Source organism: Ruegeria sp. N7 (assembly GCF_056531345.1).
Genome location: NZ_JBQFLR010000011.1, coordinates 1 through 108,331 on the forward strand (window position 1 = coordinate 1; position 108,331 = coordinate 108,331).

Sequence of the window (108,331 nt, forward strand, 5' to 3'; positions counted from 1 at the left end):
CTGCGGTCAGCGTCGTCTTGCCGTGGTCAACATGCCCAATCGTGCCGATGTTGACGTGCGGCTTATTACGCTCAAACTTTTCCTTTGCCATTCCTCAGGCGCCCTTTTGCGATTTGGGGGACCCTTGGTCCCGGGTTACTATCTGCGCGCGCGAGATATTTGGTTCAAAGGGGAAAATCAAGCACATCCTGAGGGAAATGCGCTTATCCCGCCGGATTTTGCGTAACCTCGGTGGAATCGAGGGGCTGGATCAGGTCTGGCCGTTTTTCGAACCAACCTTTGTCTTCATGTTCTTCAGCCAGCCACTCTTCGACCCGGTCGGCAACTTTCAATGACAGACCGGCCATTTGTTCCTCTTTGGTGCGCTCGTGCCCCGACCCTTTCAGCGCACTGCCTCCGGTCGTGTCTTCCAGCACCTGGAACTGCTTTCCCTTGGCCAGAAACTTTTCTTTCTTCACGTCATAGACGTTGACCAACACAATCGCGGTGCTTTTGGGATTGTAGATGATCGGGATTCCCGGAGGCGCCAGCATGTAGCCTTCCAGGCTGATCCCGATGTCGTATTCCTGCGTGCCTTCATAACGGCCCAGACGAATATCGACCGCATTCTGGATGGCCTTCGTCCACTCGTCGGGCGTTGCGTCGCGCGACACTGGCCCTTGCACGGCCTTGTCAGCGAAGGCGTAGTTGACCCGCAGCTTGAATTCCCCCAGTGACTCGGGCGGTTCATAAACCTGTGTCTGGGTGCAAGCGCCCATCAGGGCCAATCCGGTGATCAGGGTCAGAATGCGCAACATGTCTCTTCTCGATAGGCCTGTTTTTCTTTGGTCTAGCGCACCGATACGGGTTGTGCCAAGCCGTATCGGTGGATTTCTACCGCAACCGAGGCCGGATCACGAAAACTTATAGTCCCGCGGGAAACCATAGGGCGCTTTTTTCCCTACGCTGGCGCGCTTGGACAGCCATTGGGACATATCTGCCTCATGCCGGGTCTTGTCGCCCCCCATGGACCATTTCAGGCCTTCCTCCCAGTTGAAGGTGGTGATGTCAGACAGACCGCCATCCAGCTCCAGCGTCCCCTGCCGCCCGCGTGCCATATTGTATTTTTGCAGGCGCACGCCCTTGCCGCGGGTCATTTCGGGCAATTCCTCGATCGGGAAGACAAGGAACTTGCCGTTCTGGGACACGATTGCAACGTGGTCGCCCTCGACCGGTATACAGATCACTGCTGTTTCGTTGTCCTTGACGTTCAGCACCTGCTTGCCGTTTCGCGTCTGCGCCAGCACGTCATCTTCGGGCACCATGAACCCGTTGCCCGCATCCGAAGCCACCAGCAGCTTGCGCCCCGGCTTGTGGATCAGGATATCGATGATCCGAGCCTCGTTCGGCAGGTCGACCATCAGGCGCAGGGGTTCGCCCATGCCCCGCCCGCCGGGCAGGTTGGCCGCGCTGACAGTATAGAACCGCCCGTTCGAAGCGAAGACCAGCAACCGGTCGGTCGTTTCCGCATGGAAGATAAAGCGCGGCCCGTCGCCATCCTTGAACTTCAATTCACGGGTCAGGTCGATATGACCGGTCATGGCGCGAATCCAGCCCATCTGAGAGCAGACGACCGTGATTGGTTCGCGGTCGATCATCGCCTCAAGCGGCACTTCTTCGACCTCGCCCGCTTCGGCGAACCGCGTGCGGCGCGCGCCGCCTTCGTAATCTTTGCCGAAGGTCTTTTTCGTCTCTTTCAACTGCTCGGAAATCCTGGCCCATTGCAGGCCTTCGTCGGCCAACAGGTCTTCGAGGTTGGCACGTTCCAGCATCAACTCATCGCGTTCTCGGACCAGCTCCATCTCTTCCAGACGGCGCAGGCTGCGCAGGCGCATGTTGAGGATCGCGTCAACCTGAACCTCGGACAACTCGCCCTCGCCCGGTTTGGGTGAGACATAGTCGGCCTCGCTGGTGGCGCGGACATGGTCGATCCCCCAATCCTCGCGCATCAGCGCGGTTTTGGGGTCGTCGTCATAGCGGATGATGTCGATCACACGGTCGAGGTTCAGGAAGGCAACGATAAAGCCCTCCAACACTTCCAGCCGGTGGTCGATCTTGGCCATGCGGTGGCGCGAGCGGCGGATCAGCACCTCTTGCCGGTGATCAAGGAAAGCGCGCAGCACTTCCTTCATCGAGCAGACTTTGGGCGTCACCCCGTCAATCAGCACGTTCATGTTCAGGCTGAACCGCACCTCGAGGTCCGAGTTGCGATAAAGCATGCCCATCAGCACCTCAGGGTCCACATTCTTGGAGCGCGGCTCGAGGATCAGGCGGATGTCATCGGCGGATTCGTCGCGCACATCGGCAAGGATCGGGATTTTCTTGGTCTGGATCAGTTCGGCGATCTTCTCGATCAGCTTGGACTTCTGAACCTGATAGGGAATCTCGGTGACGATGATCTGCCATTGGCCGCGCCCCAGATCCTCAACCTCGTACTTGCAGCGCAGCCGGAACGAGCCTCGGCCAGTTCGATAGGCTTGCGCGATGTTCTCGGGCGGCTCGACAATCACGCCACCGGTTGGGAAGTCAGGGCCGGGCACGTAGTTCAACAGGGTGTCGTCGCGCGCGTCCGGCGTCTTGATCAGATGCAGACAAGCGTCGCAGAGTTCCGAGATGTTGTGCGGCGGGATATTCGTCGCCATCCCCACCGCGATACCACTTGCGCCATTGGCCAGCAGGTTCGGGAACTGTGCGGGCAGCACGACCGGTTCGGTCAGCGTGCCATCATAGTTGTCGCGAAAATCAACGGCGTCTTCGTTCAACCCTTCCAGCAGCGCCTCGGCCACGATGGTCATCCGCGCTTCGGTATAGCGCGAGGCCGCCGGGTTATCGCCGTCGATATTGCCGAAATTGCCCTGCCCGTCGACCAGCGGATAGCGGACGTTGAAATCCTGTGCCAGACGCGCCATCGCGTCGTAAATCGCGGCGTCGCCATGCGGGTGATAGTTGCCCATCACGTCGCCGGAAATCTTGGCAGACTTCCGGAAACCTCCGGTTGCACTGAGTCGCAACTCTCTCATCGCATAGAGGATTCGGCGGTGAACCGGCTTCAACCCGTCCCGCGCATCGGGCAGCGCCCGGTGCATGATGGTGGACAGCGCATAGGTCAGATACCGCTCACCAATCGCGCGGCGCAGCGGTTCCGCCACCTCGCCCCCACCTGTGGGGGCCTGCATGTTGGGGTCATCGATCGTATCGTTCATATATGATGTGATACGCCGCAAGTGCGCCTTGGTAAAGCGAGCAGCACATAAATTGCTGGGGAAAAGTCGTGCTTTTTGCAACAGGGGGAGACACCGTGTTGTTTTCCCCCATTTTTCGACTCGTCCCCCGAAATATGCTAAGATCTCATCAATTGATTTGCTGCCATTTGTTGATGTTACGATTGCTTTGGGGGATGCGCCATGACGCGCCTGATACTTGTTACCTTTGCCGCGCTCGGCTGGACCTTTTACGTGATGAGCGGTGGCCCTGATTTTGAACCGCGCGGCGTGCGCCCTGCCAAACCGGAACGCGTGGCTGTCGTGGCAGAACCGGTTGCCCCGGTCATTGAACCGGCACCTGTCGAAGATTTGGTCACCCGTGCCGCCGTCAAACCCGCACTGGTGGTTCCACCTGTTGCCGAGGCGGTAACCCAGTTGGGTGAGACCGAAACAAAGGCCCTCCTCTCGCAGGTCGCGGCTGGCCTGAAAGCCAATCCCTCGCTGTTTCAAGACGAAAGCGTGACCCTGACCCTGGCATCACTGGAACAGGGTGTGACCGCACTGGAGCAGGTGGTCACCGATGCCGAGTTGCCCACAGTCGAACTGCCCACGCCTGCCGAGGCCCAGACCGACATCCGCGAGATTTCGGGTACCCGGGTCAATCTGCGCGATGGCCCCGGCACGATCTATCCCATCATCGGCAAGGCCGCGCTTGGCCAACGGGTCGAGGTCCTGAGCGATTCCGGCACCGGCTGGCTGCGCCTGCGCGTGTTGCCCGCGCAACAGGTTGGGTGGATTTCAGCATCACTTGTCCGGAAAACATCAAACTGACGCCCGGACGTCATTGCCCTGCCGCAAACCCCGCCCTAGCTTTTGGCGGGGTTCAGCTTCGGAAGGCACATGCAGAAATCGATTCTTATTACGGGATGCTCGTCGGGCATTGGGCTGGACGCAGCACACGGAATGCGTGCGCGAGGCTGGCGTGTATTTGCATCCTGCCGACAGCAGCGCGACTGTGATCGCCTGCGCGCGCAAGGGTTTGAAAGCCCCAGAATCGACTATACCGAACCCGACAGCATTTCCTCGGGATTGTTATATGTACTTGAGGCAACGGACGGAACACTGGACGCACTGTTCAACAACGGCGCGCACGGGCTGCCCGGTGCGGTTGAAGACGTCCCGACAGACGCTCTGCGTCATATCTTTGAAACCAATGTCTTTGGATGGCACGAACTGACCCGACAGGTTATTCCCGTCATGCGGGAACAGGGTCACGGCCGGATTGTGCAATGTTCCTCGGTACTTGGTCTTGTCGCATTCCCTTGGCGCGGCGCATATGTGGCCACCAAATACGCCATCGAAGGACTGACCGACACCTTGCGGCTGGAGCTGCGGGATGCAAACATTCAGGTCGTGTTGATCGAGCCCGGCCCGATCACCTCAAAGCTCAGGGAAAAGGCAATCCCGGTGTTCGAAAAATACATCGACTGGGAGAACTCGGCCCTGCGGGAAAAATACGAAGGTTCGCTGCTGAAGCGACTATACGAAAACAGTGCGCCCGACCGGTTCGAACTGCCCGCCTCTGCTGTCACCGACAAGCTGGCCCATGCGGTCGAGGCGCGCCGCCCCAAACCACGCTACTATGTGACCACCCCGACATATGTCGCAGGGGTTCTGCGCCGGATTCTGCCCACAAAAGCCACGGATCGCATCCTTTCGGATATCTGAGACGTTATTTCCCGTTCGCTTTTCGTCACCTTGACGCTAGATGGGGATAATCGAAAAAACCGGACGGTGACTTTAAATGGACCCTTTAATGGTCATTCTGCTTCTGGCCATGGCGGCGGTTGTCGTTGTGTTAGCCCTGGGAATCGCGAATTTCGGCAAAAGCGGCATGGAAGCAGCTAAGAAAAGCAACAAGATGATGCGCCTGCGTATCCTCTTTCAGTTCATCGCCGTTATTTTGATCGTGCTATACGTCTATCTACGCGGGCAAGGGGTGCAGTAATGGTTGTGCTCAACAAAATCTACACGCGCACCGGCGACGACGGCAAAACCGCTCTGGGCAATGGCGAGCGTGTGGCAAAGTATTCGGGCCGCGTTGCCGCCTACGGAACAGTGGACGAGCTGAACTCTTTTGTTGGCGTGGCCCGCACCGAGGCCGAAGGCGAAGTCGATGCCGCCTTGTCGCGGATTCAGAACGACCTGTTTGATCTTGGCGCTGATTTCTGCCGCCCTGAAATGGAGAAGGATGCCGAAGCGGACTATCCACCGCTGCGAATCGTATCCGCTCAGATCGACCGGCTGGAAGCCGAAATTGACATCATGAACGAAACACTGGAACCGCTGCGCAGCTTCATCCTGCCGGGCGGTTCGCGGCTGGCCGCGCATTTGCACGTGTGCCGCACCGTATCGCGTCGCGCCGAGCGGTTGGCGGTCGAGTTGACGAATATGGAACCGGTTAACGATGTGGCCGTCAAATACCTCAACCGGCTAAGTGACTGGTTTTTCGTCGCGGCCCGGTGCGCAAATAACGATGGCAAGGACGACGTGCTGTGGGTTCCCGGCGCAAACCGCTGAATATTTCACTGAAAACAGGCCCAGTTCGGGCAACAATCTTGCGTGCCTCAAGGTAAAAAACTGCAAAACGCGACGTCCCGACGCGACGACGTGACGATTTTGCTCTGTTTTGCGGGTGCAGCAGACGTTATCAAGTCCGACGAGAGCATTGGTGGAGTCGCCTTCGCGGCTTGCCGTTTTTTTGAGGAGAAAGCGCTACAATGAAGGTACTGGTACCTGTCAAACGCGTGATTGACTACAATGTGAAGGTCCGCGTGAAAGCGGACGGTAGCGGTGTTGATCTCGCCAATGTCAAAATGTCGATGAACCCGTTCGACGAGATTGCGGTTGAAGAGGCCATTCGCCTGAAAGAGGCTGGCAAGGCAGACGAAGTTGTTGCCGTTTCGATTGGTGTGAAGCAGGCGCAAGAGACGCTGCGGACCGCGCTGGCCATGGGTGCCGACCGCGCGATCCTTGTTGTTGCGACGGATGATGTGCACACCGATATCGAGCCGCTGGCAGTTGCCAAGATCCTGGCCAAGGTGGTCGAGGAAGAGCAGCCCGGCATCGTTCTGGCGGGCAAGCAGGCGATCGACAACGACATGAACGCCACCGGTCAGATGCTGTCGGCCCTGTTGGGCTGGTCGCAGGGCACCTTTGCCTCGGAACTGGATATCGAAGGCGACAGTGCCAAGATCACCCGCGAGGTGGATGGCGGGTTGCAGACCATCAGCGTCAAGATGCCGACCATCGTGACCGTTGACCTGCGCCTGAACGAGCCGCGCTACGCGTCGCTGCCCAACATTATGAAGGCGAAGAAAAAGCCGCTGGATGAGAAAACCGCCGCCGATTACGGCGTCGACGTCACGCCGCGCCTGGAAATCGTCAAGACCGAAGAACCGCCGGCACGTGCCGCAGGTATCATCGTTGGCTCGGTGGATGAGCTGGTTTCGAAACTCAAAGAAGTGGGGGCTGTGTAATGGCTGTACTTCTGCTTGCCGAAGTCAACAATGGCGAACTGGCGCTGGACGCCACTGCCAAGGCAGTAAACGCTGCCAAGGTGCTGGGTGACGTGACCGTTCTGGCCGCAGGTGGCTCGGCCGCCGCTGCCGGCGAGGCTGCCGCTAAGATCGACGGCGTGTCCAAGGTGCTGGTTGCCGAAGACGCATCGCTGGGTCATCGCCTGGCGGAATCGACCGCCGCGCTGATCGTGGGTCTGGCCGATGGGTACGAGCATATCGTGGCCCCCGCGACCACCGACGCCAAGAACGTAATGCCGCGCGTCGCAGCCCTGCTGGACGTGATGGTGATCTCGGATGCCTCGGGCGTGGTCGATGGCTCGACGTTTGAGCGCCCGATCTATGCGGGCAACGCGATCCAGACCGTGAAGTCGAACGACGCCAAGAAGGTCGTCACCATCCGCACAGCGTCCTTCGACGCGGCGGGGACCGGCGGCTCGGCTGCGGTCGAGACCGTCTCGGTCGGCGACAATCCCGGCCTTTCGTCGTGGGTCGAAGACAAGGTGGCCGCAAGTGACCGTCCGGAACTGACCTCGGCTGGCGTTGTTGTCTCGGGCGGCCGTGGTGTCGGCTCGGAAGAAGACTTCAAGCTGATTGAAGCTCTGGCTGACAAGCTGGGTGCTGCGGTTGGCGCGTCGCGCGCCGCTGTGGACTCGGGCTATGCCCCGAACGACTGGCAAGTGGGTCAGACCGGCAAGGTTGTTGCCCCCGATCTTTATGTCGCCGTCGGCATCTCGGGCGCAATCCAGCACCTTGCGGGCATGAAGGATTCAAAGGTCATCGTTGCGATCAACAAGGACGAAGAAGCGCCGATCTTCCAGGTCGCCGACTTCGGACTGGTTGCCGACCTGTTCCAGGCAGTCCCTGAGCTGACCGAAAAACTCGGCTGACCACAGCCCGGGATCAGAGCCCCACAACCACCAAAGGCCCGCCACCAAGCGGGCCTTTTTCAATTCAATCCCCTCAAAGCCACCTCAAGCTTCAAAGCTATCTCCCTATGCGCCGAGGGGCCAAGCATATGCTCGGCCACAGGCTGTTGCAGCGCCCCGAACAACACGTCCTCGATCTCGTCTGACAAGGAGGACACACTGACCGAGCATTCCACGACATCGGCACATAGCTGTCGAACCTGTTCGATCATGTCAGCGTCGGGCAGGACAAGATCGCGATGCCGGTCCTCCTGTCGCTGTATATGCAGCCAGAGAAGAACAACCCCCGACTTGATCCGGCGTATCAGCTCGGATGTGTTGCGCAACCAAGTCTCTCGCAACTCTTGTGCCACAACCTCAAAGCGCGCGTCCTTTGTGGCCCGCAACCGTTCCAGCAAATGCCTGACAAAGTGGATTTCCGTGAAATCGACCTCGGGATAAAGATCCAGCAGATCGCGCGAAGGTTCAAGAAACCGATCATTCCGACGCGGGTGCACGCGATAGAACCTGTTCGACTGGCAGGGCACGTCCAGCACTTGCAGCACACAACGGTCCGATCCGTTGACAAGGTTTAGTACCCCCGGGTCGGCAAGCAACGCGTCAGCCCCGCAAAAAAGGTTACCAAAATTGATACAAGGTTTCGGCAACCTTTTTGCAAGCAATGCCGGGTACGGATATTCCACGAACCGGCCAAACGTCTCTTCTCCACCCAGGCAGGCCACATAAGGCGTATCAAGATTTCCGGGCGGCGACCGAAACCACAGATTTGATCCTGCATATTGGCACGTGGCCTCTGTGCCGTTGCTTACACGATGAAAGCTCATACCAAGCCCCCCAAATTTTCACCCAATTGCCAATTTGCGGCCTTAGGTATTGAGAATCTCCTAATGCGCGCATTTGAAGCAAAATTGACCGGTTCGATCCCCTTGCCGCCCGCCCCGGTCTGCCGATACTGTCCCGGTATCCTCCAGGGCAAAGGCAGCTGAACATGGAAGTTAAATCAGTCGGGGTGATTGGCGCGGGTCAGATGGGCAACGGCATTGCCCATGTTCTGGCTTTGGCGGAATACGATGTCTTGCTGAATGATGTCAGTCAGGATGCGTTGAACAGCGCAATGGCCACGATCGAAGGCAACATGGCGCGTCAGGCATCACGTGGCAAGATCACTGACGATGCGATGCAGGCGGCCCTGAAGCGTATTACAACCACCCTTGAATTGCCGCAGCTGGGACAGACCGATCTGGTGATCGAAGCCGCGACCGAGCGGGAAACAGTCAAACAGGCCATTTTCGAAGATCTGCAACCGCACCTCCTGCCGCATACGATCCTGACGTCGAATACGTCGTCCATTTCCATCACGCGTCTGGCCAGTCGTACGGACCGGCCTGAACGTTTCATGGGTTTTCACTTCATGAACCCGGTTCCGATCATGCAATTGGTGGAACTGATCCGCGGTATCGCAACGGATGAGGAAACCTTCAAAGCCTGCAAGGCGGTCGTGGACCGGTTGGGCAAAACGGCCGCCAGCGCCGAAGATTTCCCGGCTTTCATCGTTAACCGCATCCTGATGCCGATGATCAACGAAGCCGTTTATACGCTGTATGAAGGTGTCGGAAGCGTCCAATCCATCGACCAATCGATGAAGCTGGGTGCGAATCACCCCATGGGGCCGTTGGAACTGGCGGATTTCATCGGGCTGGACACATGTCTTGCCATCATGAACGTCTTGCATGATGGTCTGGCTGATACAAAGTATCGCCCCTGCCCGCTATTGACCAAATATGTCGAGGCCGGATGGCTGGGGCGCAAGACGCAACGCGGTTTCTATGACTATCGCGGCGAGGTGCCGGTTCCGACACGTTAAGTAAACCGCCCGTGCCCGGTACGGTATCGGTTAGATGAAAACACGGGTCAGGACTTGCCTGACTTGCCCAGCGACAATGTATGGTTTCTGAGCCAGGTCATGAAACCACGCGGGTCTTTCTCCAACTGTTCCATATCTTGATCCGAGATCGGATCGCCAATGACCGGCGATTGCGGTTTTTTGCACGAGCGGACGATTTCATGCAGCAACAAGCCTTGCCGCAGGATCGGCGACAGCTTGTTGGCGATCTGGTACCAGCGCGAGTTGCTGCCGGGAAAGAAAATCGGCACCACACGCGCGCCTGAACGGCGGATCATTTTTGCGGTGAACACATTCCACTCGCGCTCGACCGCAGGGCCAAACCAGTCATCCGAAGACATGACGACACCGGACGGGAACAGCGCCACGACACCGCCGTCTTTCAGATGGTCCATCGCCTTGCCACGCATTTCCAGCATCTTGGCCTGCGCTTCGGGGTCATGCGGAAACGGAACCGGGATCATGAAAGACGTCGCGGCCTCATCAAGACCCGTCAGGACCGAGCGGGTCAGAATGCGATAATCACTGCGGATCCGCCCTATCAACTCGGCCAGAATCATACCGTCCACCATTCCGTGAGGGTGGTTGGCAACGACAACGACGGGGCCGGTTTTTGGAATACGGGCAATCTGTTCTTGCGGTGTGGTCAGGTCAATCCCCATCACCTCAAGCGCACCGCCCCAGAACCGCTGTCCCCGGTAAAATTCATTCTTTTTCTCGAATTTGTTGACCATCCGCAAAATGGTCAGCTTGCCCGTGCACCATTCGATGGCGCGAATGGCCGTCGAAGTCCAGGCATCGTCGAACGAGTTCGCATAGGTCAGAGTTCTACGGTCGTAGATCTCGCCCTGATCTGCGGTCCCATCCACCACCGGGCGTGTCTTGGTCTCGTGCGTCGTTTCCGCCAATTCCTGGTCTTCCCGTTCTTCCTGTCCCGGCAAGGGCAGCTTAGAACCCCTCTCCGAACTTGTCGTTCACAAGCGCTTCCAGAGCTTCTGCCAATGCTTCAGCATCCGGTCCGGAGGTCTCGACGTCAATAGTTGTTCCGCGTGATGCTGCCAACATCAAAAGGCCCATAATACTGTCGCCTGACGCAGAAATTCCGTCCTTCGACACCTCGGCATGCGCGTCGAAACCTTCCACAACCTCGACCAGCTTCGCCGATGCGCGGGCATGCAGACCTTTTTCATTGATAATTTTCAGGCTTCGGGTGGTCATATTCATCAATCCGGTTTTAGTCCAATGTCACATTTTGCGCATTGATGTATTTCCGTCCAGCTTCCATTGCCTGACGGACAGCATCACCAACGGGTAAGTGGCGGCTTTTGGCCAATTTAATGAGCATTGGCAGGTTTGCCCCATACAATATCCGCCGATCCTGAGGGGCGCAGGCCCGCAGGCTGAGATTTGAAGGGCTGCCGCCGAACAGGTCGGTTACAACGACAACACCGTCGCCCATATCGACTGCGTCAGCCGCACGACAGATTTCCGCCTGTTTTTCATCCCTGTCGTGGTCAGGTTCGATCGCAATGGCCACAAGGCCGGGCTGCGGCCCGACCACATGCTGTGTGGCGGCCAGGTATTCCTGGGCCAAACCGCCATGCGCAACGATCACAATTCCGATCAATCCGACCTCACATTCAACGACCGACGTTCCATCTCGCGATGCCTAATTGCCACCTGCTGCCCATCCTCTGCAAGGGCCTTTGCAACGGCTTCTGCCATTGCGACGGATCTGTGTTGCCCACCCGTGCATCCGAAAGCCACCGACAGATGTGCTTTTCCTTCGGCCCGAAAGGCCGGCAGCAACAAGGTAAGCAAATCCATCACCCGTCCAAGAAAGGGTTCGTAATTCTTATCCGATTGGACATAGCGCGCAACGTCCGAGTGTCGCCCATCCGCCGCCCGCAACTCGGGGCGCCAATAGGGGTTCGCCAGAAACCGGCAATCAAAGACCATGTCCAGCCCACGCGGAAGGCCCCGCTTGTACGAAAACGACTCGATTGAAACTGCCAGATGTCGCCCCCCCTGGGGCGCAAACCAGTTTTCAACTTCTTCCCGTAACTGGTGCACGTTCAGTTGGCTTGTATCGATCAGGGTATCTGCAATCTCGCGTATGGGGGCCAGCAGCTCTTTTTCACGCTGAACACCGGTCTCAGGGCTGGCATTCTTGGCAACAGGGTGCCGCCTGCGGGTTTCCGAAAACCGGCGCACCAATACGTCATCACTGCAATCCAGATACAAAACGGTCAAATCCACCCGCGCCATGCGGCCCAGGCTTTCGGCCAGTTCGATAAACCCAATTGTCGAGAAATCGCGATTGCGGGCGTCAATGCCAAGCGCCATTGGGCGGTCGCTGTCCGCGCTGTCCAGCAGGCGCAGCAGCAGGCCCATCGGCAGATTGTCGATGGCCTCAAAACCCAGGTCTTCCAGTACATGAATGGCTGTGGATCTTCCGGCCCCTGATGGGCCTGTTACCAGCACGATCCGCCGTTGCTCTGTCATTTGTTCGGCCATTCCGGGTGTACACGCCCATTCTTCAGAAGCTGCATCAACGCTGCGGCCAAGTTGGGCACGCCCGCCCCGCGAAGCAAGGGAACAGCTTGCCCCAGCAGCACGATTGTCGCCTCGGCAGGTAACCTCTGTGGCTCATTTTGATCCAGATCCACAACATAGTCCAAGGAGACCGGTCCGAATACATCCGCTTTGATCAAACCAATGTGACGGGCCTCGATCAAACCCTGTATCTGCGGCACGGCGGCGGCAATGACCTGATGGTCTCGCCTTGACAGTTCGACCCGATCATCCGCGACCAGACCCGCCCCATAGGCCATCATCTGCAATGCTAGTGCCGATTTTCCCGCGCCCGAGGCACCGACGATCAACAGCCCGCGCCCGGCAACTGTTACGCATGAGGCATGAACACAAGCGCTGTCCCGGTCTTTGGCGTCTGACAGAGAACCTGCTTGCATGAGTTATACAGGTAACCCCACCACAAAGCGTGCCCCTAGCGGGTCTGACGTAATATCCGCTTCGGTCGGGCGGATATTCTCAGCCCAGATTACGCCGCCATGGGCTTCGACAATCTGTTTCGAGATGGCCAGACCAAGCCCCGAATTGTTACCGAAGTGCTCTGCCGGGCGTTGCGAATAGAAACGCTTGAACACTTTGGTCAAGGCCTGTTCCGGAATACCCGGCCCGGTGTCTTCGACCACGACAAGAACACGGTTGTCTCGCTGACGTACCCAGACGCGGATGGCATCACTTTCTTCACAGAAGGAAATGGCATTGGTGATCAGATTGACGAACACCTGCGCCAGCCGTGCCTCAAGCCCGTTGATGACAATCGGTTCGGATGGCAGATCGGTGATATAGTCGATCCCCTTGGACCGCGCGTCTTCACCCAGATATTGACCGATATTGCCAATCAGCTTGAGCAGATCAAAGGGTTGTTCTTCTTCCTTAACCAGTTCCGCATCAAGACGTGACGCGTTCGAGATGTCGCTGACCAGCCGGTCCAGGCGCCGAACGTCATGTTCGATTACACCCAGCAGCTTGTCGCGCTGATCTTCGCGCTTGACCATGCGAAGCGTGCCAACAGCGGATTGCAGGCTGGCCAAGGGGTTCTTGATTTCATGGGCGACATCAGCGGCGAACTGTTCGTTTGCGTCGATCCGATTATACAGAGCAGTCACCATGCCCCGCAGAGCGCGGCTGAGGCGACCGATTTCATCCGGACGGGCGCTAAGATCAGGTATGCGAATGCGCCCCGGATTGACCCCTGTGCCCCGATCCTTACCCATTTCCGCCGCTGCGGCCAGGTCTGCCAACGGGTTGGCGATGGTCGAAGCCAGCACAAGGCTCAGGCCCACCGAAACCAGCAAAGCCACCACGAACATTTGCAGAATGCGCTCCTGCTCACGGCGGGCCAGTGCGTCGATCTCACCGGCGGGGCCTGTGATGGCAACTGCTCCGGCAGGGGTATCCTCGTAAAGAATCGGAGCAGCGGCTACGATCACGGTCTCACCTGCGGCGTCCTGAACTGCCTGAACCTGCCTTTGACCTGCCAGCGCCTGTGGGATAATTCCCTGCACCCGCTGTGCCAGAGTCGGTGCCTCGACCTCGGTCGACCAGTTGAGAAGGTTCGACACACCGATCCAGACCGCGTTCAACGTGTCGCTGATCACCGTGCTGCCGGTTTGCAGCTCGGAATTGGTTTGCAGAAGAACCGGCATGGCCGACACTTGCGGGGCACCGCGTGTCCAGCCAATCAGGGTGCCACTGGCGTCATAGACAAAGACTTCCCCGCCTTCAGGAAGTGTCAAACCTGACAGCGTATCTCTGACGTCGAGGTTGCCAGCATCCTGCGCGGTGTGCTGCGCACCCTGGCGCAGCTGGGTTTCAAAGACGTTGCTGACCAGCTGCGCATCGCCAAGCAGATTGCGCGCCGTCTGCTGAACCGTCTCTTTCCGCGAATCGTCCAGATACAGCAATCCTGTAACCAGGATCACCAGCGCGATCAGGTTGAAGGTGATGATCTTGCGCGCCAAAGGCGAGCCTCGCAGAGAAAACAGGTTTCTCTGGGACCGCTTTTCCCTCAGTTCCGCTGACTCGGTATCGTCGGGAATGACCCAGTCATCCCCGAGTACGACGTCACCGTCACGTAGTTCGCTGGCTGCTTCGGTGTCGCGCACGAGAGCCCATTACCCCTTGCTGGCGTGGCGCCTATTCTTCGTTGTACCGATAACCGATACCATAAAGGGTTTCGATCGCCGAAAACTCGGGATCAGCCGCGCGCATCTTCTTGCGCAGACGCTTGATGTGGCTGTCGATCGTCCGGTCATCCACATAAACCTGATCATCATAGGCCACATCCATCAGCTGGTCGCGGCTTTTGACGAAACCCGGACGCTGGGCAAGTGCCTGAAGAAGCAGGAATTCGGTCACGGTCAGGGATACATCATTCCCTTTCCAGCTGACCGCATGGCGCAGCGGGTCCATCCGCAAGTCGCCGCGTTCCATAACCTTTGTGTCGTTGCTATTGGCCGCAATCGCGTCGCCGCTTGTTGCTTCTTGCCGACGCAGCAGAGCGCGGATGCGCTCAACCAGCAACCGTTGCGAGAAGGGCTTTTTCACATAGTCATCCGCGCCCATGCGCAGACCCAGAACCTCGTCGATTTCATCATCTTTCGAGGTCAGAAAAATCACCGGCATCTGCGTTTTCTGACGCAGCCGTTGCAGCAGATCCATGCCATCCATTCGCGGCATCTTTATATCGAGTACGGCCATATCAGGCAGCTTTTTGTTGAACGCATCCAACGCGGCCTGGCCATCATTATAAGTTTCAACCTCGAAACCTTCGGCTTCGAGTGTCATGGATACAGACGTCAGAATGTTTCTATCGTCATCCACAAGTGCAATCTTTGACATCGGGCTCACCCCTATTCCTGCTCACTCGCGCAATAATTCGCTTATTTGTAAGGCATTGTTGGCGGTTTTAAGACGCCGAATCAATCCGTAACTGCGAATCGTGCCTTTGTTGCGGCAGGTCTGCGGCAAATTTGCCTTTATGCCCGCAAAAATATGCCCGGTTCTCGGTCATTGAATTTGTGATGGCGCTAAACCCGAACTTGGTTGCGCTAACTGCGTCAAACCCGCCTGTTCATGTCCTGAACGACCGTGGTAAGACGCGCCCAACCGCCGGTTTTCCCGGTACACTGCCCCAAAGGCGCCTCAGGGCCCAAAGCCCCCGCGCCGCCACAGGAGAAGATACACATGACATCTGGACGGGTTAACCCGCAATTCCGCCTCGAGGATCAGGGCATCGAGGGTCTGGGCAATGTCTATTATAACTTCATGGAACCGGCGCTGATCGAAGAAGCGCTGAAGCGCGGCGAAGGTACACTTGGGAATGGCGGTGCCTTTCTGGTCACCACTGGCAAGTTCACCGGTCGATCGCCCAAGGACAAGCACGTCGTCAAAACCAGCAGCGTGGCTGACACTGTCTGGTGGGAAAACAATGCCGAGATGACCCCCGAGGGATTTGACGCCCTCTACCAAGACATGCTGGCCCATATGAAAGGCCGCGACTATTTCGTGCAGGATCTCGTCGGTGGTGCCGATCCGACCTACGCGATCAACGTGCGCATGGTGACCGAGCTTGCCTGGCACAACCTGTTCATCCGTCACCTGCTGCGTCGCCCGGATCGCGAGGATCTGGACGAGTTCACCGCGGACTTCACCATCATCAACTGCCCCAGCTTTCAGGCTGACCCGGCCAAACATAACTGCCGTAGCGAGACGGTTATTGCGCTGAACTTCGACCGCAAGCTGATTCTGATCGGCGGCACCGAATACGCGGGTGAGAACAAGAAATCCGTCTTTACCCTGCTGAACTACATGCTGCCGGAAAAAGGCGTGATGCCGATGCACTGCTCGGCCAACCATGCTGTCGGAAACGCGGTCGATACCGCCGTGTTCTTTGGTCTGTCCGGCACCGGCAAGACAACCCTGTCCGCTGATCCTTCGCGCACGCTGATCGGAGATGACGAGCACGGCTGGTCGGATCGGGGCACCTTCAACTTCGAAGGCGGCTGCTATGCCAAGACCATCAACCTGAACGCCGAAGCCGAGCCGGAAATTTATGCGACCACCTCGAAATTCGGCACCGTGATCGAAAACATGGTCTTTGACCCCGAGACCAAGAAACTGGATTTCGACGACGACTCGCTGACAGCGAACATGCGTTGCGCCTATCCGCTTGAGTATATCTCGAACGCCTCGAAAAGCGCGCTGGGTGGTCATCCGAAGAACATCATCATGCTGACCTGCGATGCCTTTGGTGTACTGCCTCCGATCGCGCGGCTGACGCCTGCACAGGCAATGTATCACTTCCTGTCGGGCTTCACGTCAAAGGTGGCGGGGACCGAGCGTGGCGTTACAGAACCGCAACCCACCTTCTCGACCTGCTTTGGTGCGCCGTTCATGCCGCGTCGCCCGGAAGTCTACGGCAACCTGCTGCGCGACAAGATCGCCCAGCACGGCGCGACCTGCTGGCTGGTCAATACAGGCTGGACCGGTGGCGCCTATGGTGTCGGCAGCCGGATGCCGATTAAGGCCACCCGCGCCCTGCTGACCGCAGCGCTGGATGGTTCACTGCGCGACGCCGAGTTCCGCAAGGACGCCAATTTCGGCTTTGACGTTCCCGTCTCTGTTCCGGGCGTCCCCGAAGTTCTGCTTGACCCGCGTCGGACCTGGGATGATCAGGCCGCATTCGACAAGCAGGCCGAGAAACTGGTGCAGATGTTTGCCGAGAACTTTGAGCAGTATCTGCCGTTCATTGACGACGACATCAAAGCCGTCGCAATCGGATAAACGAAAAAGGGGCCGTCAGGCCCCTTTCTTTTTGCCGATCCGTAGCTTTTTTGCTGTCCGCCGAATACTCATCTTATAGTTGTATGTCGTTAAAAGCACACACAAGTGCGTTGTTTCAAAGTGCGATCTGCGCTAGGCATATTTACTGTTGAGACGAAAAAGCCCGGCACATTCGCGCCGGGCACTGACTGAAAGGACTTTATGGAAGCTCATATGCGCACACTCACAACGCTGGATTGAGCAACCTAATCAGGCTTCTAGTCTAAGTAAACGGGGATGAGTGTCAACATGGGACTGGTTGGTTAGTATTGCGATCAGCGTGGTTCAAATGGTCGCGGACAGGCGGCGGTTGGCACAGAAAACTACAGGTAACACCATGACGGAAATCTCGAAACTCACCGAACTACGCAAATTGATGCAAAGCATGGAGCGGACGCTTGGGCTGGAAAAACTATCTCCGGTTGAGCGCGACATCTATTACGCCGCGGAAGAGCTTTCAAAATCCACTCAGGAAGTGCGTACGTTCGGTTTGATCGAGCATACTTTGGTCCAAAGCATTTCACGCCCAACTTTTTTCCGCGCGCTGAAATCGCTGGTCGAAAAAGGCTATCTTTCGCAAAGCGGCAGCGCCAATCGCGGGCGGTACATCGTTCATGCCCCCAGATGACGCGCCCCGTGCGCGCACGGTGATGTGATCGCAATGCGCGGCTGGGCGACTGACACCCTTGCGGCTTCACTGGCTTATGTGCTGGCGTCGATACTGACCTTCGCCGTGCTGATGCCAATGCAGAACGTGTTTTTTCCGGAATACCCAAGCCGGGCGAGCCTGCTGTTTTTGCCGCATGGCGTGCGGGTCCTGTCGGCCTGGCTGCTGGGGTGGCGTGCGGTATTTGCGTTGCTGCCGGGTGTGTTCATCGTCTTTGCTTATCTGGCGGGAACGGATGTTTTCCTGCCCACCCGCCTGCTGGCAATTGCTGTCGCGGTTCTGACAGTTCCTGCGGTTTTCTATCTGCTCAAGGCTGTCGGATGGGACCTGTTCCCCAACCCGAACCGCAAACCCTGCTGGATTTGCGTTATGGGCGTGGGCATAGCCACATCCATTCTGGTCTCTGGCCTGACCAATCTGGTCTTTGGCAGTGCAACGGTTGAATACATCGCGTTCCTGATCGGCGACATCTCGGGCCTGTTCTTTCTGATGCTGGGTCTCTACTTCGCGTTCCGGTTTGCAGACAGGCGACCGGGCTAGCGCCTTAGCCCAACAGGCCACGCCGCAGCAGGTTCAATCCCGCCACCAGTAAAACGAACAGCGTGGCCTTGCGAAAGCTGGCCTGATCGATGCGATCCTGCAATTTCAAACCAACCCACATGCCAAGCATGGCAGGAAAGATCAGTATTACTGAAAACGGAACCGTTTGCACCCGCAGAAAACCGGACCAGACATGCGCGGCCAGTAACATGACCGCCCCCAATCCATAGATGACTCCCTGAATTCGGATTTGCTCGGCCTTCGGGGTATTCAAAGCCGTCAGATAAGCAACTGTGGGGGGACCCCAGATTCCCGACATGCCACCCACGAACCCGGCGACGCCGCCAACAATAGCCTCAACACCGGTTGATGGATGATGTAGCACCAGCCTGACGCCCAGAACCTGCACAAGGGCGAAGAAGGACACGAATGCGCCGATCAGCAGCAGGAAGACCGAACCGGGCACCAGCGTAACCAGCTGTGCGCTCAGTACCAGAAAAACACCGCCAACGACCAGGAACACCCGAAACCGGCGAATAGAGCTGAGTGCGGCGCTGGCGCCCCCGCGAAAAGCCTGAACGCCATTGGTGACAAGGGTCGGCAGAATAAGCCCTGCTAGGGTCAGATCCGGTGGCAGAAACGAATTCAGGCCAGATACAAACACCATGGGCATGGCAAATCCAACCATGCCCTTGACCCATCCGGCGGCAAAGGCGACGGCGATGGCAAGTAACAGCTCTTGCGGCGACAGAAGGGAAAACAGGTCCATGCCTTCTAGATATCATCTGGATTTTCTTCTGCATTGCAAAAATGATAAGGTAATTTTTGAACTTTCTAGCAGCAAATTGAGTATTTTTGTTGCGCTGCACGTGCAGCATGATATGACCAGACGACCGAGGAAAGGACGCGATTCATGGCCCATGACGGACAGGATATGACCCAAATGACAACTGATGCAGTTTTGCCCGATCTTCTGGATTTAACGCGGGCCGCCGTGCCTGCTGTGGACGCCGTTTTTGAAAAAGCCCGCGCATCCGTGCGTGGCATGGTGACTGCTGAGGGCCGGGTTTCTGGCGCATTGATCGAAGCAAATCAGACCGCCGCGCATGGTCTGGCCTGGCTGGCGACATATTCGCAGTCGCTGCAACAGATGCAGCGCTGGGCAGAAGCGCTGCAAGCCGATGGTAAATTTGGCGAGATCGAGCAGTTGCTGCACCAGATAGCCTTTGGCGAATATCTGCATCAGGTCGCGGGCGGTATTCCGATGAACCAGGGCGAGGTGGTGCGTCTTCAGGATATGGGTCTTGGCTGGGACGCGCTGTCGGGCTTTCAATCGACCGAAGTACAGACCCTGATGGCACGGGCCAATTCTCAGGCCGCACGTAGCCGTCTGGTTGCGCTGATGCAGGATCAGGCCGGAGCTACGATGTTCGGCGCGTCCGGTCTGGATGAAGAGCTTGAGATGATCCGGGACCAGTTCCGCCGCTACGCGCAGGAAAAGGTCGAACCAAACGCGCATGACTGGCACCTGAAGGATGAACTGATTCCGCTGGAAATCATTGAAGAACTGGCGGAAATGGGCGTTTTTGGTCTGACCATCCCCGAGGAGTTCGGTGGGTTTGGCCTGTCCAAAGCGTCGATGTGCGTGGTGTCCGAGGAACTGTCGCGTGGCTATATCGGCGTGGGTTCGCTGGGTACCCGATCCGAGATTGCGGCCGAGTTGATCATCGCGGGCGGCACCGACGCGCAAAAGGCACAGTGGTTGCCAAAGATCGCCAGTGCCGAGATCCTGCCGACCGCCGTTTTCACGGAACCTAACACCGGTTCAGACCTTGGCAGCCTGCGCACGCGCGCGGTCAAGGATGAGAATGGCGATTACAAGATCACCGGCAACAAGACCTGGATCACCCACGCCGCGCGAACCCATGTGATGACCCTGCTGGCGCGGACCAACCCCGACAGCACCGACCACCGCGGCCTGTCCATGTTCCTGGCGGAAAAGACACCGGGCACAGACGAGAACCCCTTCCCAACCCCCGGCATGACCGGTGGCGAGATCGAGGTTCTGGGCTATCGCGGTATGAAGGAATACGAGCTGGGTTTTGACGGCTTCCACGTCAAGGGTGAGAACCTGCTGGGCGGAGAAGAAGGCAAAGGTTTCAAACAGTTGATGGAAACCTTCGAAAGTGCGCGCATCCAGACTGCCGCCCGCGCCATCGGCGTGGCACAGTGTGCGCTGGACATCGCCATGCAATATGCGATCGACCGCAAGCAGTTCGGAAAATCCCTGATCAACTTCCCGCGCGTGTCTGGCAAACTGGCGATGATGGCGGTCGAAATCATGATCGCGCGTCAGCTGACCTACTTCAGCGCATGGGAAAAAGATCACGGCCAGCGCTGTGACCTTGAGGCCGGTATGGCCAAGCTGCTTGGTGCGCGTGTGGCCTGGGCTGCGGCGGATAACGGGTTGCAGATTCATGGCGGTAACGGCTTCGCGCTGGAATACAAGATCAGCCGCGTTCTGTGTGACGCGCGTATTCTTAACATTTTCGAAGGGGCTGCCGAAATTCAGGCACAGGTCATCGCACGACGTCTGCTCGGGTGACCCATTCCGGCAGTCCTGTTTCCCCGACTGGCCCGGCGCTTGCGCCGGGTCTTTTTCCTGTTTTGTACAATCTGTACGCGGTCCGAACCGTGCAGAGTACGTTTTGTACAAAACATACCATCGCCCCTCGCGGCCCGCGTAACGGTCATATCTGACCTGCGTGTTTCAAAACTTCCCCCTTTGATCCCGCCCTTTTCACCGGTACAGCATCAACCGGACACGAGGCGTCGAAATTAACTTTTGGAATACCGCATGACCCGACCTTTCCTTGCCATTTGGGCCGTTCTTGCGGCTCTTGCTCTGGCGGCTTGCACCACGTCTCAGCCGACGGTGAGCCGGAGTGATGTGGACGCGCTGGCGCAGTCGATCCAGGCGCTTGGGCCCAATGTCGATCCGACCGAGGCACAGCAAGCGGCCACGATTGCCTATGCCTATTCGCAGCAGCTGAAGCAGGACTGGAACGTCACCGACCCGGCGATCATCCACAATGCCAAGGTCATCAACGGGTTCCGCGAAAAGGGTCTGTGCAATGACTGGGCCGAAGCGATGACCAAACGCTTGCGGCAGGAAAATTTCCGGACGCTGGACCTGAACTGGGCCACGTCGCCTCCAACCCCGTTTCGCATCATCCACCATTCGGCATCGATCAGCGCCAAGGGGGACACGATGTATGACGGTATCATCCTCGACCCCTGGCGCAACAGCGGTGCCTTGTTCTGGGCGCCGGTGCGCGAGGATACGCGATACAACTGGGCACCTCGGCTGGAAGTGCGCGAGCGGCTTCTGAATGGGTCTTTGCCCTACTGACCCGGTTTCGCCGATAGGGCTGATACGCTAGAACCCTGCCATGACACGCCTGATCCTGACCCTGCCTTTGATGGCCCTGTTTCAATGCGACAGGGATGAATCCGTTGCCGCTTATGGCGCGGCAGACCGGACATGGGCGTTGCAGGAGATCGACGGACAGCCCTTTGCCGCCAGCGCCTTGCTACGGTTCCCAGAAGAGGGCAGGATAACCGGAAATGCCCCCTGCAACGGCTATGACGGTACGCTGAGCGCGCCCTACCCGTGGTTCGAAATTCAGGACCTGAGAGCAACGCGGGCCGCCTGCGCCGGGCTTGAGGCCGAAGGGGTCTATTTCGCCGCCCTTTTGGCCATGACCCAATCCGAAGTGTCGGGCGATGTGCTGATCCTGCGCAATGAAGACGGGCACGAGATGGTGTTCACAGCCGCCGAGTGACCTGATCCACGAACCGCGCGCGCGCCTCGGGCAAAGGGTTATGCCCCAGCGCGGGGGCGACGCGGTGGTTCAGGAAATATCCTGTTGTGCGCAAAGCCTCGGCAATCTCGGCATCCGGCACGGTGCCTTCACCCCGCAGACAGGGCGGCAGCGGCAACATCTTGTCTGCCCATTCCCCGGCCCCTTTGGCACTGACGGCGCGCCCGGTCTTGGGCGACACATAAACCAGCCCCTCGGTCGTGCCGGTCGCGGCGCAGGCGGTCAGGTCAAGGCCGAAGCCAAGCTCGTCCAGCAGCGCCAGCTCCCATCGCAGGTAGGCCAGCGGCCAGATCTCATCCTGTCCCAACAGGTCCATCAACCGCTCGGTCCGGGTATAGAGCGCCGGGTGCGCCTCTCGTTCGGGCAGGCAGAAGGACAAAAGCGACACGACGGCGTTCAGCCCGGACAGGGCCAGCCGCCCGGAAAACGCCGCCGCCGCGCGCGAGCGCAGGGGTTCGACCTGAAAGGTGCCGATATGTTCCTCCAGCCGCGCACGCCACAGCACATCCAGCTGTGCGCCGGGTTGCAGGATCGGTGCGATCTTGCGGCTGGTTCCGCCCCGCACCACACCGGCATGACGCCCGTGGGATTCGGTAAAGACCTCGATAATCGCCGAGGTTTCGCCGTGGCGTCGAGAGGTCAGTAGGATGCCGTGATCGCGCCAGTCCAATTCGGGGTCCTGTCGGTGATTAAGTTGTGGTGTTCCCAGAAAATCGTGAAGGGTTCCGTTCTGCAATGGTTTTGCACATCAAACGCGGAAAGATACGTGAATCGCCTGGTCCGACGGCAGGGGGCTAGTGATCTAAGTGGGACGAAGTGCCAATTCGCTGCGGATGCGCCGAGGTCTACTATTCCCGCTTAGTCGTCCATACCGAGGGTGAAATCGCAGAATTGCGTATATTGCAGGGTCACGTTGCCGTTCGATATTTCAAGCACTCCGTATTGTGGTGCTTCTTTAGCAGGCTTGAAGCTATCCCAATCCCAAGGAGGACGCGGTGCTGGCGCTTGAAACGACAACGCACCCAATGTCGCGAAAGGGATACCACGAACTGTCCCACAGGTAGGCCTATGAACATGCCCCATGAATAAGTGCTTCACGTTTGTATGGCGGCAAACGACATTCAAAAAAGCTTCTTCGTCCTCAAGTCTGATTTCATCTTGTTTAGGCAATCCAAGCGCGAACGGCGGGTGATGCATGAAGATGTAAGCGGGGCGATCGTCATTCCTGCTCAACAGGCTATCCAACCAGCCTCGCCGCACTTCGCAAAATTGGCCTGCGTGGGAGCCAACCTTATGGGTGTCCAAGCAAACCACTGTACCGTCAGCGGTCTCTAGGGCGAATTGGATAAAATCAGGCATCGTGTCTTCGGGCAAAGGAAGATGGGATCTAAATCCACCCCTGTCATCGTTGTTTCCCATCATCGGATAGATATGCAACTTAGACTTGGCGAGGTATCCCGCCAATGCGGTATAGTCACCCTCGATATCATCCCCAACCAAATCTCCGGACAGTATCGCGAAATCAGCGTCAGCGTGATGGGTGTTTGCATGATTGATGGCAGCAGCGAGCCGCGCTCGTGGGTTTAGCCCGTCGATTGTACCTTCATTCTGGAAATGAGGATCGGACATCCAAATGATTTTGGTCATTCTAATCCCTTAAACTTAGATTAAACAATTGTCGCCAGCTTCGGGTACGCTAACTGCAATAGCGAGTAGCTGCCAGTCTTGTATGGAGATTCCAGCCATTCCGCGACGACGGCAGCTTCGCGCGGAACTGGTACAGTTTGCTCTGTATGCAGCATCAGCGACTTGGCCTCAAAGCCGACATGCGTCTGGCCCGCTACTCCAGCCCCTCTTCGCCCAGCAGGTGTCGGCCTTGCCGGTCTTCGACCTCAATCACCCAGAGGTCGGGGTCAAAGCTGCGCTGGCGCTGGATGGCGTGATCCACGTCGCTCTCGGGGCCAGAGGAAAGTTCGACCCATGTGCGTTCGCCGCTCATCAGATCAAAGCTGCGTTGAAAGGCGGTGGCCTGCCCGTCGAGCGTGTTGAGCTTGACCAGAACCGCGCCCGCGGTGTCATCGCCATGGGCCACGACAAAGGCGGGGATTTCCTGAAACCGGAGCCGCGCCAGATAGGCGTGAACCCAGAAATCGGCGGTCAGGCGGGTCATGCGTTGCCGTCTTTGAAATCCAGACCCATTTCCGAATAGCGCTCGGATTCCTCAAGCCAGTTGGGCCGGACTTTCACTTGCAGGAACAGGTGGATCTTGCGGTCGAGGAACTCTTCCAGTTCCGCCCGCGCGGCCTGACTGACGGCCTTGATCGTCTCGCCCTTCTTGCCCAGAACGATGCCCTTGTGGCCGTCGCGCATGACATAGATGACCTGATCGATTCTGGCCGAGCCGTCCTTGCGTTCTTCCCAGTTTTCGGTCTCGACCGTCAGTTGGTAGGGCAGTTCCTGATGCAGGCGCAGGGTCAGCTTCTCGCGCGTCATTTCAGCGGCGATCATGCGCAGGGGCAGATCGGCGATCTGGTCTTCGGGATACAGCCACGGGCCTTCGGGCAATTCGCCCGCCAGCCATTTGCGCAGGTCGTCGACGCCGTGGCCTTTCTCGGCCGAAATCATGAAGGTTTCGGCAAAGGGGTAGCGCGCGTTCAGGTCGCTGGTCAGCGCCAGCAGTTTCTCGGACGGCACCTTGTCGATCTTGTTGATGGCGAGCGCGATGGTGCGGCCCTGCCCGATCTCGGCCAGCCCTTCGAGGATGCGTTCGACCCCTTCGGTGATGCCGCGATGCGCCTCGACCATCAGCACGACGATATCGGCATCGGCGGCCCCGCCCCAAGCGGCGGCGACCATGGCACGGTCCAGACGGCGGCGCGGTTTGAACAGGCCCGGCGTGTCCACAAAGACCAGTTGCGCATCGCCTTCCATCGCAACGCCGCGGATACGGGCGCGGGTGGTCTGCACCTTATGGGTCACGATCGAGACCTTTGCCCCGACCATGCGGTTCAGGAGGGTGGATTTGCCTGCGTTGGGCTCTCCGATCAGGGCAATAAATCCGGCGCGTGTGGTCATGTGTCTGGCAATCCTGTCTGCAACTGCGCCCCCCTATAGCAGAAAGGGGCGGCGGGCCAGAGGGATTTGTCGCATTGCGGCCCTGCGTTTGCGGTGGCAGGACAGGCATAGATGCCCAGCCAGTTCCAGCCCGGCAGCAAATCCTTTCAATGAGGTTTTCATGAAACGTCGCGAGTTTCTTCTTGGAAGCGGTGCTGCCGCCGGTGCGTTCGGGTTGGGCGGATGGTCGCTGGCGGCAGGTGATGCAGCACAGGAGCTGGTGCTGCAACCTGCCAGTTACCGGCTGCGAGAAGGGCTGACCTCAGGGATGGTCAGCCTGTCGCCCGATGCGCCGCCGCCGGTTCTGCATGGGCGGCAGGGCGAGCCTATGCGGCTGAGTGTGCGCAATACGCTGCCGGATTATACCTCGATGCACTGGCACGGGTTGCGCATCCGAAACGAGATGGACGGGGTGCCCTACCTGACCCAGATGCCCATCGGCGAGGGCGAAAGTTTCACCTATGAGTTCACGCCACCGGATGCGGGGACCTACTGGTATCACCCCCATTGCATGACGATGGAGCAGATGGCGCGCGGGCTGACCGGCGTGATGGTGATTGCCGAGCCGGACGAGCCGGGGTTCGACAGCGAACAGGTGATCAATCTGCGGGATTTCCGTCTGGACGAGGATGACGCGTTCTTGCCTGCCTATACGGCGCGGGGTGCGGCGCGGGCGGGCACGTTTGGCACGGTGCAGACCGCCAACTGGCAGAGCACAGCAATTTATGAGCACGCGGCGGGCAGTCTGGTACGGCTGCGGGTGGTCAACACGGACACGACCCGCATCTATAAGCTGCATCCCGAGGGGGCCGAGACCCGGATCATCGCCTGGGACGGGCATCCGGTCGAGATCGACCTGCCGGTGCCAACGGCGGATGAACCGCTGTTGCTGGGCCCCGGTCAACGGGTGGATTTTGCCGTCCGGATGCCCGAGGGCGAAGGGCGGTCGGCGGACCTGATGGCCAAGTTTCCCGGCCAGCCGCACCGCGCCATGGCGCGCTTGCGGGCTAACGGCGCATCAGCGGCGCGCGATCTGCGAGAGCTGCGCCCGCTGCGTGCAAATCCCGTTGTGCGACCTGATCCAAACGGCGCGGAGCTGCATGAGTTCGTCTTTGGCTGGACCCCGGAGGGCGGTGCCCCGAATGACGGGTTCTGCGGCACGCTGGGGTATAGTTTCTGGTCGATCAACCGCAAACCCTGGCCGGGTGATGCAGCGCAGGGCACCGGGCCGCTGGCGGTTCTGGAACAGGGCAATAGTTATGTCCTGCGATTGCGCAACGAGTCGCCCAACCTGCATCCGATCCACCTGCACGGGCTGGCCTTCGTGCCGCTGCGATCCAACCTGCGCACCCTGCCTCCGCTGATGACCGACACGATGCTGCTGTTGAAGGATGAGGTGGCGGACATCGCGCTGGTGGCGGACAACCCCGGCGACTGGGCCTTTCATTGCCATGTGATCGAACATCAGAAAACCGGGCTGACCGGGTTTTTCCGGGTGGAGTGATAAATGAAAGCCGTCGGCCCGACACCGGACCGACGGATAGAACGGATCAGATCACGGGTGACGGCGCAGGATGGGGTTCAGCACGGCAACAAACACGATGCCGTACAAAACGTGGCCGATCAGCGCGACCCATGTGATCCCGACGAAGTTCAGGAACGGCGGCAGACCGGCAAAGGTCGTGACACCTCCGATTGCAAACACCCACAGACCGAATCCATAGATTGCCGAGGCTGCCAACATGTGGACCGGACCCAGTACCTTGACCCAGATTGGCTGGAAAATAAGGAACCAACCCAAAGGATAGGCAATCAGGCCGACAATGTAGAAATGCACGAAGAAGCCCAGAAAAGCGTTGCTGGGCAAACCCAGACTGGACAGCAAACTCTGCGCCAGACCTTCGGGTGACAGGTTGGCCCAGCCGATCCCCGGACTGACAACTTGCCCCCAGAAATCGAAGGCCATGGTTGCCACAAACCCGGCAATGAACAGGAAGCCGATATTGACGAGCGAGAGTTTTGCACGTTGCATTGGATTGCCTTAATACGTTGTTTCCCGAGTGCTTTGACCTGCCGCAGTCTGACGGGTGCCAAAACGACTGATACCCAGATACAGGTCGTCTGTCGTGGCTTCTATAGTCTTCAAGTTAGATTGAAGTTTGTGACAGGCCGAGCTTCAACAGGGATCAGCCGACCCGCTCCAGCAACGCCTTGGCAGCCGCTTGTTCGGCCTGGCGTTTGGAGCCCGCGGTGGCTTGTGCTTCGGTTCCGTCCTGAAGGCGGGCGGCGATGGTGAAGACGGGGGCGTGGTCGGGGCCGCTGCGTTTGACCTCGACATAGCTGGGTGGTTTCTGGCCGCGCGCCTGTGCCCATTCCTGAAGCGCTGTTTTGGCGTCGCGGGCGTCGGCCTCGACCTTGTGGATGCGGTCGCCCCAGAGGGCGAGGATGACATCGCGGGCGGCTTCGAACCCGGCGTCGCGGTAGATGGCGGCAATCACCGCCTCCATCGCGTCGCCCAGCAGCGCCTGTTTGCGGCGCCCACCCGAGAGCATCTCGGACCGGCCCAGTTTCAGCACCGCGCCCAGATCGATCTGGCGGGCGACATCTGCGCAGGCCTCTTTGCGGACCAGAGCGTTGAACCGGGGCGCAAGCTGGCCTTCGGAGGCTTTCTTGTCGGCCTCAAGCAGCGCGGTGGCCATGACAAGTCCCAGCACCCGGTCGCCCAGAAATTCAAGCCGCTGATTGTCGGGCCGGGTCGACGATGAGACCGAGCCGTGGGTCAGCGCACGCACCAGCAGCTCGGGGTTGGCAAATTCATACCCCAAACGCTGCTGGAAGGCCTTTATCTCGGCTGAGAGCTTCAATTGACCGCCTTGAAGAAGCGATCCCCGCGCCAGGTCCAGAAGAACAGCATCGACCGCCCGGCGGACGAGAACATGATCCGGTCGGCACGGCCGATCAGGTTTTCGTAGGGCACATAGCCAACCCCGCCAGCGGATTGTGGCAGGCGGCTGTCAGCCGAGTTGTCGCGGTTGTCGCCCATGAAGAAATAATGGCCCTCGGGCACAGTATAGATGCCGGTATTGTCCGAGCCCTGATTGCCGATATTCAGCACGTCATAGGTGACACCGTTGGGCAGGGTTTCAATCAGGCGCGACTTTTCACAGGCGCCGCCAACGCCAACGGGGCCGTTTTCGCAGCGCGGGCGCAGGCGTTGCGGGCCCTGCGGTTCGGCGATTTCGGTGAATATGCCGTCAGGCTGTTGCGGAACCGGTGTGCCGTTGAGGATGATCTGCCCCTCACGGACCTGAATGCGGTCGCCCGGCAGGCCGATCAGGCGCTTGATATAATCGCGCCCGCTGACCGGGTGGCGGAAGACGATGACATCGCCGCGCACGGGGTCGCCGCCCCAGATGCGGCTGTCGTCATCACCCTGCATCCAGCCGCAGAGATCTTCGGCGTCGATATTCAGACCGACACTGGGGATGATCAGGCTGGGGCATGAGGCGTAGGAATAGCCGTAGGCCATCTTGTTGACGAAGAGGAAATCGCCGATCAGCAGCGTCTGCTTCATCGAACCGGAGGGAATCCAGAACGGTTGAAAGAAGAGTGTCCGGAACACGCCCGCGATCAGCAGGGCATAGACGATGGTCTTGATCGTTTCCCAGACGCCGCTTCCGGTTTTGGCTTCGTCGGCCATACTGCTCTCTCCAGTTCTCTGTGCTTGGCTTCGCTGCTACATGCGGGGGGGATGGGGTCAAGTCAAGGCTGTGTGACGTGATCTTGCAGGGGACGCGCCTCGATCACGACAAAGGCCTGTGCCCAGGGGTGGTCATCGGTCAGCGTGACGTGGATGATCGCCTCGTGCCCTGCGGGGGTCAGTTCGTTCAGGCGTTCGGCGGCCCAGCCGGTGACATGCATCACCGGCTGCCCGGTGCGCAGGTTGGTGACGGCCATGTCCTTCCACGAAATGCCCATGCGCAGGCCGGTGCCGAGCGCCTTGGAACAGGCCTCTTTCGCGGCCCAGCGCTTGGCATAGGTGCCTGCGGTATCCGCACGGCGTTCGGCCTTGCGCTGTTCGGTGTCGGTAAAGACACGGTTGCGGAACCGGTCGCCGAACCGGTCAAGCGTGCCCTGAATGCGGTCGATATTTGCAAGGTCTGTGCCGATGCCGAGGATCATGTGGCTCTCATTTCTCTGGTCGGGCCAATCAACGGCAATTGATGACCACGCGCAAGCGGTTGGTTGCCGCATTCCGTGATATACTTTACCGGAATGTTCAATTTTTACGTTGGTGCGGGGGACGCAATGTCGAAAATTCCGTTCATGGCAATCGCGGTGGCTGGCATTGTCGCAAGCACCGTTTCCCCCGCTTTTGCACAGGATTGCGGAACCGAGGATACCCCCTGTCAGGTAGGAGAGTTGTCCTATCGGGTGGTTCTGCCCGAGGCCGCGCCCGAGCCGCCAGCTGTTATCTATCTGCATGGCTATGGGGCAACGGCGAATTCAGCCGTGAATCTTTCCGGCCTCGCGGCGGGCTTTACCGACCGCGGCATCGCCTTTATCGCGCCGAACGGTCAGGTCGACATTGGCAACCCCAAGGTGTTGGATTGGGGGGTGCATGATGGCTATCGCTGGCCGCGGGATGATCTGGCCGCGCTGGAGCAGATCAAGGAAGACGCCATTGCCCGTTTCGACCTGAACGCAGATCGCATTTTGCTGGCGGGGTATTCACGCGGCGGATCACTGGTTTGGGACAAGGCCTGCACGGATCATTCCTTTGCCTTTGCCTATGCCTCGGCATCAGGGGCCTTTTGGGAGCCAATGTGGCGGCGGTGCAGTGGCCCGGTTCACATGCATCATTCCCACGGATTTGCAGACCGGACCGTCCCGCTGGAGGGGCGTTTTGTGACCTTTGGGGACTATGATTTCGAACAGGGCAGCGTTTTGAAATCCATTGAAATTCTGACCAGAACCAATGGATGCGGGCAGATGGCAAACAGCGTTGCAACAGAGGGCGCAACCTGGCGAAAGAAGTGGAGCAAGTGTCAGGACGGCTCTGTCACCCTGGCGCTTGGGCCACATGGCCACGGCAGGCAGCCCGGTTGGGCAAATGCCGTGGCGGAATGGTTTTTGGAAATCTCGAACGCGCCCTAGCGCTTCCACCGGCTTTTGCCGAAATCAATTTCGCCTGCTTTACAACAACCGCACCGTCAGGATCTTGTAACTCGCCACGCCAAAGAACCCGGCGAAGGCGAAATCGAACCAGCGGCGGGCGCGGCGGTAGGTGCGGACCATGCGGGCGGATGAGAACAGGAACGCATAGCCGATGAAGATCAGCAGCGATCCTGCGTACAGCATGGCGAAATAGCCCAGCAGCATCGGCAGGTTGGCATCGCTCGGCGCGACGATGGCATAGATCGACCCCCAGCTGAGGATCGCCTTGGGGTTGGTCAGGTGGATCGCCGCACCTTTGGCAAAGATCGTGGGCAGCGTGCCGGTGACCGCTTTGCCCAGGGCGACCTCATCATCCGAGGTCATCGCGCGTTTCAGGGCCTTCAGCGCCAGCCAGCCCAGATAGGCCACGCCGACATAGCGGATCACCTCGAACAGCCAGACATTGGCCAGCATGACCGCCGACAGGCCCAGCGCTGCGGCAATGCCCCAAGCGGCCGATCCGGCGCAGATGCCAAGGGCAAAGGCCAGCCCGGCGGTGCGGCCTTCGTTCATGGCGGTTCCGGCAATGCCCATCGTGGCCGGGCCCGGCGAGCCCCCGGCCATCAGCCAGGCGAACCAGATGGCGATAAAGCCGGGGGTGATCACGCGCGTGCCTCGTCCATCAGACGGCGCATTTCCCGAATGGCGGGGGTGAGACCCAGAAAGATCGCCTCGCCAATCAGGAAATGCCCGATGTTCAGTTCCATGACCTCGGGGAAGGCGGCAACCGGCTTTACGGAGTCATAGGTCAGGCCATGGCCTGCATGAACCTCGAGCCCCAGCGAATGGGCAAAGGTGGACATCTGGCGCAGCGCTTCAAGCTCGCGCGCGGCGGCGTCCATGCGGCCTTCGGCATGGGCATCGCAATAGGCGCCGGTGTGCAGTTCGATCACCTCGGCACCGATACGGTGCGCGGCCTCGATCTGGCGCTGATCCGCGGCGATGAAGATCGACACGCGGCACCCGGCCTCGCGCAGGGGGGCGATGAAATGGGCCAGCTTGTTTTCCTCGCGCGCGACTTCGAGCCCGCCTTCGGTTGTGCGTTCCTCGCGCTTTTCGGGAACGATGCAGACGGCGTGCGGCTTGTGGCGCAGGGCGATTTTCTGCATCTCGTCGGTGGCGGCCATTTCAAAGTTCAGAGGCACCGACAGAACCTCCATCAGGCCGTCGATATCGGCATCCGAGATATGGCGGCGGTCTTCGCGCAGATGCGCGGTGATGCCGTCGGCGCCGGCCTCTTCTGCCAGCTTGGCGGCGCGCAACGGGTCAGGATAAGCCCCGCCGCGCGCGTTGCGCACGGTGGCAACATGATCGATATTCACACCCAGACGCAGACGGCTTTCGGACATCATTTGGTTCCTTTTGCAGATTTTCGCCCCGACCTTAGCGATCTTGGCGCGGGACTGGCAGATGTTTCTCCGGCCAGACGTTTGATTTCTTCAAACTTTGCCTTGATCTTGGCGCGGCGGCGCTGCTGGTAGGTCAGGATCAGCGGCAGGCTGAGGTAGTAGCAGATGATGCCCGCCACGATACCGGGGATGATGCCGCCGATCATGTAGGGATAGAAAACGTCGTGATAGAACTGCCCCAGCCCGTGCCAGTCGGCCACGCGATCAGTGAAGAGCGCAAGAAGGTTGTCCTTGAGGTCACCGATGGCGTCGGCGAACTTGCCCATCAGCCCCTGCGTGTCGCCTTCTTCATATTCGGTGCCCAGCAGGAAATGCCCGGTTTGCAGGCAGATCACCCCAATCGGGACATAGGTCAGGGGGTTGCCAAAGAACGTGCCGCTGAGCGCGGCCAGAATATTTCCCTTGATCAGCCGCGCACCAATTGCAGCGACCAGAAAGTGCAGCCCATAAAACGGCGTGAAGGATGCGAAAACGCCCGCCCCGATGCCGCGGGCGATCCGGTCAGGGGAATCCGGCAGGCGGCGGACACGGTGTTTGACATAGTGGAAGGCGCGGGTCCATCCGCCACGCGGATAGACGAGTTCCGATGCGACCTGAACAGGAGAGCGTCGGTCTCGGCGCTTGAATACCACCCGTGATCACCCCTTCTCAGCCAGCCGCGGTCGCGGTTTTGGTCCGGTCCCGATAACGCTCGACCGCTGCAACGTCGCTTTCAGCCTCAAGCATCAGCATCAGCGAATGCAACTGTTCAAGGTCGCGCAGTTCGACATTGATCAGCAGGCGGTAAAAATCCGGTTTGCGGTCCACAAATTCCAGGTTCGAGATATTGGCCTTTTTCTCGCCGATCAATGTGCAAATGCGCCCCAGAACCCCGGCATCGTTGCCGATGGTCAGATCCAGTGTCGCCCCATAGACGGCCGGGTGCGTGCCAGAATGCCAATGCAGATCGACCCAGCGTTCCGGTTCGCTTTCATATTGGCTGAGCTTGTCGCAGTCGATGGCGTGCACCACAACACCCTTGCCCCGGTAGGTGATGCCGACGATCCGTTCGCCCGGCAGCGGCTGGCAGCAGGGCGCGCGGTCGAATTTCTGGCCGGGTTCAAGACCGATCACGGCGCGCCGCAGCGGGATGGCGTCGCCGTCATCCTGAGCCAGTTCGGGATAGACGGCCTGAACCACCTCATGAGCGGTCAGTTCTGCACTGCCCAGACGGGCCAGCAATTCATGCCGGTCTTTCAGGCGCAGGTGCTTGGCGGCGGTATCAAGCGCCTTGTCGGTGGCCTTGCGCCCCACATGGTCAAAGCCCGAGCGCGCCAGTTCCTTGCCCAGCTTGATGAACCGTTCGCGATCCACCTCGCGCAGGGCGCGGCGGATGGCGGTACGGGCCTTGCCGGTGACAGCGATCTCAAGCCATGTGACCTGCGGTGTCTGCCCGTCAGCGGTGATGATATCGACCGACTGGCCGTTCTTCATCCGCGTCCAGAGCGGCACGCGAATGCCATCGACCTTGGCCCCCACGCAGGCATGGCCGATCCGGGTGTGGATGGCATAGGCGAAATCGATCGGGGTCGCGCCCCGCGGCAGTTTCACCACGTCGCCCTTGGGGGTGAAGCAGAAGACCTGGTCCGAATACATCTCGAGCTTGACGGCTTCGAGGAAATCTTCGTGATCATCCTCGTTGTCGAATTGCTCGGTCAGGTTGGATATCCATTTCGCCGGGTCGACGGCAAAGGGGTTTTCCGTGCGCACCCCGTCCCGGTAGGACCAGTGCGCCGCAACGCCGGTTTCGGCCACGTCGTGCATCTGGCGGGTACGGATCTGAACCTCGACCCGTTTGCCATCGCGGCCCGAAACGGTGGTGTGAATCGAGCGGTAGCCATTCGATTTCGGCTGGCTGATATAGTCCTTGAACCGACCCGGCACCGCGCGCCAGCGCTGATGGATGGCCCCAAGCGTGCGATAGCAGTCTTCTTCCGTCTGGGTGATGATGCGGAACCCGTAGATATCCGAGAGGCGCGAGAAGCCCTGATCCTTTTCCTGCATCTTGCGCCAGATCGAATAGGGTTTCTTGGCGCGGCCAAAGACTTCGGCCTCGATGCCTGCCTTTTCCAGCTCGTGGCGCATGTCGCCGGTGATGCGGTGGATCACATCGCCGGTTTCACGTTGCAGCGTGATAAAGCGACGGATGATCGACTGGCGGCCTTCGGGGTTCAGGACGCGGAACGCGAGGTCTTCCAGTTCCTCGCGCATCCATTGCATCCCCATGCGGCCCGCAAGCGGCGCGTAGATATCCATCGTCTCGCGCGCTTTTTGAACCTGCTTTTCGGGCCGCATCGCCTTGATGGTGCGCATGTTGTGCAGACGGTCGGCCAGCTTGACCAGAATGACCCGCAGGTCCTTGGACATGGCCATGAACAGCTTGCGGAAATTCTCGGCCTGCTTGGTTTCGCGGCTGGACAGTTGCAGGTTGGTCAGCTTGGTGACGCCGTCGACCAGCTTGGCGACCTCATCCCCGAACAGATCGGACACCTTGCCGTAATTGGCCTTGGTGTCTTCGATCGTGTCATGCAGCAATGCGGTGATGATCGTCGCATCATCCAGACGCTGTTCGGTCAGGATGGCGGCAACGGCAACAGGGTGGGTAAAGTAGGGCTCGCCTGAGTGGCGGAATTGCCCTTCGTGCATCTGCTGGCCAAACTCATAGGCCAGCGCGAGACGTTCAGCATTCGTCTTGGGATTGTAGTTGCGGACCAGCGCAATCAGATCGTCAGCAGAAATCATCCGGCCCGCACCTTCGTCTTTGGAGCTTACCCCTGCCCTTGAGCCTCCATCAGAGCGCGCAGGAGCTTTTCTTCGGACATGTCGTCCATCGCAGGCTTGTCCGACTCGGCACCCATCAGCAGCGCCATCTGATCTTCTTCCGGCTCATCAACCTCGATCTGGGTCTGGTTGGCCTCGATCAGGCGTTCGCGCAGGGCGTCCGCGCCTTGGGTCTCGTCGGCGATTTCGCGAAGGGACACGACAGGGTTCTTGTCGTTGTCGCGGTCAACGGTAATCGCGGCACCGGCAGAAATCTCGCGCGCCCGATGGGCGGCCAGCATTACCAGTTCGAACCGGTTTGGAACCTTGTCTACGCAATCTTCAACCGTCACGCGGGCCATTGGGCGCTCTCCGTTTCTGAGTCCATGTCAGGAAGGGGTTTATCTAAGCGCGATTCCGCGCCTTGACAAGCAGGAAATGCTGCATTTGCAGGGATCACAGCGGCGTAACCGCCGCAACCTCGGACGGGGGCAGGTCGTCGACCATCTGGGAAACCGTTCGATCAAGCACGGGGTGGCGCCAGTCGGGCACAATATCCGCCATCGGCACAAGCACAAAAGCGCGGTCCTGAAGGCGCGGATGCGGCAGGATCAGCTGATCCGGTGCCTCTTGCCGCTGTGCCTCGGGCGGCAGGGTCAGCCAGCGGTCGAACAGGGCACGATTGGGCAGAATCTGATCGCCATAGCACACAAGATCCAGATCCAGCGTCCGCATTCCCCAGCGCTGCACCCGTTCACGACCGAACTGGTGTTCAACCTCGTGCAGCACGCGCAAAAGCTGGGCCGGGGATTTGTCGGTTTCGATCAGCACAGCCGCATTCACGTAGTCCGGACCAGCGCCAGCGGGGAAGCAGGGTGTCGCAAAAAACCGGCTGACAGAGCGAATCACTACGCCCTGTTGCGAAAGTGCGTCAATTGCGCGCTGTAGCGTTACAGCGGGCCTATTTCCTCTCAGATCGAGATTTGCGCCCAATGCCACAACCGCGTTTGGCAAAGAATTGTACATATGCTACCCTATATTCGACACATTGCATACTTGCGATAACGGCCAAAAGTTCTAACTATAAGCCCACCAGATTGCGTCAATTTATAAAACACCCACTCACTCACGTAACGCGGCGCAGTCTGGATTATACCGGAAGGACCTATTTATGTTTTATAAGGACGAACGGCTAGCGCTGTTCATCGACGGCTCGAACCTTTATGCCGCGGCAAAAGCACTCGGTTTCGACATAGACTACAAACTTCTGCGGCAGGAATTCATGCGCCGTGGCAAGTTGCTTCGGGCTTTCTACTATACAGCGCTGCTTGAAAACGACGAGTATTCACCGATCCGCCCATTGGTTGACTGGCTTCATTACAACGGCTTCACCATGGTCACAAAACCGGCCAAGGAATACACCGACAGCATGGGGCGTCGGAAAGTCAAAGGAAACATGGATATCGAGCTGACAGTCGATGCCATGGAACTGGCACCGCGTGTGGATCATATCGTGCTGTTCTCGGGTGACGGGGATTTCCGCCCGCTGATCGCCAGCCTGCAACGTCAGGGCGTTCGCGTGTCGGTCGTGTCAACGATCCGCAGCCAGCCGCCGATGATTTCGGACGAGCTGCGCCGTCAGGCCGACAACTTCATCGAGTTGGAAGATCTGCGTGACGTGATCGGTCGCCCGCCGCGTGAAATGCCGGCAGAGCATCGCAGCGTCGCGGTTGCAGGCGGCAGCTGATCCGGCACCACTGCCTGTTGATGGGAAAAATTCGCGCGGTCAGGACCGGAGTCCTGGCCGCGCTTCTTTAACTAAGGATTGGTGCTGAAACATCCTCTGACTAACAACGATTCGTGTCAGATGAATGACAATGTCCTGTCTGGACCAAGGCCGGGAAAAGACTTACCTGTGCCCTAAGGAGACAGCCGAATGACCAAGCCGCCACTGACACTTTACCTGGCCGCCCCCCGCGGGTTCTGCGCCGGTGTGGACCGCGCCATCAAGATCGTTGAAATGGCCCTGCAGAAATGGGGGCCGCCGGTCTATGTGCGCCACGAGATCGTGCATAACAAATTCGTGGTCGACGGGTTGCGGGCCAAAGGGGCTGTGTTTGTCGAAGAACTGCATGAATGCCCCGATGACCGCCCGGTGATCTTTTCCGCCCATGGTGTTCCGAAATCGGTACCCGCCGAAGCCGCGCAACGTGAGATGATCTATGTGGATGCCACCTGTCCGCTGGTGTCGAAGGTTCATGTCGAGGCGCAGCGCCATGCGGATGCGGGATTGCAGATGATCATGATCGGCCACAAGGGCCATCCCGAAACCGTTGGCACCATGGGACAGCTGCCCGAGGGTGATGTGCTGCTGGTCGAAACGGTCGAGGATGTGGCCGCCGTGCAGGTGCGCGACCCCGACGCGCTGGCCTTTGTCACCCAGACCACCCTGTCGGTGGATGATACCAAGGACATCATCGCAGCCCTTCAGGCCCGGTTCCCGGCCATTGTCGGCCCGCATAAGGAAGACATTTGCTATGCCACGACCAACCGGCAGGAGGCCGTGAAGGCCGTGGCCCCCAAGGCCGATGCGCTGCTGGTTGTGGGGGCTCCGAACTCGTCCAATTCCCGCCGTCTGGTCGAGGTTGCATCGCGCGAGGGGTGCAAATACGCGCAACTGGTCCAGCGCGCGACCGAAATCGACTGGCGCGCTTTGCAGGGCATCAAAAGCGTTGCGGTGACCGCTGGCGCATCGGCCCCGGAATTGCTGGTGAACGAGGTGATCGACGCCTTCCGCGATCATTACGATGTCACTGTCGAGCCGGTCGAGACCGCAATCGAAAACGTCGAATTCAAAGTGCCGCGCGTGTTGAGGCAACCGGCGTGACCGGCGTGCCGAAGGCGCCGCTTTATCTGGGGCTGGCGGGACTGGTCCCGTTTGTCTGGGGCGCGCTGACATATCTGAACGGTGATCTGAACGACTGGGGCACGCATACATTTGGCCCGCGCTTTGTCGGGCCTTATGTGCAGCTGTTTTATGGCTCGGTCATCCTGAGCTTTATGTCAGGTGTGCTGTGGGGCTTTGCCACCAAGACCTCGGGCAGCAAGGCGGCGCTGTGTTATGGGCTGTCGGTCCTGCCTGCGCTGTGGGCCTTTGCCATGACGGGCGGCGGGCCGGTCACTGCGGGCACCAATCTGATCTACGGGTTCACTGGCTTGCTGCTGCTGGACGCCCTGTTTTCATACTGGCGGCTGACGCCGGTCTGGTGGATGCAGCTGCGTATCCTGCTGACCGCGGTCGTTCTGGCCAGCCTAGCCGTCGGAGTGTACCTGTGAGCGACAAACGCACAATTGATGCCTATACGACCAGAGTGAACGAATATCTGGCCATTCCTTTACCAGCCGAACAGCTCAAGACCCGTCAGGATTTTGCCGATGCGGTCGGTGCGGGCGGCTATGTGCTGGATCTGGGGTCAGGCCCCGGATCGGACAGCGGTTTCCTGATGCGTCAGGGGCTGAAGGTGCGGGCGCTGGATGCCACCCCCGCCTTTGTCGAACATGCCCGCCAGAACGGGGTGGACGCGCATCTGGGCACGTTCGACGATGTTACCGAAACCGCCGAGTATGACGGTGTCTACGCCAGTTTTTCCCTGCTGCACGCGCCGCGAGCGGATTTTACGCGTCACCTGAAAGCGATCCACACGGCCCTGAAGCCCGGAGGCCAGCTGTTTCTGGGCATGAAGCTGGGCACGGGCGAGCATCGTGACGATCTGGACCGCTATTACACCTATTACTCGGAAGCCGAGATCCGAGAGGCGCTGACCCAGGCCGGGTTCACGGTTGACCGCACGGTCGAAGGGGTGGGCAAGGGTCTGGCCGGGTCTTACGACGGGTTTATTCTGGTGTTCGCCCATGCCTGAGTTGTTTGCCTATACAGATGGCGCCTGTTCCGGCAATCCCGGCCCCGGAGGCTGGGGCGTGCTGCTGCGTGCGAAGAACGGGGACAGGGTATTGAAAGAGCGGGAACTGAACGGCGGCGAGGCCGAGACGACCAACAACCGAATGGAGTTGCTGGCTGCCATCAGCGCGCTTGAGACGCTGGAGCGCCCGTCGAAGATCACCATTGTCACCGACAGCGCCTATGTGAAGAACGGCGTCACCGGCTGGATATTCGGCTGGAAGCGGAATGGCTGGAAAACCTCGAACAAGAAGCCGGTCAAGAATGTCGATCTGTGGCAGCGACTGGACGAGGCGCAGGAACGACATGATGTGACATGGGAATGGGTCAAGGGCCATGCGGGCCATCCCGAAAACGAAAAGGCCGATGAACTGGCCCGCGCAGGCATGGCGCCCTTCAAGCCGAAAAAGGCACCGGCGTGAGCGCGCTGACGCTGCTGGATTATGCCTCGGTTCTGATCTTTGCGCTGACCGGGGCGCTGGTGGCCAGCCGGGCGCAGCTGGATCTGGTGGGCTTTGCCTTCATGGCCTGCCTGACCGCAGTTGGCGGCGGCACGGTACGCGACCTGCTGCTGGACCGTCACCCGATCTTCTGGGTCGGCCAGCCGGATTACATCCTGATCGCCGTCGCGGCGGCGGTGTTTGTGTTCTTTACCGCGCATCTGGTGGAAAGTCGCTATAACTGGCTGGTCTGGCTGGACAGTTTCGCACTGTCGGTCGCCGTTGCCGCCGGAACCGGTGCCGCGCTGTCACTGGATCAGCCCGGTATCATCGTCGTGCTGATGGGTGTGACGACCGGGTGTCTGGGCGGGCTGATGCGCGACGTGGTCTGCAACGAGGTGCCGCTGGTGCTGAAACAGGGCGAACTTTACGTCTCGTGCGCATTTGTGGGGGCGTTGACGGCGGTATTTGCGGTCAGGCTGGGGCTGGAGCCCGCCTTTGTATTGGGCATGTGCGCCCTTGTGTGCTGGGCCTTGCGGGCAGGGTCGCTGGTGTTTGGCTGGCAGTTGCCCGTCTACAAAAGCCGCCCGCCCCGCAACTGAACCTGTCGGTGGACGCGACCGGGGCGGGCTGATAGCTGTTTGGAACGCGCAGCCCGGAGGCCAAATGCCGTTCAGACTTACATCGATTGCGGTCTCACTGGCTTTGCTGGCCTCATGCGGCGCATATTATGCACCCGTCCGCTTTGTTGCTGAGGGTGACCGGATCATCGCCTCGGGCACTATTGACGAAACGACGCTGTCCGCTTTTGAAGACGTCACCGCCGAAAATCCCGAAGCGCGCACGCTGGTGCTGCAATATATCGAGGGGTCGGTGGATGACGACGCCAATGTCATCTTCAGCCGCGAGGTGCGCAGGGCCGGGTTCGATACTATCGTGCCCTCGGACGGTCTGGTTGCCAGCGGCGGCACCGATCTGTTCCTGGCCGGACGCCGCCGCGTTTTGCAGCCGGGAGCCTGCGTGGGCGTGCACAGCTGGGCCGGATCGGGGCTGGTGGCCACGGAGCTGCCCAAGGATGACCCGGAACATGACCGCTATCTGGATTATTTCAGGGACATCGGCGTCGATGAGTCGTTTTACTGGTACACGCTGTATGCGGCCCCGGCCGACAGCATCCACTGGATGACTGCCGCCGAGGCGAACCGGTTCGATATGACGACGAAAGCCGCCCCGGCGCTTGGTTCAGCGCTGGAGTGCGACGAGCGCTGATCTGCTGCGCTATCTGTCGAGTGAAGGTTTGCGGGACGGAATGCGCAGCCAAGGAATATGCTAACGGCGCAGGTAGGTCTGCCAGATCCAGATCACCAGCAATGCGCCCAGAACCGCGCCCACAAAGCCCGACATCCAGCCAGCGTCGGGTATCAGAGACCACAGAAGGGGCCCACCGATCATAGCCCCAACAATGCCGATCAGCATCGTCGCCGGGAGCAACCTGGCGAGCAAAACTTCAAGCGCAGCTTGGATGATGATCAGAGCGACGATGGGCATGTCACTTCCTCCAATGCGTCGGCACGATGATCAGGGCGCCGACAGACGAGATCACCGCATCCAGACCGGGAGGGCCAAAGCTGATCCCGAACATGATGCGGATGAAGTAGAACAGGAACGCCCCGCCCACGCAGATGATGATCGACTGAAGATAGCCGTTATGAGTGAACCCGGTCTGTTCGGACAGATATCCGACGATCCCGGCAATCACGACGGTCCCCATCATCACCATGAACATCGGGCTTCTCCTAGGTCAGGCGGGTGCCGGTGGGAATGGGCCAGCCCCGCAGGAAGGTTTCCCTATCCTGCGCGCCTTTGCCCGCCCGTTGCAAGCGCAGCAGTTCGACCGCGCCCTGACCACAGGCCACGTGCAGGTCGTTGTTCAGAACCTCACCCGCTGCGCCCTGCCCGTCTGCCAGCCGCGATGCCAGCAGCTTGACGCGTTCGCCATTCATTTCGGTCCATGCGCCGGGAAAGGGTGACAGCCCGCGGATTTGCCTGTCGACCTCGACCGCCGGGCGTGCCCAGTCGATGCGGGCCTCGGACTTGTCGATCTTGGCGGCATAGGTCACGCCATCCTCGGGCTGCGGTTCCTGTATCAGGTCCGGCAGCTTGGCCAGCGCCTCGACGATCAGCGCGGCCCCCATGGCCGAGAGCCGGTCATGCAGATGCGCGGTGGTTTCTTCAACCTCAATCGCGGTTGCCTGTCGCAGCAGGACCGGGCCGGTGTCCAGACCGGCCTCCATCTGCATGATACAGATCCCGGTTTCGGCATCGCCGGACATGATCGCCCGGTGGATCGGGGCGGCACCGCGCCAGCGCGGCAGCAGGCTGGCGTGGATGTTCAGGCAGCCGTGTCGCGGCGCGTCCAGAATGGGTTGCGGCAGGATCAGGCCATACGCGACGACGACGGCGATATCGGCGTTCAGCGCGGCAAATGCGGTCTGTTCGTCAGCGGATTTCAGAGAGGTTGGGTGGCGAACGGGCAGGCCCAGCGCCTCGGACCGGGCGTGAACCGGCGTCGGGCGGTCTTTCTTGCCGCGTCCGGCGGGGCGCGGGGGCTGACAGTAGACGGCGGCGATGTCGTGCCCGGCCCTGACGAGTGCGTCCAGCACCGGGACCGAAAAATCAGGGGTTCCCATGAAGATGATGCGCATCGTTGGCTCCGGCAGTTGGGACGGGTGCCGGGCTGAAGCCCGGCCTACAGACGTCAGGTTTGTTTGCGTGCCTTGCGCAGCAGCATGTCACGCTTGACCTTGCTGAGCCGGTCGAAATACATCCGCCCGTTCAGGTGGTCGATCTGATGTTGTACGCTGGTCGCGTCGATCCCGACGAAATCGCGGCGATCCAGCATGCCATGTTCGTTCAGGAACTTCACGGTCACCGCGCGCGGGCGTTTGATTGTGGCCGAGACGCCGGGCAGGTTCGGGCTGGCCTCTTCATGTTCGCGCAGTTCGATCGAGCTGTGCAGGATTTCCGGGTTTGCCAGACGCACGGCCCGGCCCCGTTCGGCAGAACCGTCAACAACGGCCAGCCGCAGCATCACCCCGATCTGTGGCGCGGCAAGACCGACGCCGGGCATCGCCTCCATCGTGTCGATCATGTCGTCCCAGATGGCGCGGACCTCATCAGTGATCTCGGGCACCTCATCCGCCTTGGTGCGCAGGCGTTTGTCAGGCCATGGCAGGCAGGTACGAACGGTCATGCACGGGCCCGTTCGCGTTTGAGCTTTTGCATCTTGCGGGTGATCATCTGCCGTTTCAGCGGCTTGAGATAGTCGATGAAAAGCTTGCCGTCCAAATGATCGATCTCGTGCTGAACGCAGGTGGCCCAGAGCCCGTCAAAGGTTTCCTGTTGCAGGTTTCCGTCGCGGTCCATCCATGTCACATCGACCACTTTGGGGCGCGTCACCTCGGCGTATTGATCGGGGATCGACAGGCAGCCTTCCTCGTAGACATTGGTTTCTTCCGAGGCCGCGATGACCTGCGGGTTGAACATGATCAGGGGGCGCGGTGCCTCGCCTTCTTCCTTGACGCAATCCAGCACGATCAAGCGATCCAGCACGCCGATCTGTGGCGCGGCAAGGCCAACACCGGGGGCGTCATACATCGTTTCCAGCATGTCATCGGCCAGCGCGCGCAGGTCGTCCGTGAGGTCGGCCACGGGGGCGCAGACCTTCTTGAGACGGGGGTCGGGATAGATCAGGATGTTACGTTTCATGAGGCTGATTTAGGCCATCCCGCCCCGCGCCGCAACGCCCCCCTTGCACCTGCCTGAATTGCGGTTAGCTTTCGGTCGAGAAAATGGAGCAGACATGACTTTCAACGACCTGATCGACCGCCGGGGCACCAACAGTTCCAAATGGGACAAGATGGAGATGCTGTATGGCGTCTCGCCCGAGGACGGGCTGGCCATGTGGACGGCCGATTCCGATTACCCGACAGCCCCCTGCGTGATCGACGCGGTGCGCAAGGCCGCGGATCACGGCGTGTTCGGGTATTCCTGGGCGCACCCGGAGTATCTGGCCTCGGTCCAGTGGTGGATGAAAACCCGCCACGACTGGGAGATTGACACGGACTGGGTTCTGACCACTCAGGGCTTGGGCAATGCAATCGCCCTGTCGCTGGATGTCTGGACCGATCCCGGTGATGGCATCGTGATCTTTACCCCCGTTTACCATGAGTTTGCCCACAAGGTGAACAAATCGGGCCGCCGGGTCGTGGAATGCCCTTTGGTGCGGGACGGGGAAAGTTATGGCCTTGACCTGGAAGATGCGCAGTCGCGGCTGGACGGGTCCGAGAAGATGTTGCTGTGGTGTTCGCCGCAGAACCCGTCGGGCCGGGTCTGGACGCCGGAGGAACTGCGCGCTGTGGCCGCATTTGCCGAGCGCAACGGGTTGATCCTTGTCTCGGACGAGATTCACCACGATCTGGTCTATCCCGGTGCCAAATTTGTGCCGATGGATGTGGCAGCCCCGGATGCGCGGCCATGGACGGTGACGCTGACTGCGGCATCGAAGACCTTCAACATCGCCGGGCAGCGGACCGGCAACATGATCATTCCCGACACCCAACTGCGCGAAGCGATGAAGCATCGGCTGGCAACGCTGGATTATGGCCCCAGCGCGTTGGGTGTGGCGATGATCACCGCCGCCTACAGCCCGGCTGGCGCGGAATGGGTGGATGCCCAGATCGCGCATCTGGACGGAAACAGGCATCTATTCGACCAGACCATCGCCGAGATTCCAGGCCTGTGGTCGATGCCCTTGCAGGCAACCTATCTGGCCTGGGTCGATTTTTCCGGCACCGGCATGGATCACGCTGAATTTGTCCGCCGATTGCGCGAGGACGCGCGGATTGCAACCTCGTCCGGGCCGGGCTTTGGCACTGGCGGAGAGACCTTCGAACGGTTCAACCTGGCCACGCAACGGGCGCGGGTCGAGGACGCCTGCGCGCGACTGAAAGGGGCCTTTGGTGACCTGCAATAATCCAGGCGGTGGCTGGGGTGGCTGACCTCACAACGGACCGCGCCTGTTGGCCGGGCGCGGACCCCATGGCGAAATCCATAGCGATAGCCAGTCCTACGGCATGGTGGGCGTCACCCTGACCAAATCTGGCACGATGAAAATCCGAGCCTAGTCTTCGTATCCCAGCAGTGCGATGGGCGCATCCGGGGCGCGATAGAAATCCAGCGGTGCCTCGTCATGGGCGGCGGTGCTGCGCTTGAACTCATACCGCATCTCGCCGCCTTCATCCTGATCGGCAATGATCAGGCATTGATACAGAAGATTGGCCCCGTCATAGATATCGACCAACCCGCGCAGGCGCGGCGTTGTTTCCGCCTCAACCGTGAAACCATCTTTCCACAATTTGAGAATTTTATACGTATTGTCACCCATTTGGACACGAAGGCGACTGGCCTTTTTCAATGTGGCGATTCGGGCGGCGTCCAACTCGGCGCGTATTTCCTTTGAAACATAAGTACTCATAAAATCACTCCCCCGCTAATGACCTCTATTGTGCGGGAACTGTTGTAAAAATCCAGTGAACGCGTTCACGCAACGGGCTGTGCCTGCGGTTTGTTGCACAGAAATACCAGCATTGCCTGTGCGCGCATGCAGGTCATGTGCGCGGGTAAACGCATAGGAACAGGCGGGTCTTGACCCTATCTTTGGCCAAACGCCTGTGCGGAGGATAAGATATGGGCCTGCTGGTCGATGGGAAATGGCAAGACACCTGGTATGACACCAAATCCACCGGTGGCGCATTCAAGCGCAGCGCGGCGCAGTTTCGCAACTGGCTGACCGCCGATGGCCGCGCGGGGCCGTCGGGCAAAAGCGGGTTCCGGGCCGAAGCCGGGCGGTATCACCTGTATGTCAGCTATGCCTGCCCCTGGGCGCATCGCACCCTGATTTTTCGCACGTTGAAAGGGCTGAATGATCTGATCCCGGTCTCGGTCGTGCATCCGGACATGCTGGATCAGGGTTGGACGTTTGAGGCGGATGATCACGGTGCCACGGGCGACGGTCTTTACGAGCTGAGCCATGCGCATCAGATCTATACCAAAGCGGATCCGTCCTATTCCGGCCGTGTCACGGTTCCGATCCTGTGGGACAAGGCACAGGAGACCATCGTTTCTAACGAAAGTTCGGAAATCATCCGCATGTTCAATTCGGCCTTCAACGGGATTACCGGAAATACCGATGATTACTGGCCCGAAGCGATGCGGGACGAGATCGAAGAGGTCAACGCGCGCATCTATTCAGACGTCAACAACGGCGTCTACAAGTCGGGCTTTGCCACCACGCAAGCGGCCTACGACGCCGCCGTGGGCCCGTTGTTCGACGCGCTGGACTGGCTGGAAGGGCGTTTGGCCCGGAACCGGTATCTGATGGGGGACCGGATCACCGAGGCCGATTGGCGGTTGTTCACAACCCTGATCCGCTTCGACCCGGTCTATCATCTGCATTTCAAGTGCAACAGGCAGCGCCTGATCGATTATCCAAACCTATGGGCCTATACGCGGGAGCTGTATCAATGGCCCGGTGTCGCCGAGACCGTGAACATGGATCATATCGTGCGCCACTATCACTACAGCCATGACAGCATCAATCCGCACCGGATCATTCCGGTGAACCCGGTGCTGGATTACAGGGAGCCGCATGGACGCGATCAGCGCCCGGCAGCGTAATGTTCGACCATCGCCGCCAGATCCTCTGGCGGCGTTTCGCTTTGAACATAGGCACAGGCATTGGGACTGTGCGCAAAAATCGACCCGTCGGAAAAGAAGGTGGTGTTGGTGACAAAAATCACCCGCGCCTCGGGGCGGCGATAGCTGGCAAAATCGGCCACAGCCAATGCGCTTCCGGTTTCCAGAACCAGATCCAGCACGATGATATCAAAATCCGTGCCATAGAGCGCCAGAATGGCGGCCTCCTGAGCGTCAACCAGCGTGACTTCGGCGTCTTGCCGCTCCAGATGTCTTTTCCAGACCCGACCAAGGTCGGGGTTACTCTCAACAATCAGAACTTTCATTTGCAACAACCTCGGCACTTGGTATGGTGAGTGGTGCCGACCCCCGTGGTCCGTGATCTCGTTATTTCCTTAACAAAGTGTTAACAGCGGCCGCACGCTTGCGTGTTCGGGCGGATTTGCTTGTGTAAATGGCAAAAATCCGCTTGAAGCACCCCGAAACCGGTCAATCCCCGCAGAGAGAGCAGATGAGTACACTTGATCACGGCTTGGACCCCCGCGCAGTTCGCGACCACGGCGGGGGGCTGGACAGGGCGATTGTCAGGTATGGCGGAGCGCGTGCAGATTGGATCGATCTGTCGACCGGAATCAATCCGCATCCTTACGCCGTTGCGGGCCTGACCGCCGGGGATTGGGCCGAATTGCCGGATCACGGTGCCTTTGAACGGCTGAGTGATGCGGCCCGCAGGTTCTGGAACGTGCCGCAGGGGGCTGCAATCCTGCCGGCACCCGGTGCATCGGCTGTCATCTCTCGTATTCCGGCGCTGGCCGCGCCAGGGCGTGTCCAGATCACGCCGCCCACCTACAACGAACACGCCGCCGCCTTTTCGGCGCAGGGGTGGCGTGTTCAGCCTGAGAGCGCGACTGACGCCCGCGTGATCGTGCATCCCAATAACCCGGACGGACGCATCTGGCAGGAAAGCGATGTCTCGGCCCCGCTGACCGTGATCGACGAGAGCTTTTGCGATGTCACGCCAGAGGCATCGTTGATCCATATGGCGGAACGTCCCGGCGTGATCGTGCTGAAGAGTTTTGGCAAGTTCTGGGGGCTGGCCGGGATGCGGCTTGGGTGTGCCATCGGGCGGCCTGAGTTGATCAACCGCCTGAACGACCTGACCGGACCCTGGTCGGTGTCCGGCCCGGCCCTGCGGGTTGGAACGCAAGCCCTGTCGGACGATGACTGGGCCGATGCCACACGCGCGCGACTGGCGGATGAGGCGGCCCGGCTGGATGCGCTGATGCTGACCAGGGGCGCGGAAATTGTCGGTGGCACCAGCCTGTTTCGTCTGTATCGGGTTGATGACGCCTTGGGGTGGCAGGACCGGCTGGCCCGCGCCCATATCTGGAGCCGTATCTTTCCTTATTCAACAACCTTTCTGCGTCTGGGTCTGCCACCGGAAAAGGGGTGGGACAGGCTGGAGGCCGCGCTGTGAACCCTGCCCTGATGCTGGTCTGCGCCATGTGTCTGGACGCCACTCTGGGAGAGCCCGACTGGCTCTGGTCCCGCGTCAAACACCCGGCGGTGATGATCGGCAACATGATCGGATGGCTGGACAAACGCCTGAACCACGGGCGCGGTCGGCGGTTGAAGGGGGTGGCGGTGCTTGCCCTTCTGATCTGCGGCGCATGGGGCCTTGGGTGTGGTCTGTCCCTGCTGGGGTCGGTGGTTGAAATTCTTGGCTGCGCGATTCTGCTGGCGCAAAAGTCGCTGGTTGCCCATGTCCGCGCGGTTGGTGACGGGTTGCAAACCTCGCTGGAAAACGGGCGGGCGCAGGTGGCTATGATCGTCTCGCGCGACACGCAGGATATGACCGGGGCACAGGTGGCGCGTTCCGCCATCGAAAGCGCGGCTGAAAACCTGAGCGACGGGGTCATTGCCCCTGCATTCTGGTTTCTGGTCGCCGGGCTTCCGGGGTTGCTGGTGTACAAGGCGGTGAACACCGCCGACAGCATGATCGGCTATCGCACCGAAACGTACCGTGATTTTGGTTGGGCTGCGGCCCGGTTCGACGACCTGCTGAACCTGATCCCTGCCCGCCTGACCTGCGTGATGATCGTGGCGCTGTCCGGCCAATGGTCGCGCTGGGTTGAGATGGTGCGGGATGCGCGGCGTCATATCTCGCCCAACGCTGGCTGGCCCGAGGCCGCCATGGCCCGCGCCCTGAATGTCGCGCTGGCGGGGCCGCGCAGCTATGATGGGCAGGTGCGCGACCTGGCCTGGGTCAATGGAGACGCCCCGCGCGAGATCGGCGCATCAGAAGTTTTTCGCGCATGTGACATGCTCTGGCGGGTTTGGGGGCTTGCGCTTGCACTCGTGTCAGTGTGGGTTGGGGCCGAACTGATATTCTGACGGACCCTTTCATGCGTATACTCTCTGGCCTGATCGCCGCCGCCCTGTTTACCTCACCTGCGCTGGCGCAATGTGGCGGTGGATTTAACTCCTTTGTCAAAGGGCTGAAGACCGAAGCCGTGCAGCAGGGGTTGGACAAATCAGCGGTGAACGGGTTTTTTGACGGGGTGCAGCAGGACAGCGCTGTGCTGAAGGCCGACCGGGCGCAGGGCGTGTTTCAGAAGCCCTTTATTGAGTTTTCCCGTCGTCTGATTTCGCAAAACCGGATCGAACGCGGGCAAGCGATGTCGCGCAAATACGATGCGGTCTTTGATCGGATCGAGCGCGAGTATGGCATTTCCCGCGGGGTGCTGCTGGCCTTCTGGGCATTTGAAACCGATTACGGATCGTTTCAGGGCGACTTCAACACCCGCAACGCCTTGGTGACGCTGGCCCATGACTGCCGCCGCCCGGAGCTGTTCCGGCCGCAGATATTCGCCGCCATCGAGCTGTATCAGAACGGTGATTTCGACCCGGCCCGCACCACCGGCGCATGGGCCGGAGAGATCGGCATGGTGCAGATGCTGCCGCGTGACATACTGGAAAACGGCGTCGATGGTGACGGTGACGGGCATGTCCGCCTGAAAAGCTCGGCCCCTGACGCGCTGATGTCGGGGGCCAGAATGCTGTCTCATCTGGGATGGCGCGCGGGTGAGCCGTGGTTGCAGGAGGTCACCGTGCCCGCGCAGATGGACTGGTCCCTGTCCGGCCCCGGCAAACCGCGTTCGGTGGCGGAATGGCAGGCGATGGGCGTTCAGGCGCGCGGCGGGTCCTTGGCCAACCTGCCCGCCTCGCTGATCCTGCCACAGGGGCGCAACGGGCCTGCCTTTCTGGCCTACCCGAATTTCGATGTCTATTTCGAATGGAACCAGAGCTTTGTCTATGTTCTGACCGCCGCTTATTTCGGAACACGGCTTGAGGGCGGCCAGATCTATGACGCGGGCAATCCCGCGCAGGGCCTGAATGGCGCACAGATGAAACAGTTGCAGACCAAGCTTCAGGCCAAAGGATATGATGTGGGCAAGATCGACGGGATCCTGGGGTCAGGGACGCGAGCTGCGACGCAGGCGGAGCAGAAACGTCTGGGCCTGCCTGCGGACGCATGGCCAACGATGGAGTTGCTGGGAAAACTCTGATCCAGCGGCCCGCACTTCTATGGTATGACGCAAAACTCGAAGATTATTCGACGATATCAGCGCCGTCACCGCTGATTATGTGACCGGATATTTCTTGGGGTCAATTCCATGTCTGTGACAGACAATATCGATGTAACTTCCCTTTGGAGGAATACCGCCGAACTTACTGCGAATACCACTGCGGGTTTCGCCCTGGAAGTGATGAAACCGGGCCCAATCGGGTTCGTAGTCTTCAATGTTCTCGACCGGGTCCAGAAACCCGCGACGCGGCCAATATAAATGCCAATGCTGGCCTCGGTCGATTTCACCAGTGACCCCCAGCGCCCAGCGGGTCACGCTTGGGCCGGTTGTCGTCCACGGAAGGTCGTAAAGCGTGAGTGTCTCGCCCGCCTCATAGCGTTTGACCAGTTTTTCAATGTGATCACTGCCCAACCAAAACGGGATCGGGACTTCTGACTCAAGGAAATTCAGGATCAGCTTCAGTGCCAGAGAATTTTTGGGAAGACGCAATACGCAATTGTTCATCGCCTTATTGCGCCAGACGACACCAAACAGATAGTCCGGTGGAACATCCAGCGGCCGGATGCAGTAGATATCCAGATCCACCCACACATAGTCGGTTTTTTGCAGCATGTGGATCCGGAAGATGTCTGAATAGACCGCCATCCGTCGTCGGCCACCGGTCAGGTTTTCGGTGGTTTCATCTGTATAGATTTCGCGGGCATCATGAACAACGACGCCGTCGGGAACATCTATGTTCAGATCCAGCACGTACAGGTGGAAGACATAGCCATGATCCAGAAAGGACTGAATGCATACTCTTTCAACGCAAGATAACGGCGAGCCAAACCAGAAACTTGCAACTTGAAAATCCAAAACAGCACCTCTTGCCCAAAGCCGAAACGGGATCGCTGCTGCACTAACGAAGCGGTGCGTGGCTCGTCAACCGCAGCGGCGGTTTTGGCGCGACTTACCCTGCTTTGCGCCAGTGCGTTGTGTCGGGGTGCCCACAGTTTGGTTCTGGCCCGTCTTCGGGCGCGCATATTTGGGCTGGTGTTCCCGGCATGGCCTTTGACGTTTGCCGCAGGTTCAGTTCGCTGCGCGGGTTGGTCCATGCCAAAGTGACCGGCGTGAACCAGTGACTCCCTTATTCGGGCCGCACCGGGTACCGATCCCCTTTCTGATCGATCAGGATCAGCCGCTCGCCACTGTGGACATACAGGTCGCAGCGGCTGAACCCGTTGTGGTACGCGATGCAGACGGAACCGTCATCGGCGATGGCGTAGGTTCCGAATGCAGAATCTCCGCCCGCGTAGGTATAGGAATAGGCGCCCCCGGCCGAAAACTTGGCCTGACCATCATCGTAGAAGGTCAGCGTCTGACCCGCGAGGGCGTCAAGCTCGGCCACTGTCAGCGGGACATCGCCGGATTTGACGGGCCAGTCAGCGGCGACAACCGGAGTGGCAGCGATGAGGGCGGAGATCAGGAAACGCGTCATGAGGCCAAGGTAGCGCGTTATGCCTGCAATCATCATAACGTTGCAGTGAGCGGTCAGGCCACCATCTGCTCGGCCTTCTTCAGGTCAACCGAGACCAGCTGGCTGACGCCCTGTTCCTGCATGGTGACGCCGAACAGACGATCCATGCGCGCCATGGTCACCGCGTGGTGGGTGATGATCAGGAAACGGGTGTCGGTCTGGCGGCACATCTCGTCCAGCAGGTCACAGAAACGGGTGACATTGGCATCGTCCAGCGGCGCGTCAACCTCGTCCAACACACAGATCGGGGCCGGGTTGGCCAGGAAAACGCCGAAGATCAGCGCGGTCGCTGTCAGGGTCTGTTCGCCGCCCGACAGCAGGCTGAGGGTCGACAGTTTCTTGCCCGGCGGCTGGCACATGATTTCCAGCCCCGCATCCAGCGGGTCGTCGCTTTCGACCATGACGAGATTGGCCTCGCCACCGCCGAACAGGTGCTTGAACAACATCGCGAAGTTCGAGTTCACCTGTTCAAACGCGGTCAGCAGACGTTCGCGGCCTTCGCGGTTGAGGCTGGAGATGCCGCTGCGCAAGGCTTTGATCGCCTCTTCCAGATCGGCCTTTTCACTGCTGAGCGTGTCGAATTCTTCCTGAACGTCCTTACTGTCTTCCTCGGCCCGCAGGTTCACTGCGCCCATGGCGTCACGCTGGCGCTTGTGGCGGTTCACTTCGGCCTCCAGCGCATCCGCGGCGGGCATCTGGTCGGGGTTTACGTCCAGCTGGTTCAGCAGCTGGTTCGGGGTCAGTTGCTGGTCTTCGGCAATTCGTTCTGCTGCCGCAAGCACGCTTTCCTTTGCCGCGTCACTGCGCGCCTCGGCTGCGGCGCGGTTTTCGCGAGCTTCCGAGGCCAGGCGTTCCGCCTCACGCTCGGCCATCACCACTTCGCGCAACTGTGTTTCTGCTTCGGCCAGCTTGTCGGCGGCGTCGGCCCGACGGGCTTCGGCGGCTTCGATCAACTCGTTCAACTCTTCCCGCGCCTCGGCGATTTCGCCGGGGACGGCCATGGCCTCGGTCAGTTCCTCTTCCGAGCTTTCCTTGCGCTCGGCCAGTTCCGAAATCCGTTTCTCGGCCGTTTCCAGACGGTGCCGCCAGCCGCTGAGATCCTTGGTGACCTCCTGCGTGCGACGGGTACGGGCATCGCCTTCACGGCGCAGCTCATCATGGGTCGAGCGGTGGGTCAGCATGGTGATCCGCGCCGCCTCGACCGTCTGTTTGATGTCCTCAACCTCGGCGCGGGCGCTGTCGAGGTCACCCAGATCGTTCAGCGCCGCCTCGGCTTCGCGCAGCTGCACACGGGCGGACATGGCATCTTCCTTGTGGCGATCCACGGCAAGGGCCAGTGTTTCCAGCTTGCCCTGCGCAAGGTTGCGATCCGCCTCGGCGCGGCTGAGCTGGCGTGCGGTTTCGGCCATGCGCTGATCAGCGGCACGGCGGGCTTCGCGCGCGCGTCGGTCGGCCTCGGTCACGTCCGCCAGTTGCCGCGACAGGGTTTCATGCGCGGCGCGGGCGCCGTCGGCCTGCGCCTCGGTGCGGGCCAGTTCCTGTTTCAGCGCCTCAAGCTTGTTGAGCTGCTCCAGTCGCAGCGCCGCCGCACTTGGCGCATCCTCGGCCCAGGCGCGGAACCCGTCCCAGCGCCACAGATCGCCCGAGCGGGACACAAGACGCTGGCCCGGCTTCAACGACGCCTGCAACCGCGCGCCCTTATCCGCATCGACCAGCCCGATCTGCGCGATGCGACGGCTGAGCCTGTCCGGCCCTGACACGTGCAGCGCCAGCGGGGCGACCCCATCGGGCAAGGGCTGATCGCTGTCATACCCTGCCACCTGAACCCAGCCGGACGGGCCGTCACCTTCGACCAGCGGCGCACGGAGGTCATCGGCAAGCGCAGCACCCAGCGCCTTCTCAAAACCCGGTTCCACGCGCAGCAGGTCCATCACCTGCCCGCCTTCGGCCGTGTCGCGTTCCACCAGCTTGGCAAGTGCGGTGGTTTCGGCGCGGATTGCACCCAATTCGCCTTCGGCCTCGGACCGTTGCGCGCGTGCCTCGGCTTCGCGGGCCTGCGTTTCATTGCGCAACTCATCTGCGGCGGCCAGCGCCTCTTCGGCGGCCTCGGCGGCTTCGCGGGCTTCTTCCTCGCTTTCCTGCGAAGTTTCAAACGCCTCGCTGGCACGGGTCAGGGCTGTTTTGGCCTCATCCACGGCCAGCCGGGCTTTTTCCTCTTCGCCCTCAGAGCGTGCCAGCGTCTTGCGGCTGTCTTCGACCAGTCGCTGCGCCGACTGGTGACGGGCGACCAGACGCGCCATATCTTCGGTCTGCTGCGACAGGTGGTCTTCGCGGTTCTGAAGGATCGACGCGGCTTCGCGGGCAATTTCTGCGGCTTCCGCCACCTTCGCGTCATGCCCTTCGGCAGCCTTGGCCAGTTCGCGGGCTTCCCATTCCAGCCGTTCGATCATCTGGCCCGCATCGCGGTTCAGGCCGGTTTCCCGGTCGATATCCTTGCCGAGCTGATGAATGCGGCTGGTCAGTGTTTCAATGGTCTGGCGCGCGCGGGTTTCCTGATCGGTCAGTTGATCGCGCTGCACCTGCTGGCGTTGCAGGACAGCGGCGGCGATGGCCTCTTCCTCGCGCAGAGGGGGCAGGGTTTCTTCGATCCCGGCCCTTTTTGCTGCTGCGGCGCGGGCTTCGGCCTCGGCGCGGGAGGCCTCGGAAATCCGGGCCCGCAGCTTGTCTTCAGCCTGCTGGCGGGCCATGTCGGCCTCTTTCCAGCGGCGATAGAGCAGCATTCCCTCGGCCTGACGCAGCTGTTCGCCGATTTCGCGATAGCGTGCGGCCTGACGGGCCTGACGGGCCAGTTGCGCAAGCTGCCCGCCCAACTGCTCGAGCACGTCATCGACGCGGGTCAGGTTGGACTCGGTCGCTTTCAGCTTCAGCTCGGCCTCATGCCGGCGTTGATAGAGCCCCGAAATCCCGGCGGCCTCTTCCAGAATGCGGCGGCGGGCGCGGGGTTTGGCGCTGATCAGCTCGGCGATGCGGTTCTGCCCAACAAGCGCCGGGGAATGGGCACCGGTCGAGGCATCCGCGAACAGCATCTGCACATCGCGCGCGCGCACATCCTTGCCGTTGGTCTTGTAGGCGCTGCCGACATCGCGGGTGATCCGGCGCACGATTTCAAGCTGGTCGGTGTCGTTGAACCCCGCAGGCGCCAGACGTTCGGAATTGTCCATGGTCAGGACAACTTCGGCGAAATTGCGGGCGGGCCGTGTGGCGGCGCCAGCAAAGATCACATCCTCCATCGCGCCGCCGCGCATGGATTTGGGGCGGTTTTCACCCATCACCCAGCGCAAGGCTTCCAGAAGGTTGGACTTGCCACAGCCGTTCGGACCCACCACACCGGTCAACCCGTCCGCGATGATCAGATCGGTCGGATCAACAAAGCTTTTGAAGCCGGTCAGTTTGAGCTTGCTGAAACGCAATGGCCGCGTGTCCCGTGATTCCTATGAATTGAAAGTCTGCGCAAGGGATGGGGTCCGAGTCAACGGAGTTGCGCAGGATATGGGATATCAGTGCAAGTTATCCACAACATCTTGCCGAAATGCGCAGGAACACGCGTATGTCAGTATGGGCTGCATTCAAAGACCTGATACCCGGTACTGCCCCGGACATTTTCATAGATGCCATAGTCGATACATTCATATCGGGGCGTCGAGACGGCAGTCAGCAGCAGCCGTTCCCCCGCCTCGCGGTCACACCCCAAAACACCAACCGTGACAGCCGCATCGCCCAGCACGTCGAGGATCGGGCAGCCCGAAACCTGCGCCATGGCCAGCGCGGCGCGATCCCGAACAGGGCCTAGCCGCGGTGCATATTGCGCGTTGATCCGCACCGCCTCGGCCAGATCGCCGCGCACGCGCACATCGAACACACTGCCGTTCACCGCCACGCGGGTGGCAGGAACGTCGCGGAAATGCGGGGTCCCGGCGGCGCAGGCGGCCAGCAGGAGCGGAGCGAGAAACCGGATCATGCCGCAGAGTTGCAGCAATTTGGTTAACAGAACCTTTCTGGACGTCAGGCGCGCAGAACTTCGCCTAACCGGCGGATACCTTCGCGGATCGTCGCCTCGTCCGAGTTCGAGAAGCTGAGCCGGATCGTGTTTGCCCCGCTGCCGTCTGGGAAAAACGCCTGCCCCGGCACAAAGGCCACTTTCACCGTATCCAGCGCATGCGCCAGCAGGTCAGACCCACTGATCCCGGCGGGGAGTGTCACCCAGACGAACATGCCGCCTTCGGGGCGCGTCCACGCCACCCCGTCAGGCATGTGCTGTTGCAGCGCATCCAGCATCGCATCACGGCGCGCGCGGTAAGTGTCGCGCACTTTCGGGATATGGGTGTCAAAGCACGCTTCCGCCACCTGATGCACGGCCATCTGGTTGATGGTCGCCGAATGCAGATCCGCCGCCTGTTTCAGCAGAACCATCTGCGAGATGATCGGCTTGGCCGCAACCACCCACCCCATGCGCAGACCCGGTGACAGGGTTTTCGAGAAGCTGCCACAATAGATCGTCCGGCAGTTTTCGATCGACCCCTTTCGTGCCTGTTCCAAAGCCAGGATCGGCGGGATCGGATCACCGTCATAGCGCAGTGCCTGATAGGCGCCGTCTTCGATCAACGCGCAGTCCAGTTCGTCGGTCAGTTCCAGCAAGGCCTCACGACCCGGGCGGGTCAGGGTTTCGCCTGTCGGGTTGGCAAAATCGGGCGACAGATAGGCGAATTTCACGGCGCCATCCCCTGCCGCAGCCCTGAATTCATCGGCCCCCTTGTTGCCATTAAGCCGGTCAAAGCGCGGCTCATACGCGTTGAACGCGGCAAGAGCACCCAGATAAGTGGGCCACCCGACCAAGGCCGTGTCGCCGGGGGACAGGAACAGCTTGCCCAGATAATCCAGCGCCTGCTGCGAGCCCGAGGTGATCAGGACGTTGTCCATGTCACATTCCACTCCGATCTCGCGCATGTGCTGCACCAGCCACCGGCGCAGGGGGGCATAGCCTTCGCTGACCGAATATTGCAGCGCCTGCGCCTGCATGTCCGGCCCCAATGCCTGCTGAAACGCTTGCGCGAAAGCCTCGGCGGGAAAAAGCGCGGGGTCCGGAATGCCCCCGGCAAAGGAAATGATGCCGGGCTGATCGAGCAGTTTCAGCAGCTCGCGGATTTCTGACGCCTTCATCCGGGAAGCCCGGGTGGCAAACAAAGGGTGATGGGACATGAGGCTCCTCCGATCTCATTTCGGCGCAGCCTATGCTTTCTCAAATTAAAGTCAACACTTCTGACCTAATATTTCAGCGGATGTGACCGGGTATTCTTGAACAGCCCCCCTGTCCATGGTCAAATGAGTTGACCAATTTCGGAACGGACCATGCCATTTCAGAAAGTTCAGACGGAAAAACTGTCACTTGCGGTCGTTCGCCAGATCGAGCTGTTGATCCTGCGCGGCATCCTGCGCCCCGGGGAGCGCCTGCCGCCCGAGCGTGAGTTGGCCGAACGGATGGGTGTGTCGCGCCCGTCCCTGCGCGATGCGGTGTCCGAGCTTCAGGAACAGGGGTTGCTGACAACAAAAGCCGGCTCCGGGATCTATGTGGCCGAGGTTTTGGGCTCGGCCTTTTCGCCGGCGCTGATCCGGTTGTTCAGCAGCCATGACGAGGCCGTATTCGATTACCTGTCCTTTCGCCGCGACATGGAGGGGCTGGCGGCGGAACGGGCCGCGCGGCTGGGATCAGAAAGCGACCTGAAGGTTGTTCAGGCGATCTATGACAAGATGCGGGCGGCCCATGACCGGAACGCTGCGGACCAAGAGGCGCAGCTGGATGCCGAGTTTCATATGGCCATCATCGAAGCCAGCCACAATGTGGTGATGCTGCATATGATGCGGTCAATGTATGACCTGCTGGTGCAGGGTGTGTTCTATAACCGGCGGACAATGTTCCGGCAGCGCGCGACCCGCGAGGCCATTCTGGACCAGCACAGCACTATCAACGCAGCCCTTCAGGCCCGCGATCCGGCAGCCGCACGTCAGGCCGTCGAAACGCATCTGAGCTTTGTCGAACGCTGCATGATCGATCAGCAGAAGGCCGAGCGGAACGAGGCTGTTGCGCAGCAAAGGTTGCAGCACGAAACCCGTCAGGCCTAGCGCTTTCCAAGTGCCCTCAGGGATCAGGCGGCCCCGGTCTCGGGCTGGATCAGGTGTGACGGGAAAGGTGCGCCGCTGCCTTCGCCCAGATCGTCATTCGGGGCGATGGTTGTCAGGGCCGGGTCGATGAACAGCCGCGCACCCCGGTCCCTGAGGTGTTTATGCAGCATCACATGCTCGCACACGAGGTCGCCCTTTTCGTCCCGGCAGGAATAGCGCAGGCCACGCAGGGCGCGGGTCTTGTACATTCCTGCACCGCCGAAGGCGCTGTCGACCGGTATCAGGGGCATATCGGACGGGATGTGGTACTGCCGGTCGAAAACCGCTGATTTCAGAAGAACTTTCCGCCACTTTCGGCGCCCGAACAGCGGTTTGCGCGTTGTCTGAAGTCTTTGCCAGACGTCTTCGTCACACCAGCCCGCGCAACGCAGGGCGTAGATATCGTAATAGGCCGGTTGGGAATTGGCGAAGACACCTTCCCAGCGCGGTACGGACCGTTGTGCGGCAGTCAGAACCGTCTGAACGTCCAGACAGACATTCGGCCCGTTCAGATCCAGCACCAGTGTCAGGTCGTGACCGCTGTCGCGTTCTTCCAGCCTGTTGAGGACTGCGTTTCTGGCCGCCGTGATCCGCTCGACCCGGTCTGGCAGTCTGGACGCCAGACCATCCATGCGGACAAGGTCCACATTCGGGTCGCGGCGCGCGAATTCGGACAGAACCCGATCTGTACGATCGGCGTTGTCGTTTGTCGCGATGGTCACGGAATAGCGGTGCAAGCGGGTGGTCAGGTCTTCGATCCTGTTGATGCTTTCGATCAGCGCGGCCCCGCCGTTCCTGACCACCCCAACAATATTCATCGAAACGTCTTCGCCTGCCACGGCCCGTCTTTCCCTGCTCTTTTCGCACCCTTAGACCCCAAGCGGAACATTCAGACCCTCTGAAGGGTACAGAATCCGGGTGATGTTCCGGTCAATACAATCAGCCCCGCCACCAAAACAAAAGACCCGACAGCGCAATGCTCTCGGGTCATCTGCGTTTTTTACCTGTCGGTGTCCCCGTCAGTGCAGCTTGGCGCCCACATCTGCGATCGAGGCATCGATCAGCTTGTTCGCCTGCGCGGCTGTCATTTGCTTGGCCAGAACCGAGCTGGCGGCGGCAATCGCAACCGAAACGGCCTGATCGCGCACGTCTTTAACGGCAGAGGCTTCGGCCGAGGCAATCTGATCCTGCGCAGCAGCCAGACGGCGTTCAATCGACTTTTCGAGATCGACTTTCGCCTGGTCCGCAGCCAGAGCCGCGTCCTGTTTGGCCGCCTCGACTATCGCGTCGGCCTGTGCCTGCACTTCACGCTGCTTGCGCTCGTACGAAGCCAGCAGGCTGCGTGCTTCTTCATGCAGGGCGCGGGCTTCGTCCAGCTCGGCCTTGATGCCTTCGGCACGGTTGTCCAGCGCACCGCCGATCATGCCCGGCACCTTGAAGTAGAACAGGACCGCGATGAAAACGATGAAGCCCAGAAGGACGACAAAGTCAGTATTGCCAAGCGAGAAGAACGGACCGCTTGCAGCCAGCGCGGGGCTGGCGGCACCAACGGTCAGGATAAGGGCAAGAGTGTTCCGCATGTCACTTATCCTTTCATCTGCGCGTCAATGGCACTGTCGATGGCTTTGGCATCCGCCTCGCCGCCCAGCGCGGTGACCAGTTCAGCCGCCGTATCCTTGGCGACCACTTGAATGCTTTCCAGCGCACCGGCACGGATTTCGGCAATTGCCTTTTCCGATTCAGCCGCCTTTGCAGCGATTTCCGCATCCGCCCTGGCAATCGCATCATCCAGACCAGCCTGGATTTCTGCGCGTGCTTCGGCCGCGATACGCTGCGCTTCGGCACGGGCATCGGCCAGCGCCTTGTTATAGGCCTCCTCGGCCTCGACCGCTTTGGCCTTCAGATCTTCGGCCGCAGCCAGGTCATTTGTAATGGTCCCCCGGCGCTCGGCCAGGATTGCCGCGATGCGGGGCAGAGCCACGCGAGACAGGACCAGAAAGATGACGACCAGCGTAATGACCAGCCAGAAAATCTGGTTGGGGAACCAATCGAAGCAGAGCTGCGGCATCCCGATGGCAGAGCCATGCGAGTCGACGCACGCGCCAACTACTTCTTCGCTAATGGGTTCAGTCGCCATGATGTCCTCCGTCGGAACGTTGTCTTTACAACAGGTGGGCCGCTATGGCTTGGACCCACCTGCGCGTAAGGATCAGGTTCCGCAGATTAGACGGCGAACATCAGCAGCAGCGAGACCAGGAATGCGAAGATCCCCAGGGCTTCTGCGAATGCGATACCGATGAACAGGGTTGCGGTCTGCGAAGCAGCCGCCGAAGGGTTGCGCAGGGCGCCGGCTAGGAAGTTGCCTGCAACGTTGCCCACCCCGATTGCGGCTGCGCCGGAACCGATTGCTGCCAGGCCTGCGCCGATGTGTGCGAGATCGCCTTCCATGATGTATCTCCTTACGAATTGGAAGTTTCGATGTTGGGTTATCGGACCTTAGTGCGAAGGATGCAGCGCATCTTTCAGATAAACACAGGTCAGAATGGTGAATACGTAGGCCTGAATGAAGGCCACCAGGACCTCGAGACCGTACATTGCGGTGATCGCCAGAACCGACACGGGCGAAATCAGGGAAATTGCGGCAAAGCCCGCAAACACCTTGATCACCGCGTGGCCCGCCATGACGTTACCTGCAAGACGAATGGAGTGGCTGACGGGGCGCACGAAGTACGAGATCAGCTCGATAATCGCCAGAATCGGGCGCAGCGCCAGCGGCGCGCTGGAGACCCAGAACAGGCCCAGGAACGCGGCACCGTTCTTGACGAAACCCAGAATGGTCACGGTCAGGAACACGGCCAGCGCCAGCGGGATGGTCACGGCGAAATGCGACGTGGTGGTGAACGAGGTCGGGATCAGGCCCAGGAAGTTTGCGGTCACAATGAACATGAACAGGGTCATGACATAGGGGAAGTACTTGACACCGTCCTTGCCGCAGATGTCTTCCAGCATCTTGTAGATGAAGCCATAGGCCAGTTCCGCAATCGACTGCATCCGGGTCGGGACGATGGCGCGCTTTGATGTGCTGAGAACCAGCAGGCCAAAGATCGCCACGATGGCCAGGAACAGCCACAGGGTCACGTTGGTGGGGGTGTACCAGGCAATCTCGCCACCGAACAGCGGCTTGACGATGAACTGGTCCATCGGGTGAAACACCAGGCTGCTGGCTTCTGCTGCGTGGTCTGCGCCTTCGGCGCCGTGTGCTGCGGTGGTCTCGCTTGCCACGTTCAGTCCCTCTCGTCCTTTTCGGCCTGCATATGGGCCGCTTGTTTATCTTGAACCTCTTTCGCGCTGCGGAGCATAACCTTCACGCCCGCGACAAGGCCCAGCAATGTGAACAGCACCAGAAAGATCGGGATTGTCCCGAGCAGGCTGTCCAGCCCGTATCCGATGCCAAATCCGATCCCCAGACCGGAAACCATTTCGATGACCATCCTCCAGGCAAGCTCGCCCCCGGATATGTCACTGTCAGCGCGGGCAGCCGGTTGTCTGGCCTTTTTCGCCGCGTCGATCTTGGCCTCAAGCTGCGCCATACGCTGCTTTTGGTCGTCATCGGTCACGGACGGAATCCTCGCGCTGTCTTGCGCATGGTGCTAAGGCGCGAAAGGCCCAGAGTCAACGGCGTTGATGGCGTGAAATGACGCAGGTTAGTGTGTTGTTTTTAAACTGTTATTACTGGTTAACTCGTCCAGCCAAATTGCTTGCCCATGCCCTGAACGGCAACAATCTCCCAAAAACCCATATTCAACCTTTTGGTTGATCTTTGTGCGTGCGCTGAGGCCACAGGTGTCGAACAAGGCGTCCGTCGATCAGCAAGAGCCCGGCAAAAATCGCCGCCATGCCCATCAAATGTTCGGGTTGCAGAGTTTCCCCCAGAACCCAGGTTCCAAGTATCAGGGCGGAAACCGGCGCGATCAGCGTGACTGTCGAAATGTTGGTTGGCCCGACTCTGGGCAGCAACCAGTAGAAGGCAATGAAAGCGGCCGAGGTCAGCACAAAACCGATCATCAGCAACGAAAGCCAGGTTTCAGTGTGCTCGATCACCGGCAGGCCTTCACGCCAAAGCGCCAGGGGTAATATTGCCAAGGCCGCCCCCGTCAGGGCCAGGGCGACCAGCACCACCGGCTGCATGTCACGGAAGGCCCACGCAATGTTGACGGAAAACGCGTAACAGATCGGCGCGCACAGGGTCAGCAGAACCGCCCAGAACTGAGAGGTTTCGCCATTACGCAAAATCGGAACGGACAACACGACAATCCCAATGAAGCCGCACAACACGCCAAGGGATTTCAACAGCGTCGCACGCTCGCTTCCCGGCCAGAAATGCGAAACGATGACGGCAAAGGCCGGTGTTGTCGCATTCACGATCCCCGCCACGCCGGACGCGATATGCTGCTGCCCAAGCGCATAGAACGCAAATGGTGCGGCATAGCTGAGCGCCCCGAACCCCAGCAGACCGATGGCGCGCCCGAGTGTCAGGTGAACCGGCATACGGGCAGCAATCACATAGATCCAACAGCCCAGCGCCCCAAATGCAACACGCCCCAATGACACGGATAGCGGCCCAAGTTCGCGCAGCAATATGGCGTTGAACATGAAAGACATGCCCCACCCGATGCCAAGGACGCAGATCACCAGCCAGTATTTCAGCGCCATAGCCGCCCCCTTTGCGCATCACCGCTGCACAGTGACGTGATGGGGGAAATTGTCAAACGGGTTCTCGCCCATTAGGAAAGACCCATGTCCAACGATCTCGACACCGTGTTTGCAGCCCTTGCCGACCCCACCCGCCGCGCCATTCTGGCGATGCTGCTAGAGGACGATATGGCCGTGACTGATGTGGCCGAGCCGTTCGAGATGTCGCTGGCGGCGATCTCGAAACATCTGGTCATCCTGACCAAGGCCGGGCTGATATCACAGGAAAAGCGCGGCCGGGTGAAATGGTGCAAGCTGGAACCCGACGCGCTGCGCACCGCTTCGGTCTGGATGCAGGGGTTCGGTCAGTTCGAACCCATCAACCTGGATGCGTTCGAACGGTTTCTGGAAGTCGAGCTTCCGATCTCGGACGAGACCTAGCGCACCACAAAGACCGACATGCTGGCATGTTTGGCCAGATATCCGGCGTGGCTGGAAAAGATGTAATCGGTGATCCGGGGCGCATGGGTGCCCACGATGATCAGGTCTGCACCGATCTCTTCTGCCGCGCGGGTCAGATCGCTGTCCACTTCGGCAGCAACATCGACCGAGTGTATCTTGCGCACCGCAACTTCGGCCGCGCCTTTTGATGCAAGCTGTTCGGTGAAGTCGGCCAGTTGCTTGTCGATCTCGGCCTCGGTTTCCGAGGATGCACCCATATGGGCCCCGCTGACACTGACCAGAGTGATCTTGGCGCCCTGCCATTTTGCCACCTGCGCGGCGACATCTGCGGCCTTGCGAACCTCGGGCGGCAGGTGGCGGTCAATCGGCAGCATGATATGTTTGAACATAATCTCCTCCTTTTGTCCGCCTTCCAAGGTAGTCCTGAGACCAAGGGCCTGCCTTGATCTGGCTCAACAGATTCTGCTTTTGGAATTCGTGGGCAATCTGTACCGGTTTCAGATCGGGAGCGGCCTTATTCAGTTGCCCGGCGTTGAGGGCTGGGGCGCGGGGCCTCTTCTTTCAGCAGCATCAGCAGGGCAATGACCGTCAGCGCCACACCGCCCAGGATCAATCCCGTCGGGACAGGTTTGCCCAGCGCGATTTCCCACAGGATCACCCAGCTTGGCACCAGATAGGTATAGGCCATGACCTTGGCCGACGGCAGCCGAAGCGAGGAGAATTGCACCAGAACGAAACTGGCCGCTGTTGCGAAGAATGAGATATAGAACAACCCGATCCAGACAATGGCGGGAAGGGCTGCCCAATCGGTCGCCTTCAGGTCGGACCAGCCGAACAGGACCAATAACAGGCACCCGGCAACCAGCGTTCCGAACGTGAACACGACGGCAGGTTCTCCGCGGTTCAGCCTGCGGATCATGGGGGTGTAAATCGCGTGCGCGACACATCCCCAGAAATAGATGATCTCGCCCCCGCCGATCTGGAAGGCGCGGAACATCTGCCAGTCGGCCCGAAAGATCACCCATAGCGCCCCAATCGCACCGATGGTCAGGGCCATTGCCATGCGCGGCGTGGTGATCTGGCGCAGCAGGACCCAGCCCGCAATGGCCGAGACAACGGGGGTCAGGGTGAAAACCGCGGCAGCGCTGACCGGCGGGGCGGTTTGCAGCCCGTAAAACATCAGGACAAAGTAGGTGGCGAACAACCCGCCCAGCACCAGATACCGCCAGGGCGCCTGTGCGGCACTGCGGGACAGACCGGTTGTCGCCAATGCCGCCACACCAATCACCACAGCCGCAATGGCAAAGCGCACCGCATTCAAGGCAGCAGGGGCAATTTCGTTGGCAATCATCGACCCAAGCGAGAAGCTGCCTGCGACTAGGGCCGAAAAGGCCAGCATGGCCAGATGGCCACGCATCTGCGGGTTCATGGACACCAGCCTTTGGAGGCTTCTTTCAGAAAACTCAGGAACGCTTGCACCTTGGTCGTTCGGTGCAGGTCCACATGGGTCACCAGCCAAAGGTTGCCGAACCATTCCGGAAGCGGGTCGATCACTTCGACCAGAGTGTCATGACGGGCGGCCTCCCAACGGGCCATAAAGCCGATACCGGCCCCGGCCAGAACGGCCTCGCGCATACAGAAATTGTTAGTGCAGCGAAAGGTGATGCGGTCGGCGGATACCGTGTTACGCAGCCACCGGGTGAACGGCGCGCGGCTGCTTTCATCGTCAGAGCTGACGAAGTGGTGGTTTCCGAAATCCTCGATGCCTGAGGGTTTGCCGTGCCGTTCGATATACGAGGTGCTGGCATAGAGGCCGACTTCTTCCTGCCGGAAAGGTTGCACAACGTTGTCGGGTTGATCCGGGGCCGATCCCGCACGGATTGCAACATGCGCCTCGCCATATTCCAGCCGGAACAGGCGGTCTCCGGTCAGGTAGCGCACGATCAGCTCGGGGTGCACCTTTTGAAATTCGGTCAGCGTCGGCACCACCAATGGCGCGATGGAGCCCAGCGACGTCACCACCAGTTCGCCCGATACATCGTCACCGCGCCCCTTCATCCGGCCGACAAGCTGGTTGAACTGGTCTTCGGTAGCCTGCGCCACGCGCAGCAAATCGTCGCCCGCTTCGGTCGGGGTGTATCCCCGCGCATGGCGCTGGAACAGTTTGACACCCAACCGGGCCTCGATCGCGTCGATGTGGCGGATCACCGTGGCGTGGTGCACGCCCAGAACCTCGGCCGCACCGCTGACGGTTCCCATGCGTGCCACCTGATAGGCGGTCCTCACCTCATCCCAATTGTCCATCGTCACACCGCTCTGTGCAATTTCCAACAATAACTGTTGATGTATCCGAGTTTTGTTCGCAAACGCAACAGCCATATTGGGACCAGAACAAGATTACCCTGACCTTAAGGACCCAGAAAATGGCTAAAACCATCCTGCATATCGACGCCTCTGCCCGCCGCGTTGCTTCGACCACCCGCGACCTGTCTGACAGCATCGTCCGGCAGTTGGGTGCGGACCGCATCATCCGCCGCGACCTGGCTACCCCCCTGCCCCTGCTGACCGAAGACTGGATCGCCGCCAACTTTACCCCTGCCGAGCAGCGCGACGACCTGCAGCGCGACCGGCTGGCCCTTTCGGACGCGCTGGTGACCGAATTGCAAGAGGCCGATACCATCGTTATCGGCCTGCCGATCTACAACTTCTCGGTCCCCGCTGCATTTAAGGCCTGGATCGACCTGGTCGCCCGCGCGGGCCTGACCTTTTCCTATTCGGAGAACGGCCCAAAAGGGTTGCTGGAGGGTAAACGCGCCATTCTGGCAATCGCGTCGGGCGGTACTGCTGTCGGATCCGAAATCGACTTTGCCACCAACTATGTGCGTCACGTTCTGGGCTTTATCGGCATCCATGATGTAGCGGTCATCGCCGCGGATCAGATGGCGGTGAACCCCGAAGCCGCGCTGGAAAGCGCCAAAAAGGCGGTAACAGAACTGGCGGCCTGATCGCCACTGGTCAATGATCTCTGAAACGTCCAGTCTGCTGGTCAGATGGAACTGGCGGACCGGATGGCGCGCATGAAGAAGATCGGAATTCTGGGCGGTGTGGGCTGGGCCTCGACCGTGGACTACTACAGGGCGATTGCCGAGGGTGCCGGGCGTCACTTTGCGGCGCGCGGCCACGGCGCGCCCTTGCCGATCCCTGCCATGACCATCGAGTCCGTCACACAGGCCAAGACCCGCGCCTTGCGGGGTGTCGCCGGGGACGAAGCCAGCTGGGCGGCGTTTGATGCGGTGTTTCGCGACGCGCTGCTGACGCTGGAGCGCGCAGGATGCGATTTTGGCATCATAGCGTCCAACACCCCGCACGCGCGGCTGCACGCGATCAGACAGGGTGTTTCCATGCCCATCCTCAGCATTTTCGATGCAACGGCAGAGGCCACGGCCAGCACAGGCGTGACAAACGCATTGGTGCTGGGAACAACCGTGACGATGCAGGCCACCAACTATGCGGATCGTCTGGCGGCCGAGGGCATCACCGCGAATGCGCGGCTGCCCGACCCCGAGATTTCCGAGATGCAGGCCATGATCGACAGTGATTTCTACGGTGGTGCCTCTGATGCGGCCCGGGCAAGGTTGCTGGCCTTTTGCAACAAACATGCCCGTCCCGGAACCGCCATCCTGCTGGCCTGTACCGAGCTGCCGCTGGCCTTTCCAAAGCATCTGGATGACCCGGTATTCGAGGCCGACGGGCACCTGTTCATCAACCCGTCCGCCGCGCATGTCGCCGCCGCGCTGAAACTGGCGCTAGAGTGATCAGGGCAGCCACATAACGGTGCAACCGATGCGATCGAAGAACGCCATCACGTCGGATTGTTTCATCACAACGGTACGGTCATTGACCAACGGGTGCATATAAATCACCTCGGCCCCTTGGGCGGCGGCGTCCATGAAGAACTGCACATTGTTCTGCACACCGTTGATCATCGCCAGCGGGCTGACCGCGCCGGGGCGAATACCAAGGTTCTGCAACAGCCGGTCTGCCGACCCAAAGGACAGGGCGCCGACACCCAGTTCTGCGCCCAGCGCCTTGAGGTCAATCTCGCGGCTTTGTTCCAGCGTCACCAGGTAGTTGCGCTTTTTCTTGTCGCGCAGGTACAGGTTCTTGACCCGCAACGCGTTCTCGCCCGGCACCATGAACTGGCCTTCCACGGCCTTGGAGTCCTCGACCGTACGCAAGGGAACATGGGTATGCAGGCGGTAGGGCAGCCCCCAATCATCCAGCTGCGCCAACAGCGCGTCAGAACTGAGCGGCAATGTATCCTGAAATGTGGATGATGCGTCCATGGGGCCCTCCTGTTTGTAGCGCTCATCGCGCAACATGGCGGCGAATTCAAGCTGGGGCAGAGCAGAAAACGGTGCTAGCGTGCCGCCATGAAAGTCACACGAAACACTCCGACCCAACTGATCCTTGCCGACACGCCCTGGTTCATCGGAATCATGCTGGTCTTTTTCATACTGGCCTTTGTCGGCGCAGGGCTGGTCATGGTCAGTGACGGCGGCGAGAATATCTGGTTCGGGCTGTTCTTTGCACTAATCGGCGGCGGGCTAGGTGTCGGGGCGTTCTGCGTTTTCGTGCGGCGGGTTCAGGTCATTCTGGACCGCACAAAGAACCGCATTCTGATCCGCAGGCAGTCTGTCTTTGGCTATGAAGCGGTCGAGCATCAGCTGTCCAGCCTGTCCCATGCCGAAGTTGAAAGCTCGACTTTCCGCAGCGACAGCAGCAGTTCGACGCTGTATCGCCCGGTTCTGGTGCTGGACAAGGGAATGAGCGAAGGGCGTCATCCGATTGTCGATGCGTTCTCGAACGGGCGCGGCGCGCATAAACTGGTTGACGCGGTCAATGCATGGCTGCCCGCGCAGCAGGAAGACACGAAGGAACAGGCCTGACGATTACAGGACTTGTCCGTGCTCCAGCCAGGCTCGATCGGCCGGTGTCACCATTTCGGACAGGCGCGCGTCGTATCGGGCCATGTCATCGGCGGTCAGCTTGCCCTCCCATTTGTTGCTGGTCCCGGACGAGAAGAACTGCGCGTAATCCTGAAACGCGCTTTTGAAACCGGGCTGCTGCGAAGCGCGCCGGGCGTTTTCCTTCATTGAACCAAAGCTTGCGGCCTCAGCGATATCGTCGATCATTTCTGGTGCGATCTCGGTCCCCAAGATGTTTGCGATCCGCGCCACCTGTCCCGGCAAATCGCGGCTGAGTTCGGCGTAATGCAGGAAATGGATGTTTGGCAGATGCCGGAACGCGCGGAATGAACGGTAATGGTGGACGTATGAGGCCAGCGTCAGATCGTCAGTGCCCTTTGACGAGGCGGGCCGGTCCAGAAACATCGCGAAGGCTTCGGAAAGATCATCGGGAAACAGGTAGTCCAGCCAGTCGTCTTTCATGTTTTCCACATGGCGGCGCAGCGAGAAATGCACGTCAACCGGATGGCGATGCACCACCAGATAGGTCGCATCCGGGGAATAGGTGATCCCGTCCAATGGCGTGTGGGTCTTGATGCACCGTCTGTGCGTCTGTGCGGCAAGTATTCTGTCCTGCTCCTCACGATCTCTGAACCCGCAATCGAGCCAGGGGGAGACCGCGTTGTTGTACACGACTGGATCCGCGGTTTTGGTGATCAGCATTCGTACCAGCGTCTGTGTCCACGTGGTGCCGCATTTGGGAGGCGTGCAGACAAAGACGTCGTCGGGACGGATTACGAAGTCGGACCAGATATCGGTATTCGTGACTTCACCGACATAATCCTTGGTGCGCTGCGGCAATGGTTGACTCATGACCAAACTCCAAAACTGACCCCGACCTTTGGACGCTACACCAAGTGGCCAGATGCTCAAAGCGTTTGCCTTGACTCGCAGAGCCCAGAGGCGTAGATGACCGCCAAACATCCGGAAGCGTCTTGATCTTCCGGTCCCTTGAGTCGTTCAGGGATCGCCCCCCACCAGCGAGTTTCGCCCGTGGGGGCGTTTGTGCATTTAACCGACGCATCCTATCTAGGACGCGCCATCAGATAACCGGCTAAGGAGGCCGAAGGCATGTTTGAAAATCTATCCGAACGCCTTTCCGGCGTCTTTGACCGGCTGACCAAACAGGGTGCCCTGTCTGAAGAAGACGTCAAGACCGCCCTGCGCGAGGTCCGTGTTGCCCTGCTCGAGGCCGACGTCTCGCTGCCGGTGGCGCGTGAATTCGTCAAGAAGGTGCAGGACCAGGCAACCGGTCAGGCGGTGACCAAGTCGATCACCCCCGGCCAGCAGGTCGTCAAGATCGTGCATGACGCGCTGGTCGATACCCTGCGTGGTGAGGAAGACCCCGGCAAGCTGAAGATCGACAACCCGCCTGCCCCGATCCTGATGGTCGGTTTGCAGGGTTCGGGTAAGACCACCACCACTGGTAAGCTTGCCAAACGCCTGAAAGAGAAAGAGGGCAAGAAGGTCCTGATGGCCTCGCTCGACGTTTATCGCCCGGCGGCGATGGACCAGCTGGCGGTTCTGGGCGCGCAGGTCGGCGTTGATACGCTGCCGATTGTACCGGGCCAGAAACCCGTCGACATCGCCAAGCGCGCCAAGCAGCAAGCCACATTGGGCGGCTATGACGTCTATATGCTGGATACCGCCGGTCGCCTGCATATCGACGAAGTGCTGATGGACGAGGTCGAGCAGGTCCGCAATGCGGTTGACCCGCGCGAGACCCTGCTGGTGGTTGACGGCCTGACCGGTCAGGTCGCCGTTGAAGTGGCCGAAGAATTCGACGCCAAGGTCGGCATCTCGGGCGTGGTCCTGACCCGGATGGACGGGGACGGGCGCGGTGGTGCGGCGCTGTCGATGCGCGCAGTGACTGGCAAGCCTATTCGCTTTGTCGGTCTGGGCGAGAAGATGGACGCGCTGGAGACCTTCGAGCCGGACCGGATCGCCGGACGTATTCTGGGCATGGGCGACATCGTTGCCCTGGTCGAAAAGGCCCAGGAAACGATGGAGATGGAACAGACCGAGCGCATGATGAAGCGCATGGTCAAAGGTCAGTTCAACATGAACGACCTGAAAATGCAGCTGGAACAGATGATCCAGATGGGTGGCATGCAGGGCATGATGGGCATGATGCCGGGCATGGGCAAAATGGCCAAGCAGATGGATCAGGCGGGTCTGGACGACAAGATCCTGCGCCAGCAGATCGCCTTGATCCAGTCCATGACCAAACGCGAGCGCGCCAACCCGCAGCTGCTACAAGCCAGCCGCAAGAAACGGATTGCAGCCGGTTCGGGGATGGAGGTCAGCGACCTCAACAAGCTGCTCAAGATGCACCGGCAGATGTCGGACATGATGAAGAAGATGGGCAAGATGGGCAAAGGCAAGATGCTGAAACAGGCCATGAAGGGCATGTTCGGCAAAGGCGGCCCCAGCCCCGAAGACATGGCAGCCGGCATGGACCCCAAGGCACTGGAACAGGCGGCCAAGGCAATGGGCGGCAAAATGCCCGGCGGACTGCCCGGCCTGGGCGGCGGCATGGGGCTGCCTCAGGGCCTGAGCGGGTTTGGCAAGAAGAAGTAATGAACGCCGTCGCCCAACATATCCCCCGGCTTGAAACCGAGCGCCTGATCCTGTGCGCGCCGTCCGAGGCTGATCTGGACGCCGATACCGCGTTCTTTGCCAGCGATGCGGCAAAATTCGTCGGCGGGCCACTGCGCCGGGATGAGGTCTGGCGACTGATCGCTTCGCTGCTGGGCCACTGGTCCCTGCGCGGTTACGGGTTCTGGAGCGCTGAGGAAAAAGCCTCGGGCACTTATGTCGGGCGGATCGGGCTTTGGTGCCCCGAAGGCTGGCCCGAACCCGAGATCGGCTGGACACTGATGAACCATGCCACCGGCAAGGGTTACGCGACCGAGGCGGCACTGGCCGCACGGTCTTATGCGTATGATGTTCTGGGGTGGGAAACGGCGATCTCGCTGATTGATCTGGACAATCATGCCAGCAAGGCGGTGGCGAAACGGCTGGGCGCGCAGTTCGAGTATCACTATGACCACCCCAAATTCGGCAAGTCCGAGATTTGGCGGCACCCCGCGCCTGCCGATCTGGTGAATGGCGGGATGGAGGCCTACGCATGACCGCGTTCACCATCCCCACCGTTGAAACCGAACGTCTGATCCTGCGTGCCCCGCATCTGGATGATCTGCCTGCGCTGACCGCATTCTTTGCGACCGAGCGCAGCCATTTGGTGGGCGGCCCCCGGGACGCGCTGGAAAGCTGGGGCATGTTGGCCAGACGTCTTGGGCACTGGGCGTTGAAAGGATTTGGCCTTTGGCACCTGACCGAGAAATCCAGCGGTCGGTTCGCTGGCGGCGTCGGCCTGATTGACGCCCCCGGTTGGGACGAGCCTGAACTGGGCTGGACCGTGATGGAAGATTTCGAAGGCAAAGGGTTTGCCTATGAGGCGGCGCTTGCCGCCCGGTCCTATGCGGCGTTGCATCAGGGCCTGAACGGGTTGATTTCGTATATCGCCCACGAAAACGACCGCTCGCGCGCTTTGGCCGAACGGTTGGGTGCAACGCTGGAGCGCGACAATGCCGAACTGCTGGGCCAGCCCTGCCAGGTGTGGCGGCACCCCAAGATTGACGTTTCGACACCCGAAAGGACCGGCCAATGAACAACCCCGTGACACGCGCGGCTGCATTGCTGAAAGAGCATCGCGAAAGCATCGACCGGCTGGACGCGATCCTTGTCTATACGCTGGGCGAGCGGTTCAAACACACACAGGCCGTTGGCAAGCTCAAGGCCGAACACAACCTTCCCCCGTCCGATCCCTCGCGTGAGGCCACGCAGATCGCACGGCTTGAAGACCTGGCGAAAGAGGCCGATCTGGACCCCGATTTCGCCAAGGCTTTTCTGAATTTCATCATTCAGGAAGTCATCCGACACCACAGGAAACACCAAGGGTGAACCAGAGGTTCAGCAAGTTAGAAGTGAACCAGAGGTTCAACAAACACCAGAATTAACCGGAAAAGACACCGGCCAATCAAATACACGCCTCCGGCGTGATGCCATTCAAAGGAGATACCACCATGGCAATGAAAATTCGTCTCGCCCGCGCAGGCTCGAAAAAACGTCCGTTTTACCGCATCGTCGCGGCTGACAGCCGGATGCCGCGCGACGGCCGTTTCATCGAGAAACTGGGCACCTACAACCCGCTGCTGCCGAAAGACAGCGAAGAGCGTGTGAAAATGGACATGGAACGCGTTCAGCACTGGCTGGATCAGGGCGCCCAACCCACCGACCGTATCGCACGTATGCTGGAAGCTGCCGGCACCCGTGACAAGGCCGAGCGCAACAACCCCAACAAGGGTACCCCGGGCAAGAAAGCTCAGGAACGCGCGGAAGAGAAAGCTGCAAAGGCTGCGGAAGCTGCCGAAGCGGCTGCTGCACCGGCTGAAGAAGCGGCTGCAGAAGAATAAGCAGGCCGAAGCGTGCGGGATCAGACCTTTACTGACGCATTTCGCACGCAGTTCGATCTGTTGTTGCGGCTCCGGCGCGATGTGCGCCGGTTCCGCGGCGACGCAGTAGACGAGGCAGTGCTTGCGCGCTGCCTCGACGCGTTTCGGCTGGCCCCATCCGTGGGGCTGAGCGAACCATGGCGCGTGATCCGCGTCGAAAGCGCCGCAGCCCGGGCTGCGGCGCTAAGGAATTTCCAAACCGCCAACGATGACGCCTTGGCGGGCTATTCCGGCGACAGGGCGCAGCTTTACAGCCGCCTGAAACTGTCGGGGATGCAGGAAGCGCCGGTGCAACTGGCCGTCTTCTGCGACGACAACACCGACAAGGGAATGGGTCTCGGCGCGGGCTCGATGCCCGAGATGCGGCGCTATTCCGTGGTCTCTGCCATCACCCTGTTCTGGTTGGCCCTGCGGGCCGAGGGGCTGGGGCTGGGCTGGGTATCCATTCTGGAACCCGAACAGATGGCGCGCGATCTGGATGTGCCGGACAACTGGCGTCTGATCGGGTATTTCTGTGTCGGATGGCCGGAACAGGTGTCCGACACCCCCGAACTTGAGCAGGTTGGCTGGGAAACCCGGGCCGACAGCCTGAAGATCGAAACAAGGTAGGGCCGCATGTTCGGATTGATACGCCTTCCCATTCTGCTGCTGATCGCCTTTATTGTGGGCGTGTTCTTTGAGCGCAACAATCAGCGCGAAGCCTGCGAAGGGCTAGGCGAATGGAGAAACGGGATCTGTTTGACGACGGGGGCTGCCAATGAATGATCTGATCTGCGTCGGCAGCGTCGCGGGGTCTTATGGTGTACGCGGTGAAGTGCGCCTGAAAAGCTTCTGCGCCGTTCCCGAAGATATCGAGACGTATTCGCCACTGACGGATGAAACCGGTAAGGAACGCTATCCGGTGGTTCTGACGCGTACGATCAAGAACGGTTTTGCCGCCCGTCTTGGCGGGGTTGAAACCAAGGAACAGGCGGATGCCCTGAACGGTTTGCGCCTGTTTGCGCGGCGCGATCAGTTGCCCTCGTTGCCCGATGACGAGTTCTACCACACAGACCTGATCGGGCTTGAGGTCTATGACACCGGCGGCACCCTGCTGGGCAAGGTCAAATCCGTGCAGAACCACGGGGCCACGGACCTGTTGGAACTACACGGGCCGGGCCTGAAGGCGACGGTTCTGCTGCCGTTCACGATGCTGGTGGTGCCAACCGTCGATCTGGAACAGGGCCGCATTGTGGCCGACCCGCCCGAAGGCCTGATCTGATGCGACGTGTTCTGCTGCATCTGGGTTTTCACAAGACCGGCATGACGGCAGCACAGTCCTTTCTGCATGAAAACCGCGAGCTGATCTGGCCTCATTTCGCTCTGGTCCTTCCGTATAAGACCCGCAAGGCCGGTTTAAGCGAAGCGGCCACGCGCCATTCGATCTATCGACTGGATGACACGCTGGCGGGTTTTGGCGGTCAGTTGCACACTTTTTTCGACGGTCTGGATTTCGGAGCACGCCGAGGATTGATCCTGAGCGAAGAGAATTTTCTGGGCCTGCGCCCCAGCAGGAACAAAATCGAAGGATACGGGGCCGCACCCGAACTGGCGGAAACGGTCGTCAGCGTGCTGCGCCGCCGTCTGGTGGGCGAAGAAACCGACATCACCGTCTACCTGTCGTTACGCAATCGCGATGTGTGGTTGCGCAGCCTTTGGGCCCACGATCTTCAACTGTCGCGCATGGTTCAGGACCTGGACGGATTTTGCGCCGATCTTGCGCATCTGCCATCGCCACAGGACACGGCAGACCGGATCAGAGACCGGTTGCCAACTGTCACGGTACGGACCGCGTGGATGGAAGCGCTGAAAGGCCACCACCTTGGATTGGGCGCACCATTTGCCGAATTTCTCGACCTGCCACCCGGGAAATCTGCGCAGCTTGTGAAGCCTGTGCATGAAAGCCCTCAGCTGTCCGACGACGTCCTGAGGGAACTGCTGGCCCTGAACCGATCATCGCTGGACGAAGCAGCGTTAATCACTCAGAAAAAGGCCCTGATTCGAACCGCCCAACATGAACTGGCCCGCCAGAAATGACTGACAAACCCGGCAAATCCCATGGTCGCAAGGCGATCCGGGCCACGCTGAAACCGCGTGAGCTGATGACACCCACCCCGGACCTGCACGGCGTCTGGAAGGCCAAGATCATCACCCTGTTTCCAACCGCCTTTCCGGGCATTCTGGGAGAAAGCCTGACCGGCAAGGCGCTGCAGGAGGGGTTGTGGCAGCTGGAAACCGTGGACTTGCGGCAATTCGGCGTCGGCAGGCATCGCAACGTGGATGACACGCCTGCCGGGGGCGGCGCGGGTATGGTTTTGCGGCCCGATGTGTTGGGCGAAGCCATCGAGCACACCATGGCGGGCATTCAGGGCAACTGGCCACTGATTTACCTCAGCCCGCGCGGGCGGCGCATGGACCAGCGCATGATGCAGACCCTTGCGCGCTGCGATGGCATGACCCTGTTGTGTGGCCGGTTCGAAGGCGTGGATGAGCGCGTGCTGGAGCATTACGGTGTGCAGGAGGTCTCTTTGGGGGATTTCGTGATGACCGGCGGTGAGATTGCAGCACAGGCCCTGATTGATGCCACGGTGCGCCTGATCCCCGGCGTTCTGGGCAATCAGGCCTCGACCGAAGAGGAAAGCTTTTCCTCGGGCCTGCTGGAACATCCGCAATACACCCGCCCGGCGGATTGGAAAGGCCGTCCGATACCCGAGGTTCTGATGTCTGGCCACCATGGCCGCATCGCCGAATGGCGCCACAAGATGGCCGAGGACATTACCCGCGAGCGCCGCCCGGATATCTGGGCTGACTATGAAAAATCCCGGTCGGATTCGTCTGATTAGAACGCCCGAATGTTGCAGACATGCCTTAGGTTCTGTGTTTGCCGGAATTCTATTTGCAGTTGATCGTCCTCCAAAATATGCACGTTTGAAAGCCCTGCGTTTTCAGGACCTTAAAACGAAAGACTAATTGCATAATGAAGAAGTTATTGCTTGGCGCTTTTCTGGTTGCCTCTGCCTGCACGACCAAACCACTGGGGATGTCCGTTCCAACGCAAGCCGGTCACAATCTGCATTCGGCGCGGGTTGCGGTCGATTCCTGCTCTCAGGAAGCTGACGAAGGTGGAAACAGCGCCGTCATCGGGGGATATGCAACGAATATCCTGCTGTGGGGTATCCTCATCGGCCCTGCGATTACCGCCCCGATCCAGGACGAACTGCGCACGCAGGGCGAAATCGATCAGGTGGACCGTTGCCTGCAAGAGCGCGGCTTCGAACGCCGGGAACTGAGCGCAGGTGAATCGTTCTGGGTGCGCAACGCCTTTGGGGAAGAGCGGGAGCGCCGGTTGGACCATCTGGTTGGCGGCATCACCATTGAAACCTGCGGCGCACCAAAGACCTAACCTCCGGCCTTCCATCTGGCCCAGACGTCTGGCGTGCCGTTGAAGGTGTTGATGTCCACCCGGCCCTGAACGCCCGGAACCAGACCGGTGCCGGTATATTGCCAGAACCGCCAGACCGCGCGGGGATAGACATTGCGGGGGTGGCCTGCAACAGATCTCAGCCAGAACTCGGTCTTGGGCAGGCGCCCGATATCGGTGTCTTCATAGAAATCCACCGTGGAATAGACGATCGGGCGGCGGCCATAGTGTCGTTCGAGAATGTCCAGGAAACGCTGCGCCTCGGCGCGGACGGTTCTGCCATCGGGGCGCAGCGTGCAGGTCTTGGAATGCGGTGTCCATTCCATATCCAGCACATGCGGCAGGTCTGCCCCTTTGGGCACGTTCTGGATGAACCAGCGGGCCTGTTCCCGGGCCGACCGGCAGAAATAATAATAGTGATAGGCGCCCCAGGGCACACCGGCCGACTGCGCGCCGCGGCGGTGATCGTCGAACAGGGGATCGGCCACGTCGCCGCCTTCGGTCGCTTTCAGAAACACAAAGCTGACACCTGATGCCCGGGCCGTGCGCCAGTCAATCGGCCCCTGCCAGCGTGACACGTCAAGGCCATGGATCGGGTATTGTCTGGGGTGACGCCCTTCCCAGTCATGGGGATCCGCGTCGCCGAAATCGGGGTAGATCACAAGCGGTGCTGTCCTGTCCACGCCCGGAACGGGTTCAACGGCCTGAGGTTTCGGGCCGCCGCGCCCGCAAGACATCAGCGCAACGGCCGTTATGGCCATCATGAATGCCAATCGCATCATAGGGTCCTGTCTGAAATATCTGCTCATATTATTTGCCTCAGAATGCCTGATCTGGGCGGCATGGCAACGCCTTACTTTCAGGCTGGCGGATTCCTACCGGCGCCTTGGGCAAGACAGGGCGTTTTTCCCTTGATCCCTGCCGGCAATACCCTTAAACGACCGCAATCCGGTGCCGCGTTCTGCGACTCCGGTGTTTTGGTTTGCACCATGGCGTGACGTCCCGCTTTCTTCGGCAGGGATGCGTCGGGTCAGGCCAGACCAAAGGAACATTCGATCTGACCTCTGGCGGGCTGTACGCAGGACCCGGTGAAGACCAAGAGCTCTCAGGCCGTACCCAACTTCGTGGACCAACCACGAGCAGATAGGAGAAACTGCGATGGACCTGATCGCACAGCTTGAGGCGGAACAGATTGCCGCCCTGGGGAAAGACATCCCCGATTTCAAAGCCGGTGACACTATCCGTGTCGGCTATAAGGTGACCGAGGGGTCGCGCACCCGTGTGCAGAACTACGAAGGCGTCTGCATCGCGCGCAACAACGGCAGCGGCATTGCCGGTTCGTTCACCGTTCGCAAAATCTCGTTTGGCGAAGGCGTGGAGCGTGTGTTCCCGCTGTATTCGACCAATATCGACAGCATCACCGTTGTCCGCCGTGGTCGCGTTCGCCGCGCCAAACTGTACTATCTGCGCTCGCGTCGCGGTAAATCCGCACGTATCGCAGAGGTCACCAACTACAAGCCTAAAGCTGGCGCCGAAGCGTAAGGAGCGGAAAGATGAAAAAAGACATCCATCCCGATTATCACGTCATCGACGTCAAGATGACCGATGGCACCGTCGTTCAGATGAAATCCACCTGGGGCAGCGAAGGCGACCAGCTGGCACTGGAAATCGACCCTTCGGTACATCCTGCATGGACCGGTGGTTCGTCGCGCCTGTTGGACGCTGGCGGCCGCGTGTCGAAGTTCAAGAAGAAATACGAAGGCCTGGGTTTCTAAACCTTTGCCACAGTCTTTCAAAGGAAGGTCGCCAGCGGGCGGCCTTCTTTCGTTTCAGGCCCCTGTTTTCCCCGGTTTCTGATCCTTGGGTTTCGTGAATTCGGCCGCGTCGTGCAATGGCGGAACCGGACCGCGCAGCAGGAGCAGCGCGATCACCAGCCCTATACAGGCCGCGATAGCAGCCATGAGCATCGCCGCATCAAACGCATTATCCCGCAGGTCCCGTAATGCTTTGGCCAGTGTTGAGCCTGTTGACGGGTCAAGCCCGGCAATCAACTGTTCCACCTGTGTTGCCGTGCCATGCGTCAGGGCGCGCGCAAGGTCGCCGCGCTGTGCCGACCCGTCGGGCAGCGCCGCGATGACTTCGGACAGGCCGGAGCGGATGGTCAGAGACGCGGCCAGACCGCCGACAACCGATCCCATCGTGGCCCCGAAATACAGGAATGTGTTGATCACCCCGGACCCCTGTCCGACATGTTCGTCGGGCAGCAACCGAAGCCCGAGACGGGGCAGCAACGAAAAACAAATGCCGATGCCAACCCCCACAATGATCAGCTTCCACCAGATTTCAGCATAGCTGTCGATGTTCGAGGTTGTTGTCAAAAGCAGGAAGCCGCAGGCCATCAATCCCATTGCGACGGTCACCGGCCATTGAAAACTGTATGGCGCAAGCAGGCGCGGAGCGGTGACGGAAATGACAAACATGCTCAGGCTTAGCGGCAGTATCGCGACGCCTGCCTCAACCGGTGAATAGCCGAACGCGTCCGGGGATTGGACGAACACGTTGAAATAGATAAAGAAACAAAACAACGCAAATCCCACAAAGAACATCCCCGTTGCCGCCATAAGGTAGCGCGGGTGCCGGAAATATCGGAACTCGACCAGCGGATCGTCGCTGCGCCGCGAGGTATAAACCAGACCGACAGCCGCCAAAGCGGCGACCCCCAAAGGAACAATGGTCAGGGCATTGTCCCATCCGCGTGCTTCACCGTTGCTGAGTGCGAATGACAATGGACCCAGAAGCAAGACAATGGCTATCGCCCCTGCGGTATCGAATTTCGCACCCCGAAGGCGCGTATCCGGGACATAGTTCTTCCTGCTGACCTGCAGGCCGATCACAAACGCAATGGCAAGCAATACAAGGTCCGTGGCGAATACCCCGCGCCAGCTCAGGAAGTTGGCAAAACTTCCTCCGACTATGGGCCCGACGCCTATCGCAAGGCCCACAATTGCGCCCCACACACCGGTCACGCTGGCCCGTTCTTCCTCGGGCGTTGCGGCGGTCAGCAGGGACAATGAGGTGCCGAACAGGGCCGCCGCCCCCGCCCCCTGCGCGCCACGCCCAATCAGCAGCATCGCCGCGTTCTGTGAAAACAACACAGAAGCAGAGCCGCAGGCAAACACGATCATGCCAAAGAAAAAGACACCCATCTTGCCCGTGATGTCCCCAAGCCGGCTTACAATCGTCACAAGGGTCGCGCTGGCCACCGTATAGATCGCCATCACCCATTGCAGGCCCGAAGGCGTCAGATCGAACTCGGCCTTCAGATATGGAAGGATGGTCGCAACAGCGGTTGTGTTGAAGCCGACGACCATCATGCAAATGGCCGTCATTGCAAGAACAACGCGTGAACCGCCTGAACTTTCCGCAGCAGTGTCCGGCATGCCAATGCCCCTTTCACCTGCCTTGAAGATGAACCGAAGAGGACCCCTGCAAAACCTGCAAGACCGTTCGGTGTAAATCTGTTTGGTATTTAACCAAATTTTCCGTCCCCCGCATAGTTTTCCCGATCCGGCCCAACCGGCGCCACCGCGAAAGGACCCATTGGGCGGGCGATCCGTGCGTGTATGAATCAGGCAAAAGGCGCGATTGATTCCAGTGCGGATCGTTGCAGGCAGCGGTTGTTCAAGATGTTCGGGACTAGGCGCCGACACGGCGATATCGCTGCCAAGACCGTGATCGGATAGCCGATCAAGGCAGATCACCAGACTGGTGCCTTCCCGTAACCCGCGCACTGCGCTGTGTTTTCCAAAATAGAGTCCGATAATGCCCAAAAGCGCCGCTTGAGGTTCTTTTCATCGCAGGCGACACAACATATAGTGGGTGCCAACAACGTGTAGTCAAACACGGCAAGACTTGGGAATACAAGCATGGCACATATCATTGTGGTCGGTAACGAAAAAGGCGGCGCTGGAAAATCGACCGTGTCGATGCATGTGGCAACCGCATTGGCCCGACTGGGGCACAAGGTCAGCACGCTGGATCTGGACCTGCGGCAGCGCAGCCTTGGACGGTATTTCGAGAACCGGAACAACTTTCTGAAAAGCGCGGGCCTGACGCTGCCCGGCCCCCGCCATCACGACCTGCCCGAGATCGATGCCAGCACGCTGAAGCCGGGCGAGAATATCTATGACCACCGCCTGTCTGCTGCCGTGTCGCAACTGGAAAGCGACAGTGACTTTATCCTGATCGACTGCCCCGGCTCTCATACCCGGCTGAGTCAGGTGGCCCATTCGCTGGCCGACACGCTGATCACCCCTTTGAACGACAGTTTCATCGATTTTGACCTGCTGGCGCGGATTGATTCAAAGGGTGAGAAAATCCTTGGCCCGTCCGTCTATTCCGAGATGGTCTGGAACGCCCGGCAATTGCGGGCGCAGGCCGGGCTGAAGCCCATCGACTGGGTCGTTGTGCGCAACCGCGTCGGTACCCAGCGCATGGTCAACAAGGAAAAGATGCAGCGCGCGATCGAAATGCTGTCGCAGCGCATCGGCTTCCGCGTCGCTTCGGGCTTTTCCGAACGGGTGATCTTTCGCGAACTGTTTCCGCGCGGCCTGACCCTGCTGGACCTCAAGGATATTGGCGTCAAACAGCTGAACATCTCGAACATCGCAGCGCGTCAGGAACTGCGCGACATGATGCGAGAGCTGAACCTGCCGGGTGTCGAGATCGACTTCTGATCAGCTGTATTGGAGGTAGGGACGCGGACGAAGCGGATATCTATCGTCAATGAATGTCGTTCTGGTGTGCGGGAACTCTTGGCACATCAATCGCCAAGGAACTGACCCATTTACATTCGTGGCCGTTACGAGCAGCGACGATCCGGTCTTCAACATGACTTGCCTCCCAAACAGCAACGCATTCCAATCCAAGGCACTCGCTCAGAAGCGCTGGCCGTTCCCAGCCTTGCTCCGCAAAGTCTGAATGATAAAGCGAAAGAGCCCCAGAAACATTGTCCTGCTTGAAACGGTAGTCTTCCTTCATCACATCACTTCGAGGCTCAACCCAGCCAACTTTCAGCCAAAAACCTCTGCTAATAACGTCACGGTAGACAAAGGACTTGAACAATATCGGTAGGTGAATCAGATCTTTGATTGCCGGGCGCTCTGAGAAATATCCTTCAAAAACCGCGACGAAATACTCTTCCCCAAGTTGCCCATATGCCCAACAGTTTTCAGCTATTGGAATCTCAACTAAAGCCCCAGCTTGCCAGCGCTGCCGTTTTGTAGCTTGGCCTCTTTGTGCTCGTAGAAAGTTATTCGTGCCCATGCTTCGTGCATCGCACGCTCAGCACCTATTCTCAATGTCAAAGAAGGCCTCAAACCAGCCCTTCGTTCAAATCCTCGCTGCCCTCGAACATCCGCTCCAACCCGCCGTTCTTGTCCGGTAGAACAAAGGTGCTCCCTCAGGACTTTCAGTTTCGGAACCGCTGAACGGGGCGGCCTCGGTTTCACCCGGTAACTGATGGCCCGCCGGGACTGTATACTGTGAACAGCTCTTTGGGTTCGTTCACCCCGCGCAGCATGTAGCGCCCGACCGAGATGAGGTCTTGCGCGCAGGGGCGTGCCGCGACCGCGACGTCGTCCGAGATCAGGATTCGCTGACCCAGCGACCGGTGCATTCCCGCGATGCGGGCGGCCTGATTGACGGCGGGGCCGATCACTGTGAAATCCAGCCGTGTTTCGGACCCGATATTGCCATACAGGATTTCGCCGGAATGCAGGGCCAGCGTGAAATTCGCAACCGGCAGCCCCTTTGCCTGACGTCTGGCGTTCAATTCATCCATACGGGCTTGCAGCAAGGGCACCGCGCTGAGCGCGGCACGGGCGTCCTCGTCGATTTCGCCGACATCGAACATGGCCATCAGCCCATCGCCCATGAATTTCAGGATATTCCCACCCTTGTCGTGCACAACGCCCACGGCCACGGCCAGGTAATCATTGAGCATGTCGATGATCTCGTGACCCGGCAGGTCTTCTGACAGGTTGGTGAACCCTTCCAGATCGAAATTCCAGATCACCGCATCGATCTGCTGCAATGATCCGCGACGAATCTCACCCGACAGGACGCGGCGCCCGGCATCACGACCCAGATAGACCCGCATCAGGTCTTCGGTCAGGTTCTGGTTCTTGGCGGATTTAAGCGCCAGCCCCAGATGCGGCAATACCGCATGAATGTGCCTGAGGTCGCTGTCATCAAACCCGGACGGCGCGTCGCTGGCCCAGGACATCAGGACGCCATCACTGACTTTTTTGGTACCGTCGGGGCGCATCTTCCCTGACCCCTCATACGAGATGCCGGTGGCATAATAATCGGTCGCCCCAACCTCTCTCAGGTCGTTCAACAACGGGAATCGGCTGGGTTCATTATGGTCGACCAGTTTGACCCGGATTTCATCCAGATCCTCGTTCAGCAGCGCATAGAGCGGGCTTTGTTGCCACATTTCGCTGGGCGTATCCGTGTTTTCAAACTTCTCGGATTCACCGCCGGTGCTTTTGTACCAGCTATATCCGGTTCCGCCATAAACCGGGTGCAAGGTCGACTGCGCCGCATGAAACCGCATTAGCGGAATCCCCATATCGACCAGGCTGGTGCAGAAGCCTTCCAGCAACTCTTCCTGCCCGGCACCCTCAAGCCCCTTTTGGACCAACCAGTCAATCAGGGTGTGTGTGGATACCTTGGCAGGTTCAAATGACGTCATTTCAAATTCCGTATCAAGCATGACACACATCTGGGGGCGGCAGGCGCCAATTACCAGTGGTCAATCCACGCCAGCCAACCGTCGCAACATCTGGCGCAGCAAGGCGGCCTCTTTTTCGCTGAACAGGTCCGACAGCCTGGCGTCATAGCTTGCAGCCACCCCGTACAAGTCGCGATACACAGCTTGCCCGGCGGGTGTCAGTGTCAGCCATTCCGCCCGACGATCAGATTCGTCCCGTGTGCGTTTCAGGTACCGGCGCTCCTCGAGCTTGGCAACTGCACGGCTGATCTTGGTCTTGTGCATTCTGGCCCGTTCACCAATTTCCTTGGCGGTCATTTCGCCAAACAGCCCCAGATGGAACAGCACCCGCCATTCGGTTCTGAGCATTCCGTACCGCCCCTTGTAGACAGCCTGAAATTCCAACGAGGCGCGCTCGGCCGCCTGGTTCAGCAGGAACGGCAGAAAATTCTGCAGGAAAAAGTCATCATTTTTTTCAGATTCGTCATGTGTCATGCTTGTTAGTTACAAAATCAACTATTAACCGACAAGCAGCAAACGGAGGAATACGTAATGAACCGTCCGACGGATCCGCATTCATTGACGCAAGCAGCAACGCCTGTTGGTACCCATGCCGGTTACATGCCCGGCTTTGGCAACGACTTTGAAACCGAGGCGCTGCCCGATGCGCTGCCGCAGGGGATGAACAGCCCGCAAAGGTGCAACTACGGGCTCTACGGTGAACAGCTGAGCGGCACGGCCTTTACCGCCAACCCGCCTGAACGCACCTGGTGCTATCGTATTCGCCCGTCGGTAAAGCATTCGCACCGTTACGAAAAAATCTACTTGCCCTATTGGAAATCGGCCCCCTGCATCGACCCGGATGTGATCAGCCTGGGCCAGTATCGTTGGGATCCGGTGCCGCATTCCGACGAAGGTCTGAACTGGATGACCGGGATGCGGACCATGACGACGGCGGGGGACGTGAACACCCAGGTTGGCATGGCCTGCCATATCTATCTGGTCACCGAATCCATGGTCGACGACTATTTCTTCTCGGCCGATTCCGAGTTGCTGGTGGTGCCACAGGAAGGACGCCTGCGCTTTGCGACTGAACTGGGAATCATTGACCTTGAGCCCAAGGAAATCGCGATCATCCCGCGTGGACTGCTCTACCGGGTTGAAGTTCTGGAAGGCCCGGCACGCGGCTTTGTCTGCGAGAATTACGGCCAGAAGTTTGAACTGCCGGGTCGCGGTCCGATCGGGGCCAACTGCATGGCCAACCCGCGCGATTTCAAAGCTCCGGTCGCCGCCTATGAGGATCGTGAAACCCCGTCGACCGTGACGATCAAATGGTGTGGCCAGTTTCATACCACGAAAATAGGACACAGCCCGTTGGATGTGGTGGCATGGCACGGCAATTATGCACCCTACAAATACGATCTGCGCAACTATTGCCCGGTTGGCGCGATCCTGTTTGACCATCCCGACCCGTCGATCTTTACCGTTCTGACGGCACCCTCTGGCCAGCCCGGCACCGCAAATATCGACTTTGTCCTGTTCCGCGAACGCTGGATGGTGATGGAGGATACGTTCCGCCCGCCCTGGTATCACAAGAACATCATGTCGGAACTGATGGGCAACATCTACGGCCAATACGATGCGAAACCGCAGGGCTTCATTCCCGGTGGCACCAGCCTGCACAACATGATGATTCCGCATGGTCCCGACAGGGAAGCGTTTGACAAGGCATCCTATTCCAATCTGGGGCCGGAAAAGCTGGACCAGACGATGTCGTTCATGTTCGAAACCCGGTTCCCCCAGCACCTGACGCCGTTTGCCGCCAATGAGGCACCGTTGCAGGACGACTATATCGACTGCTGGACATCGCTTGAGAAGAAGTTCGACGGCACACCAGGCAAGAAATGACCCTCAGACTGGGTTACCCAGACGGCACTCGTCCTGATGGCGAGGAACATTCCCATTCCGGTTGCAGACGTACTGCCGCCGCAACCGGAAAACAAAGGCGGGGCCTTGGCAGCCAACCTGCTGCAACCGCGCCCGCTCTGGGCTTTGGCGCCTGTCTATTCGGGGTTATGATCGTTTCGAACCACGTACCAAATACAACAATATAGGGGCAAAATATGCCTTTGATGAAATCCTGGGTGGCCTCGGCCAACGACGCGGCGCATCCGTTTCCACTGAATAACCTGCCTTACGGTGTTTTCTCGACCGAAGGAGATGATCCGCGCTGCGGCGTGGCCATTGGCGACATGATCCTCGACATGGCCGCGGCCGAGGCCGAGGGTCTTGTCGCGCTGAACGACTATCCGCTGTTCGACGTGCCCTATTGGAACGATCTGATGGAAGAAGGCCCCGCCGTCTGGGCCGCCCTGCGCGAGCGGCTGACCGCGCTTCTGTCCAAAGGGTCGAAAGAGCAGGAGACTGTTGAACCGCTGCTGGTGCCGATGGCCAAAGCCACGCTGCATATGCCGCTGGTTGTCAGCGAATACACAGACTTTTACGCCGGCAAGCAACACGCCCAGAACATGGGCGCCATCCTGCGCGGCTCGCCCGATCTGCCGGCAAACTGGCTGCATATCCCGATCGGGTACAATGGACGAGCCTCCTCGGTCGTGGTGTCGGGCACGCCGATCCACCGCCCCAATGGCCAGACCAAGGCCCCCGATGCCGAGATGCCGTCCTTTGGCCCCTCGAAACGGCTCGATATCGAGCTGGAGATGGGCGCCATCGTCGGCACCGGGTCGGAGTTCGGCCAGCCGATCACGGTGGACGAGGCCGATGCGATGATCTTTGGCTATGTGCTGCTGAACGACTGGTCGGCGCGCGATATCCAGGGCTGGGAGTATCAACCGCTGGGGCCGTTCCAGGGCAAGGCATTCGGCACCTCGATCTCTCCGTGGATCGTGACGGCTGCCGCGTTGGAGCCGTTCCGCGCGCCCACCCCCCCGCGTGAGAAAGAGCTTTTGCCCTATCTCAAGGGCAGCAAGGACGGGCTATACGACATCGAGCTTGAGGTTCTGATGCAGCCCGAAGGCGCCGACCGCGCCTCGGTCATCGCCAGGACCAACTATAACCGCATGTATTATTCGGCGGCTGAGCAGCTGTGCCATCACGCCATTGGCGGCTGCGCGATGAACCCGGGCGATCTGTTGGGCTCGGGCACCATCTCGGGGCCGGAACGCAGCGAATTCGGCTCGCTTATGGAACTCAGCTGGGCCGGGCGCGAGCCATTTACGCTTGAGACCGGCGAGACCCGCAGCTTTATCGAAGACGGCGACACAATGACCCTGACCGGCGCTGCCAGGGGCGATGGCTATACCATTGGCTTTGGCGATTGCACCGGCACCGTTCTGCCTGCACTCAATTCCCCATTCGGGCGATGACGCACTGAGCTTCATCTTTTTCCAAATACTCCCGCCGGAGGCATCCAACCTCTGCCTTCCGCGCAACCGCAAAAGGACAAAACCAAGATGGCCAAAGCATTCGCGTCCCAGGGGGACATGTCGGAAAAGAAAATCTCGTTCACTGAAGTGGGCGAAGGGCTTTATGCTTTCACCGCCGAGGGTGACCCGAACTCGGGCGTGATCATTGGCGATGACAGCGTGATGATCGTCGAGGCACAGGCGACCCCGCGCCTGGCCAACAAGGTGATCGAATGCGTGCGGTCTGTGACCGACAAGCCGATCACCCATGTGGCGCTGACCCATTACCACGCAGTGCGGGTTTTGGGTGCCAGCGCTTTTGGCGCGCAACAGATCCTGATGTCCGACATGGCCCGCGCCATGGTGGTGGAACGCGGTCAGGAAGACTGGGACAGCGAATTCCAGCGCTTCCCGCGCCTGTTCGAAGGGCATGAAAGCATCCCCGGCCTGACCTGGCCCACCACCACATTCAGCGACACGATGACCGTTTATCTGGGCAATCGCCGGATCGACCTGATGCATCTGGGGCGCGCCCATACCGCCGGCGATATCGTCATCCACGTGCCAGACCAGAACGTGATGTTCACCGGCGACATCGTCGAATATCACTCGGCCTGCTATTGCGGTGACGGGCATTTCAACGACTGGGGCGACACGCTGGACGAGATCAAGTGGTTCGATGTCGACGCCATCGCACCGGGACGCGGCGATGCGCTGGTTGGCAAGGACATGGTCAATGCCGCCATCGAAAACACTCGCGATTTCGTCGAAAGCACCTACCGCCCGGCGGCCAGGGTTGCGGCGCGCGGTGGCAGCCTGAAAGAGGCATGGGATGCAGTCCGCGCCGAATGTGACCCGAAATTCGCCAATTACGCGATCTACGAACACTGCCTGCCGTTCAACGTCGCCCGCGCCTACGACGAAGCCCGTGGTATCGACACGCCTCGCATCTGGACCGCCCAGCGCGATCTTGAGATGTGGGAGGCCCTGCAGGGGTAAGGAAAAACGACCCAGTTTGATCCAGATCGTTTTAGGCGGCGGGATTCAATGAAACCATATGCCAAAGGCTTCGGCACATGTTGCCGGAGCACAGGACATGCAGCACTTTGGCCCATCTGCTTGGGGGGAAGCCCATGAACAAGATCTTTGAAACTCCGCTTTACGGCTATGAACGCAGTCCGGATCAGGACAGCCCGACGCCAGTTCGGCGCAAGGTTATCGTGATCGGCGCGGGCCCGGTTGGTCTGGCCGCGGCGATTGATCTGGCGCAGCAAGGGGTCGACGTCGTGGTTCTGGACGAGAATGACAAGGTCAGTTTCGGCAGCCGCGCCATCTGTTTCTCGCAACGCACGCTGGAAATTGCCGACCGGCTGGGATGCGGGGGCCGACTGGTCGACAAGGGCGTCCTGTGGGACCGGGGCAAGGTCTTCTTCGATGATCGGCAGGTCTATGACTTCAACCTGCAACCGGATGAAGGTTATGCCAACCCTGCCTTCATCAACCTTCAGCAATACCATTTTGAGAACTATTTCGTTGAACGGGTCCGCGAGTTGCAGGCAGAAGGCGCACCGATTGAGATACGCGGGCGCAACAAGGTCGAGGCGATTGGCACGCATGACGATCACGTGCGGCTGGAGGTCGAGACACCAGAAGGACCTTACACAATCGAAGCCGAATGGCTGATTGCCTGTGATGGCGCGACATCCCCTGCCCGGCGGATGTTGGGCATTGATTTCGAAGGACGGATATTTGAAGACAACTTCCTGATTGCAGACGTGATCATGGATGCGGATTTTCCGTCTGAACGCTGGTTCTGGTTCGATCCGCCGTTCAATCGCGGGCAATCCGCGTTGTTGCACAAACAGCCCGACAATGTGTGGCGCATCGACTTGCAGCTGGGTTGGGATATCGACAAGGAACGCGAAAAGCGCCCCGAGAACGTGATCCCCCGCCTCAAGGCGATGCTGGGCGATGATGTCGAGTTTCAGCTTGAATGGGTCTCGATCTATACGTTCCAGTGCCGTCGCATGGAAAGCTTCCGCAAGGGGCGTGTTCTGTTTGCGGGTGACAGCGCGCATCAGGTCAGCCCCTTTGGCGCGCGCGGGGCCAATTCCGGCCTTCAGGACACCGACAACCTGTGCTGGAAACTGAAGCTGGTTCTGGATGGGAAAGCGCCTGAAACTCTGCTGGACAGCTACAACACCGAACGCGTGTACGGGGCCGACGAGAACATCCTGAATTCCAGCCGCTCGACCGATTTCATCACCCCAAAATCCGAAATGTCGCGGATCCTGCGCGATGCGGTTCTGGACCTGAGCGAACATTATGATTTCGCGCGCCCGCTGGTGAATTCGGGCCGCCTGAGCCAGCCCTGCACCTATGACGGATCCTCGCTGAATTCCGCGGACGCGCTGAACGGCCCGGCCGGAACGCGCCCGGGTTCGGCCTGTCCCGACGCTCCGCTTGGTGACGAGTTTCTGCTGCCCAAGCTTGCAGGCAAGTTCACGCTTTTGACCATTGATGCAGACGCCCCTGATACCCTGGAAGAAGATGGGATCGAGGTCACGCGACTGGCGCTGTCGGTCAAGGATGATATGACGCTGGCCCTCAAACGCCGCTATCTGGGTGACGCGACCAGCGCGGTCTACCTGATCCGCCCGGACCAGCATGTGGCGGCCCGGCGTGACAGTTACGAAGAAAACACCTTCCGGCACGCGATCCGCAGAGCCTGCGGTAAGGAGTAAGCCCCATGTCAGACCTGATCCTAACCCCGAACATCAAAAACGCCGATGACTTCTATGCCGAACTTCTGGCCGCGCATGAAGGCCTGGAAAAAGCAGACAGCGACGCGCTGAATGCGCGGCTGGTGCTGGTGCTGGCCAACCACATCGGTGACAGTACGGTTCTGACGGACGCCCTTCGCGCTGCCGCTTTGACTGACAGTTGACAGGCCCGGGCGTGAGCGACGTCGTCCTTTATGACTATTGGCGGTCCTCGGCCAGTTACCGGGTGCGGATCGCCCTGAATCTGGCCGGGATCGCGTATCGCCCGGTTGTTGTCGATCTGGTGGGCGGCGCACAAAAGGGCGATGAACATATCGCGCGAAACCCACAGGGCTTTGTGCCGGTTCTGGATATTGACGGGCTACGGCTGACGCAATCGCTTGCCATCCTCGACTATCTGGACCGGACCCGGCAGTTGAACCTTCTGCCTGATGATCCGGCGGAACGCGCGCGTGTTCAGGCGCTGGCTTATGCGATTGCGGTCGACATCCATCCGGTCTGCAACCTTTCCGTTGCGCGCTATGCCACCACCCTGAGCCATAACGCCCCCGACATGCCCGGCGACTGGATGCTGCATTTCATCAAACCCGGGTTGCAGGCGTTCGAAACCATGTTGGGGGATTTCGAACAGACCCCCTATTGTGTTGGGTCAAAGCCCGGTCTCGCCGACCTCTGCCTGATCCCGCAGATTTATAACGCACGCCGGTGGCAGGTTGATCTGTCGGATATGCCCCGCCTGCTGCGGGTTGAAGAGGCCTGCGCCGATCACCCCGCCTTTGTCGCGGCGCATCCCGACGCACATGCGCCGCACTAAACCTGCACAGACCCTGTTTGCATGTGCAGCTAGGTTTTTATCGTTTTGAGCCTTAGCTTTGAGCCAACAAAGCAGATGAGGTTTCTATGCCCGAGATCACCGGCTATCACGCCCATATCTATTTCGATGCCTACACGCAGGACACCGCGCAGCAGGTCTGTGAAGAGGCGGCCCGCCTGTTCCCTGTTCAAATGGGCCGGATGCACGCCCGAAACGTCGGCCCCCATCCTCGCTGGAGCTGCCAGCTGGGCTTTGCCGCTGGGGCGTTCGATCAGGTCATCCCATGGCTGATGCTGAACCGGCAGGGTCTGACGGTCTTCACGCACCCGGAAACCGGTGAACATCTGGAGGATCACTGCGACCGCGCGATCTGGATGGGTGAGATGCTGGCGTTGGACCTGTCGATATTCGACAACCTTTAACCCAGCGCCCGTGCCTGATCCCGCAGAACGAATTTCTGCACCTTGCCGGTTGATGTCTTGGGCAGGGTGCCGAACACCACCGTTTTGGGTGCCTTGAAATGGGCCATCCGGTCGCGACAGAAGGCGATAAGCTCTGCCTCGGTTGCTGCTGCGCCGGGTTTCAACTCGACAAAGGCGCAGGGCGTTTCGCCCCATTTCTCATCGGGACGGGCCACCACGGCAGCCTCCATCACCGCCGGATGCTTGTAGAGGATGCCTTCGACCTCAACAGATGAGATATTTTCGCCGCCCGAGATGATGATGTCCTTTGAACGGTCCTTGAGCGCGATATAGCCATCGGGGTGCATGACACCCAGATCACCGGACGCGAACCAGCCACCGTGAAAGGCCTTGTCGGTAGCGTCGGGATTCTTGAGGTATCCTTTCATCACCACGTTGCCCTGCATGAATATCTCACCCATGGTTTCGCCATCAGCCGGAACCGGTTCCAGCGTTTCCGGGTCGGCCACCATCAGTCCGGACAACGCTGTATAGCGCACCCCTTGCCGCACCTTGAGGGCCGCGCGGTCTTCAGGCCCTTTGCTGTTCCATTCGTCTTTCCATGCGCAGACAACCGAAGGCCCATAGGTTTCGGTCAGGCCATAGACATGCGTGACCTCGACACCCATCGCCTCCATCGCTTCGATCACGGCCGCAGGCGGCGGGGCACCTGCCGTCATCACCTTGATCTGGTGGTCAAAGTCCTTCAACTTATCCGGAGCGTGGGCCAGCATGTTCAGAACGATCGGCGCACCGCAGAAATGGGTCACTTTCTCGTCCCGGAAAGCAGCATAGATCGGTTCGGCCCGCACCGCGCGCAAGCAAACGGAAACACCTGCATTGGCTGCCATGGCCCACGGGAAGCACCAGCCATTGCAGTGGAACATCGGCAGGGTCCAAAGATAGACCGAATGCTTGGGCATATCCCAGTCCAGCAAATCCGACTGTGCGTTCAGGGTCGCGCCGCGATGGTGGTAAACCACGCCCTTGGGGTTGCCCGTGGTGCCCGAGGTATAATTCAATGTGATCGCGTCCCATTCGTCCGCTGGCAGTGACCAGTCAAACGCGGGGTCGCCTTCGGCCAGCAGGGCATCATAGGTCAGGCGGCCCAGCTTTTCACCGCCGTCGAAGGTGGGGTCTTCGATATCGATGACCAGAATGTCATGATCGACCTGTTGCAGCGCATCTTTCACCACATCCGAAAACTCGGGGTCGACCAGCAGCGCCTTGGCTTCGGCATGGTTCAGGATGAATGCGACAATCGGCGCATCCAGCCGCGTGTTGATTGCGTTCAGAACAGCGCCCGTCATGGGCACGCCAAAATGCGCCTCGTACATTTCCGGGATGTTGGCCGCGATTATCGAAACGGTATCGCCCCGTCCAATCCCACGCGCTGTCAACGCACTCGCCAGACGCCGGCAACGGGCATAGGTTTCAGCCCAGGAATACCGGCGATCCCCATAAACCACGGATGGGTAATCCGGGTAGACCTGCGCCGTCCGTTCAATGAACGTAAGGGGCGACAGAGGTGTGTAATTTGCCCGGCATTTGTCCAAATGACGCTCGTAGATATGTGTCGCTGCCATCCGCTGTCCTCCCGAAACGCAGTTTGGGCGAATTGAGCACAAAGTTAGCGTTCTGACAAACCCGTAGAAATACGGCGGCAAAACCGACTGGCAATACGGGATGATACGATCTGGCCCTATCTACAGCAGGGCTTTCGCGGTGATCTGAAGCATCTTAAACACATGCTGGGATGTGGTATTCCCATATCCCGCGCACCGCTTCCTCACTGAAAGGACATGTCATGGACGGCACGTTCAACGAAAACGATCTTTCCCGCGTAGTCGAGGCTGACCGCGCCCATATCTGGCACCATCTGATCCAGCATAAACCCTTTGAAACCAATGACCCTCGCATCATTGTCGAGGGCAAGGGCATGCGTGTCTGGGACCAGAAAGGCAAAGAGCATCTGGATGCGGTTTCTGGCGGCGTCTGGACCGTCAATGTCGGCTATGGCCGCGAATCGATCTGCAAGGCGGTTTACGATCAGCTGATGAAGCTGTGCTATTTCGCCAATTCGGCCGGTTCGATCCCGGGTGCGCTGTTTGCCGAGCAACTGATCGACAAGATGCCGGGCATGAGCCGCGTCTATTACACCAATTCAGGTTCCGAAGCGAACGAGAAGGCGTTCAAGATGGTGCGCCAGATCGCGCACAAGAAATATGGCGGCAAGAAAACCAAGATCCTGTACCGCGACCGGGACTATCACGGCTCGACGCTGGCGACCATGTCGGCAGGCGGTCAGGACGAGCGCACAGCGCAATACGGCCCCTTCGCACCTGATTTCGTGCGCGTGCCGCATTGCATGGAATACCGCAAGCACGAGCTGGATGGTGCACCCAAAGAGAATTTTGGCGAATGGGCCGCAGATCAGATTGAAGCCGTCATCCTGCGTGAAGGCCCCGACACCGTTGGCGCCCTGTGCCTTGAGCCGGTAACAGCGGGCGGCGGTGTGATCGAAGCGCCTGAAGGATACTGGCAGCGCGTGCAGGAGATCTGCAAGAAATACGACGTGCTGCTGCATATCGACGAGGTTGTCTGTGGCGTGGGCCGCACCGGCACGTGGTTCGGGTACCAGCAATACGGTATCAAGCCCGATTTCGTGACCATGGCCAAGGGCGTTGCGTCAGGCTATGCCGCGATTGCCTGCATGGTCACCACCGAGGAAGTCTTTGACATGTTCAAAGACGATGCCGCGGACCCGATGAACTATTTCCGCGATATCTCGACCTTTGGTGGGTGCACCGCTGGTCCGGCAGCGGCCATCGAGAACATGCGCATCATTCAGGATGAAAACCTGTTGCAGAACTGCACGGATATGGGCGCGCGTATGACGAACAACCTTCTGGCGCTGATGGACAAGCACAAGGTCATCGGCGATGTGCGCGGCAAGGGCTTGTTCCTGGGGGCCGAACTGGTTGTGGATCGCGGCACCAAAGAGCCGGTGGACGAGAAACTGGCGCAGGCCGTTACTGCCGACTGTATGGCACAGGGCGTGATCATCGGCGTCACCAACCGCTCGATCCCCGGTCGCAACAACACGCTGTGCTTCTCGCCTGCGCTGATTGCTACGGCCGATGACATCGACCAGATCACCGACGCGGTTGACGGCGCGCTGGGGCGTGTGTTCGGGTAAGATCACCGATATCCCTAAAAAAAGAAACCGGCGCGTGTTGCGCCGGTTTTTTTGTCGGGATGCTGGTCGTGAATGTGTACGTTCAGCCGTGATTATTCGGCCGCAACACCAACCTTTTCACCGGTTGCGATCAGGCTGTCCGGAAGAACGAAAGCAACCAGAACAAAGACGGCACCCAGTGCGATACCGAGAATATCGCCGGACATTAACAAAACACCCTCGTAAGCGGATCCCGGAACTGTACCCAGGGTGACTTTGCCGCCAGCAATTCCATCGAGCAGACCCGTGGCCTTCCAGGCCGGATATGTCGCCATATAGGCCGCAGCACCCAACAAACCACCGACGATGAAGAACAAGGCGTCACGGCGACCGGACGCAGCGGCGCAGACCCCTGTTCCCGGACAGTAGCCCGATGCAGCCCAGCCCGCACCCAGTAACAATCCGCCAATGAAGACACCGACATAGGCCGATTTCACCGACATATGGCCGGCATCCACAAACCCCAGCATCTGCCCGCCGAACATGAGGATCGAACCGGTTCCGATTGCCAGAAGGATCGTTTTCATCAGCTGGAGTCGACGCAGTGTCAGCATGCCCACAATCCAATTTGGATTCGCTGCGCCAATCCGGTCAAGTACGGCTCCGAAAGCGGCGCCAATGATGATCGCAAGAATGATTTCCATCGCCTTATCCTTTCCGGTAGATCAGCATTGCCGTAGGAATTGCCGCTGCAAATGCCCCGGCTGCAAAGATATAGCCTGACAGGGCTGTCTGCATCATACCGGACATCATGTGACCGGATGTGCACCCACCCGCCAACCTGGCCCCATAGAGGACGACAAAGCCGCCCAATAGCGCAACCAGGTTTCGAGCCCAGGGCGTATCGCCGTAGTTTTCGCGCCAGATCATGGGCAGCTTGCCCTCTCCGCGTTCCAGACCACCGCGCGCCTTGACCGACAAGAACGCCCCCGCGGCCATAGCCAAAACGAAGACAAAGCTGTAATTCAACGGATTGGATACGTACTTGGCGTATTTGCCATTGGATTTCGCCATGTATGCGTTGGATGAACTGTAACCGTCATCCGTCTGCGTCACGAATTCCGAATTGACGGTGTCCGCGATAATTCCGTCAAGGATGACGAATTGGGTCGAAACACCGATCGGCTTCACCAGAAGAACTGCCCCGAAGAACACGAGCCCTAGCAGAACACCTCCAACTTTCCAGTTTAGTGTCATGATTTCACCCTTTTCATTTATATTCATAAAATCATATATAATATGATCCGAGGGCTGTTACATGATCTAGATCAAACCGGTCATGCCTGAAACTGGTTGGCGTCATCCCAATGCAGAAGGGATGGATGCCCTGATCCAAGAAGCGCTTGGAATGCACCGCATGTTGCAACAAAAAAGACCGCCCCAAAGGGACGGCCTTTCTTTCACTGTCTCTTTTCAGAGGTTCAGGCAGCCAGAGCAGCCTGAGCTTTGGCGACGATCGCGCCGAACGCTTCCGGTTCGTGCACGGCCAGGTCGGCCAGAACTTTGCGGTCCACTTCGATACCGGCCAGGTTCAGACCGTTGATGAAGCGGGAATATGTCAGAGCCTCGTCATGGCTGCGCACAGCAGCGTTGATCCGCTGGATCCACAGCGCGCGGAAGTTGCGCTTGCGGTTCTTGCGGTCACGGGTCGCGTACTGGTTGGCCTTGTCGACGGCCTGAGTTGCGACTTTGAAGTTGCTCTTGCGACGACCATAATAGCCTTTTGCGGCCTTGATGATCTTCTTGTGACGGGCGTGAGTTACGGTTCCACCTTTAACGCGGGACATCTCTTACATCTCCTCTTAGCGGTCGTAGGGCATGTAGCCCTTGACGATCTTTGCGTCGGGGGCGGACAGGGTGGTGTTGCCACGGGCGTCGCGGATGAATTTCTTGGTCCGCTTGATCATGCCGTGCCGTTTGCCGGCCTGGCCAGCAAGGACCTTACCGGTCGCAGTCACCTTGAAGCGCTTCTTGGCGCTTGATTTGGTCTTCATCTTAGGCATTTCCGTCTCCTTTTTCGGGTTCGGTTTCAGACGCGACTCGGCATGCCATCTCGGCCGGTCACGCGATCAGATGCGCCGTTTACGCAAGTTCGGTCATACTGGCAAGGGGGTTTGGACCAGAATCTGTGCTTTTTGCAGCCTGGTCAGGCACCGGGGCGACACAAGCCGCCCCGGTGATTGGATTTAGTGTTCGAATTTGCGGATTTCACCGCTCTTCAGCCTTGCGGAGTAGGACGCCAGTTCCTGCCGCACCACTTTCATCAGGAAGTAGAGAGCAAAGACGTTCACAACCGCCATCGCAAAGATCGCCGCATCCGAGAAGTCGATAACGGGGCCGAGGTTGGCCGCAGCGCCGATCACCACGAAGACACAGAAGATGACCTTGAAGATCAGCTCTTTTGTGTGTCCTTCTCCGAACAGGTAGGTCCAGGCCTTGAGGCCATAGTAGGACCAGCTGATCATGGTCGAGAAGGCAAACAGGATCACCGCAATCGCAAGGATGTACGGGAACCAGCTGAACGCGCTGCCAAACGCGGCAGAAGTCAGGCTGACACCGGAATTTCCATCCACTGTTGCGATGGCGGAACCCGCTTCGTTCAGCATGTAGTTGCCGGTTTCAGGATCGATGATCAGCTGTTGCGTGATGATGATCACCAGCGCCGTCATGGTACAGATCACGACGGTATCGATGAAGGGTTCAAGCAGCGATACAAAACCCTCGGTGATCGGCTCCTTGGTCCGAACCGCCGAGTGCGCGATAGCTGCAGAGCCCACGCCCGCCTCGTTCGAGAATGCCGCGCGCTTGAAGCCCTGGATCAGCGCGCCGACCATGCCCCCTGCAACGCCCAGCCCCGTGAAGGCACCGGCAAAGATCTGACCAAAGGCCCAGCCGATCATGTCCGCATTCATCGCGATGATGACCAGTGCAGTGGCAACATACAGCACACCCATGAACGGCACGACCTTTTCAGTCACCCGAGCGATGGATTTCAGACCGCCAACAATGACCATGAACACGACCGCAGCAAAAACAATACCGGTAATCCAGCCCGGATAGTCGCCAACGATACCTGCGATCTGCTGATGTGCCTGGTTGGCCTGGAACATGTTCCCGCCGCCCAACGCGCCCAGAATACAGAAGATCGAGAACAGCACCGCCAGGATCTTGCCACCGGGCAGACCCAGCTCGTCAAAGCCCTTGGACATGTAATACATCGGGCCACCTGAAACGGTGCCGTCTTCGTATTCGTTGCGGTATTTCACGCCCAGCGTACATTCGGTGAACTTTGATGCCATGCCCAGAAGGCCCGCAAGGATCATCCAGAATGTTGCACCCGGCCCACCGATGCCAATGGCAACGGCCACACCCGCGATATTCCCCAAGCCCACAGTTCCGGACAGCGCCGTGGCCAATGCCTGAAAGTGGCTGACCTCGCCCGCGTCGTTGGGATCGGAATAGTCACCTTTGACAAGGCTGATCGCGTGACCAAAGAACCGCAGCTGCACAAGCGCGAAATACAGTGTGAAAACCGATGCAGCAATCACCAGCCACATGACGATCCACGGAAAGCTGGTTCCGGGCAGCGGTGCAAAGATGAAGCTGACAAACGGTCCGGTCAGGTTTGCAAAGGCCTGATTGATTTTTTCATCCAGTCCCGGCGCCTCTTGTGCAAGGGCAGGGCTGGCGGCAATGGTGGCGGCCGTTACGGCGCCAAGTGTTTTTAGCGTTCTCATTTTAGCCCTCCCCTCAGTTCACGACCGTAACCGGAACGTCGGCATGCATTACCAGATATTGCGTCGAACTGCCGAACAGGCGTTTCTTGATCCCGTCCGCAGATGCCCGACCCACGACGATTTGCGAGCCTCCGTTTTCGACCGTGATGGCGTTCAGCGTTTCCGCAACATCGCCATGGCGCACAATGCCCTGCGCCTCGAATCCCGCAGCCCTGAGGGCCTCTACAGCAGGTGTCACGACACGCGACATTGCCAGGTCAACCTCTTCTTCGCGGCGCTTGTGGCGCTGGGCGTTTTCTTCAGGTGTCTGGAATGTGTAAGGTGACCATTCGATCACATAAGCGACCAGCAAATCGCACGTTCCGATCAGCTTTGCCAAATCCTTGGCAAAGGCAATCGCACGCTCGCCGGTTTCAGTCCCGTCGAGTCCTATGACAATCTTTGTTGTCATTTCGTTCCTCCGTTTTTGTTGTTAAGGCCGGGGCCCACGCCCCCGGCAGGGCGGCCGGAACTTGGAACTTTTCAACAAGACCGCCCTTTGGTAAGTATTAGGAAATTTCACTAGGAATTGGAGATTTTTTTGGGCCAATTTCAGTGTAATTTATCGTATTACGCCAAAAATACAGGGAATTTTACTGATTAGCAGAGATTTAGACAATATCGATCAACGCATCCTGCACGAGCTGGAGGCCAATGGCAGGCTCTCGATAGTTGAGTTGGCGGCGCGTGTGAACCTGACCAATACGCCCTGTTCCGAGCGTGTAAAACGACTTGAGAAGAATGGCTATATCAAAGGGTACAGAGCCGTTGTCGACAAAGAAAGAATGGGGCTGGCACTGCTGACCGTGGTGCAGGTATCCTTGGTCGCAACTGCGGAACAATCCCTTGTGAAATTCAATGAAGCCGTTCGGAGTGTTCAGGAAATCGAAAGCTGCCTGATGGTGGCGGGCTCGTTTGATTATCTTCTGACCGTTCGAACGCGCGATATTGCGCATTTCCGGCTGGTGCTGGGCGAGAAGATCAACAAGCTGCCGGGCATACACCAGACCAGCTCTTTTACAGTTATGGAGATTGTAAAAGAGCCGGTTGGCTGACACGACACTCGGGCCCGAGTGTCGGCCTTCGGTTATTCCGGATCCGTGCTGTAGATCAGCCGTTCATCACACGGGGCCACGCGCAGAATGTTAGTCGTGCCCGGTACGTTGAACGGGACACCGGCCGTAACCACGATCTGATCGGTTTCGGTTGCAAACCCCCCTGCCCGCGCCGCGCGGGCCGCGTTGACCACGGCGCTTTTGAACCGCTGGAGTTCTGGCGTCATGACGCAATTGCAACCCCAGCTCAGGCAAAGCCTTCGCGCAGTTCCCATCAGCGATGTCATCGCAATGATCGGAACACCGGGACGTTCACGGGCTGTCAATGAGGCGGTGGTTCCACTTTGCGTAAAGCAGCAGATGGCCTTGATATCGGTCTTTTCAGCAATCTCGCGGGCAGCCGCAACAATGGCATCGGCCACAGTGCTTCCTTTTGCCGTGCGGGACGCGGCGATAATCTGGGAATAGGTCGGGTCGGCCTCGACCTCGATGGCGACCTTATTCATGGTCTGCACAGCCTCAACCGGATAAGCACCTGCCGCCGATTCCGCGCTGAGCATAATGGCGTCCGTGCCCTCATAGATCGCGGTGGCCACATCCGACACTTCGGCGCGGGTGGGCATCGGGCTTTCGATCATGCTTTCCAGCATCTGGGTGGCGACAATGACCGGCTTGGCGGCACTACGGCACTTGCGGACCAGCCTCTTTTGAATGGGCGGCACCGCAGATACCGGCAGTTCCACACCCAGATCGCCCCGCGCCACCATAATCCCGTCCGACGCATCAAGGATGTCGTCGAACGCCTCGACCGCCGCCGGCTTTTCGATCTTCGACAGGATCGCAGCGCGTCCATCAGCCAGCGCCCTGGCCTCGAACACATCCTTGGCGCGTTGCACGAAACTCAGCGCCAGCCAGTCAACGCCCAACTGGCAGACAAACTCAAGATCACCACGGTCCTTCTCCGACAAGGCCGCAAGCGGCAGTACCACATCCGGGACGTTCACACCCTTGCGGTTCGAGATCGCACCGCCGACCTCAACTGTGCAATTGGCAAAGTCCTGACCACAATCTTGAACGATCAGACGGATCTTGCCATCATTGACCAGAAGGCGCGCGCCCGGTTCAAGGGCCGCGAAAATCTCGGGGTGCGGCAGGCACACGCGGGTGGTGTCGCCGGGAGCTGGATCAAGGTCCAGACGGAACGCCGCGCCCTCTTCCAGATCCTCCGCATCATTTGCAAAAACACCAACCCGCAGCTTGGGACCCTGAAGGTCAGCCAGAATGGCAATCGGGCTGTCCAGATCCTTTTCAACCTGCCGAATGATCTTGTGGCGTTCACGTATCTCGTCATGGCTGCCGTGGCTCATGTTCAGACGGAACACATCCGCCCCGGCCTCGTGCAGGGCGCGAATGGTGTCATAGTCACTGGACGCCGGTCCCAGCGTCGCCACGATTTTTACATTCCTCAGGCGTCGCATTGGTCTTGACCTCCTCATGCCGGTTCAGATTGCGCAGATCAGCTTTTGCAAAATGTTACCGCAAACACTGCTGTGGCGCTTATTGCGCAATTCCCTTTTTAAAGCAACTGCCCTACACCTGCGACAAACTAGATGACAGGCTTATGACTTACACCCCGTTTTTTGTTCACGGCGCGGATCGCCCGTCCCGATGGCTGATCACATGCGACCACGCAACCAACATCGTCCCCCCCGAGGTCAATGACGGAGACCTTGGCCTGCCGCGCGAGGATATGGAGCGCCATATCGCCTATGATGTCGGCGCGTATGAGGTATCAAAACATCTGGGCGAGATTCTGAACGCGCCAGTGATTGCCGCCAATTTCTCGCGCCTCGTAATTGACCCGAACCGAGGGGAAGATGACCCCACGTTGTTGATGAAACTGTATGACGGGTCGATCATTCCCGGCAACCGCCATGCCGATGCCGCCGAGCGCGAACACCGCCTGAACATGTGTTATCGCCCCTACCACACAGCGTTGTCCGAGATGGCAGCACTGCCACATGCGGTAATTGTTTCGATGCATTCCTTCACGCGTCAGCTGCGCGGACGTGATCCGCGTCCGTGGCACATTGGTGTGCTGCACACGCCGGACGAGCGGTTCTCGCGTCCTTTGATCGAACGGCTGCAACAGGAAGATGACCTGTGCGTTGGTGTTAATGAACCCTATACCGGCGTTTTGCCGGGTGATGCGATTGACAAGCACTGCACCGCTTTTGGCCGTCCCAATGCATTGATCGAGCTACGCAATGATCTGATCGCCGATCATGCCGGACAACGGCATTGGGCCGAGCGGCTGGCGGTACTCCTGCAAGAAGCGCTGGACGCCAGCGACCTTTGACCGCAAGGTTTTCAGGGACGTTCCACCCCTCACGCCATTGTGAGCAATGCCTCTGATCCCCATATAATGCGGGAAAGGGGATCGTCATGACACATGAGTTTCTGACAACGTTTTTCGGTTGGATGGCCACGCTTAATATCGCGGTTTTGCTGTTCACCACCGTCATGATTCTGCTTTTGCAGGACTGGATCGCTGGCATTCACGGCAGGATGTTTCAGATGGATCGCGCCGACGTGAAACGTGCCTATTTCAGATACCTTGCCAACTACAAGATCCTGACACTGATCTTTTGCATCGTGCCCTGGCTGGCCTTGAAACTGATGTAGGTAGCGCTGACCACAAGCGCCGTTGTTGTAACGACACGGCAGGATTGTTAGGTCAGACGCAACACACACTGCCTTCCGGAGCCACAAGATGGACAAGCAAACCGAAATCGAACTTCAGGCTGCCGCCTTTCGTCGGCTGCAAAAGCACCTGATGGAAGACCGTACCGATGTGCAGAATATCGACATGATGAACCTTGCTGGATTCTGCCGAAACTGCCTGTCGCGCTGGTATCAGGAAGCAGCCAATGAAAAAGGCATCGAGATGGGCAAGGAAGAAGCCCGCGAAGTTTTTTACGGCATGACCATGGATGAGTGGAAGACCAACTACCAGACCGAAGCCAGCCCCGAGAAACAAGACGCCTTCAAGGTTGCCTTCGAAGAAAATGTCACCAAAAAAGGCTGACGCCTGAGAAAAGGCCCGCCGCTGCAGCGGGCCTTTTTCTTCAGATCGCCGCCTTGCGGCTTTCGTCCAGATAAATCTCGCGCAAACGCTTGGCAATCGGACCCGGTGTTCCGTCGCCCAGCGCCACACCGTCGATCTCGACCACCGGCATCACAAAAGCACTGGCCGAAGTTGTGAATGCCTCGTCCGCCTCTTTGGCCTCGTCGATGGTGAACAGACGCTCTTCCACCACCATCTGCGCCTCAGCCGCCATCCGCAGCACGGCCTTTCGGGTAATACCGTGCAGGATATCGTTGGACAGAGGGCGGGTAACAATCTTGCCGTTCTTGACGAAATAGGCGTTGTTGCTGGTGCCCTCGGTCACAAAGCCGTCCTCGACCAGCCATGCGTCGTCGCACCCCGCTTTCTTGGCCATCATCTTGCCCATCGACGGGTAAAGCAATTGCACCGTTTTGATGTCACGGCGGCCCCAGCGGATGTCTTCGATCGAGATGATCTTGGCACCTTTCCTTGCCGCCGGGCTGTCAGCCAGCCCGGGCTTGTTCTGCGTGAACAGAACGAGGCTGGGCTTGGTATCTGCCGACGGAAACACGAAATCCCGGTCGCCATCGCTGCCGCGCGAGACCTGCAAATAGACCAGACCTTCCTCGATGCCGTTCAGCTCGATCAGCTTGCGGTGGATCTCCAGCAGTTCATCCTTGGTGCAGGGCTCGGCCATCTCAAGCTCGTCCAGCGAACGCTTCAGACGGACTGAGTGACCTTCGAATTCGATCAGCTTGCCGTCCAGCACACTGGTGACTTCGTAAACCGCGTCCGCAAACAGGAAGCCACGGTCAAAAATGGAAACCTTGGCCTCAGTCTCGGGCAGGTATTCGCCATTTACGTAAACGGTACGTGTCATGTTCGTCTCCTCAGCCCCAAAGTGCGGCCGCAGGCGGGTGCACTCCGGCGTCGTCAAAATTCAGCGGGGTGTCGCGGTCTTCGGCCAATAGAAGCGGGCCGTCAAGGTCCGTTACCATCGCGCCCTGTGCCAGCAATGTCGCAGGCGCCATGGCAAGCGAGCTGCCAACCATGCATCCCACCATTATGTCATAGCCTTCGGCAACTGCCGCCGTGCGCAACTCCAGCGCCTCGGTCAAACCCCCGGTCTTGTCGAGCTTGATGTTGATGACATCATATTTACCCTTCAGTTTGGGCAGGCTGGCGCGGTCATGGCAGGATTCGTCAGCGCAGACTGGCACCGGGCGCTTCATTCCGATCAATGCGTCGTCATCTCCCGCGGGCAAGGGCTGTTCCACCAACGCCACGCCCAGCCGCACCAGATGCGGGGCGAGGTCGGCGTAAACCTCGGCCGACCAGCCTTCGTTCGCATCCACAATGATCTTGGACTGCGGAGCACCGGCGCGCACAGCTTCAAGCCGGGGCATGTCATCGGGCGTGCCCAGTTTGATCTTCAGAAGTGGGCGATGCGCGTTCGCGGCCGCCTGCGCCTGCATTGCCTCGGGTGTGTCCAGCGACAATGTATAGGCGGTGATCTCGGGGCCGGGCTTGGGCAGACCTGCCAGGTCCCAGGCGCGCTTGCCAACACGTTTGCATTCCAGATCCCACAAGGCGCAATCCACGGCGTTCCGCGCGGCGCCTGCGGGCAGCAGGTCCATCAGCGACTGGCGGGTGACATCCGCAGGCAGACCGGCAATCTCAGCCTCAACAGACTCGAGCGTTTCGTCATAACGCGCATAAGGAACGCATTCGCCCCAGCCCTGATGAGTTCCGTCCGAAACCCGAACCGTCAGCACCTTTGCTTCGGTTCGCGACCCGCGCGAGATGGTGAAGACCTGCGCCAGCCGGAACACATCGCGAGAAACCTCAATCTGCACGCACCCGCTCCTTCATCTTTTCTAAATACTCACGCCGGAGGCGGAACAGCCCCGCCACCGGCGCGTTGTTCAGATCACATTGCGGCCAGCGCGTCCACCAGCTTACCGGCACCGAAGCGGAACGGGTCTGTTGCGGGCAGACCCAACTCTTCCTCGACCTTGGCCAGATAAGCCTTGGCATCATCTTCGCTCAGGTTCTGCGTGTTGACCGACACACCCGCAACCTGACAGGCCGGATTTGCAATCCGCGCCAGCGGCAGGGCCGTGTCACGCAATTGCGCCAGTGTCGGCAGGGAATACTCGGGCAAACCACGCATATGGGTCCGGGTCGGTTCGTGGCACAGGATCAGTGCGTCGGGCTGCCCGCCATGGATCAGCGCCATGGTCACGCCCGAGTAAGAGACATGGAACAGCGACCCCTGCCCTTCAATGTGGTCCCAGTGATCCTCGTCATTGTCCGGTGTCAGATATTCGACCGAGCCAGCCATGAAGTCTGCAATGACCGCGTCCAGCGGAACACCCTGCCCGGTGATCAGGATGCCGGTCTGACCCGTGGCACGGAATGTGGATTTCATGCCGCGCTTGCGCATCTCAGCATCCATCGACATCGCCGTGTACATCTTGCCCGCCGAGCAATCGGTTCCGACTGCGAGGCAACGCTTGCCAGTGCGATTGCGGCCATTTGCGATCGGGTATCCGACAGTCGGCACACGCACGTCATGCAAGGTGCAGCCATGCGTTTGTGCCGCAGCAACAAGATCGCCTTCATCGCGCAGCAGGTTGTGCAAGCCCGACGCCAGATCAAAACCCATTTCCAGCGCTTCTATCAGAACTTCTTTCCAAGCCTTGCTGATCACACCGCCGCGGTTTGCCACGCCGATCACCAACGTCTTGGCACCGGCTTCTTTCGCTTCGGTCAGGGTCATGTCAGTCAAGCCCAGATCGGCCTTGCAGCCATCCATTCGATACTGGCCCACGGCGTTTTCCGGACGCCAGTCCTTGATCCCAACAGCCACTTTGGCCGCCAATTGGTCGGGCGCATCGCCCAGAAACAGCAGGTACGGTGTCTCGATCATTGCGGTCACTCCTTTGATTCCGGCGCAGGCTAGAGAAGCGGTAACACGAGCGCTTCGCGTTCTAGTCCGTCAACTGCGACCCATGCGCGAGATTCTTGCACAGTGTCACCAATCTGCGCAAAAATCTTCGAAGTTTTCAAATTGATTAAACTTTAGTCACCCCACTCGGGTTGTTTGAAGCTTCTTTCTGCGACCGCATTGCCGCAGATGCACAATCACCCTTGCGCCACGTCGCGCAATTTAATACCTCATTGAGCAGAAAAATCGCAATTTCATTACTCAGACGAGGTCCTGATGAGCTTTCGCATCCAACCTGCCGCACCGGCGCGTCCCAATCGCTGTCAGCTGTTTGGCCCGGGGTCGAACACCAAACTGTTCCCGAAGATGGCAGCATCCGCTGCGGATGTGATCAACCTCGATCTTGAAGACTCAGTTGCGCCTTCGGACAAGGATGCGGCCCGCGCCAATGTCATCGAAGCGCTGAACACCGTGGACTGGGGCAACAAATACATGTCCGTTCGCATCAACGGATTGGACACCCCGTACTGGTATCGCGACGTTGTCGATGTACTGGAACAGGCGGGCGACCGTCTGGATCAGATCATGATTCCCAAGGTCGGCTGTGCGGCAGATGTCTATGCGGTGGACGCACTGGTTACCGCCATCGAACGCGCCAAAGGTCGTGCCAAACCGATCAGCTTCGAGGTTATCATCGAATCCGCAGCTGGCATCGCCCATGTCGAAGAAATCGCGGCCTCCTCGCCCCGTTTGCAGGCTATGAGCCTGGGAGCTGCGGATTTTGCTGCCTCGATGGGGATGCAGACAACCGGCATCGGTGGCACGCAGGAAAATTACTATATGCTGCACGCGGGTGCGAAACACTGGTCCGACCCATGGCATTGGGCACAGGCCGCCATCGTTGCCGCGTGCCGCACCCATGGCGTGCTGCCAGTCGACGGGCCCTTCGGTGATTTCAGCGATGACGAGGGGTACATTGCGCAGGCCAAACGCTCGGCCACGCTGGGCATGGTCGGTAAATGGGCGATCCACCCCAAGCAGATCGCGCTGGCCAATCAGGTGTTCACCCCATCAGAAGAAGCCGTGTCAGAGGCCCGAGAAATTCTCACCGCGATGGAACAGGCCAAAGCCAATGGCGAAGGTGCGACAGTTTACAAAGGACGTCTGGTCGACATCGCGTCGATCAAGCAGGCCGAGGTAATCGTGGCACAGGCCGAACTGATCGCGGCCAACGGCTGAGAACCAAAAAAAGGCGCCTGCCCTGGCGCCTTTTTCAGGTGTTTTCTGGCGTCACCGCCCAAAGACAGCATTCGGCGTCCAGGTGAACCTTTCGCCCTTTTTACCCGACTTCATCATCAGGCAGGATGTTCCAAGCTTCTGGAAATAGATGATCTTGAGCGGGTACCACCCGGCCTTGGGCACTTCGACTTCGGTCCGCTGGTTGGCCTCGCAGCCCTGAATACCCGTGACATAGCCGATATTCTGGCCTCCGACGAATGCTTCTATCCCGTCATTCGACCAGGTTTCCAACTCGTAAACCCCAGGCGAGTCGAACCGCATATATCCCGTAATCTCGGCGGCAACATTGTAAGCTCCGTCGAATGTCATGACATTGTCACCCTGATTGGTGTCCCTGTAATCCAATCCCTGCAACGGTTGCCCAGGCTGTGCTTTGGACAGCATGCTTTTTGCCTGACTCAGATCGCGGATCTTCTTGTGTTGATTGCCCGTGCCAATGTATTTCACATTCAGCCCCGCCTTCGGAGAAGGCTGCGGGTTGGCAGGTTGCAGTTTCAGCGGGGCAGACAAGGCGGCCCCGGCAACCACTGACAAGGCAACTGCGGCCGCCACTGTTCGAACGCGTTTCATCGTAATCTCCCTGTTTGCGTGCCGTTATGGCTGTGCATATCCACTGGCAACGTCATTTCCACGACATTAGGCCGTGAGTTTTCGCCCTGCAAGTGAGTGTGCCTTCACAATTCAAGACGTCACGCCCGTAAATTCTTGGGCGAACCCATAACCACATAGGATGTGATCGAGGTGACATGCGGCAGCGTTCCCAACACCTCGGTATGGAAGGTCTTGTAAGACGGCAGGTCTGCACATTCGACCCGCAGCAAGTATTCGATTGTTCCCGTGATGTTGTGGCACTCAACAACTTCCGGCGCTTGTTGGAGCGCGCGTTCAAACCCCTCCTGCGCGGCCTTCGTATGCTCGCCCAGCCCTACACCGATGTAGGCGACAAAGCCGATACCCATCGCCGCCGGGTCCAGAACTGCGCGATACCCCGTGATCACCCCGGTCTTTTCAAGCTCTTGCACGCGGCGCAGACAAGCAGAAGGGGAAAGGCCCACACGCTCGGCCAGATCCAGATTGCTGATCCGTCCGTCGCGAGATAGCTCTTGCAATATCTGGCGGTTTATCCGGTCATTCTTCATCATTGATTGCACAATTACAGGAAACACGCACAAAAAAGCAATTTCATTTGCCGCAGCGCGGACAATACTTCGCCCCATGACTTATGACATCCTGATGGCCCTGATCGCCTTTGCCTTCGTAACCTCGATCACACCGGGGCCGAACAACCTGATGCTGATGGCTTCGGGGGCGAATTTCGGCTTCCGACGCTCGATCCCGCATATGTTGGGCATTGGGCTTGGCTTTACCTTCATGGTGCTGCTTGTCGGGGCCGGTCTGGTGCAGGTCTTTGACCGGTATCCCGTCAGCTATACGGTGTTGAAAGTCCTGTCGGTGATCTATCTGCTCTATCTGGCCTGGAAGATCGCGCATGCCGCGCCGGCAAACAGCGCCGAAGCCACCGGCGTGCCCATGACATTTCTGCAAGCCGCAGCGTTTCAATGGGTAAACCCAAAAGCCTGGGCCATGGCCCTGACCGCCACCACGGCCTATACACCAGATCGGACGATGTATGCGATTGCCATCGTTGCGTTTGTCTTCGGAGCCGTCAACTTACCGTCCGTCAGCACATGGACCGTTCTGGGACAGCAGATGGCCCGGATGCTGACGAACCCGCGCCGATTGGTCGTATTCAACTGGACAATGGCTGTGCTGCTTGTGGTTTCGCTCTATCCCGTGCTTTGGCCGGGGTGAGTTTCCTCAATGGTCGATTTCAGTGATTGTTTTGCTGGGCATGTCGGGAATGTGCTGGCAAGCAAACGAATCTCTTAATCTGATCAACGGCTTTTGACATGAAAGATGCCGCTTCCGTGTCATCTAGTTGCATCTGAGGCCAGCCAGCGGCATATAGCTAGGAAAATTCACGCAGATGAGGCGTCATGACCCAGTATCTGGATTTCGAAAAACCGCTGGCCGAGATCGAAGGCAAAGCTGAAGAGCTGCGCGCGCTGGCCCGTGCCAACGAAGAAATGGATGTGGCCGAAGAAGCCGCCGCGCTGGATGCCAAAGCCTCCAAGCTGCTGGATGAACTCTATCGCGACCTGACACCCTGGCGGAAGTGCCAGGTGGCGCGTCACCCGGAACGCCCGCATTGCAAGGATTACGTGGACGCATTGTTCACCGAGTTCACACCGCTGGCTGGTGACCGGAACTTTGCCGACGATCTGGCCGTTATCGGTGGTCTTGCGCGCTTTAACGATCAGCCGGTGATGGTGATCGGCCACGAAAAGGGCAGCGATACCAAGTCGCGGATCGAACGCAATTTCGGGATGGCCCGCCCCGAGGGCTATCGCAAGGCCGTGCGCCTGATGGAGATGGCGGGGCGTTTTGGCCTGCCTGTCATTACCCTGATCGACACCGCCGGTGCCTATCCCGGCAAAGGGGCCGAGGAACGCGGTCAATCCGAGGCGATTGCCCGGTCGACCGAGATGTGCCTGAAAATCGGCGTGCCGCTGGTTTCGGTCATCATCGGCGAAGGCGGCTCGGGCGGCGCTGTGGCGTTTGCGACCGCTAACCGTGTGGCGATGCTGGAGCATTCGGTCTATTCGGTGATCTCGCCGGAAGGCTGTGCATCGATCCTGTGGAAAGATGCCGAAAAGATGCGTGAAGCGGCCGAAGCGCTGCGTTTGACCGCTCAGGATTTGCACAAACTGGGTGTGTGTGACCGGATCATCCCGGAACCCAAGGGTGGCGCACATCGCGATCGCCCGTCTACGGTTGAGTCGGTGCGCGCGGCCATCACCGCCATGTTGGCGGAATTGGACGGCAAGGACGGGGCGGCCCTGATAAAAGAACGCCGTCAGAAGTTCCTTGATATCGGGTCTAAAGGGCTGGCGGCGTAACGGTCAGCCACCCAACCTGCGCAACAACGCAACCGAAGGCTCACCTGTCACCGGCAGACCATTGGCGCTTTGATAAGCGCTGATGGCTGTGGTGGTGTTGTTTCCGATCACGCCATCTGCGCCCTGCGTGTCATACCCCGCAGATGTCAGGCGGCGCTGCAATTCCTTGCGGTCGTCCAGTGTCAGCCCACTTGCGTCCGGCCCAAACGAGGCCTGAAACGGCGCCCCGCCCGCGATCCTGTCGGCCAGATGACCGACACCAATCGCGTAGCTGTCCGAGTTGTTGTAGCGTTTGATCACCTGGAAATTGCGAAACACAGCGATGCGGGGGCCGGGTGTTTGCGGCTGCAACACGGC

At 59.5% G+C, this 108,331-nt stretch carries 130 protein-coding genes (1 of these 130 cut by a window edge); 61 read left to right on the top strand and 69 right to left on the bottom strand.

Translation table 11 applies throughout. The features are described 5' to 3' along the window. From ACR0ES_RS12910 to ACR0ES_RS12920, 3 genes are all read right to left on the bottom strand, one after another. A partial coding sequence (locus tag ACR0ES_RS12910; RefSeq protein WP_036223564.1) for a GTP-binding protein occupies positions 1-91 on the bottom strand: 91 nt, incomplete at its 3' end. A 112-nt stretch (positions 92-203) separates the two neighbouring features. Next, positions 204-797 (bottom strand): hypothetical protein, encoded by a 594-nt coding sequence (locus ACR0ES_RS12915; RefSeq protein ID WP_480487110.1) that lies wholly within the window; start codon positions 795-797, stop codon positions 204-206. A gap of 96 nt (positions 798-893) precedes the next feature. Then, positions 894-3,242 (bottom strand): DNA topoisomerase IV subunit A, encoded by a 2,349-nt coding sequence (locus ACR0ES_RS12920; RefSeq protein WP_480870907.1) that lies wholly within the window; start codon positions 3,240-3,242, stop codon positions 894-896. A 201-nt stretch (positions 3,243-3,443) separates the two neighbouring features. On the opposite strand from ACR0ES_RS12920, the gene ACR0ES_RS12925 reads away from it, so the two are divergent. From ACR0ES_RS12925 to ACR0ES_RS12950, 6 genes are all read left to right on the top strand, one after another. After that, a complete protein-coding gene (locus tag ACR0ES_RS12925) occupies positions 3,444-4,073 on the top strand; it encodes an SH3 domain-containing protein (RefSeq protein WP_480870909.1) in 630 nt (209 codons plus the stop codon). A 69-nt stretch (positions 4,074-4,142) separates the two neighbouring features. After that, a complete protein-coding gene (locus ACR0ES_RS12930) occupies positions 4,143-4,970 on the top strand; it encodes an SDR family NAD(P)-dependent oxidoreductase (RefSeq protein WP_480870911.1) in 828 nt (275 codons plus the stop codon). Between the two features lie 76 nt (positions 4,971-5,046). Next, positions 5,047-5,250, top strand: a complete 204-nt coding sequence (locus tag ACR0ES_RS12935; protein WP_209506337.1) for a twin transmembrane helix small protein — start codon at positions 5,047-5,049, stop codon at positions 5,248-5,250. Continuing rightward, on the top strand, positions 5,250-5,822 hold the full coding sequence (locus ACR0ES_RS12940; RefSeq protein WP_267364209.1) for a cob(I)yrinic acid a,c-diamide adenosyltransferase: 573 nt from the start codon (positions 5,250-5,252) through the stop codon (positions 5,820-5,822). Before ACR0ES_RS12935 ends, ACR0ES_RS12940 begins: the two co-directional genes overlap by 1 nt. 200 nt (positions 5,823-6,022) lie before the next feature. After that, positions 6,023-6,781 carry an electron transfer flavoprotein subunit beta/FixA family protein gene (locus ACR0ES_RS12945; RefSeq protein ID WP_209506332.1) on the top strand — a complete coding sequence of 253 codons (759 nt, stop codon included), beginning with the start codon at positions 6,023-6,025 and terminating at the stop codon, positions 6,779-6,781. Beyond that, complete coding sequence (locus ACR0ES_RS12950; RefSeq protein WP_480494607.1) at positions 6,781-7,710, top strand: electron transfer flavoprotein subunit alpha/FixB family protein; 930 nt, start codon at positions 6,781-6,783, stop codon at positions 7,708-7,710. The genes ACR0ES_RS12945 and ACR0ES_RS12950 overlap by 1 nt, the downstream gene beginning before the upstream one ends. Positions 7,711-7,769: 59 nt before the next feature. Here the strand turns inward: ACR0ES_RS12950 and ACR0ES_RS12955 are convergent, their stop codons facing one another. Further along, a complete protein-coding gene (locus tag ACR0ES_RS12955; protein WP_480870913.1) occupies positions 7,770-8,573 on the bottom strand; it encodes a DUF6473 family protein in 804 nt (267 codons plus the stop codon). A 164-nt stretch (positions 8,574-8,737) separates the two neighbouring features. On the opposite strand from ACR0ES_RS12955, the gene ACR0ES_RS12960 reads away from it, so the two are divergent. Continuing rightward, complete coding sequence (locus ACR0ES_RS12960; protein ID WP_209506328.1) at positions 8,738-9,613, top strand: 3-hydroxybutyryl-CoA dehydrogenase; 876 nt, start codon at positions 8,738-8,740, stop codon at positions 9,611-9,613. A 47-nt stretch (positions 9,614-9,660) separates the two neighbouring features. On the opposite strand, the gene ACR0ES_RS12965 is transcribed toward ACR0ES_RS12960, so the two are convergent. From ACR0ES_RS12965 to ACR0ES_RS12995, 7 genes are read right to left on the bottom strand one after another with little or no spacing between them, the layout of a single operon-like run. Beyond that, on the bottom strand, positions 9,661-10,560 hold the full coding sequence (locus ACR0ES_RS12965; RefSeq protein ID WP_480870915.1) for a lysophospholipid acyltransferase family protein: 900 nt from the start codon (positions 10,558-10,560) through the stop codon (positions 9,661-9,663). 40 nt (positions 10,561-10,600) lie between these two features. Further along, positions 10,601-10,870 carry an HPr family phosphocarrier protein gene (locus ACR0ES_RS12970; RefSeq protein WP_209506323.1) on the bottom strand — a complete coding sequence of 90 codons (270 nt, stop codon included), beginning with the start codon at positions 10,868-10,870 and terminating at the stop codon, positions 10,601-10,603. A gap of 16 nt (positions 10,871-10,886) precedes the next feature. Further along, on the bottom strand, positions 10,887-11,279 hold the full coding sequence (locus ACR0ES_RS12975; protein ID WP_267364203.1) for a PTS sugar transporter subunit IIA: 393 nt from the start codon (positions 11,277-11,279) through the stop codon (positions 10,887-10,889). Continuing rightward, complete coding sequence (gene rapZ, locus ACR0ES_RS12980) at positions 11,276-12,157, bottom strand: RNase adapter RapZ (protein WP_480507422.1); 882 nt, start codon at positions 12,155-12,157, stop codon at positions 11,276-11,278. Before rapZ ends, ACR0ES_RS12975 begins: the two co-directional genes overlap by 4 nt. Beyond that, a complete protein-coding gene (locus tag ACR0ES_RS12985; RefSeq protein WP_480774136.1) occupies positions 12,154-12,624 on the bottom strand; it encodes an HPr kinase/phosphorylase in 471 nt (156 codons plus the stop codon). The genes rapZ and ACR0ES_RS12985 overlap by 4 nt, the downstream gene beginning before the upstream one ends. Positions 12,625-12,627: 3 nt before the next feature. Beyond that, positions 12,628-14,346: an ATP-binding protein gene (locus tag ACR0ES_RS12990; protein WP_480483748.1), complete on the bottom strand. Its 1,719-nt coding sequence runs from the start codon at positions 14,344-14,346 to the stop codon at positions 12,628-12,630. Between the two features lie 31 nt (positions 14,347-14,377). Then, the gene (locus tag ACR0ES_RS12995; protein ID WP_267364197.1) at positions 14,378-15,082 is read right to left on the bottom strand and encodes a response regulator transcription factor; all 705 of its coding nucleotides are present in this window, start codon (positions 15,080-15,082) and stop codon (positions 14,378-14,380) included. Between the two features lie 345 nt (positions 15,083-15,427). Here ACR0ES_RS12995 and ACR0ES_RS13000 point away from each other — a divergent pair, with 345 nt between their 5' ends. From ACR0ES_RS13000 to ACR0ES_RS13010, 3 genes are all read left to right on the top strand, one after another. Beyond that, positions 15,428-17,026: a phosphoenolpyruvate carboxykinase gene (locus tag ACR0ES_RS13000; RefSeq protein ID WP_480832637.1), complete on the top strand. Its 1,599-nt coding sequence runs from the start codon at positions 15,428-15,430 to the stop codon at positions 17,024-17,026. Positions 17,027-17,402: 376 nt separating this feature from the next. After that, complete coding sequence (locus ACR0ES_RS13005; protein ID WP_209506363.1) at positions 17,403-17,693, top strand: hypothetical protein; 291 nt, start codon at positions 17,403-17,405, stop codon at positions 17,691-17,693. 33 nt (positions 17,694-17,726) lie between these two features. After that, positions 17,727-18,272: a hypothetical protein gene (locus ACR0ES_RS13010; protein WP_267364195.1), complete on the top strand. Its 546-nt coding sequence runs from the start codon at positions 17,727-17,729 to the stop codon at positions 18,270-18,272. Between the two features lie 4 nt (positions 18,273-18,276). Here the strand turns inward: ACR0ES_RS13010 and ACR0ES_RS13015 are convergent, their stop codons facing one another. Beyond that, complete coding sequence (locus ACR0ES_RS13015) at positions 18,277-19,041, bottom strand: sulfite exporter TauE/SafE family protein (protein ID WP_480870917.1); 765 nt, start codon at positions 19,039-19,041, stop codon at positions 18,277-18,279. Positions 19,042-19,185: 144 nt separating this feature from the next. Between ACR0ES_RS13015 and ACR0ES_RS13020 the strand changes: the two genes are divergently transcribed. From ACR0ES_RS13020 to ACR0ES_RS13030, 3 genes are all read left to right on the top strand, one after another. Further along, a complete protein-coding gene (locus ACR0ES_RS13020; protein WP_480483752.1) occupies positions 19,186-20,877 on the top strand; it encodes an acyl-CoA dehydrogenase family protein in 1,692 nt (563 codons plus the stop codon). A 252-nt stretch (positions 20,878-21,129) separates the two neighbouring features. Continuing rightward, a complete protein-coding gene (locus tag ACR0ES_RS13025; RefSeq protein WP_480494620.1) occupies positions 21,130-21,684 on the top strand; it encodes a hypothetical protein in 555 nt (184 codons plus the stop codon). Positions 21,685-21,724: 40 nt separating this feature from the next. Then, entirely contained in the window at positions 21,725-22,117 is a 393-nt protein-coding gene (locus tag ACR0ES_RS13030; protein ID WP_480832633.1) for an META domain-containing protein, read from the top strand. Here ACR0ES_RS13030 and recO read toward each other — a convergent pair. From recO to era, 4 genes are all read right to left on the bottom strand, one after another. Next, positions 22,101-22,826 carry a DNA repair protein RecO gene (gene recO, locus ACR0ES_RS13035; RefSeq protein WP_480832631.1) on the bottom strand — a complete coding sequence of 242 codons (726 nt, stop codon included), beginning with the start codon at positions 22,824-22,826 and terminating at the stop codon, positions 22,101-22,103. The genes ACR0ES_RS13030 and recO overlap by 17 nt on opposite strands. A 188-nt stretch (positions 22,827-23,014) precedes the next feature. Then, positions 23,015-23,803, bottom strand: coding sequence for a metallophosphoesterase (locus ACR0ES_RS13040; protein WP_480487131.1), 789 nt, complete (start codon positions 23,801-23,803; stop codon positions 23,015-23,017). A 193-nt stretch (positions 23,804-23,996) separates the two neighbouring features. Next, positions 23,997-24,326 (bottom strand): DUF1491 family protein, encoded by a 330-nt coding sequence (locus ACR0ES_RS13045; RefSeq protein ID WP_480487133.1) that lies wholly within the window; start codon positions 24,324-24,326, stop codon positions 23,997-23,999. Further along, positions 24,323-25,231, bottom strand: coding sequence for a GTPase Era (gene era, locus ACR0ES_RS13050; protein WP_480473866.1), 909 nt, complete (start codon positions 25,229-25,231; stop codon positions 24,323-24,325). Before era ends, ACR0ES_RS13045 begins: the two co-directional genes overlap by 4 nt. 160 nt (positions 25,232-25,391) lie before the next feature. Between era and ACR0ES_RS13055 the strand changes: the two genes are divergently transcribed. Continuing rightward, a complete protein-coding gene (locus ACR0ES_RS13055) occupies positions 25,392-26,774 on the top strand; it encodes a multicopper oxidase family protein (protein WP_480870918.1) in 1,383 nt (460 codons plus the stop codon). Between the two features lie 51 nt (positions 26,775-26,825). Here ACR0ES_RS13055 and ACR0ES_RS13060 read toward each other — a convergent pair whose 3' ends face one another. The 4 genes from ACR0ES_RS13060 to acpS all read right to left on the bottom strand — a co-directional run bounded on the left by ACR0ES_RS13060 (position 26,826) and on the right by acpS (position 29,452). Beyond that, positions 26,826-27,302: a hypothetical protein gene (locus tag ACR0ES_RS13060; protein WP_480483757.1), complete on the bottom strand. Its 477-nt coding sequence runs from the start codon at positions 27,300-27,302 to the stop codon at positions 26,826-26,828. Between the two features lie 154 nt (positions 27,303-27,456). After that, positions 27,457-28,134, bottom strand: a complete 678-nt coding sequence (gene rnc / locus ACR0ES_RS13065) for a ribonuclease III (RefSeq protein WP_480483758.1) — start codon at positions 28,132-28,134, stop codon at positions 27,457-27,459. Continuing rightward, positions 28,131-28,970, bottom strand: coding sequence for a signal peptidase I (gene lepB / locus ACR0ES_RS13070; RefSeq protein WP_480870920.1), 840 nt, complete (start codon positions 28,968-28,970; stop codon positions 28,131-28,133). The genes rnc and lepB overlap by 4 nt, the downstream gene beginning before the upstream one ends. A gap of 62 nt (positions 28,971-29,032) precedes the next feature. Continuing rightward, positions 29,033-29,452 (bottom strand): holo-ACP synthase, encoded by a 420-nt coding sequence (gene acpS / locus ACR0ES_RS13075; RefSeq protein ID WP_209506227.1) that lies wholly within the window; start codon positions 29,450-29,452, stop codon positions 29,033-29,035. Between the two features lie 126 nt (positions 29,453-29,578). Here acpS and ACR0ES_RS13080 point away from each other — a divergent pair, with 126 nt between their 5' ends. Beyond that, positions 29,579-30,427, top strand: a complete 849-nt coding sequence (locus ACR0ES_RS13080) for a CE1 family esterase (RefSeq protein WP_480870922.1) — start codon at positions 29,579-29,581, stop codon at positions 30,425-30,427. Between the two features lie 39 nt (positions 30,428-30,466). On the opposite strand, the gene ACR0ES_RS13085 is transcribed toward ACR0ES_RS13080, so the two are convergent. From ACR0ES_RS13085 to folK, 6 genes are all read right to left on the bottom strand, one after another. After that, entirely contained in the window at positions 30,467-31,093 is a 627-nt protein-coding gene (locus tag ACR0ES_RS13085) for a LysE family translocator (protein ID WP_480774147.1), read from the bottom strand. Next, positions 31,090-31,836: a pyridoxine 5'-phosphate synthase gene (locus tag ACR0ES_RS13090; protein WP_480774148.1), complete on the bottom strand. Its 747-nt coding sequence runs from the start codon at positions 31,834-31,836 to the stop codon at positions 31,090-31,092. The genes ACR0ES_RS13085 and ACR0ES_RS13090 overlap by 4 nt, the downstream gene beginning before the upstream one ends. Then, positions 31,836-32,528, bottom strand: coding sequence for a DUF2062 domain-containing protein (locus ACR0ES_RS13095; protein ID WP_267364078.1), 693 nt, complete (start codon positions 32,526-32,528; stop codon positions 31,836-31,838). The genes ACR0ES_RS13090 and ACR0ES_RS13095 overlap by 1 nt, the downstream gene beginning before the upstream one ends. A gap of 16 nt (positions 32,529-32,544) precedes the next feature. Then, entirely contained in the window at positions 32,545-34,677 is a 2,133-nt protein-coding gene (locus tag ACR0ES_RS13100; protein ID WP_480870924.1) for a RelA/SpoT family protein, read from the bottom strand. Positions 34,678-34,703: 26 nt separating this feature from the next. Then, on the bottom strand, positions 34,704-35,057 hold the full coding sequence (rpoZ, locus tag ACR0ES_RS13105) for a DNA-directed RNA polymerase subunit omega (RefSeq protein ID WP_209506215.1): 354 nt from the start codon (positions 35,055-35,057) through the stop codon (positions 34,704-34,706). Positions 35,058-35,151: 94 nt separating this feature from the next. Beyond that, positions 35,152-35,721: a 2-amino-4-hydroxy-6-hydroxymethyldihydropteridine diphosphokinase gene (gene folK, locus ACR0ES_RS13110; protein ID WP_480870926.1), complete on the bottom strand. Its 570-nt coding sequence runs from the start codon at positions 35,719-35,721 to the stop codon at positions 35,152-35,154. A gap of 145 nt (positions 35,722-35,866) precedes the next feature. Here folK and ACR0ES_RS13115 point away from each other — a divergent pair, with 145 nt between their 5' ends. The 7 genes from ACR0ES_RS13115 to ACR0ES_RS13145 all read left to right on the top strand — a co-directional run bounded on the left by ACR0ES_RS13115 (position 35,867) and on the right by ACR0ES_RS13145 (position 40,362). After that, positions 35,867-36,442 (top strand): LabA-like NYN domain-containing protein, encoded by a 576-nt coding sequence (locus ACR0ES_RS13115; RefSeq protein ID WP_209506211.1) that lies wholly within the window; start codon positions 35,867-35,869, stop codon positions 36,440-36,442. Between the two features lie 189 nt (positions 36,443-36,631). Further along, positions 36,632-37,582 (top strand): 4-hydroxy-3-methylbut-2-enyl diphosphate reductase, encoded by a 951-nt coding sequence (ispH, locus tag ACR0ES_RS13120; RefSeq protein WP_480774151.1) that lies wholly within the window; start codon positions 36,632-36,634, stop codon positions 37,580-37,582. Further along, the gene (locus ACR0ES_RS13125; protein ID WP_480774152.1) at positions 37,579-38,031 is read left to right on the top strand and encodes a DUF3429 domain-containing protein; all 453 of its coding nucleotides are present in this window, start codon (positions 37,579-37,581) and stop codon (positions 38,029-38,031) included. Before ispH ends, ACR0ES_RS13125 begins: the two co-directional genes overlap by 4 nt. Next, positions 38,028-38,615, top strand: coding sequence for a class I SAM-dependent methyltransferase (locus ACR0ES_RS13130; RefSeq protein WP_480774153.1), 588 nt, complete (start codon positions 38,028-38,030; stop codon positions 38,613-38,615). Before ACR0ES_RS13125 ends, ACR0ES_RS13130 begins: the two co-directional genes overlap by 4 nt. After that, positions 38,608-39,075 (top strand): ribonuclease HI, encoded by a 468-nt coding sequence (gene rnhA, locus ACR0ES_RS13135; RefSeq protein WP_209506201.1) that lies wholly within the window; start codon positions 38,608-38,610, stop codon positions 39,073-39,075. The genes ACR0ES_RS13130 and rnhA overlap by 8 nt, the downstream gene beginning before the upstream one ends. Further along, positions 39,072-39,695 (top strand): trimeric intracellular cation channel family protein, encoded by a 624-nt coding sequence (locus tag ACR0ES_RS13140; RefSeq protein WP_480774154.1) that lies wholly within the window; start codon positions 39,072-39,074, stop codon positions 39,693-39,695. The genes rnhA and ACR0ES_RS13140 overlap by 4 nt, the downstream gene beginning before the upstream one ends. Before the next feature lie 64 nt (positions 39,696-39,759). After that, a complete protein-coding gene (locus ACR0ES_RS13145) occupies positions 39,760-40,362 on the top strand; it encodes a COG3904 family protein (RefSeq protein WP_480774155.1) in 603 nt (200 codons plus the stop codon). 60 nt (positions 40,363-40,422) lie between these two features. Here ACR0ES_RS13145 and ACR0ES_RS13150 read toward each other — a convergent pair whose 3' ends face one another. The 5 genes from ACR0ES_RS13150 to def (ACR0ES_RS13170) are packed head-to-tail and all read right to left on the bottom strand — an operon-like array spanning position 40,423 to position 42,861. Then, positions 40,423-40,641, bottom strand: a complete 219-nt coding sequence (locus ACR0ES_RS13150) for a GlsB/YeaQ/YmgE family stress response membrane protein (RefSeq protein WP_480559671.1) — start codon at positions 40,639-40,641, stop codon at positions 40,423-40,425. Between the two features lies 1 nt (position 40,642). After that, positions 40,643-40,879 (bottom strand): hypothetical protein, encoded by a 237-nt coding sequence (locus tag ACR0ES_RS13155; RefSeq protein ID WP_209506192.1) that lies wholly within the window; start codon positions 40,877-40,879, stop codon positions 40,643-40,645. 10 nt (positions 40,880-40,889) lie between these two features. Further along, a complete protein-coding gene (fmt, locus tag ACR0ES_RS13160; protein ID WP_480870928.1) occupies positions 40,890-41,798 on the bottom strand; it encodes a methionyl-tRNA formyltransferase in 909 nt (302 codons plus the stop codon). Positions 41,799-41,851: 53 nt separating this feature from the next. After that, a complete protein-coding gene (def, locus tag ACR0ES_RS13165; protein WP_209506187.1) occupies positions 41,852-42,346 on the bottom strand; it encodes a peptide deformylase in 495 nt (164 codons plus the stop codon). Beyond that, complete coding sequence (gene def, locus ACR0ES_RS13170) at positions 42,343-42,861, bottom strand: peptide deformylase (protein WP_209506185.1); 519 nt, start codon at positions 42,859-42,861, stop codon at positions 42,343-42,345. Before def (ACR0ES_RS13170) ends, def (ACR0ES_RS13165) begins: the two co-directional genes overlap by 4 nt. A gap of 94 nt (positions 42,862-42,955) precedes the next feature. Between def (ACR0ES_RS13170) and ACR0ES_RS13175 the strand changes: the two genes are divergently transcribed. Next, on the top strand, positions 42,956-44,128 hold the full coding sequence (locus tag ACR0ES_RS13175) for a MalY/PatB family protein (RefSeq protein WP_480870930.1): 1,173 nt from the start codon (positions 42,956-42,958) through the stop codon (positions 44,126-44,128). A gap of 147 nt (positions 44,129-44,275) precedes the next feature. On the opposite strand, the gene ACR0ES_RS13180 is transcribed toward ACR0ES_RS13175, so the two are convergent. Next, positions 44,276-44,629 (bottom strand): hypothetical protein, encoded by a 354-nt coding sequence (locus ACR0ES_RS13180; RefSeq protein ID WP_480774158.1) that lies wholly within the window; start codon positions 44,627-44,629, stop codon positions 44,276-44,278. A 212-nt stretch (positions 44,630-44,841) separates the two neighbouring features. On the opposite strand from ACR0ES_RS13180, the gene ACR0ES_RS13185 reads away from it, so the two are divergent. Beyond that, a complete protein-coding gene (locus ACR0ES_RS13185; RefSeq protein WP_480870932.1) occupies positions 44,842-45,831 on the top strand; it encodes a glutathione S-transferase family protein in 990 nt (329 codons plus the stop codon). On the opposite strand, the gene ACR0ES_RS13190 is transcribed toward ACR0ES_RS13185, so the two are convergent. Further along, positions 45,813-46,175, bottom strand: a complete 363-nt coding sequence (locus ACR0ES_RS13190; protein ID WP_209506176.1) for a response regulator transcription factor — start codon at positions 46,173-46,175, stop codon at positions 45,813-45,815. The genes ACR0ES_RS13185 and ACR0ES_RS13190 overlap by 19 nt on opposite strands. A gap of 185 nt (positions 46,176-46,360) precedes the next feature. Here ACR0ES_RS13190 and ACR0ES_RS13195 point away from each other — a divergent pair, with 185 nt between their 5' ends. Genes ACR0ES_RS13195 through ACR0ES_RS13205 form a run of 3 tightly spaced genes read left to right on the top strand, consistent with a single transcriptional unit; the run spans position 46,361 to position 49,418 of the window. Next, positions 46,361-47,326, top strand: a complete 966-nt coding sequence (locus ACR0ES_RS13195) for a threonine-phosphate decarboxylase (protein WP_480870934.1) — start codon at positions 46,361-46,363, stop codon at positions 47,324-47,326. After that, entirely contained in the window at positions 47,323-48,243 is a 921-nt protein-coding gene (gene cbiB, locus ACR0ES_RS13200; RefSeq protein ID WP_480870936.1) for an adenosylcobinamide-phosphate synthase CbiB, read from the top strand. The genes ACR0ES_RS13195 and cbiB overlap by 4 nt, the downstream gene beginning before the upstream one ends. 11 nt (positions 48,244-48,254) lie before the next feature. After that, positions 48,255-49,418: a lytic murein transglycosylase gene (locus ACR0ES_RS13205; RefSeq protein ID WP_480870938.1), complete on the top strand. Its 1,164-nt coding sequence runs from the start codon at positions 48,255-48,257 to the stop codon at positions 49,416-49,418. Positions 49,419-49,493: 75 nt separating this feature from the next. Here ACR0ES_RS13205 and ACR0ES_RS13210 read toward each other — a convergent pair whose 3' ends face one another. The 5 genes from ACR0ES_RS13210 to ACR0ES_RS13230 form a co-directional block, all read right to left on the bottom strand. After that, positions 49,494-50,294 (bottom strand): hypothetical protein, encoded by an 801-nt coding sequence (locus tag ACR0ES_RS13210; RefSeq protein WP_480870940.1) that lies wholly within the window; start codon positions 50,292-50,294, stop codon positions 49,494-49,496. A gap of 271 nt (positions 50,295-50,565) precedes the next feature. Further along, the gene (locus tag ACR0ES_RS13215) at positions 50,566-50,949 is read right to left on the bottom strand and encodes a hypothetical protein (RefSeq protein ID WP_480870942.1); all 384 of its coding nucleotides are present in this window, start codon (positions 50,947-50,949) and stop codon (positions 50,566-50,568) included. Positions 50,950-50,969: 20 nt separating this feature from the next. Beyond that, positions 50,970-54,425 (bottom strand): chromosome segregation SMC family protein, encoded by a 3,456-nt coding sequence (locus ACR0ES_RS13220; protein WP_480870944.1) that lies wholly within the window; start codon positions 54,423-54,425, stop codon positions 50,970-50,972. Positions 54,426-54,565: 140 nt separating this feature from the next. Beyond that, positions 54,566-54,973: a hypothetical protein gene (locus tag ACR0ES_RS13225; protein ID WP_480870946.1), complete on the bottom strand. Its 408-nt coding sequence runs from the start codon at positions 54,971-54,973 to the stop codon at positions 54,566-54,568. Between the two features lie 44 nt (positions 54,974-55,017). Beyond that, positions 55,018-56,211 carry an aminotransferase-like domain-containing protein gene (locus ACR0ES_RS13230; protein ID WP_480483777.1) on the bottom strand — a complete coding sequence of 398 codons (1,194 nt, stop codon included), beginning with the start codon at positions 56,209-56,211 and terminating at the stop codon, positions 55,018-55,020. Between the two features lie 150 nt (positions 56,212-56,361). Between ACR0ES_RS13230 and ACR0ES_RS13235 the strand changes: the two genes are divergently transcribed. Continuing rightward, complete coding sequence (locus ACR0ES_RS13235) at positions 56,362-57,132, top strand: FCD domain-containing protein (protein WP_267365974.1); 771 nt, start codon at positions 56,362-56,364, stop codon at positions 57,130-57,132. A 23-nt stretch (positions 57,133-57,155) separates the two neighbouring features. Here ACR0ES_RS13235 and ACR0ES_RS13240 read toward each other — a convergent pair whose 3' ends face one another. The 7 genes from ACR0ES_RS13240 to ACR0ES_RS13270 form a co-directional block, all read right to left on the bottom strand. Continuing rightward, positions 57,156-57,989 (bottom strand): hypothetical protein, encoded by an 834-nt coding sequence (locus ACR0ES_RS13240; RefSeq protein WP_480870948.1) that lies wholly within the window; start codon positions 57,987-57,989, stop codon positions 57,156-57,158. 201 nt (positions 57,990-58,190) lie between these two features. After that, a complete protein-coding gene (locus tag ACR0ES_RS13245; RefSeq protein WP_480487178.1) occupies positions 58,191-58,751 on the bottom strand; it encodes a F0F1 ATP synthase subunit B in 561 nt (186 codons plus the stop codon). 5 nt (positions 58,752-58,756) lie between these two features. Beyond that, a complete protein-coding gene (locus ACR0ES_RS13250; protein WP_209506152.1) occupies positions 58,757-59,308 on the bottom strand; it encodes a F0F1 ATP synthase subunit B' in 552 nt (183 codons plus the stop codon). Between the two features lie 86 nt (positions 59,309-59,394). Beyond that, complete coding sequence (locus ACR0ES_RS13255) at positions 59,395-59,619, bottom strand: F0F1 ATP synthase subunit C (RefSeq protein WP_005981269.1); 225 nt, start codon at positions 59,617-59,619, stop codon at positions 59,395-59,397. 48 nt (positions 59,620-59,667) lie between these two features. Then, positions 59,668-60,453 carry a F0F1 ATP synthase subunit A gene (locus ACR0ES_RS13260; protein ID WP_480538728.1) on the bottom strand — a complete coding sequence of 262 codons (786 nt, stop codon included), beginning with the start codon at positions 60,451-60,453 and terminating at the stop codon, positions 59,668-59,670. A 2-nt stretch (positions 60,454-60,455) separates the two neighbouring features. Further along, positions 60,456-60,788 carry an AtpZ/AtpI family protein gene (locus ACR0ES_RS13265; protein ID WP_480483780.1) on the bottom strand — a complete coding sequence of 111 codons (333 nt, stop codon included), beginning with the start codon at positions 60,786-60,788 and terminating at the stop codon, positions 60,456-60,458. Between the two features lie 184 nt (positions 60,789-60,972). Next, positions 60,973-61,884 carry a DMT family transporter gene (locus ACR0ES_RS13270; RefSeq protein ID WP_480870950.1) on the bottom strand — a complete coding sequence of 304 codons (912 nt, stop codon included), beginning with the start codon at positions 61,882-61,884 and terminating at the stop codon, positions 60,973-60,975. Between the two features lie 84 nt (positions 61,885-61,968). On the opposite strand from ACR0ES_RS13270, the gene ACR0ES_RS13275 reads away from it, so the two are divergent. After that, positions 61,969-62,304 (top strand): ArsR/SmtB family transcription factor, encoded by a 336-nt coding sequence (locus tag ACR0ES_RS13275; protein WP_480507349.1) that lies wholly within the window; start codon positions 61,969-61,971, stop codon positions 62,302-62,304. On the opposite strand, the gene ACR0ES_RS13280 is transcribed toward ACR0ES_RS13275, so the two are convergent. The 3 genes from ACR0ES_RS13280 to ACR0ES_RS13290 form a co-directional block, all read right to left on the bottom strand. After that, a complete protein-coding gene (locus ACR0ES_RS13280) occupies positions 62,301-62,714 on the bottom strand; it encodes a universal stress protein (RefSeq protein WP_480483783.1) in 414 nt (137 codons plus the stop codon). The two genes, ACR0ES_RS13275 and ACR0ES_RS13280, sit on opposite strands and share 4 nt — an antisense overlap. Positions 62,715-62,839: 125 nt before the next feature. After that, positions 62,840-63,754: a DMT family transporter gene (locus ACR0ES_RS13285; protein ID WP_480870952.1), complete on the bottom strand. Its 915-nt coding sequence runs from the start codon at positions 63,752-63,754 to the stop codon at positions 62,840-62,842. Then, positions 63,751-64,629: a LysR family transcriptional regulator gene (locus ACR0ES_RS13290; protein ID WP_480774201.1), complete on the bottom strand. Its 879-nt coding sequence runs from the start codon at positions 64,627-64,629 to the stop codon at positions 63,751-63,753. The genes ACR0ES_RS13285 and ACR0ES_RS13290 overlap by 4 nt, the downstream gene beginning before the upstream one ends. Before the next feature lie 119 nt (positions 64,630-64,748). On the opposite strand from ACR0ES_RS13290, the gene ACR0ES_RS13295 reads away from it, so the two are divergent. Together ACR0ES_RS13295 and ACR0ES_RS13300 are read left to right on the top strand one after the other, a co-directional pair. Then, the gene (locus tag ACR0ES_RS13295) at positions 64,749-65,330 is read left to right on the top strand and encodes an FMN-dependent NADH-azoreductase (RefSeq protein WP_480487184.1); all 582 of its coding nucleotides are present in this window, start codon (positions 64,749-64,751) and stop codon (positions 65,328-65,330) included. Between the two features lie 72 nt (positions 65,331-65,402). Next, positions 65,403-66,140, top strand: coding sequence for an aspartate/glutamate racemase family protein (locus ACR0ES_RS13300; RefSeq protein WP_480870954.1), 738 nt, complete (start codon positions 65,403-65,405; stop codon positions 66,138-66,140). Here ACR0ES_RS13300 and ACR0ES_RS13305 read toward each other — a convergent pair whose 3' ends face one another. Then, positions 66,141-66,671, bottom strand: coding sequence for a prolyl-tRNA synthetase associated domain-containing protein (locus ACR0ES_RS13305; protein WP_480519429.1), 531 nt, complete (start codon positions 66,669-66,671; stop codon positions 66,141-66,143). 87 nt (positions 66,672-66,758) lie between these two features. On the opposite strand from ACR0ES_RS13305, the gene ACR0ES_RS13310 reads away from it, so the two are divergent. Beyond that, complete coding sequence (locus tag ACR0ES_RS13310; protein ID WP_480538736.1) at positions 66,759-67,274, top strand: hypothetical protein; 516 nt, start codon at positions 66,759-66,761, stop codon at positions 67,272-67,274. A gap of 3 nt (positions 67,275-67,277) precedes the next feature. Here ACR0ES_RS13310 and ACR0ES_RS13315 read toward each other — a convergent pair whose 3' ends face one another. Beyond that, positions 67,278-68,165, bottom strand: coding sequence for a sulfotransferase domain-containing protein (locus tag ACR0ES_RS13315; RefSeq protein WP_480870956.1), 888 nt, complete (start codon positions 68,163-68,165; stop codon positions 67,278-67,280). A 258-nt stretch (positions 68,166-68,423) separates the two neighbouring features. Between ACR0ES_RS13315 and ffh the strand changes: the two genes are divergently transcribed. From ffh to ACR0ES_RS13370, 11 genes are all read left to right on the top strand, one after another. Further along, positions 68,424-69,932, top strand: coding sequence for a signal recognition particle protein (ffh, locus tag ACR0ES_RS13320; protein WP_209506127.1), 1,509 nt, complete (start codon positions 68,424-68,426; stop codon positions 69,930-69,932). Beyond that, on the top strand, positions 69,932-70,486 hold the full coding sequence (locus ACR0ES_RS13325) for a GNAT family N-acetyltransferase (RefSeq protein ID WP_480870958.1): 555 nt from the start codon (positions 69,932-69,934) through the stop codon (positions 70,484-70,486). The genes ffh and ACR0ES_RS13325 overlap by 1 nt, the downstream gene beginning before the upstream one ends. Next, positions 70,483-71,025 (top strand): GNAT family N-acetyltransferase, encoded by a 543-nt coding sequence (locus ACR0ES_RS13330; protein WP_480870960.1) that lies wholly within the window; start codon positions 70,483-70,485, stop codon positions 71,023-71,025. Before ACR0ES_RS13325 ends, ACR0ES_RS13330 begins: the two co-directional genes overlap by 4 nt. Further along, on the top strand, positions 71,022-71,318 hold the full coding sequence (locus tag ACR0ES_RS13335; RefSeq protein WP_209506121.1) for a chorismate mutase: 297 nt from the start codon (positions 71,022-71,024) through the stop codon (positions 71,316-71,318). Before ACR0ES_RS13330 ends, ACR0ES_RS13335 begins: the two co-directional genes overlap by 4 nt. Before the next feature lie 122 nt (positions 71,319-71,440). Further along, positions 71,441-71,830: a 30S ribosomal protein S16 gene (gene rpsP, locus ACR0ES_RS13340; protein ID WP_209506119.1), complete on the top strand. Its 390-nt coding sequence runs from the start codon at positions 71,441-71,443 to the stop codon at positions 71,828-71,830. Between the two features lie 12 nt (positions 71,831-71,842). Further along, on the top strand, positions 71,843-72,478 hold the full coding sequence (gene bluB / locus ACR0ES_RS13345) for a 5,6-dimethylbenzimidazole synthase (RefSeq protein WP_480870962.1): 636 nt from the start codon (positions 71,843-71,845) through the stop codon (positions 72,476-72,478). A 6-nt stretch (positions 72,479-72,484) separates the two neighbouring features. Continuing rightward, positions 72,485-72,634 carry a hypothetical protein gene (locus tag ACR0ES_RS13350; RefSeq protein ID WP_209506115.1) on the top strand — a complete coding sequence of 50 codons (150 nt, stop codon included), beginning with the start codon at positions 72,485-72,487 and terminating at the stop codon, positions 72,632-72,634. Further along, positions 72,627-73,130, top strand: coding sequence for a ribosome maturation factor RimM (rimM, locus tag ACR0ES_RS13355; RefSeq protein ID WP_480832567.1), 504 nt, complete (start codon positions 72,627-72,629; stop codon positions 73,128-73,130). Before ACR0ES_RS13350 ends, rimM begins: the two co-directional genes overlap by 8 nt. Beyond that, complete coding sequence (locus tag ACR0ES_RS13360; RefSeq protein ID WP_480832565.1) at positions 73,130-73,945, top strand: hypothetical protein; 816 nt, start codon at positions 73,130-73,132, stop codon at positions 73,943-73,945. The genes rimM and ACR0ES_RS13360 overlap by 1 nt, the downstream gene beginning before the upstream one ends. Then, entirely contained in the window at positions 73,942-74,751 is an 810-nt protein-coding gene (trmD, locus tag ACR0ES_RS13365) for a tRNA (guanosine(37)-N1)-methyltransferase TrmD (RefSeq protein ID WP_480870964.1), read from the top strand. The genes ACR0ES_RS13360 and trmD overlap by 4 nt, the downstream gene beginning before the upstream one ends. A 134-nt stretch (positions 74,752-74,885) precedes the next feature. Further along, entirely contained in the window at positions 74,886-75,311 is a 426-nt protein-coding gene (locus tag ACR0ES_RS13370) for a hypothetical protein (protein ID WP_480870965.1), read from the top strand. Here ACR0ES_RS13370 and ACR0ES_RS13375 read toward each other — a convergent pair. Beyond that, a complete protein-coding gene (locus ACR0ES_RS13375; protein ID WP_480870967.1) occupies positions 75,308-76,108 on the bottom strand; it encodes a glycoside hydrolase family 25 protein in 801 nt (266 codons plus the stop codon). The genes ACR0ES_RS13370 and ACR0ES_RS13375 overlap by 4 nt on opposite strands. Before the next feature lie 379 nt (positions 76,109-76,487). Here ACR0ES_RS13375 and rplS point away from each other — a divergent pair, with 379 nt between their 5' ends. Next, on the top strand, positions 76,488-76,871 hold the full coding sequence (gene rplS / locus ACR0ES_RS13380) for a 50S ribosomal protein L19 (protein WP_267366771.1): 384 nt from the start codon (positions 76,488-76,490) through the stop codon (positions 76,869-76,871). An 11-nt stretch (positions 76,872-76,882) separates the two neighbouring features. Continuing rightward, positions 76,883-77,104 carry a 50S ribosomal protein L31 gene (gene rpmE / locus ACR0ES_RS13385; protein ID WP_267366773.1) on the top strand — a complete coding sequence of 74 codons (222 nt, stop codon included), beginning with the start codon at positions 76,883-76,885 and terminating at the stop codon, positions 77,102-77,104. A gap of 54 nt (positions 77,105-77,158) precedes the next feature. Here rpmE and ACR0ES_RS13390 read toward each other — a convergent pair whose 3' ends face one another. Then, entirely contained in the window at positions 77,159-78,769 is a 1,611-nt protein-coding gene (locus tag ACR0ES_RS13390) for an MFS transporter (protein WP_480870969.1), read from the bottom strand. A gap of 486 nt (positions 78,770-79,255) precedes the next feature. Between ACR0ES_RS13390 and ACR0ES_RS13395 the strand changes: the two genes are divergently transcribed. Further along, positions 79,256-80,065 (top strand): division plane positioning ATPase MipZ, encoded by an 810-nt coding sequence (locus ACR0ES_RS13395; RefSeq protein WP_267367261.1) that lies wholly within the window; start codon positions 79,256-79,258, stop codon positions 80,063-80,065. A 46-nt stretch (positions 80,066-80,111) separates the two neighbouring features. On the opposite strand, the gene ACR0ES_RS13400 is transcribed toward ACR0ES_RS13395, so the two are convergent. The 3 genes from ACR0ES_RS13400 to ACR0ES_RS13410 form a co-directional block, all read right to left on the bottom strand. Continuing rightward, positions 80,112-80,654, bottom strand: coding sequence for a hypothetical protein (locus ACR0ES_RS13400; RefSeq protein WP_480487205.1), 543 nt, complete (start codon positions 80,652-80,654; stop codon positions 80,112-80,114). Positions 80,655-80,835: 181 nt separating this feature from the next. Then, positions 80,836-82,107 carry an adenylate/guanylate cyclase domain-containing protein gene (locus ACR0ES_RS13405; RefSeq protein ID WP_480870972.1) on the bottom strand — a complete coding sequence of 424 codons (1,272 nt, stop codon included), beginning with the start codon at positions 82,105-82,107 and terminating at the stop codon, positions 80,836-80,838. Positions 82,108-82,146: 39 nt separating this feature from the next. Continuing rightward, positions 82,147-82,599, bottom strand: coding sequence for a MarR family winged helix-turn-helix transcriptional regulator (locus ACR0ES_RS13410; protein ID WP_480538751.1), 453 nt, complete (start codon positions 82,597-82,599; stop codon positions 82,147-82,149). 57 nt (positions 82,600-82,656) lie between these two features. On the opposite strand from ACR0ES_RS13410, the gene hmgA reads away from it, so the two are divergent. From hmgA to ACR0ES_RS13445, 7 genes are all read left to right on the top strand, one after another. After that, on the top strand, positions 82,657-84,012 hold the full coding sequence (gene hmgA, locus ACR0ES_RS13415; protein ID WP_480870974.1) for a homogentisate 1,2-dioxygenase: 1,356 nt from the start codon (positions 82,657-82,659) through the stop codon (positions 84,010-84,012). A 215-nt stretch (positions 84,013-84,227) separates the two neighbouring features. Further along, positions 84,228-85,490 (top strand): fumarylacetoacetase, encoded by a 1,263-nt coding sequence (gene fahA, locus ACR0ES_RS13420; RefSeq protein WP_480507314.1) that lies wholly within the window; start codon positions 84,228-84,230, stop codon positions 85,488-85,490. Between the two features lie 87 nt (positions 85,491-85,577). Then, positions 85,578-86,528 carry an MBL fold metallo-hydrolase gene (locus ACR0ES_RS13425; protein ID WP_480507312.1) on the top strand — a complete coding sequence of 317 codons (951 nt, stop codon included), beginning with the start codon at positions 85,578-85,580 and terminating at the stop codon, positions 86,526-86,528. A 134-nt stretch (positions 86,529-86,662) separates the two neighbouring features. Continuing rightward, positions 86,663-88,273 carry an FAD-dependent oxidoreductase gene (locus tag ACR0ES_RS13430; RefSeq protein ID WP_480586494.1) on the top strand — a complete coding sequence of 537 codons (1,611 nt, stop codon included), beginning with the start codon at positions 86,663-86,665 and terminating at the stop codon, positions 88,271-88,273. Between the two features lie 5 nt (positions 88,274-88,278). Further along, positions 88,279-88,476, top strand: coding sequence for a DUF2783 domain-containing protein (locus ACR0ES_RS13435; RefSeq protein ID WP_209506076.1), 198 nt, complete (start codon positions 88,279-88,281; stop codon positions 88,474-88,476). 11 nt (positions 88,477-88,487) lie between these two features. Next, on the top strand, positions 88,488-89,126 hold the full coding sequence (gene maiA, locus ACR0ES_RS13440; protein ID WP_480483802.1) for a maleylacetoacetate isomerase: 639 nt from the start codon (positions 88,488-88,490) through the stop codon (positions 89,124-89,126). Between the two features lie 86 nt (positions 89,127-89,212). Then, positions 89,213-89,548, top strand: a complete 336-nt coding sequence (locus ACR0ES_RS13445; protein WP_480870976.1) for a DOPA 4,5-dioxygenase family protein — start codon at positions 89,213-89,215, stop codon at positions 89,546-89,548. Here ACR0ES_RS13445 and ACR0ES_RS13450 read toward each other — a convergent pair. Continuing rightward, complete coding sequence (locus ACR0ES_RS13450; RefSeq protein ID WP_480870978.1) at positions 89,545-91,173, bottom strand: acyl-CoA synthetase; 1,629 nt, start codon at positions 91,171-91,173, stop codon at positions 89,545-89,547. The genes ACR0ES_RS13445 and ACR0ES_RS13450 overlap by 4 nt on opposite strands. Before the next feature lie 221 nt (positions 91,174-91,394). On the opposite strand from ACR0ES_RS13450, the gene ACR0ES_RS13455 reads away from it, so the two are divergent. Next, the gene (locus tag ACR0ES_RS13455) at positions 91,395-92,786 is read left to right on the top strand and encodes an aminotransferase family protein (RefSeq protein ID WP_480870980.1); all 1,392 of its coding nucleotides are present in this window, start codon (positions 91,395-91,397) and stop codon (positions 92,784-92,786) included. Between the two features lie 92 nt (positions 92,787-92,878). Here ACR0ES_RS13455 and ACR0ES_RS13460 read toward each other — a convergent pair whose 3' ends face one another. The 6 genes from ACR0ES_RS13460 to ACR0ES_RS13485 form a co-directional block, all read right to left on the bottom strand. Beyond that, positions 92,879-93,469, bottom strand: a complete 591-nt coding sequence (locus tag ACR0ES_RS13460; RefSeq protein WP_480870982.1) for a YeeE/YedE thiosulfate transporter family protein — start codon at positions 93,467-93,469, stop codon at positions 92,879-92,881. Positions 93,470-93,473: 4 nt separating this feature from the next. After that, positions 93,474-94,022 (bottom strand): YeeE/YedE thiosulfate transporter family protein, encoded by a 549-nt coding sequence (locus ACR0ES_RS13465; protein ID WP_209506064.1) that lies wholly within the window; start codon positions 94,020-94,022, stop codon positions 93,474-93,476. Positions 94,023-94,246: 224 nt separating this feature from the next. Further along, positions 94,247-94,612, bottom strand: coding sequence for a 50S ribosomal protein L20 (gene rplT / locus ACR0ES_RS13470; RefSeq protein ID WP_039523695.1), 366 nt, complete (start codon positions 94,610-94,612; stop codon positions 94,247-94,249). A gap of 15 nt (positions 94,613-94,627) precedes the next feature. Further along, entirely contained in the window at positions 94,628-94,828 is a 201-nt protein-coding gene (gene rpmI / locus ACR0ES_RS13475; protein WP_010443552.1) for a 50S ribosomal protein L35, read from the bottom strand. A gap of 183 nt (positions 94,829-95,011) precedes the next feature. Next, the gene (locus ACR0ES_RS13480; protein ID WP_480487220.1) at positions 95,012-96,562 is read right to left on the bottom strand and encodes an alanine/glycine:cation symporter family protein; all 1,551 of its coding nucleotides are present in this window, start codon (positions 96,560-96,562) and stop codon (positions 95,012-95,014) included. A 13-nt stretch (positions 96,563-96,575) separates the two neighbouring features. Continuing rightward, positions 96,576-97,013, bottom strand: a complete 438-nt coding sequence (locus ACR0ES_RS13485) for a universal stress protein (protein ID WP_209506060.1) — start codon at positions 97,011-97,013, stop codon at positions 96,576-96,578. Positions 97,014-97,221: 208 nt separating this feature from the next. Here ACR0ES_RS13485 and ACR0ES_RS13490 point away from each other — a divergent pair, with 208 nt between their 5' ends. Then, complete coding sequence (locus ACR0ES_RS13490; protein WP_480483856.1) at positions 97,222-97,656, top strand: Lrp/AsnC ligand binding domain-containing protein; 435 nt, start codon at positions 97,222-97,224, stop codon at positions 97,654-97,656. 32 nt (positions 97,657-97,688) lie between these two features. Here the strand turns inward: ACR0ES_RS13490 and pyk are convergent, their stop codons facing one another. Further along, positions 97,689-99,134 carry a pyruvate kinase gene (gene pyk / locus ACR0ES_RS13495; protein WP_267365133.1) on the bottom strand — a complete coding sequence of 482 codons (1,446 nt, stop codon included), beginning with the start codon at positions 99,132-99,134 and terminating at the stop codon, positions 97,689-97,691. A gap of 143 nt (positions 99,135-99,277) precedes the next feature. Here pyk and ACR0ES_RS13500 point away from each other — a divergent pair, with 143 nt between their 5' ends. The 3 genes from ACR0ES_RS13500 (at position 99,278) to ACR0ES_RS13510 (ending at position 100,744) form a co-directional block, all read left to right on the top strand. Next, the gene (locus tag ACR0ES_RS13500; RefSeq protein ID WP_480870984.1) at positions 99,278-100,015 is read left to right on the top strand and encodes an N-formylglutamate amidohydrolase; all 738 of its coding nucleotides are present in this window, start codon (positions 99,278-99,280) and stop codon (positions 100,013-100,015) included. An 86-nt stretch (positions 100,016-100,101) separates the two neighbouring features. Then, positions 100,102-100,341, top strand: coding sequence for a DUF6868 family protein (locus ACR0ES_RS13505; RefSeq protein ID WP_480554763.1), 240 nt, complete (start codon positions 100,102-100,104; stop codon positions 100,339-100,341). 88 nt (positions 100,342-100,429) lie between these two features. Then, positions 100,430-100,744 carry a DUF1244 domain-containing protein gene (locus ACR0ES_RS13510; protein WP_480546169.1) on the top strand — a complete coding sequence of 105 codons (315 nt, stop codon included), beginning with the start codon at positions 100,430-100,432 and terminating at the stop codon, positions 100,742-100,744. Between the two features lie 40 nt (positions 100,745-100,784). Here ACR0ES_RS13510 and ACR0ES_RS13515 read toward each other — a convergent pair whose 3' ends face one another. The 3 genes from ACR0ES_RS13515 to dgcN all read right to left on the bottom strand — a co-directional run bounded on the left by ACR0ES_RS13515 (position 100,785) and on the right by dgcN (position 103,697). Next, on the bottom strand, positions 100,785-101,645 hold the full coding sequence (locus ACR0ES_RS13515) for a D-amino-acid transaminase (protein WP_480774191.1): 861 nt from the start codon (positions 101,643-101,645) through the stop codon (positions 100,785-100,787). Between the two features lie 10 nt (positions 101,646-101,655). After that, entirely contained in the window at positions 101,656-102,621 is a 966-nt protein-coding gene (dgcA, locus tag ACR0ES_RS13520) for an N-acetyl-D-Glu racemase DgcA (protein WP_480870985.1), read from the bottom strand. Positions 102,622-102,695: 74 nt separating this feature from the next. Beyond that, positions 102,696-103,697 carry an N-acetyltransferase DgcN gene (dgcN, locus tag ACR0ES_RS13525; protein WP_480870987.1) on the bottom strand — a complete coding sequence of 334 codons (1,002 nt, stop codon included), beginning with the start codon at positions 103,695-103,697 and terminating at the stop codon, positions 102,696-102,698. A 294-nt stretch (positions 103,698-103,991) separates the two neighbouring features. Here dgcN and ACR0ES_RS13530 point away from each other — a divergent pair, with 294 nt between their 5' ends. After that, entirely contained in the window at positions 103,992-104,954 is a 963-nt protein-coding gene (locus ACR0ES_RS13530; protein WP_480870989.1) for an L-malyl-CoA/beta-methylmalyl-CoA lyase, read from the top strand. Between the two features lie 51 nt (positions 104,955-105,005). On the opposite strand, the gene ACR0ES_RS13535 is transcribed toward ACR0ES_RS13530, so the two are convergent. Beyond that, positions 105,006-105,584, bottom strand: a complete 579-nt coding sequence (locus ACR0ES_RS13535; protein WP_480487229.1) for a PA14 domain-containing protein — start codon at positions 105,582-105,584, stop codon at positions 105,006-105,008. Between the two features lie 119 nt (positions 105,585-105,703). Then, complete coding sequence (locus ACR0ES_RS13540; RefSeq protein ID WP_480774195.1) at positions 105,704-106,156, bottom strand: Lrp/AsnC family transcriptional regulator; 453 nt, start codon at positions 106,154-106,156, stop codon at positions 105,704-105,706. A 73-nt stretch (positions 106,157-106,229) separates the two neighbouring features. Between ACR0ES_RS13540 and ACR0ES_RS13545 the strand changes: the two genes are divergently transcribed. Beyond that, positions 106,230-106,826, top strand: coding sequence for a LysE family translocator (locus ACR0ES_RS13545; protein WP_267366163.1), 597 nt, complete (start codon positions 106,230-106,232; stop codon positions 106,824-106,826). Between the two features lie 185 nt (positions 106,827-107,011). Then, entirely contained in the window at positions 107,012-107,974 is a 963-nt protein-coding gene (locus ACR0ES_RS13550) for an acetyl-CoA carboxylase carboxyltransferase subunit alpha (RefSeq protein WP_480870990.1), read from the top strand. Positions 107,975-107,977: 3 nt separating this feature from the next. Here the strand turns inward: ACR0ES_RS13550 and ACR0ES_RS13555 are convergent, their stop codons facing one another. Next, positions 107,978-108,331, bottom strand: partial view of a lytic murein transglycosylase gene (locus ACR0ES_RS13555; RefSeq protein WP_480774196.1) — the final stretch only. 777 nt of this gene lie beyond the right edge of the window; the window shows 354 of its 1,131 coding nt (coding positions 778-1,131); its start codon lies beyond the right edge, outside the window — the gene reads right to left on this strand; its stop codon occupies positions 107,978-107,980.

What these genes read in the sequence shown, in the direction of transcription:
- ACR0ES_RS12915 (WP_480487110.1), bottom strand. Translation starts at nt 797, where the DNA reads ATGTTGCGCATTCTGACCCTGATCACCGGATTGGCCCTGATGGGCGCT.
- ACR0ES_RS12920 (WP_480870907.1), bottom strand. Translation starts at nt 3,242, where the DNA reads ATGAACGATACGATCGATGACCCCAACATGCAGGCCCCCACAGGTGGG.
- ACR0ES_RS12925 (WP_480870909.1), top strand. Translation starts at nt 3,444, where the DNA reads ATGACGCGCCTGATACTTGTTACCTTTGCCGCGCTCGGCTGGACCTTT.
- ACR0ES_RS12930 (WP_480870911.1), top strand. Translation starts at nt 4,143, where the DNA reads ATGCAGAAATCGATTCTTATTACGGGATGCTCGTCGGGCATTGGGCTG.
- ACR0ES_RS12935 (WP_209506337.1), top strand. Translation starts at nt 5,047, where the DNA reads ATGGACCCTTTAATGGTCATTCTGCTTCTGGCCATGGCGGCGGTTGTC.
- ACR0ES_RS12940 (WP_267364209.1), top strand. Translation starts at nt 5,250, where the DNA reads ATGGTTGTGCTCAACAAAATCTACACGCGCACCGGCGACGACGGCAAA.
- ACR0ES_RS12945 (WP_209506332.1), top strand. Translation starts at nt 6,023, where the DNA reads ATGAAGGTACTGGTACCTGTCAAACGCGTGATTGACTACAATGTGAAG.
- ACR0ES_RS12950 (WP_480494607.1), top strand. Translation starts at nt 6,781, where the DNA reads ATGGCTGTACTTCTGCTTGCCGAAGTCAACAATGGCGAACTGGCGCTG.
- ACR0ES_RS12955 (WP_480870913.1), bottom strand. Translation starts at nt 8,573, where the DNA reads ATGAGCTTTCATCGTGTAAGCAACGGCACAGAGGCCACGTGCCAATAT.
- ACR0ES_RS12960 (WP_209506328.1), top strand. Translation starts at nt 8,738, where the DNA reads ATGGAAGTTAAATCAGTCGGGGTGATTGGCGCGGGTCAGATGGGCAAC.
- ACR0ES_RS12970 (WP_209506323.1), bottom strand. Translation starts at nt 10,870, where the DNA reads ATGACCACCCGAAGCCTGAAAATTATCAATGAAAAAGGTCTGCATGCC.
- rapZ (WP_480507422.1), bottom strand. Translation starts at nt 12,157, where the DNA reads ATGACAGAGCAACGGCGGATCGTGCTGGTAACAGGCCCATCAGGGGCC.
- ACR0ES_RS12985 (WP_480774136.1), bottom strand. Translation starts at nt 12,624, where the DNA reads ATGCAAGCAGGTTCTCTGTCAGACGCCAAAGACCGGGACAGCGCTTGT.
- ACR0ES_RS12995 (WP_267364197.1), bottom strand. Translation starts at nt 15,082, where the DNA reads ATGTCAAAGATTGCACTTGTGGATGACGATAGAAACATTCTGACGTCT.
- ACR0ES_RS13000 (WP_480832637.1), top strand. Translation starts at nt 15,428, where the DNA reads ATGACATCTGGACGGGTTAACCCGCAATTCCGCCTCGAGGATCAGGGC.
- ACR0ES_RS13005 (WP_209506363.1), top strand. Translation starts at nt 17,403, where the DNA reads ATGACGGAAATCTCGAAACTCACCGAACTACGCAAATTGATGCAAAGC.
- ACR0ES_RS13010 (WP_267364195.1), top strand. Translation starts at nt 17,727, where the DNA reads ATGCGCGGCTGGGCGACTGACACCCTTGCGGCTTCACTGGCTTATGTG.
- ACR0ES_RS13015 (WP_480870917.1), bottom strand. Translation starts at nt 19,041, where the DNA reads ATGGACCTGTTTTCCCTTCTGTCGCCGCAAGAGCTGTTACTTGCCATC.
- ACR0ES_RS13020 (WP_480483752.1), top strand. Translation starts at nt 19,186, where the DNA reads ATGGCCCATGACGGACAGGATATGACCCAAATGACAACTGATGCAGTT.
- ACR0ES_RS13025 (WP_480494620.1), top strand. Translation starts at nt 21,130, where the DNA reads ATGACCCGACCTTTCCTTGCCATTTGGGCCGTTCTTGCGGCTCTTGCT.
- ACR0ES_RS13030 (WP_480832633.1), top strand. Translation starts at nt 21,725, where the DNA reads ATGACACGCCTGATCCTGACCCTGCCTTTGATGGCCCTGTTTCAATGC.
- ACR0ES_RS13040 (WP_480487131.1), bottom strand. Translation starts at nt 23,803, where the DNA reads ATGACCAAAATCATTTGGATGTCCGATCCTCATTTCCAGAATGAAGGT.
- ACR0ES_RS13045 (WP_480487133.1), bottom strand. Translation starts at nt 24,326, where the DNA reads ATGACCCGCCTGACCGCCGATTTCTGGGTTCACGCCTATCTGGCGCGG.
- era (WP_480473866.1), bottom strand. Translation starts at nt 25,231, where the DNA reads ATGACCACACGCGCCGGATTTATTGCCCTGATCGGAGAGCCCAACGCA.
- ACR0ES_RS13055 (WP_480870918.1), top strand. Translation starts at nt 25,392, where the DNA reads ATGAAACGTCGCGAGTTTCTTCTTGGAAGCGGTGCTGCCGCCGGTGCG.
- ACR0ES_RS13060 (WP_480483757.1), bottom strand. Translation starts at nt 27,302, where the DNA reads ATGCAACGTGCAAAACTCTCGCTCGTCAATATCGGCTTCCTGTTCATT.
- lepB (WP_480870920.1), bottom strand. Translation starts at nt 28,970, where the DNA reads ATGGCCGACGAAGCCAAAACCGGAAGCGGCGTCTGGGAAACGATCAAG.
- acpS (WP_209506227.1), bottom strand. Translation starts at nt 29,452, where the DNA reads ATGATCCTCGGCATCGGCACAGACCTTGCAAATATCGACCGCATTCAG.
- ACR0ES_RS13080 (WP_480870922.1), top strand. Translation starts at nt 29,579, where the DNA reads ATGTCGAAAATTCCGTTCATGGCAATCGCGGTGGCTGGCATTGTCGCA.
- ACR0ES_RS13090 (WP_480774148.1), bottom strand. Translation starts at nt 31,836, where the DNA reads ATGTCCGAAAGCCGTCTGCGTCTGGGTGTGAATATCGATCATGTTGCC.
- ACR0ES_RS13100 (WP_480870924.1), bottom strand. Translation starts at nt 34,677, where the DNA reads ATGATTTCTGCTGACGATCTGATTGCGCTGGTCCGCAACTACAATCCC.
- rpoZ (WP_209506215.1), bottom strand. Translation starts at nt 35,057, where the DNA reads ATGGCCCGCGTGACGGTTGAAGATTGCGTAGACAAGGTTCCAAACCGG.
- folK (WP_480870926.1), bottom strand. Translation starts at nt 35,721, where the DNA reads ATGTACAATTCTTTGCCAAACGCGGTTGTGGCATTGGGCGCAAATCTC.
- ACR0ES_RS13115 (WP_209506211.1), top strand. Translation starts at nt 35,867, where the DNA reads ATGTTTTATAAGGACGAACGGCTAGCGCTGTTCATCGACGGCTCGAAC.
- ispH (WP_480774151.1), top strand. Translation starts at nt 36,632, where the DNA reads ATGACCAAGCCGCCACTGACACTTTACCTGGCCGCCCCCCGCGGGTTC.
- rnhA (WP_209506201.1), top strand. Translation starts at nt 38,608, where the DNA reads ATGCCTGAGTTGTTTGCCTATACAGATGGCGCCTGTTCCGGCAATCCC.
- ACR0ES_RS13145 (WP_480774155.1), top strand. Translation starts at nt 39,760, where the DNA reads ATGCCGTTCAGACTTACATCGATTGCGGTCTCACTGGCTTTGCTGGCC.
- ACR0ES_RS13150 (WP_480559671.1), bottom strand. Translation starts at nt 40,641, where the DNA reads ATGCCCATCGTCGCTCTGATCATCATCCAAGCTGCGCTTGAAGTTTTG.
- ACR0ES_RS13155 (WP_209506192.1), bottom strand. Translation starts at nt 40,879, where the DNA reads ATGTTCATGGTGATGATGGGGACCGTCGTGATTGCCGGGATCGTCGGA.
- fmt (WP_480870928.1), bottom strand. Translation starts at nt 41,798, where the DNA reads ATGCGCATCATCTTCATGGGAACCCCTGATTTTTCGGTCCCGGTGCTG.
- def (WP_209506187.1), bottom strand. Translation starts at nt 42,346, where the DNA reads ATGACCGTTCGTACCTGCCTGCCATGGCCTGACAAACGCCTGCGCACC.
- def (WP_209506185.1), bottom strand. Translation starts at nt 42,861, where the DNA reads ATGAAACGTAACATCCTGATCTATCCCGACCCCCGTCTCAAGAAGGTC.
- ACR0ES_RS13175 (WP_480870930.1), top strand. Translation starts at nt 42,956, where the DNA reads ATGACTTTCAACGACCTGATCGACCGCCGGGGCACCAACAGTTCCAAA.
- ACR0ES_RS13180 (WP_480774158.1), bottom strand. Translation starts at nt 44,629, where the DNA reads ATGAGTACTTATGTTTCAAAGGAAATACGCGCCGAGTTGGACGCCGCC.
- ACR0ES_RS13185 (WP_480870932.1), top strand. Translation starts at nt 44,842, where the DNA reads ATGGGCCTGCTGGTCGATGGGAAATGGCAAGACACCTGGTATGACACC.
- ACR0ES_RS13190 (WP_209506176.1), bottom strand. Translation starts at nt 46,175, where the DNA reads ATGAAAGTTCTGATTGTTGAGAGTAACCCCGACCTTGGTCGGGTCTGG.
- ACR0ES_RS13195 (WP_480870934.1), top strand. Translation starts at nt 46,361, where the DNA reads ATGAGTACACTTGATCACGGCTTGGACCCCCGCGCAGTTCGCGACCAC.
- ACR0ES_RS13205 (WP_480870938.1), top strand. Translation starts at nt 48,255, where the DNA reads ATGCGTATACTCTCTGGCCTGATCGCCGCCGCCCTGTTTACCTCACCT.
- ACR0ES_RS13215 (WP_480870942.1), bottom strand. Translation starts at nt 50,949, where the DNA reads ATGATTGCAGGCATAACGCGCTACCTTGGCCTCATGACGCGTTTCCTG.
- ACR0ES_RS13225 (WP_480870946.1), bottom strand. Translation starts at nt 54,973, where the DNA reads ATGATCCGGTTTCTCGCTCCGCTCCTGCTGGCCGCCTGCGCCGCCGGG.
- ACR0ES_RS13230 (WP_480483777.1), bottom strand. Translation starts at nt 56,211, where the DNA reads ATGTCCCATCACCCTTTGTTTGCCACCCGGGCTTCCCGGATGAAGGCG.
- ACR0ES_RS13235 (WP_267365974.1), top strand. Translation starts at nt 56,362, where the DNA reads ATGCCATTTCAGAAAGTTCAGACGGAAAAACTGTCACTTGCGGTCGTT.
- ACR0ES_RS13240 (WP_480870948.1), bottom strand. Translation starts at nt 57,989, where the DNA reads ATGAATATTGTTGGGGTGGTCAGGAACGGCGGGGCCGCGCTGATCGAA.
- ACR0ES_RS13245 (WP_480487178.1), bottom strand. Translation starts at nt 58,751, where the DNA reads ATGCGGAACACTCTTGCCCTTATCCTGACCGTTGGTGCCGCCAGCCCC.
- ACR0ES_RS13250 (WP_209506152.1), bottom strand. Translation starts at nt 59,308, where the DNA reads ATGGCGACTGAACCCATTAGCGAAGAAGTAGTTGGCGCGTGCGTCGAC.
- ACR0ES_RS13255 (WP_005981269.1), bottom strand. Translation starts at nt 59,619, where the DNA reads ATGGAAGGCGATCTCGCACACATCGGCGCAGGCCTGGCAGCAATCGGT.
- ACR0ES_RS13270 (WP_480870950.1), bottom strand. Translation starts at nt 61,884, where the DNA reads ATGGCGCTGAAATACTGGCTGGTGATCTGCGTCCTTGGCATCGGGTGG.
- ACR0ES_RS13275 (WP_480507349.1), top strand. Translation starts at nt 61,969, where the DNA reads ATGTCCAACGATCTCGACACCGTGTTTGCAGCCCTTGCCGACCCCACC.
- ACR0ES_RS13280 (WP_480483783.1), bottom strand. Translation starts at nt 62,714, where the DNA reads ATGTTCAAACATATCATGCTGCCGATTGACCGCCACCTGCCGCCCGAG.
- ACR0ES_RS13285 (WP_480870952.1), bottom strand. Translation starts at nt 63,754, where the DNA reads ATGAACCCGCAGATGCGTGGCCATCTGGCCATGCTGGCCTTTTCGGCC.
- ACR0ES_RS13290 (WP_480774201.1), bottom strand. Translation starts at nt 64,629, where the DNA reads ATGGACAATTGGGATGAGGTGAGGACCGCCTATCAGGTGGCACGCATG.
- ACR0ES_RS13295 (WP_480487184.1), top strand. Translation starts at nt 64,749, where the DNA reads ATGGCTAAAACCATCCTGCATATCGACGCCTCTGCCCGCCGCGTTGCT.
- ACR0ES_RS13300 (WP_480870954.1), top strand. Translation starts at nt 65,403, where the DNA reads ATGAAGAAGATCGGAATTCTGGGCGGTGTGGGCTGGGCCTCGACCGTG.
- ACR0ES_RS13305 (WP_480519429.1), bottom strand. Translation starts at nt 66,671, where the DNA reads ATGGACGCATCATCCACATTTCAGGATACATTGCCGCTCAGTTCTGAC.
- ACR0ES_RS13310 (WP_480538736.1), top strand. Translation starts at nt 66,759, where the DNA reads ATGAAAGTCACACGAAACACTCCGACCCAACTGATCCTTGCCGACACG.
- ACR0ES_RS13315 (WP_480870956.1), bottom strand. Translation starts at nt 68,165, where the DNA reads ATGAGTCAACCATTGCCGCAGCGCACCAAGGATTATGTCGGTGAAGTC.
- ffh (WP_209506127.1), top strand. Translation starts at nt 68,424, where the DNA reads ATGTTTGAAAATCTATCCGAACGCCTTTCCGGCGTCTTTGACCGGCTG.
- ACR0ES_RS13325 (WP_480870958.1), top strand. Translation starts at nt 69,932, where the DNA reads ATGAACGCCGTCGCCCAACATATCCCCCGGCTTGAAACCGAGCGCCTG.
- ACR0ES_RS13330 (WP_480870960.1), top strand. Translation starts at nt 70,483, where the DNA reads ATGACCGCGTTCACCATCCCCACCGTTGAAACCGAACGTCTGATCCTG.
- ACR0ES_RS13335 (WP_209506121.1), top strand. Translation starts at nt 71,022, where the DNA reads ATGAACAACCCCGTGACACGCGCGGCTGCATTGCTGAAAGAGCATCGC.
- rpsP (WP_209506119.1), top strand. Translation starts at nt 71,441, where the DNA reads ATGGCAATGAAAATTCGTCTCGCCCGCGCAGGCTCGAAAAAACGTCCG.
- ACR0ES_RS13350 (WP_209506115.1), top strand. Translation starts at nt 72,485, where the DNA reads ATGTTCGGATTGATACGCCTTCCCATTCTGCTGCTGATCGCCTTTATT.
- rimM (WP_480832567.1), top strand. Translation starts at nt 72,627, where the DNA reads ATGAATGATCTGATCTGCGTCGGCAGCGTCGCGGGGTCTTATGGTGTA.
- ACR0ES_RS13360 (WP_480832565.1), top strand. Translation starts at nt 73,130, where the DNA reads ATGCGACGTGTTCTGCTGCATCTGGGTTTTCACAAGACCGGCATGACG.
- trmD (WP_480870964.1), top strand. Translation starts at nt 73,942, where the DNA reads ATGACTGACAAACCCGGCAAATCCCATGGTCGCAAGGCGATCCGGGCC.
- ACR0ES_RS13370 (WP_480870965.1), top strand. Translation starts at nt 74,886, where the DNA reads ATGAAGAAGTTATTGCTTGGCGCTTTTCTGGTTGCCTCTGCCTGCACG.
- ACR0ES_RS13375 (WP_480870967.1), bottom strand. Translation starts at nt 76,108, where the DNA reads ATGCGATTGGCATTCATGATGGCCATAACGGCCGTTGCGCTGATGTCT.
- rplS (WP_267366771.1), top strand. Translation starts at nt 76,488, where the DNA reads ATGGACCTGATCGCACAGCTTGAGGCGGAACAGATTGCCGCCCTGGGG.
- rpmE (WP_267366773.1), top strand. Translation starts at nt 76,883, where the DNA reads ATGAAAAAAGACATCCATCCCGATTATCACGTCATCGACGTCAAGATG.
- ACR0ES_RS13390 (WP_480870969.1), bottom strand. Translation starts at nt 78,769, where the DNA reads ATGCCGGACACTGCTGCGGAAAGTTCAGGCGGTTCACGCGTTGTTCTT.
- ACR0ES_RS13395 (WP_267367261.1), top strand. Translation starts at nt 79,256, where the DNA reads ATGGCACATATCATTGTGGTCGGTAACGAAAAAGGCGGCGCTGGAAAA.
- ACR0ES_RS13400 (WP_480487205.1), bottom strand. Translation starts at nt 80,654, where the DNA reads ATGGGCACGAATAACTTTCTACGAGCACAAAGAGGCCAAGCTACAAAA.
- ACR0ES_RS13405 (WP_480870972.1), bottom strand. Translation starts at nt 82,107, where the DNA reads ATGCTTGATACGGAATTTGAAATGACGTCATTTGAACCTGCCAAGGTA.
- ACR0ES_RS13410 (WP_480538751.1), bottom strand. Translation starts at nt 82,599, where the DNA reads ATGACACATGACGAATCTGAAAAAAATGATGACTTTTTCCTGCAGAAT.
- hmgA (WP_480870974.1), top strand. Translation starts at nt 82,657, where the DNA reads ATGAACCGTCCGACGGATCCGCATTCATTGACGCAAGCAGCAACGCCT.
- fahA (WP_480507314.1), top strand. Translation starts at nt 84,228, where the DNA reads ATGCCTTTGATGAAATCCTGGGTGGCCTCGGCCAACGACGCGGCGCAT.
- ACR0ES_RS13425 (WP_480507312.1), top strand. Translation starts at nt 85,578, where the DNA reads ATGGCCAAAGCATTCGCGTCCCAGGGGGACATGTCGGAAAAGAAAATC.
- ACR0ES_RS13430 (WP_480586494.1), top strand. Translation starts at nt 86,663, where the DNA reads ATGAACAAGATCTTTGAAACTCCGCTTTACGGCTATGAACGCAGTCCG.
- ACR0ES_RS13435 (WP_209506076.1), top strand. Translation starts at nt 88,279, where the DNA reads ATGTCAGACCTGATCCTAACCCCGAACATCAAAAACGCCGATGACTTC.
- ACR0ES_RS13445 (WP_480870976.1), top strand. Translation starts at nt 89,213, where the DNA reads ATGCCCGAGATCACCGGCTATCACGCCCATATCTATTTCGATGCCTAC.
- ACR0ES_RS13450 (WP_480870978.1), bottom strand. Translation starts at nt 91,173, where the DNA reads ATGGCAGCGACACATATCTACGAGCGTCATTTGGACAAATGCCGGGCA.
- ACR0ES_RS13455 (WP_480870980.1), top strand. Translation starts at nt 91,395, where the DNA reads ATGGACGGCACGTTCAACGAAAACGATCTTTCCCGCGTAGTCGAGGCT.
- ACR0ES_RS13460 (WP_480870982.1), bottom strand. Translation starts at nt 93,469, where the DNA reads ATGGAAATCATTCTTGCGATCATCATTGGCGCCGCTTTCGGAGCCGTA.
- ACR0ES_RS13465 (WP_209506064.1), bottom strand. Translation starts at nt 94,022, where the DNA reads ATGACACTAAACTGGAAAGTTGGAGGTGTTCTGCTAGGGCTCGTGTTC.
- rplT (WP_039523695.1), bottom strand. Translation starts at nt 94,612, where the DNA reads ATGTCCCGCGTTAAAGGTGGAACCGTAACTCACGCCCGTCACAAGAAG.
- rpmI (WP_010443552.1), bottom strand. Translation starts at nt 94,828, where the DNA reads ATGCCTAAGATGAAGACCAAATCAAGCGCCAAGAAGCGCTTCAAGGTG.
- ACR0ES_RS13480 (WP_480487220.1), bottom strand. Translation starts at nt 96,562, where the DNA reads ATGAGAACGCTAAAAACACTTGGCGCCGTAACGGCCGCCACCATTGCC.
- ACR0ES_RS13485 (WP_209506060.1), bottom strand. Translation starts at nt 97,013, where the DNA reads ATGACAACAAAGATTGTCATAGGACTCGACGGGACTGAAACCGGCGAG.
- pyk (WP_267365133.1), bottom strand. Translation starts at nt 99,134, where the DNA reads ATGCGACGCCTGAGGAATGTAAAAATCGTGGCGACGCTGGGACCGGCG.
- ACR0ES_RS13500 (WP_480870984.1), top strand. Translation starts at nt 99,278, where the DNA reads ATGACTTACACCCCGTTTTTTGTTCACGGCGCGGATCGCCCGTCCCGA.
- ACR0ES_RS13505 (WP_480554763.1), top strand. Translation starts at nt 100,102, where the DNA reads ATGACACATGAGTTTCTGACAACGTTTTTCGGTTGGATGGCCACGCTT.
- ACR0ES_RS13510 (WP_480546169.1), top strand. Translation starts at nt 100,430, where the DNA reads ATGGACAAGCAAACCGAAATCGAACTTCAGGCTGCCGCCTTTCGTCGG.
- ACR0ES_RS13515 (WP_480774191.1), bottom strand. Translation starts at nt 101,645, where the DNA reads ATGACACGTACCGTTTACGTAAATGGCGAATACCTGCCCGAGACTGAG.
- dgcN (WP_480870987.1), bottom strand. Translation starts at nt 103,697, where the DNA reads ATGATCGAGACACCGTACCTGCTGTTTCTGGGCGATGCGCCCGACCAA.
- ACR0ES_RS13530 (WP_480870989.1), top strand. Translation starts at nt 103,992, where the DNA reads ATGAGCTTTCGCATCCAACCTGCCGCACCGGCGCGTCCCAATCGCTGT.
- ACR0ES_RS13535 (WP_480487229.1), bottom strand. Translation starts at nt 105,584, where the DNA reads ATGAAACGCGTTCGAACAGTGGCGGCCGCAGTTGCCTTGTCAGTGGTT.
- ACR0ES_RS13540 (WP_480774195.1), bottom strand. Translation starts at nt 106,156, where the DNA reads ATGATGAAGAATGACCGGATAAACCGCCAGATATTGCAAGAGCTATCT.
- ACR0ES_RS13545 (WP_267366163.1), top strand. Translation starts at nt 106,230, where the DNA reads ATGACTTATGACATCCTGATGGCCCTGATCGCCTTTGCCTTCGTAACC.
- ACR0ES_RS13550 (WP_480870990.1), top strand. Translation starts at nt 107,012, where the DNA reads ATGACCCAGTATCTGGATTTCGAAAAACCGCTGGCCGAGATCGAAGGC.